Here is an 82,420-nt window from a genome sequence, read left to right on the forward strand (position 1 = left end):
AACCGAAAAACCTTACCCGGGTTTGACATGATGGGAAACCCTTGCGAAAGCGAGGGGTGCTGTCCTCTGGACAGAATCCCATCACAGGTGGTGCATGGCCGTCGTCAGCTCGTGTCGTGAGATGTTGGGTTAAGTCCCGCAACGAGCGCAACCCCTGCCCTTAGTTGCTACTCTGCGGAGGGCACTCTAAGGGGACTGCCGCCGATGAGGCGGAGGAAGGTGGGGATGACGTCAAGTCCGTGTGGCCTTTATGTCCAGGGCTACACACGCGCTACAATGGGTGGTACAATGGGCTTTGCGACCCCGCGAGGGGAAGCGAATCCCACAAAACCACCCCCAGTTCGGATTGGGGTCTGCAACCCGACCCCATGAAGACGGAATCGCTAGTAATCGCCTATCAGCATGGGGCGGTGAATACGTTCCCGGGCCTTGTACACACCGCCCGTCACGCCATGGGAGCCGGGGGCACCTGAAGTCGCTGGCCCAATCCCCCTTATGGGGGAAGGGAGGCGCCTAGGGTGAAACCGGTGACTGGGGCGAAGTCGTAACAAGGTAGCCGTACGGGAACGTGCGGCTGGATCACCTCCTTTAAAGAGTAAACTCTACCACTCTAACTTGCACTCACCTGGTTGATGTCCTATTTTCCATTTTAAGATTCCTATATAATGTCTTAGAAATTTGTTTTACAGTTAGCTTTTTATCGTTGGGTTTTTTGTTAAGTTTTGATTTTTTTAGATGGTTATAGTTTTTCAAGTTAACAAAGGTATTGGTGTAGAATTTCGCGGTTCTCTTGATTGTTAGCCTCCCTTTGTTATGTTCTTTTAATGGTTGTTTGCAGTTTCAAATTTTAGGGTATATATTAAATAAGCATATAAAGTAAAAAGCAAGTGTTAAAAACTGGATATGTATAAAAACTTGATAAATGGAGGTGGGCGATGAAAATTGCGATAACTTCGACAGGTAAAGACTTAAATTCGCTTGTTGACCCAAGATTTGGCAGATGTGCCTACTTTGCTATTATTGACACTGATACAATGGAATTCAAGTTTGTGGAGAATCCTGCTTTGAGAAGTCCAGGTGGAGCGGGGGTAAACGCTGCGCAATTCTTAGTAGATGAAGGGGTTAAGGTTTTGGTGAGTGGAAATGTTGGGCCTAATGCTGAGCAGGCTCTGAGAGCGGGTGGAATAAAAATTGTTACGGGTGTTTCAGGAACACTCAAGGAAGTGGTAGAAAAGATTAAAAGGGGAGAAATTTAAGATGTTTGGACCTTTTAGAGGTCAAGGCAGAGGTAGAGGTTTTGGGCGCGGTCGAGGTATGGGCTGGGGCCGCGGTATGGGGTATGGCCGTGGATTTGGAAGGGGATATGGCTATAGGAATGATTTTGAGAATATGCCAACGAGTAGAGGTAATGAAAATTTAAACGCTGGAACATTTACAGGAACCCAGCTTGTTAATGCAAGGGCGTATGTTGATGTGGAGAGATGTGTTGGATGCGGTATCTGTGAGAATGTTTGCAGGACTGGCGCTATAAGAGTCATCGATGGAGTGGCACAGGTAGATGTCAAAAAATGCATAGGTTGTGGAGACTGTGCCAATGTTTGTCCGCGAAATGCGATTTCATTGAAGAGCATTTAATTGAAGATGATAGTCTCCGTTGCAAGTGGTAAAGGAGGAACTGGTAAGACTCTGGTTTCAACAAATTTGGCCTTGTCTCTTGAAGAAAATAATATTCAATTTCTTGATTGTGATGTAGAAGAACCCAATGCGTTTCTCTTTCTTAAGCCCGAAATAGAGAAAGAAATTCCTGTTGAAATGTTTGTCCCTGAAGTCAACGAACAAATCTGCACCCATTGCAAAAAATGTGCTGAATTTTGTGCATTCAATGCCATATTTGTTACATCAAAGAAAGTTCAGATATTTCCAGAGCTGTGTCACAGTTGTGGTGGGTGTGCTCTTGTATGTCCAGTAGGTGCCATTAGGGAAGTGCCTTTTAAAATTGGTAGTTTGAAAATAGGAAAAGCCGGAAATATAGATTTTGTCTATGGTGAGCTTGAGGTGTCGAAACCCCTTGCAGTTCCTATTATTAGGGAAGTAAAAAGTCAGACTAATAAAGATAAATTGGTGATTATTGATTCTCCTCCAGGCGCCTCAGACCCTGTCATTGCTGCGGTTAACGGCAGCGATTTTGTAATTCTTGTGACTGAACCTACTCCCTTTGGCTTTCATGATCTCAAAATTACAGTGGATGTGTTAGAACAGCTGAAAATACCTTTTGGAGTTATTGTGAACAGAGCAGACCTTGGGAATAAGGATGTTTATGAGTTTTGTAAAGACAAAAACATACCCATATTGATGGAGATACCTTTTGATAGAAAGATTGCAGAACTTTACTCAAATGGAATTCCTTTTGTAACTGTGATGGAAGAGTGGAAAGCTAAATTTCAGAGGCTTTTTGAGGATATAAAGAGGATTATCGTTAAATGAAGCAGATTGTAGTTTTGAGTGGGAAAGGCGGTACGGGTAAAACTTCTTTAACTGCCTCTTTTGCAGTTCTTGCAAAGGACGGACTATTTGTGGATTGTGATGTTGATGCCCCTGACTTACACCTGCTTTTAAAGCCCACCATTGTAAAGATCAACGATTTTTACGGGTCAAAGCTGGCAAGTATTGACCGTGACAAATGTATAGAGTGCGGATTGTGCGTAGAAAAGTGTAGATTTGATGCAATTAGTAGTGATTTTATTGTTAACCCCTTCTTGTGTGAAGGTTGCGGGGTGTGCGGTGTTGTATGTCCTGCTAATGCCATCTCTTTTTCACAAAGGAAAGCAGGGGAAATTTACATTTCAAATACAAAATACGGTCCTATGGTTCATGCTCGCCTCTTTCCTGGCGAAGAGAACTCAGGAAAGCTGGTGACAATGACACGACTTCTTGCAAGCATGGTTGCACAGGAGCAGAAAAAAGACCTTATTTTGATAGACGGAGCTCCTGGTATAGGATGTCCAGTTATATCTTCCATCACGAATGTGGATTATGCCCTTATCGTGACAGAACCTACTGAATCGGGTATCCATGATCTTCAAAGGGTGCTAAAGCTTGCAAAACATTTTTCTGTAAAACCTCTGGTATGTATAAACAAATATGACCTCAATAGAACCAACACTGCAAAAATTGAAAAGTATTGTGAGGAGAATAACATTCCTGTCCTTGGGGAAATACCCTTTGATCCATTGGTGATAGAGGCGATGGTTAACGGCACGCCTGTAGTTGAATATGCCCCTGAAAGTTTGGTTTCAAAGGGGATTGTAGAAATATGGCAGAAGCTATTGGAACTGCTATAGCTTTCGGACCGGTTCCATCGAGAAGGCTCGGAAGAAGTCTTGGTGTTAATAATATTCCACCAAAAGTCTGCAGCTATTCCTGTGTTTACTGTCAGTTAGGTAGAAGTTTAAGAATGACCTTTAAAAGACAGAAATTCTTTGAGCCTGAGGAGATTTTTAATAGTGTCAAAAATAAAGTCGAGGAGGTTACGAAGAGAGGAGAAAAGATTGACTATATTACTTTTGTCCCAGATGGAGAGCCCACTATTGACATAAGTTTGGGAAAAGAAGCGAGGATGTTGAAGGAACTTCGCATTCCCCTTGCTATAATAACTAACTCAAGCTTAATCTTTGAAGAAAGTGTTCAAGAGGATTTAATGAATTTTGACTATGTTTCTGTAAAAGTTGATGCGGTATCCCGGGAAATCTGGCGGAAGGTTGATAGGCCTTTTAAAACTTTGGAATTAAATGAAATTCTTGAGGGTATCAGAAAATTCAGTTCAAAATTCAAAGGAATTCTTGTTTCTGAAACTATGTTGATTGATGGCATTGATTACAAGGACGAATTTAAGAGGATAGCAGAATTCCTGTCAACTATTGATAATTTAAAGACTTCTTACATAGCCATTCCCACCCGCCCGCCCGCAGAGGATTGGGTAAAGCCCCCAAGGGAAGAGGTTCTTAACGAGGCATTCCACATATTTGAAAGTTTTTTAGGCAATAGAGTTGAATTTCTTGTTGGATATGAAGGGGATGCTTTCGCATCTTCAGGTGATTTAGAAGAGGAATTATTGAGTATAACGGCGGTGCATCCAATGAGAGAGGAAGCTGTTATAGAGATGGTTAAGAGGCACGGGGGCGATTTCCGCAAAGTAGAAGGGCTTGTTGAGAGAGGCCTGATTAAAAGGGTTGAGTATCTGGGGACCATTTATTACGTAAGAAGATTCAGATAGAATTTCTGAATCCTAAGGAATCTACGTTATAGGGTATATTTGCCAGGCTAAAACAACGTTGTTTACCTGTGAATATTAGCTCTACCACCATTAAATCCTGCTGTCCATCGAGTTTAGCGAGTTTTTAACCACAGGATTGATACAAGTTTAAATCTCTTTGCTATTGAGGCCCTTTCGAGGCTTTTTACTTTTGTGTTATATAGTTCAGAACTAAACCTGCAGTTAAAATCACCATTTTAAACTTTTATGGTCAACTTAGGGGCATCGTGAGTAGAGTATGTGCCTATTGTAAGTGGATTCGTAATATCTCGCCTAACAAGAGCATTCTTTCTGAGGTGGATTCGAAGCCAACGATTATATATTCAGGGATACTTTCCTTATGGTGCTATTCAAATTAAGTCATGACTGGGTTTAGACTCGTATTTTCGATACCTAATATTTACAATTTTATGCAATTTCAAAGGAATAGAGAGTTGACAGTTAATACCAGTCGAAGTGCAGGGGTTAAAAATTGTTCTTCAAGTGCAAGAATAAGGTCGTAACATGCTGTCTATCATATTTAAATTTCGTGTTAAGTGCTATAAAATAATTACATGCTTGCGAAACTTTTACTTACAGCTGTATTGAGTACCTACAGGCCTGGAGTTGGCTTGATATTGGGCATTCCTACTGGGCTCAATTTGAATTTCGAGTCCAAGCCGAATGCCATTAACTCTACCCTCTCTTGGGGAATACCCGATTTATTCTATTTCTCTCTTGGTTATCACGAGAATTTCAGAATCGAAACGAGCGAGGACATTGAAGGCATACTAAGGGCCTACATTGGTGGTGCTTTTCTTTTCAAGGTTACGAAAGATAATGTGATGATGGGAATCAAAGTGCCTCTCGGAATGAAGTTCCTTTTTGATAATCTACCTATAGATGTTTTTGCTGAAGTTTCCCCTGGCGTTCACCTGATACCGGAGACTTCGCCTCTCATTGAGGGTGCCCTTGGAATAAGGTTTTATCTTGATAGGATAAAGGTAGCAAAGGAATAAGGAGGGTTAGCCTAACTGGTAAGGCGGCGGATTTGAAATCCGCTGGGCGTTGAGCCCTTGGGGGTTCGAGTCCCTCACCCTCCGTTTGATAGTTTGAGTTTTTTATTTTATACTTTTAACACGCCCACGTAGCTCAGGCGGCAGAGCACTTCCTTTCATAGAAAAAGCCTCTTTCGAGACTATTTTTTCCAAAAGAGATTTTTACCAGGATGTTAATATCGAATTCAAAAAGTTATTGTACTTTAAAACTGAACCAGCAGAATTAGGGGTAAACACAACTGAACCGATGGTAAACACACTGAATCCGACAAAGCTCTACCCCTTTGTTTTAGCCTTTATCAAGCGTTATGAATTAAAAGACCATGAAAGTGGAAAATAAATACATCGAACCCTTTCAGGAAGTGTTTATTTTGAAATATCCTGATGCGCTTGAACACGAGACTAAAATCCCTGTCGGTGCAATTTTGCGAATCACAAAAATCTTAATTTCTGAGACTCTATATTCTGATTATATGAAATTGCATGATTCCCATATTTATGTGTATATAGATGGGCAAAAAAATTTTGACCTTATCGGCTTAGCTATAACTCCTATAAATGTGGGAACTTGTGATTTGGTCATCCCAGTTAAGAGATCATACAAATTTGAATTTGTCCCATCAGAAGATGTTGGTGGCGATGAGCGATATTGGACCGTGGTCCACATTGAAGGATACATTGAGGCAAAATAAAAATGGATAATAAAATGTTTGAAAAACTCGATCAAAGAATAGATACACTTGAGAATAGGATCGCATCTATTGAGGCTAAAATCAATACCATAGCTGAGATCCTTCAGGTATTTAGCCTTAAAAACAGCAATGGTAACAAAATCAAATTGAGCTCAATAATCATAGCTTTTCTTGCTGGTGGTGTGGCTAATATGGTAGGGATTTATACGCTTGTAAAAACGATAATCGAAATTTTTCTTAATTTTAGAAGATGACATGGTGGATCATACCTGGCTTACTATTTTTGTTTTATATTTTGCGTGACATGGGAAACGTAAAAAGCATTGCAAGTTCACCACAGGAATTTAAAGACCTTCTCTTCCCACTTGCCAAAGAATTTGAAGATTTATATGGAATCAAAAAGGAGATCATAATAGCCCACGCCGCTTTAGAAACAAACTGGGGGAGAAGAACCATAGATAATAACCTCTTCAATATTAAGAAAGGTCTTTGGAAAGGGCCTACCGTTAAAGTAACTGTCAAAGAATATGACCCTCTTAAGGGTTGGTATATAGCAACAGAAGAATTCAGAGCATATTCCACCCTTAGAGATTCTATCCAGGATTATATAAACTTAATTCAAAGCCGTTATCCTAATGCCTGGAAGAATAGGAAAAAACCTAAAAAGTATTTTGAAGAACTACAAAAAGGTGGATACGCAACGGATCCTCTATATGCCTATAAGCTTACCAGCATATATACGAATGTGGTATGGTCATAGCACGGAGGCTTGAAGTATGGCAGGATGGGAAGAGGTTATTTGGGCTTATCTCGTTCCAAAGGGCAAAGGAGGAGAATTTCCAAAAGCAAAGTATGTATATACGAACCACCCTAAATGGGATCTCGTTATCGTTGAAGACGGAGAGCCTGAAGAATGGGGATATAGAAAAATATCTGGAAAAGGTTACGGGTTATATTCTCGTAGATTCTACCATTATGGAGAGGATAGAGAGAATCTTGGAAAAAGGGGAGAGGATAAACAAAGTACTGGACAAAGCGGAGAAATATCTTCTAATCCTTCAAAAGTTCAATCAATTCTTTTCGACAGAAAACTCTGGACATTAAGTAAAGCCAGAAAATGGCTTAAGGAACATGGATACAAGACAAGGCTTTCAGAAAAAACCCAGAATTATTATTGGTTTAGACAGGAACCACCTAAAAAGTTTGAAAGACTCCGTATGATAGATTTTGGAGAAAATACAGGGATAAAAGCCATTGTGGGTTTCACTGAAGCCAATAAGAACTTGACAGAAGGCAAGTCCAATCCTTATAATTATCCTAAGATGGTTGAACTTTTCCCTCCAGAGCATTTAGAGAAAAGGCTTAAAGAAGCAAAGGAATTCAAAGAAAAAGGTGATATTCAGCAATCCTGCGAAAAAATTTATTCAGTTGTAGAAAGTCTTATTAAAATACTCGCTGAAAAAGAAAATGTAGAAGCTTACCGAGAAGCCCTATTAGGTGGAGGATGGAATACTCGTCTTTTAGGAAAAGCAGCTGCAGAGTTAAATAAGAAATACAGCAAAGAAAAAAAATTTTAAAAATTTAATTTGGCTTATTTGGAAGTCAGCTCTTTCCTTACATAGAGAAGGTTTTCACGATAACTATATTTCAATAGAAGATTTTGAAGAGGGTTACAAATTTATCCTGGAAAATCTTCCTAAAATTGCCCTTAAAGCAGGCATCAAGCTAAAAATTGAGCCATGAAAAAGCAAATGGATAATATGCTGGAATCTATTATCATTCTTAACGAAAAATACAATGTTCCTTATGATGTTTTAGCCTATTGCTTTGGAGTCTCCAGGATAACCATTTACCGTTTAAAGAAGAAAGCTCGGCAAGATGGAGTAAATCTGAGAAAGATTGAAGAAAAAATTGGAATTTGGAATACTCTGGGTAAAAGAGAATTCTTTTCCTATAAGCCCTAAAGGCCCTCAGCGGGCCATCAAAAAGTATTAGCTCAAATCCTTCATTCTCAAGGGATTCCGTGAACACTATCAGCGGGCCATCAAAAAGTGATAGTTAAAACCATTGACTCTCAAGGGATTCTGTAAATTCTATCTGCGGGCCCTCAAAAAGTATTAGCTCAAGCCGTTGATTCTCAAGGGATCCCGTAGATATTATGTGTGATATGCTTATAAAACGCCGTAAAACAAGCTCGGATACCCTTTTAAAGGGTAATATTACTTAAGGCTTATCTAAAACCTTATCTAAGGGCTTTTAGCTGTCTCGGTGAGGTATAAATATCACGCCTACCTGGATTCCAAAAGTATGGTCCTTTTCTTATCCCACCTTTTTTAAACACCCAGTAAAAAGACACCTTAAACTTTCCGTGTCGAGTATTTATTTCCCATATTCTACGCCATGGATTGAACTCCTTAAACGCCATGCGTTCATAAGGATTTACGGTTAGTTTAGAATTTTCACCATAAAGAGCAGGATCTGAAATATACCACCATTTTTCACCATCGAAAACAATCTTGTTAGGGAAGTTGTGAAAGTTTTTATAACACCAATTGCAAATTATACCCTTTATCTCCATTTGCTTACTTCTATGGGCAAATTTTCTGGATACCTCAATTATTTCCTCCTCATGCAAATACCTTCCACAAATATCGCATTTTTTCATTTTTCTTTCTCCTTTTCCAATGCCTTCTCTAACTCTTTTTGGAATGCCAGAGCCTCCTCATAAGTATTAAAAACATGTATAGTCCATTTACCGCCCTTATGCTCTCTTATCCTGTATTTCCTTCCAACTTTCTCAATTTTTGGAACCTTGCCTCTCTTTCTTTTCTTCTCTGGTTCTCCTTCTTCGCTTTTAGTCTCGACCTCTGGAAGAGGTATAATTTTCTCCTCCTCTATCTCTTGTCTGGTTATATCTTGTAACATTCCATTTAAGAAGTGGTTCATTGGATTTTGGCTGTATTCTTTACGTAGGGTAATATACCTACTCACAGAATATAACGACTTCCATCCACCAAGTAAAGCAATGATCCTATCTGAAAAGCCTAATTCGCTTGCAATAGTGGCCCAGGTGTGTCTAAAGTCATGATAGTAAAAATTCTCAATATGGCACTTTTCTTTTAAAAATCTTTGGAACCACTCGGTTAGCATTCTCTTTTGGTAACTATTCTGGAAAGAAGGGAAGAGGATTTTATCATTTCCGCAATTCTGGAGTAGCCACATAGCAAACTCATAAGGAATATCAATTTTTCTCGTTTTTCCAGTTTTTGTAATGTCACTTGTAAAGTAGATCATCCCGTAATAACCTGTTTGGTCCCTGGCAATCCTTATGTGTTCTTTTCTTAATCGTAAAACTTCCTCTTTACGTGCGCCTGTGAATAATCCAATCAAGATAAAAGCCTTTTTCTCATTCATTCGTGGGCCCTTAGGGAGGTTAAAGATCTCTTTAAGCAGGGTAAAGATTTCCTCATAAGATAAAGCTCTTTCTCTAATTCTATCTTTAAGCCTTCTTTCTTTTAAAACAACATCAGCATAATTTACTCCTTCAACGTAACCAGTTCTTATTAGAAAATTCCATGCTGTACTGAGTCTTGAAAGTTCGCTTTTTATAGTAGATTCTGAAATGGGCTTTCCAGTTCTTTTATTGAAATCCTGAGTCCTCTTTGCGATATAATCTTCAATATGTTTTTTGGTAAGCTTGGAAAATTCTATATCTCCCCATTTCTCCAAAAAGGGCGTGACAAAGTATTGAAATTCTTTAACTTTTATTAAGTCTTGCTTACGTGAGTAAAGATACTCCTCATATATTTTAAATCCTTCTGATAGTTTTAGATCTTCAGATTTTACTATTATTCCTTTTTCCAGGTCACGGAGAAAATTTAAGGCTTCAAGATAAGTATCGAAGGTATAAATTACCCTTTTTCCATTTTCCCACTTTCTTATCCTGAATTTACGGCCATGTTGCTCAATTTTAGGGATCCTCTTTTTATTCTCTTTTCCTTTGCTCGATTGTATGTTGTGTTGAGGTTCCCTTTCATTTTCTTGAGGTATATTTTCCTGGTCTTTAGTAGAATCAAAATTATTTTCATGTTCAATAAGTGATGCGAATTCTCTGGCTATGATCATTTTAATTGCAAAGTTTCTTGCCTCATCGTAAGAATCAAAATATTTGTATATCCGTTTACGTTTTTCATCTTTTTTAGCAAGCTGGATATCTACCATATACTTTTTGCTTCTTCCCTTTAGCCTTGGAGTGGGAATACGATACCTTTTAAATCCGATTTCTAAATAGTCACCGTTTATCTTGAATGTGTGTCCTTTAAACTCTATAATATTACCATGGATTATTATTTGGTCAAGAATGTTATTTATGATTTTGTCATTCATGATTTAAAGCCTCCTTTGGTTTTAAGGTTTTTTGATTTTTTGTCCCATGCTTCGTCACAATATTATTATATACCTTACAGTGTGAAAAAATGTCAAGTGGCAAAATTTCAAATAGCCTTGAAGCCAGAGGAGGTAGAATATCATTCTAAACTATTTTGGTCCCAAATTTGGTCCCAAGTTTTGGACCAAGTTTGGGACCAATTAAAAACTATGACAATAAGCGGACTTTATCATCTTTGGTCCAAAATTTGGTCCCAAACAGCTTTTAGAAACATAAACGCCCACGTAGCTCAGGCGGCAGAGCACTTCCTTGGTAAGGAAGAGGTCACCGGTTCGAATCCGGTCGTGGGCTTTTGATTTTATTCCTCGATCTCTATTTTGATTTTCCCTTCCCGGTAACCTTTTAGAGGCGACAGGAAACCTTTGATGATATTTTCCAGCATTTTATCGAGAAAAGGCATTAGTTCAATATTCGAACCGTCGATGGTAACCCTACATTTTGTTCCATAAAGGACCTTGCATTCCTCTTCCGTTGACTCACCGCTCAGGATTCTTGCTGTTAATGTTTTGCAATCGTAACCACACTTCCCGCAATCCAGCTGTGGAAGCATATTTGGAATGCTGGATGCTATGTAATCTGCTAACTCTTCTAAGTTTTCCAGGTGGTAAATTCTTTTGGGTAGAGTTTTGTGGAGACTTTTATTTAACGTGAAGTAGGCAAAAATCAGCGGGTCTTCGAGTACGTTGTCTTCTTCTTTAAGAACATAAATTTTTGGAACGTTAAACCCCATATCCCCCTCGATCAAAACCATGTCAATTTTCCAGAAGTTTCTAAGGAATTCGAGGGGGTTTTGCGGCCAGTTAAAGGAAAGGAAGGCTCTATTTTTTGAAAAGCCAGCGGAAATTAGGGCTCCAGCTTTTTCCATGCGATAAGTATCTTTACCTTCTTTGTCGTATTCAATATCGTGATGGAAACTCTTTTTTATTGCACCAACCTTGAGATTTTTCTGGGTTAGGAGTTTAATAAGAGATTCGATGAGGACTGTTTTCCCCGAATCACTAAACCCGACTACTTCTATCACCTTCATTGCTATGGTCACCCTTTAGTCCTTTGAGTTCAAGGATAAGATGGGGAATTAATGGGAAAAGGGGCGGGAAATTTTCCATAATGGCTTTTGGATTTCCTGGTAAGTTTATTATGAGGGTTCCCCCCTTTGAGCCAACAACTGCCCTTGAATATACCGCTTCTGGAGTCTTTTTTAACCCCTCGAGAATCATGAGGATCTCAAGTCCATAGAATCTTTTTTCTATGACCTTCATCGTTGCCTCTGGAGTTACGTCTCGAGGAGAAGGACCGGTCCCGCCTGTTGTAATGATCAAATCGACATCAGAATTACTCCATTCCCTTAAGGTATTTTCAATCATATCCATTTCATCGGGAACTATTTTGTAGATGATGTCAGCAACATCCAAATTTTCTCTTACAAGTTTCATTATGAGGGGGCCACCCTCATCCACCCGTTCCCCTCTAAATCCTTTATCTGATACTGTGAGGACTCCCACTCTCAACTTAATCATTTAATCTTTCTCCTCCCTATAATAGATTCCTTTAATGTGAAGGGGTCCATCAAAGTGATGTCAATCCCCCTTGGAAGGCCAATGGCAATCTTCGATATTGTAATATCGAGGTCATTCAAAAGGTTCACGATGTAACTCGTTGTTGCGTCACTTTCAACATCAGGACTAAAGGCAATAACAAGTTCCTTAAAGCCCTCATTCTTAATTCTATCTCTAAGATCGTATATGTTTAATTTATCAGCAGTTATACCCTTTACAGGGGAAAGGACACCCCCTGTGACGTGATATTTCCAACCAACGTCTTGAACCGACTCTAAGATGTATACATCTTCTGGTCTTTCGACCACGCAAAGTACACCAGCCTTTCTTCTTTCATCGGCACAAATGGAGCATACTTCGCTATCTTCTGAAAACCCATGACATATTTTGCAAAGTTTTACTCTTTCATCAACCTCTTGAAAGGCGCTTAAGAGACCCTTGAGCGTTTCTCTGTCTTTTAACAGGTAATAGGCGATGCGAAAGGCTGAACGATCGCCTATTCCTGGCAGTTTTTTTAACTGTTCTATGAGTTTCTTAAGAGAGGAAGGGACCCAGCTCATTTACTGGTAAATCCTTTAACAACTCCTGCATCTTTTTTTGGGCCTCTTTTTGCATGGCTTCAAAGGCTTCATTGAGACAAGATAAGATGGTCTTCTCCAGCTTTGTCTTATCGGAAAGGAGGGCTTCATTTGTTATTTTGAGCCCTGTGATCTTAAACACTCCGTTAATGGTAACCTTTACTCCATCCTTTTCCACATTCAGCTCAAGTTTCTGGATTTCTTTTCTAGCCTTGGCAACGGTGGCCTGCATTTTCTGGGCCTCTTTAAGCATTTTAAATAGATCCATCAGCTACCTCCCGAAGTTTTAATTTTTCTATTGCGTATTTAATAACTTCACTTTCATCAGTTTCTTTGTTTTCTAAATCCTGGCTCACTTTATTTACCCCAGTTGAGACAGTTTCAGGGAGGGGTTGTTGCTTTGGTGGTGATTCTTTGATGATTGCAGTATCGATGAAGTTTACATTCCCGATCAATTCCAGTTCCGATTCAATCTTTGTCAGCCTTAAAAGGTGAAAGTCCACAAAAATCTTCGGGTTTGTGGCACTCTTTATGTCAAGTTCCATGTCTTTAAGAACCCTCAGGAGGAAGAGAATCTGGTACTCGTTGAACTTTGACGCAATGTGAGTAAAGGAGTTTCTTTCAATCCCATAGAAGGCTTTTAGTAGAGATTCTGCTGCTTTCACAAATCCCTTTTGAAAATCCTCGAAACTATAACCCTGCGCTACAACCTCTTCAACAATTTCCAATATCTTCTTTGGGTTTTTGTCGATGATATTTTGCAGGATTTCCAAGTAAATTTCCGTGGGGAGTAAACCGGTTAATTCCTTTATTTTTTTCAAGGTTATATTTCCTTGAGAATAGAGGTATGCCTGCTCGAGCAAGGTTATGGCATCCCGCATACCACCCGTTGATGCCTCGGCGATCAATTCAAGAACGGCATCGGATTCGTAATTGATATTTTCCAACTCTGCAATCTTTTTCAATCTTTCTATGATAAAAGGCTTTTCCAAGGGCTTTAGATCAAAACGAAGAGTTCTGGATTTGATAGTATCCGGCACCTTTTCAGGTTCGGTAGTTGCAAAGATAAAAACTACTTTTTCAGGTGGTTCTTCCAGGGTCTTGAGTAGTGCGTTAAAAGCTTCTTCAGTAAGCATGTGAACTTCGTCAATTATTATTACTTTGTATCTTGCTTTTAAAGGCATGAAACGGATATTTTCTCTTAATCCTCTAATATCTTCAATTCTTCTGTTTGATGCCCCGTCGATTTCAAGGACGTCTATGCTTCTGGATTCTTCAATTTCCCTGCAAGTTTCACATACCCCGCAAGGCTCAGGGGTTACCCCCTTTTCGCAGTTAAGCCCCTTGGCGAAGATTCTTGCAAGGGTCGTCTTGCCGATTCCCCTCGGACCGGTAAACATGTAGGCGTTTGCGATGTTTAAAGTTGCCAGTGCATTTTGAAGAGTGATGACCACGTGTTTCTGATTTACCACATCTTTGAAGGTTTTCGGACGGTATTTGACTGCGAGGTTCATGGTTTAATTATATGCTGTGAACATAGGAACTCCAACTGGAAAGGACCTTTGAAGAGTTTTATAATTTTTGAAGGTGAGAGTTTTAATTATTGGAGATAACAGATCCTTTCATACTTACCGCTGGTTTAATTCTTACAAAAGAGCAGGCTTTGAGGTTAGGGCTGTTGGCTTAGAAGAAGGGGAATCTCTTTGCGAGAGGATTAAGGCCAAAGGTAAAGGAAAACTGAAGTACCTGTTTTCACTGCCGGCATTGCAAAGGGTCGTAGACGATTTTAAACCGGACTTAATACACGCTCAGATGGCTGGTAATTATGGCCTTATGGCATCCTTCATAGGAAAACCCTATGTTCTTTCTCTTTGGGGGCCTGATGCGGTAGAATCGCCCTTTAAATCTGCAATTCATAGAGCATTATTAAAGAGGGTTATAAAAAAAGCCATTCTAATTCATACTGATTCCCACTTAGTAAAATGGTTTTTAATTAAGAACTTTGACATTGAGCCTCACAAGGTTTTGGTGTTTCCCTTTGGGATTTCGAGGAGTTTTTTTGAAAAGGAAGTTGAAAAGCCTGTGGGGGTGGTTAACCTTGTTACCCACAGGAAACTGGAAAAACTCTATGGACATGAGGTTATATTAAAGGCTGCGAAGATTTTAAAGGAGAGGGGTAGAAATTTTAAACTTTACATTGCCTCCTTCGGATCAGAACTCCAAAATTTAAAGAGGCTCGCGCAGGAACTCGGGCTTGATGATTTTGTTGAGTTTACAGGAAAACTGGAAGAGGATGAACTCATTTCACTACTTGCTAAATCACACATCTTCATATCCTCCTCTTATAGTGATACGACCCCCAATTCCCTGCTGGAGGCTATGGCATTAAAAGCCTTTCCCGTGCTCTCGGACCTTCCTGTTTATAGGGAATGGATTTTGGAAGGGCTGAATGGACTTTATTTTAGACCCGGAGATGAGGTTGACCTGGCAGATAAGCTGGAATGGGCTATGGAAAACCTGCAAAGTCTTGAAGAACCGATCCGATTTAATAGAAAGGTTGCAGAAAAATTGGCAGATTGGGAAAAGAATTTTGAAAGATTTGTAGACTATTTAGCAAATACTATGGAAAGGATCATTAAATGAAGATTCTCTTTGTTTCTTACTTTTTTCCACCCTATGCCCATGCCACAGCGGTAGAAAGGACAGTCCTTATCATAAGACACCTGTATGAAATGGGACACGAAATAGGGGTTATTACTGCCAGAAATTATACTTTCTTTCAGCGTGATCCGTCCTATTTGAAGTATATCCCGGAAGGGATTAAAGTTGCAAGGCCGTCTGCACTTGAACCATCCACCTTTTTTGCGCGTAGTGGGACCTCTCCGGGGACCTCCAAAAGACTCTTTAGGAACTTTTTGTGGCCAGACTCAAGGGTTTTCTGGCTCATTAATGCTTTGCCTTCAGGTATTAGATTTGTACGGAGCTTTAAGCCAGACATTGTGGTTTCTATTGCTCCGCCTTATACCGATTTGCTCCTTGGTTACTTAATTAGTAAGAAATTCCATATTCCCCATGTTGTTGACCTCCTCGATCCCTGGTCAGAGGACCTTTATGGGATGTATCCTCGCTGGTGGCAGAAGGAGTTGACTTTTTTCTTCGAAGAAATAATTCTAAAAAATGCTCGAGGGGTAGTAGTTGCAACCTATCCGATGAAATGGAGACTATTAGAACGCTACAAGTTCCTTAGACCTGAAAAGGTGGAGAATATTACCTTCGGAATAATAAAGGAAAATGCGGAGAAAATTGGAGGGATTGATTATTCATTACCTTTTACTGTCCTTTATTTAGGCACTTTGCAAGGGGGGCATAAGAATCCTTCAGGATTTATAAGAGCCTTTGCAAAATTTTTAAAACTGCATCCCGACGCCCGATTGAAAATTGCCGGAAACGTGGAAGGAGAGGTCAGAAATTTCATCGAAGAGAATTTGCCAAAGGAAAAGGTAGAATTTTTGGGGTACATTAAGAATGAAGATGTCTATAAGATTGTGAACGGTGCTCATGTGCTGTGGCTTTTAATCTCCCGAGCGCCGTGGTTTGAACTGGTGATGCCTGCGAAAACCATATCTTATCTTGGATTTTTAAGGCCCATCTTGGCTACGGTGCCTGAAGGATGGACGGCAGAATTTTTGAGAAAAATGGGGGTTACCGTTGTAGACAATGAAAATGAGGCCGGTATATTGGAGGCGCTCGAGAGGCTCTACCACGATTATGAAAATCGGGATCTAAAATTGCCCAAAAGGGAGCTAATTGGGGAGTTTGAGTATTCCAAAATTGCTCAGAAATACGAGAAATTTTTGAAAACCGCTTTGTAGTGCTTAAAATTTGCCTATGAGATTCTTAGTAGCAGGTGGATGTGGTTTTATCGGGTCCAATTTGGTTAAGAGGTTGCTCGACGAAGGACACGAAGTCTACGTTGTGGATGACCTCTCAAAGGGTAGCCTTGAAAAACTGGATGAATACGTAAGTCATAAAAATCTAAGATTTTTTAAAATCGATGTGACGGGTCAGGAAATTTTTGAGATTCCTGCTAAATTTGATGTGGTTATCGATCTTGTGGCCTACAAAATTCCCCGATATTCCAGTGGCCTTAAAACTTTAACCGTCAATACACGGGGTGCTGAAAACCTCCTGAAAATAACGGTAAGGGATTCGGCGAAGTTTGTGATGGCTTCTACCTCTGATGTTTACGGAAAATCCACTGATTTTCCATATAGGGAGGAAGGTGACCTCGTCCTTGGACCTTCAACCTCGAGGAGGTGGGCTTACGCAGTTTCGAAAATTTTTAATGAACATTTAACTATAGCATATCATGATGAATACGGGATAAAGTATGTAATCCTGAGGTTTTTCGGCATTTACGGTCCCCATCAGCACTTAGACTGGTGGGGTGGTCCTGTGGGAGTTTTTCTGAAGAATATCCAAGAGGGTCTTCCTGTCACGATCCATGGGGATGGAAAACAAACAAGGAGCTTTATGTATATTGATGACCTGGTAGAGTGTATGGTGAGGGCAGTGAATTATCCCGAGGCGGAAAATGAAATAATAAATGTGGGGAGTTCCGAAGAAATTAGCATTCTTGACCTTGCAAAGTTAATTCATCGCTTGTCTTATCCTGAGAAAGAGCTTCGACTTGAATTTGTTCCCTATGAGAGTTTTACGCAAAATTACGAGGACCCGAAGAGGAGATTGGGAGATTTCACAAAAATGAGAGAACTCCTCAATTTTGAGCCCAGATATTCATTAGAAGCAGGGCTTTTGAAGTTCATTGAGTGGTATAAGAGGAGGCAGGAATTAAAGGTCTTGTAAATGTGTTTCCTCTGATTAAGACTTCTAAGTTCCTTGAATTTTTCAACGTTTAGAAGCTAAGTGCGAAAAAAAATTCGCAAAATTCTTAAATTCTAATGAAATTTGTCCGCATTAAATATTTTCCATATCATTTTTGTACTAAAAAGGAGGTATCAAAAATGCTTGTTGAAAAATCTACAATACAACGCGAAGTTACGGTAGATATAACATTTAATCCCGAAAAAGCTACCAAGGAAGGACAGTGTAGTGGTAGATACATCTGTGGCGGGCTGCAAAGGTGTGGTGTACAATAAGCCCAAAAGTTATTACCCTAAAAATATTGCATTAAGCATTAAATCTCATTTCCCTACTCGACTTTAGAGTAGGGAAATGAGGTAGAAAGGGAAGAGGATTATGAACAAATTGAAATGGTCTCAATGGAATGTGTATTATCCGATTCTGGAAATGAAGAAAGTATTACTTTTGAATACACTGACTTCCGCTGGCATTGTTTTAGAAGAGAGTCAGTTTGAAACACTAAGAATAGGCAAGTACGACTCTTTACCTGATGATCTTTTTATTAAGTTAATAGAAAATGGTTTTCTTGTTTCTCCTCAAAGAGAAGAAGACGAAAATGCAACATATTGGAGATTTTATCACAATGTAAAGTACCGTTCAGTGTTTGGGACTTTTCATTTGGTCGTAATTCCGACTTACAAGTGTAATTTTAGTTGTACGTATTGTTTTGAAGATAATCATAAGTTGGAGAAAACCGAGATAATAATGGATCCCCAGTTGCTCGTAAAGTGGATAGAGAAGTTCTGGAAGTCATATAAATATAACGGACTTCACGTAGTATTTTACGGTGGAGAACCTTTGTATCGTAGGGAGCTGTTGGAGGATTACATTGGGCAATTAGAAGAGTGGTGCGGAAATCGCAGGGTTACGTTTTCTTTTTCAATTATCACAAACGGTTCTATTATAGAGCGTCAATTTCTCCTAAAAATGCTTAAGACCGGATTGAAGGAAATTCAGGTCACTATTGATGGAATTGAAAATATTCATGATGAAAGGAGGCCTTTTAAACATGGGGGACCGTCTTTCAGTATTGTTTATAGGAATTTGCTTGATATTGTCAACTTACCTCTAAAAGTCATAATTAGAACTAATATTGACAGACATAATATTTCAACATTTGAGTTGTTTATTAATAAGTTGAAAACCGATGGGATTTTCTCAAAAGGAAATGTTTCTTTTATGCCTACATTGGTAGATCCTTCACCCTCAAAAACTGAGTGGTGTGAAAAGTATGTTCCCAAAAATCTAAATGAGAGGTTGAAAACTTTAGAGATAGTATGGGGAAGTATGGTAAAACTTATAGAGGATCCTAAATTTCTATTACGGTCCCACAAGTTAAGTTTCAGCCTGTGTGACGCGAAAGTTGCTGATTCCTTAATTGTTGGTCCTGATGGAAGTATATATACCTGTTATTCTCTTGTTGGAACAGATGTGGGGAAGGTTGGTAATATAGAGACTGGTTTTAATTCACGATATGCCAAATTTTTATTCAGTATAGACGAAAAGGTGAGAAGATGTTTAGAGGAAAAGTGTCCATTTGTTCCTATATGTAATGGAGGATGTTTTTATCAATCTTATATTGAAAGTGGGAATCCTTTTCAAAGGGTTTGTCCGAGAAACTTTTATGAGAAAATTTGGTTGCCTGTAAAGGCGAAAATATATCAAAAGTTTATGCAAAATTCTGATTGAGTGGGTGAAGAGCGGATGATATAATTTTGATATGAGAGACGTCTTACTTGAAATAAGGAATCTCACTAAGATTTTCAGAAGTGGGAAGAAGGAGATTATAGCAAACAATAATGTTTCCTTCAATGTTTACGAAGGAGAAATTTTGGGAATATTGGGACCTAACGGTGCAGGGAAAACTACTTTGATTAAGCAGATTGCAACTCTTTTGATTCCTGATTCGGGGGATATTTTGTATAAAGGGACGTCCATTGTTAAACATCCCGGGGTAATAAGAGGTCGTTTCTCATTCCTGCAGGAGGGAATGAGAAATGTATACCCGTATCTCACAGCTGAAGCTAATCTGCTTTATTTTGCCTATTTAAACCACATCCCTGCAGGAGTTGCAAAAAAGAAAAGTGAAGAATTGTTGAAAAGAATGGGTTTATACGAAGTAAAAGATAACTATGTTTACACTTTCTCATCGGGGATGAACAAGAAACTTGCAATTGCTACCTGCCTCATAAATGAACCAGAAATAGTGTTTCTTGATGAGCCATTTTCGGGACTGGATTTGATAGCTTCTATAGAGCTCATGGATTTTTTGAAATCCTTAGTGACTGAGAGTGGAAAGACCTTTCTCATTGCAGATCACAGACTGGATTTTATTGAGAAAGTTGCGAATAGAGTATTATGGATTAAGGATGGGAGTGTGGTTATGGAAGGAAGCACAGTTGAGATGAAAACTATTCGGAGAGAAAAAGAGTTTATTGTTTATTTACAAAATTCCCTTGAGGCACAAAATGCCTTAAAAGAAAGGGGTGTGGAGTTCCAAGTTCTGTCGGATGAGGTATTGAAGGTTGAAGTCTCGCTAAGTCACAAAGATTACTTATCTTTCATTATTTCTAACTTTGAAGTATTGAACATAGAGAAAAAAGACCTGGATTTCGAGGCAATTTTTAAGGAGTTGTACTCCCATGCTAAAAACAATTGAGGCGGAAGCGCTTAAGTTCTACTATGATGTAAAGCGATATTTGTTCAATTACTTAGTTGGGATTGTTTCCACTACTATCTTTCTAAGCGGTATTTATTATGGACTCAGGTTACTGTATGTCCGCGCAGGAGAAGAGACCGCTTTTGTGGGATTGCTTTTATGGCTCTTTTCTTCCTCTGCAATATCTGGTTTAACCGATATTTTAGCGGAGGAACGATATCTCGGGACATTGGAAAGGATATCAGTGACAAAATCTCCCTTTATTTCAATAGTTGTTTCAAGACTGATAGTTAATTTTCTGTTTGGGCTATTACAGTTTTTTATTATCGGTAGTATCCTTTACCTCTTGTTTCGGCCTAATTTAGCACCTTTGTTCCCGTCTTCGAAAGTCTTCTTTATGCAACTTGTCGTTTCGGTTTTTTTGCTTCTCTCTCTTTATGGTTTTGGGTTCTTTATTGGCTCATTAAGTTTAATTTTTAAACGGGTAGGTGCGTTTAGCTCTGTGCTGGAATATCTTATTTTATTTTTCTCAGGGATTGTAATACCATGGGAGAAAATTCCGTTTTTCCTGCGAGTTTTTGCTAATTTTTTACCTATGACATGGGGAATAAGAACGCTCATTTTAATAAAAATGGGAGTACCTTTCTTGTTTAGCTTTCTTAATTGTATTTTGTACTCACTTGTAGTTGTGTTGGTTGGCATTATAACCTTTCACTGCGCTGTTATCATTGTCAAAAGGAGAGGGGAATACGCCTTCTTCTGACAAATAAGATACCGTTGCTGTTCGAAGTAATTTATATTCTTAGTGAAAGGTCAAGTGTGAAAAGTTTTTCGCAAGCAACGGTAGCCGAAAGGTGCTGTGAGAGAAGTCAGCGGTGTCCAAATGAGTAAAGTTCTGAGGGGCGTCGCTGAAGGCGACGCCCCTCACAAAGGAGTTTTTTCATATGGAGAGATCATATAAGGTTTCAAAATACAACCTGTATAGGTACAATTACGTTTATAACCTGAGACAAAGGAGTCTCTTAAGGGTAAATGATTCAATTCTCAAAGCTCTTCAGAATAATGAGCTTGAAAATATTCCACCACAAGTAATGAAGCTGCTTCTTACTGCAGGAATTGTAGTCGAAGGGATTGATGAAGTGAAGCTTCTGGAATTCTGGCTTTCACTTAAGAGCTTTAATACCAACTCTTTGAGTGTTGCCTATATCCCCAACTACCATTGTAACTTCAGATGTACTTATTGTTATGCTCAATCAGTGCGTGATATTAAGAGACAGGAAAGTGAGAATGTTAATGCGGACTTTCTGAAATGGATTGAGAATCTTTTTGCTCTCGCTGAACCCCGGAGTTTTGAAATTACATTTCATGGAGGAGAACCTTTACTTTCAAAACAGGAAATTTTGTTTCTTTGCAAAAGTATTACTGAACTCTGTCAAAAACATAGCGTAAGGTTAAAGGATATTTCCTTCGTTACCAATGGGAGCTTGCTTGATAAGGGTTTTGTTGAAGAAGTTTTACGTCTTGGAATTACCTGTAGAGCCTTGGTGACTCTTGATGGCACTGAGAATATTCACAATAGACGCAGGTTTGATATTAAAGGTAAGGGGACTTTTTCGCTAATAGTTGATAATGTGATTCTGGCCCTCAATCTCGGGATGTTTGTAACAGTAGGTTTTAATTACGACAGGCAAAACTATACTGATATCCCTTACTTTTTAGATTTTCTTGTTGAAAAAGGGTTTGATAAGAGACCCAACTTTCAGTTGATATTTGGGGCAGTGAGAAAGGGCTTAGACCAGGAGAGCGTAGAACATTTCAAAAAATTCGAAATGGGTCAGGTGGAATCAGCAAAAGTCTTAATGTGGGCTTATGGCTCGATTTATGAACCTCTTGAGCTCCTAATGCAGAGGTCTGCAGACTTTGTTCTACCGTATCATTGGGAAAAGTATCCTCTTTGTAAAGAATGTGTGTATCTGCCGGTTTGCCTTGGGGGTTGCTTTGAGCAGGCTTTTATAAGGAAAAAGAAGTTCTACTGTAGAAAACGATACTTTGAGAATCTTCTCCCGGATCTCATTGATCTCACAGTAAGGCTCTATGGAGAGCATCCGAAGCTGACTCAAGGTCAGAAACTTGAACATATTTTTGGAATTGAGCAAATTTAAAATGAATGCGAGTCAAACAGGCTTTAAAATCTTACTTTTAATGTGAGGTTATGAGTAGTCCAATTGTTATAAATAGCCTGAGAAAAGTATATAAAAGACACCTGAGAGAGCCAGGTATAAAGGGTATATTGCGGGGTATTTTTGCTCGTGAATACATAGAAGTTGAAGCACTAAGGGGAATATCCTTTGAGATTTCCTCGGGTGAATTTGTGGGATATATAGGTCCCAATGGTGCTGGCAAAACTACCACTATGAAGATCCTCTCCGGAATTTTGTACCCTACCAGCGGAGAGGTTCGGGTTCTCGGATACTTTCCACCTGATAGGAACCCCGATTTTTTGAAAAGAATTTCCTTTATTATGGGGCAAAAAACCCAGCTCTGGTGGGATTTGCCTGCTATGGATTCCTTTATTTTACTTAAAAAGATTTACGAAATTCCCGATCGTGAATTCTTTAAGGAGGTTAACAACTTAGCGGAGCTGTTAAATGTTGCGGACCTTTTGAAAGTGCCGTTACGGAAGCTTTCTCTTGGCGAGAGGATGAAAATGGAGCTCATAGCTGGCTTGCTTCATGGGCCTGAAGTGATATTCCTTGATGAGCCTACCATTGGCCTTGACTTTATGTCACAGGAAAAGATTCATGAGTTTTTGAAATATTATAATGAGGAGAAGGGAAAGACAATTATTTTAACCAGCCATTATGTGCGGGACATCGAAAAACTTTGCCGGCGCATAATTTTTATCCACAAGGGCCAGGTTTACTATGACGGAGATAGAGAATCTTTTATTGAGAAATTTACAAAAAAACGCGTAATAGTGGCAAAGTTCAGAAACAGGCCACCTGACTCTCTCAATAGGTTAGGAAAGGTAATGGGAGTAGAGGATAACGAGGTTCGCCTTGAGGTTGCAAAGGAGAAGTTGCAGGATGTCCTTCAAGAAATTCTAAAGAATGCAGAAATTGAGGGCCTCTTTGTGGAAGAATTGTCCTTAGAGGATGCCTTAAAAGAAGTTTTTGAGGGTATTCAAAATGAAAAGGCTCAGTAAGTACTTGCAGGTTGTTGTAAACACTATTGCAGAAAGTTCAGAATTCCGGTTTAATCACCTTTTGAGTTTTCTTGTAATTGCCCTTCCGCTGGTTTTTACTATGCTTTTGTGGAGGAAGGTGCTTGGAAAGGGCGGGCAGATTGGCGTTTTTGACCTTCAAAGAATAATCACTTACTACTTTCTCGTGGTGCTTTTTCAGGATATAACCTATCCTGGTCCCTTTTGGGAGATTATTGATCACATCAGGGATGGAGGACTTAACGTTTTTTTTGAGCAAGCCCATTAGTTATCCTGGGTATATTTTTGCCCTTAAACTGGGCATAAATATCCCGTATTTATTTTTATCCTTCCTGACGCTCTTTTTGCTCGGCATCTTTGCGGGTTTTAACAAATACTTGGTTTTTCCGCCAAATATATTTTATTTTGTTCTTTTTTTAATTTCCTTTTTCTTAGCCGTAGTTTTGGGATTTACACTCTCTTTTATTTTCAGCGCTCTCACCTTTTGGCTTGAGGAGGGCAGAGGAATTGAGGTTTTCTTAGAGTTCTTAATTAGCCTCACCAGCGGAGTTATATTGCCCGTATCCCTTTATCCAGGGTTCCTAAAGACTTTATGTAATTTGTTGCCTTTTAGGTACATTTTGAACTTTCCCGTTGAAGTCTACTTAGGTTTAGCAAAGGGCAGGGCACTTTACCTTGGCTTTTTGGCTCAGGCGGGCTGGACATTGATTGTCTTGCTTCTTTTGAAATTTATATGGAACGAAGGGCTCAAGAGATATGAGGCGGTGGGCGCTTAGGGTAAATTATTATTTTTCCTTGTGGCGAGAATTCTTTTTGATGCAGATAAAAAGAGAAACTATTTTCAAGGGCAGTTTTCTCCTCGAGATTGTATCTTATTTAATGTGGTTTGTTTTCAACGTCTTCTTTTTCGGCATCATTCTCAGCTATAGGCGGTCTATTGGGGGATGGGGGCGTTATGAAGTTCTGACGCTGATTTCTATTAACCAGTTGATTGTAGCCCTTTACGATACCTTCTTAGGCCCAAATTTGAGGAGGTTTCAGACCTATATTGAGAGGGGAGATTTTGACCTCTTTATTATTAAGCCCCTGGATTTGCAATTTTTTGTTTCTACAAGATTTATGGATTTAAAGCCTCTTTTTTCTACTCCTTTGGCCCTTCTTACATTAACCTATGCCCTTTATAAGCGGGGCAGTTTGCCTGGATTAATGGAATTTACCCTGTTTTTAACTTGTTTTGTAATGGGTGTTCTAATCCGTTACGGCTTAGGTTTTTTTGTGATGTCTCTCTCCTTTTATTTCGTTAGGGTTTCTGCTCTTCATTCCCTCCAGAGAGAATTGCTCTCCTACGCTGGTTATCCTTACACCATTTATGAGAAGTTTGCAAAGGTGTTTTTCACCTTCATAGTGCCTGTTGCCTTAATTGCCAATTTGCCAGCGCAGGCCCTTTTGAAGCAGCCAGTAAAGCCAGAATTGGTTTTATACAGCTTTTTCTTTGCTTTAGTGATCCTCGTTTTTTCAAGACACTTCTTTTACCGCTCAATAAGGAGGTACGAAAGTGCTAGTAGCTAAGATTTTTGGATATTTAATTCTCTCTCAGATGGTGAAAATCTTGCCTTATGAAAAGGAGTTTGTCTTTTATCCTTTTCGTGGATTGAGGCCGACTTATGAAGCCAATATTGAAGTTTGTGTTTATGAAGATTCCTTTTCTGTAGAGTTTCAAACACCATCTTATGTTGTGGTTCGGAAGAGTTTAACGCGGGATAGTTTTGACCCGAATAGCGAGGCCTGTTTTTATCTCCTGGTAAAAACTCGTTCAAATACGGCAGAAGGTTACCTTTTTGCGGTTAATGCCAACAATATTCAGCTTGATGGGCTTGTCCACAGTTATGATAACATTGTTACATCCTGGGATGAAGTGTGGAGTTCAAAGGTTGAGGTCAAGGATTCCTTGTGGAATGTGATAATTACAATTCCCTTTAAGGTATTCCGTGAAAATTTTGATTCCCTTTATTTTTACTTCACCTGGACTGTTTTTACGCCAAGTGGAATAGAGATTGTGAGTTCATATCCAATACCTGAGGGATACAGCCGATTTGACCTCAGATTTGCTGACTTTTCTTTTCCTGCTTTGAAGAAAAGGTTTGACAGACTCTTTTCCTTTACGCCATACCTTGCAGTGATTCGAGAAAATTCTATGACTACAAAGATTGGAGCAGAGTTGAAGCTGGTAAAGGGCGATATGACCCTCCAATCGACTATAAACCCGGAGAGATATTCCATTGAAGGAGACATAGACCAGTTTAACTTAAAAAGAAGGCGGAGTATAAAGCTTGAAGAAAAGAGGCCCTTCTTCACAGAGGGACTTGACCTCTGGAAAATGCCCTTTGAGGCCTTTTATTCGAGGAGTATCGGTGACTTTATTGGTGGGGTAAAGCTGGGATTGAATAAAAATACCTTTAGGTTTCAAGGCCTTATTTTGTACGAGGATTCGGTGATTTCACATTACAGTCCATCTCGTATTTTAACCGCTTCTGTTGCGAGTTATAGGCCCTCAAAGGCCTTTGAGAACAGGTTGTTCTTTATAACAAAGGGGGATACCGTAGGTGCGGGAGTTAATGCCAATTTCTTTTTGCCTTATGGCTTTAAAGTAAAGACACAATTCACAAGGGCTCAGGGTAATGATTTTTACTTGGAAGTCAAAAGGTTTTCTAAAACGGGTTTCTGGGTCTCCTCCGGTGCCGAGAGGCTGGATGCTAATTTTAATTTACCAACGGCCTATATTTCTTACTTTGAAAATACCATTTCCTATTGGATATTCTCAGGTATAACAAAAACCTTTGAAAGGAAATATTTTACTGAAGCGAGTCTCTCCTTCGGCTATACCTATTCCAACTTTTTAGATGGAGCGCCTTTTGAAAGGTTTGGGAATGTTTATGCGACGGTATATCCCATAAGCAGTGTTGAACTTACCTTTGGAGTGGAACCGATGAAGACCTTTTACGAGGGGGTATATTACAACAACATCAATTATATAATCTCGACTGCCTTAGGAGTTTCAAAACCTTCTACACTCTATTTTGAGTACATCTGGGGCGAAAACTACGGGAACAATCTAAGGTTTTTGAACCTGTGTGGCAACTTTTCTATTTCTGGGAAGCTTTACTGCGAAGGGGGTGCAGGTTTTGTTGAGGAAGGGCCATCAGAGGACCAGAGAGTTTATTTAATGGGGTCTTATTCTCCCATGGAGAGGGTTTATTTGCGTTTCTTTTCCCAGAGGAGCACTCTGAGTGATAGAACGGACTTAAATTTGATGTTCCAGTATGAATTCTTTGCAGGCAGCAACATTTTTGTGGTTATTAACAGAACGGTAAGAAGCGGGCAGGTTTCTACCCCTGTTATGTTGAAAGTGGCCTACGAGCTGAGATTTTAGAGGTAAAGCCCTGTAGTAACCTTTGGGCTCTTGATTGAATTGTCAAAATCTTAAGAAGGGGTTTTTCTTTTTTACAATAGCCATTTTTGCACTTGCCATATGTCCGGGATGGACTATGATGTCTTCCTCAAGGGATACCAATTTTTTAAGAGATGCTTGCATTTTCATGGGTTCGCTTTCAGGAAAGTCGGTTCTTCCGATGGAATCAACGAAAAGGGTGTCTCCGGAAAAGAGATAGTCACTGGTTAGGATACATATTGAGCCCTTGGTATGCCCTGGAGTTTCGATTACTTTAAGGGAAAAGGGGCCGATGAAAAGAGATTTTTCTTTATCAATCAATGTGGGTTTTCCTTCAAAAGAAAAAGGTATGCCAAAGAAAGCGGAGTGGTTTTTAATGGGATCTAAAAGCATTGGATAGTCAAATTCGTGAATATAAACTGGAATGCTGAATTTTTTTGAATAGTAGTCCACTCCCATGATGTGGTCAAAGTGGCCGTGGGTAAGCAGGATCGCCGTAAGGGTGATTTTTTCTTCCTCAATGAACTTTTCAATTTTGGTGGCTTCCGTTCCAGGGTCAATCATTACCGCATATCTTGACGAGGTTTCATATAGGATATAACAATTGGTGCTTAGAGGCCCTACTACGAATTTTTTAACCTCGATTTTCATTGCGAGAACTTGGTTTAGAAATTATAATTTAAATCATGCTTACGTTCCAGGATTTGATTTTGAAGCTATCTCGCTACTACGCAGATCTCGGTTGTGTTATAGGGCAGCCTTACAATTCTGAGGTTGGTGCGGGAACTTTCAATCCTTTAACTTTTCTAAAGTCTCTCGGGAAGAAACCCTGGAAGGTCGCCTATGTTGAAGTGACGAGGCGTCCCAAGGATGGAAGGTACGCTGAAAATCCCAATAGAGTCCAACAGTATCACCAGTTTCAGGTTATTTTAAAGCCTGCGCCGGAAAACCCTCAGGAAATTTACCTGAATTCTTTGAAATACATTGGCATAGATATTGAAAAACACGATATAAGGTTTGTTGAGGATGATTGGGAGTCTCCTACCCTTGGTGCCTGGGGCCTTGGCTGGGAGGTGTGGCTGGATGGTCTCGAAATAACTCAATTTACCTATTTCCAGCAGGTTGGAGGAATAGACCTCGATGTGATCCCCGTTGAGCTTACCTATGGATTAGAGCGCATTGCTATGTACATTCAAAAGGTAGATTCAATTTTTGACCTTGTATGGGCACCGGGGGTGACCTGGGGCGACATTTATAAAAGGTTCGAATACGAATTTTCAGTTTACAACTATGAAAAAAGTGACAGCAAGTTGCTTATGGAACTTTTCAGGAAGTTTGAAAAAGACGCAGAACAGCTCCTCAAGGAAGGATTGCTCTATCCCGGTTACGATTTTGTGATAAAGTTGTCCCACATTTTTAATTTACTCGATGCACGGGGAGCCATTTCCCCATCAGAAAGACAGGCCTATATTTTGAGGATTAGAAACCTGGCACGATTGGCAGCGAAAGTCTATCTGGAGGCGGAGAATGAGTGAATTTTTGCTGGAGATCGGCGTTGAAGAGATACCCGCCTTTGATGTTTACGACATTGCTGAACAACTACGGAGAATTTTTGAAAACTTTTTAGAGGAGAACCGGATAAAGTTTGGTGAGCTTAAAATATTTTTTACACCGCGCAGGTTTGCGATTTATATTAAAGGTTTGAGTGATTTTCAGGATACATGGGAGTCAGAAGTTACTGGACCACCGGCGAAGGTGTGTTTTGACGAGGAAGGTAAGCCAACGAAGGCTTTGACTGGTTTTCTTGAAAGTAGAAACCTCAGGCTGGAAGATGTTTATGTTGAGGAGACTAAAAAGGGCAAATATGTAAAGGCGAAAATCAAAGAGGGTGGAAAACCAGTAAAGGATCTGCTTTCCCAATTTTTACCTGATGTTCTCAGTAAGGTGAAGGTGCGGAAATCGATGCGATGGGATGGAGACTTCCGATTCTTGAGGCCTGTAAGATGGATTTTATGCCTGTACAATAGTGAAGTGATGGATGTGGAGATTGCTGGTATTAAGGCCTCGAGAGCCACCTATGGCAACAGGGTTAAGGGGAATCTTCTGCTTGAGGTTAAAGACCCTTCAGATTATTTGGATCTTTTGAGAAAGAACTTCGTTTATGCAGACCCTGATGAAAGAAAACAAATCATTCTTGAGAAGATACACAAGATATGCTCAGAAAAGGGTCTTAAATGGCAGGAAGATCACGAACTTTTAGATGAGGTTGTGAATTTGGTTGAGTATCCGGGTGTTATTCTGGGAAGTTTCCCTGAAAGGTATTTGGATTTACCAGAGTCAGTCATTATCACTGCAATGAAACAGCATCAGCGTTACTTTGCCGTGAGAAGGGCGGATGGCAAGCTGGCTAACTACTTCATTACTACTATTAACAATACTGAGGATTATGAACCGGAGATAAGACCGAATCATGAAAAGGTTCTTAAAGCGAGGCTTGAGGATGCGGAGTTTTATATGCACGAGGACTTAAAGATACCACTCGAGGATAGAATCGAAGAACTTAAAAAGGTAGTCTTTCTGGAAGGAATAGGTACGGTATATGATAAGATTTTGAGGGTTGAAAAACTCTGTCAATTTTTACTTCCAAATTTTGTTGACGTTGACAGCGAATTGTTGTTTAAAGCGTTGAAACTCTGCAAAGTTGATCTCACGACGTTGATGATTAAAGATGGGAAGGAGTTTACAAAGCTTGGAGGGATTATAGGAATGGAGTATGCTCTAAGACAAGGAAAAGATGAGAAGCTTTCTCGTATTATTTACGACCATATCCTGCCAAGGTTCCCCGGTGATGAGCTTCCGCAGACCATAGAGGGTGCAATTATAAGCCTTTCTGATAAGGTAGATACTTTGATGGCTTTCTTGAAGGCAGGTGCCGAGATTTCTGCTTCTCAGGATCCCTTTGGGTTAAGGAGGACCCTATACTCGATTTTTGAGCTGGTAAAGGAAAAGAAGCTGAGATTTAATTTTGTCCATCTTCTTGAAAAAGCTGCCCTTGAGCTTGGCATTCCGACGGAGAAACTTCAGGAGTTCCTGAACTGGGCATGGGCAAGGCTCGAGAGTTATTTAGAGGAGAAGGAGGGCATCCGCTACGACATAGTGGATTGCGTAGTTTACGCCAACAAAGGTGATCTCTGGGATGTGATTCAGAGGGCAAGGGTTTTGAACAGCTATTACCTTGAGAATAGAAAGGAATTTGAGGAAGTGGTAATTGGTCAAAAGAGGGCAAATAACATCCTGGCGGGTGTTGGAAACCTGCCCCCCATCGATGAGTCTCTGTTCGAAAAGGATGAAGAAAGGAATCTCCACAAAGTGCTGAGGGAGAGTGAACCTTTGGTAAAAAAGGCTTTGGATGAGGAAAGGTATGAAGATGCCCTCAGGATTTTGAGAAGCTTAAAACCTTATATCGATCTTTTCTTTGATAAGGTCTTTGTAATGGTAAATGATGAGAAGATTAGAAATAATCGCCTTTCACTCCTTTATGAGCTGAGGGAGTGCTTCAGACACTACGGTGATTTTTCAAAAATAGTAGTCCAGGTTAATCAATCTCCTCACCAAGCTTCTTAAGGATACTTTTAAAAATTTCCTTCTCCTGTCTTAGTTTTTCTTTGAATTCACTATCGTCAGCCTTTCTAATTTCTGCCCTCAGCTCAAGAACTCTCTCTTTGAGGAGGTCTTTCAGGGCTTCAACTTCCTGTTGTGTAAGTTCGAGGTTCATATTATTACCTCCTGTTTTGTTTTAATTTTAAGCCATGGGGCTCATATGTGCATATGGAGGTTTCTTTGAAAAGTCAAGTTTTAACTATTCTTTGTATGAGGTCAAGCATTTTGTAGTTTAATATGTAATCGATTTCTTCCATTGCCCTTAGAAGATTTTCTTTCTGAAGTTGCACTCTACAACTAAAACAGGTTTATTGCCTTTGTACAAAACAATATCATGGGTTTTCCCTTTGCTATTACCTGTGATAGGCTTATATAATGAGAAATTTGGGTCATTGTTTGCGACAGTAAATTGTTGTCCTGTGAGGGTTTTAATCTTTTGCTGGCACATTTTTTCGAAGATTTCTCCGCTTCTCAGGGTCAAAAATGTTTGTTTTGTTGTCTTTCGCTCTCTCAGCGATTAACATAGGGATTACTTTGGCTGTTTCGGGATATTCCGTGAGAAGTTCTTTGAGATGGTCTTTTCTTTTTCCGATGGAATTTGTGTTAAAGAGTTTAGGAGTGAAAGCTCATTTTTGCGCTTTCTTTGGATTTGGAAATTTCCTCTTCTTTTTCGGGCTTTCTTATGACAAATAGGTGCTCGTAAGCTTTTATTTACTTGAGGTATTCTTCTAATGTTAATTCTATCACTTCAACCTTTTGAAATTTAAGTTTTGCCGTTCAAAAACATTTTTCACTATCGGCTGTAAGTGTAAGGTGTCACTTTTGTTTATTCAAATGTGGTCTTATTGTGTAAAAAGTTCGCAAGGGACATTTTGAAAGGACTTCCTATGTGATGAGAGCGGCAAGCCAATAATAGCTTTAATTTACATCCTGAGTTTTTCAGCTTCTTGGATTCCCTATTTTGTAAGAAATTTGGAAAAGTAGGCTGTCAATGGGGGCAAGGAGGGTTTTTCTAATCCTTTTAAAATCGAGTTTTTCAACCTTTTTCACTTCCTTAATCGAGGGTAGTATTATGAGCGCCACCAAGAATCTCAGAATTCCAGATAATAGGAAGACCTGGATGATGTTTCCCGCAGGCACCGTTTTCAACATATTGTAGGACGCGAGGTAACCACCAATGGTTGCGCCCACGAACACACTCAGAGAGTTTAGAATGTTGTAATAAGTGACGCAGATGGCAATTTTTTGGCGGGTTACTGCGTCATAAATGAAGTTGGAAGAGGCAATATTGAAGCCTGCCCAGAGGGTTCCAGAAAAGGCTTCAATGAAAAAAAGGAAGTAGAAGGCGGTGTTTTTATTCATCAGTGAGGTTGAAGCCCAAATCAGAGGAATTAAGGGTATTAAAAATCCTGTTATTTTTAAAACTTTTAGATTTCCATACTTATCACCGAGCCTTCCCCAATAGGGCATCGTGAGCAGGCTGGTAATTGAAGAGGCAAGGCTTACCAAGGTAAACTTTGAATAGGAAAGCCCAAGATGTTTTAACATGTAAACTGCAAAGAATGGACCTGCAATTGCAACCGAAAACATAAAGAGGTTCACAAAGGCGGTGAATCTTCCGAAATTGCTGTGTGGCATCAATCTTACGAACTCCCACAGTGTAAAATAGTAAGACTTGTGGGATTTAAAAGGTGGCTCATGTTGAAGCTTTAAAAGGTAGGCGGAAGTAAAACGGGCAACCATTGCCACTGTGAAGATAACTACAAATCCAATAAAGGGGTTTATTTTCTTGAAAAGGTCCAGGAGAAAACCAGCGATTAACATCGAGGTAAGGCTTGCGAATCCTACTATTCGATTCCTTTTTCCAAAATAAGAGCCAAGGGACTTTTCATCAACGAGGTCCTTCATCCACGAACTCCAGGCAGGTGCAAAGATGCTTCCCGCAGCAACAAGGAGTGTGTAAGCGAAGATTAAAGTCAAGGGTATTGCCGGTGATTTTTTGTTAAATACAAAATATATAAAGGCAAGAGATATGATGAGAATCCAGGTTAAGGCCTGGGAAAAGGCGCCCCAAAAGGAGAGTTGTTTACGAGAAATTTTTTCGCCAAGGATTTTGAGGCTTAAAAATTGGATAAGGGCAGAGGCTATTTGCGGAATTGAAGTCAAAAATCCTACGATTTTATTGTTGGCACCGAGAAGGAGGGCATAAGGGGTAATGTACCTGAGCCCCATGCCTTCCATTATGGAGTAGGCAACCCCTTCAAAAATGCTTATTTTTAATGGATCTCTTTTCTTCGTCTTCTCTTCCATTGTCTATTAAATTGTAATTTAATTTGTTCGGATTGCGAAAAAGTCACATGTTCGAGGGCTTGGATGCGAAATCAGATTCACCTTCGTGCACCAATAGTTTTAAGACAGGTCATATTATTTAACCTTGCCATAACGAGATTACCGCATGATAATTAGGACGGTGGTGATATTATGAATCGTTTAGTCCTTTGTTTCTTAGTTATTGCATCCCTCCTTAATGCCCAGGAAGCCCTTAGTGTGTCAGAGCCTCAAGATACCACGCTGAAGCAATACTTTCAAAAGGTCGACAAGCCTGTGAAGAGGGTCTTCCAATTTTCAGTACCCAAGCCCGGAAATGTAGTCGTTGGCGTTGCAGAGGATGGTACCATCTATCCTCTATTTTTCGAAAGGGTGGCCATAAGAGAGAAAAAATCGGGCTCTACCTACCATATTCTTGGTCAAACTATCCTCGGTTTTGGAGTCTACTCCTGGTCTTTGCCGATGACCTTTAACCTGACAGGAAGAACTGCGGGAGTCGTTGGCCTCTTAACTCCCTTTGGGTTCTTTACTTATGGGATGCTCACTGCAAAATCTAAATCATTGCCAGAAGCGGTAGCTGGATTCCTTGGTGGAGGAATGGGAGCTGTCCATGGTTATCTGCTGTTAAGCGACACAAAGGGAATTTTCCCCGTGAGCCTTACGGAAAATCTACTGGATCAGTACCTTGCTAAGGGCATGAAAGTGAGTAATGGAGTCGTTATGAGAAAGGCATTGAACAGTGGTAACGCCTTTTATGAAGCCAACATGCTCAGTAACATAATCCGTGATAGAGGATTGCAGGATAAGGAGTGGAGAGTAGCTACCCTTTACTCTGTGATAAAGGGTTACGGGATGATGTATTTGGATAGGAATGATTATAGAGCTACCGAAGGTGATGTTATTTTTGAGGGGAAATTACAACTTTTAGGTGCAGAATTTTTACCTCTGATTCTTTATGACCAAGATCTGGGAAGGCTTAAAGCCTTTGCATCTCTGGCAGGATACGTTCCTATGTACCTTTATTCGAGGAAGCTTTCTAAGATGTTTGACCTTGGATTTGGTGAGTCTCTGGTGATTTTATTCTCTCCTGCTCTTGCCTCCACCGTTGTTGGAGGAATTGCCCTTCTGATAAACAATGAGACCCTAAATAAGCAACTCCCTCGGCTTTATCCTATTGTAGATCTGGCTCTGACCTACTATCTTTACAAGCGTTTTAAGGATTGAAGCACAGGATAAAGGCTCTATCGAACTAACTACTGGGTCTTTTGAATAAATTTAGCCAGAATTAGTTATTTGAAAGTTCAGTAAATTTTGCGCACCTTTTATTTTTAACTTATCCAAAAATGTTGATTGTTCCGTCATTGAATTGTTCACGCCCTTAACACTATACTTTTTCAATGTATATCATTGGGAAAAATCCAGTTTTGGAACTGCTTAAATCCGATCCCCAGAAGGTGGAAAAGGTTTTCATTGCCAAAAGAGCTCACATTCCAGAACCTCTACTGGACCTTTTAGGAAATGCTGCCTTTCCTGTAGTTCACGTTGAGAAGGAGAAACTTGATAGGATGGCGGGAAATAAAAACCACCAGGGAATTATTGCGGTGGTGAGAGAGGTGGAATTTACCAATCCTGTGGATCTTTTGAATGAGTTAATTGAAAGGCGCGGAGTTTTGGTAACCCTTGATGAAGTTCAGGATCCACAAAATCTGGGGAATATTTTGAGGAGTGCCGAAGCCCTTGGGGCAGTCGGCATGGTGGTTCCTGCTTTGAGATCTTCTGGATTTACCGAAAGCGCAGTAAAAGCCTCTGCTGGTGCAGTTTTTCATTTAAAAATCGGTACCGTCACAAACCTAAGGAACTTTCTTTTGAAGGCTAAGGAAATGGGGGTATGGATATACTCCTTGGAGGTAGGTGGTATTAGCCTCTATGACGCGACTTACAATTTTCCCATGATCCTCATAGCGGGGGGTGAGGATAAAGGTGTAGGGAAAAGCATACTAAGTATTAGCGATGTCGTTGTATCTATTCCAATGTTTGGAAAAATAAATTCTTTAAATGTGGCTTCCAGTGTCGCCATTGCCCTTTCATGGATAAGTAGAGTGAGGGGGAAAGAGAATGGTTAAAACCATTTTTGTTAAAGATTTGCCCAATTTAATAGGGAACGAGGTGGATGACCTTTTTCAGATTAAAGATTTGCAGGACAAAAGTGGCAAGGAAGGGCAGGCCTTCCTCGAACTTACTATCGCTGATGTCTCTGGTACACTTACAGCGAGGATCTTTGACGATGTAGAGGTTTTAAGGGGAAAGATAGAGCGTGGCAGGGTTCACAGGCTCAGGATGCAGGTTTATCAGTTTTCAAATCAGTTGGGTATCAAGGTACTGGATGTTGAACGGGTTGAGGACTACGACATAAGGCATTTCGTACCTTCCAGCAGCGTAGATCCAGCGAAACTGGAAGAGGATTTGAAGAGTTTTATCAGGAAAATTAACAATCCTCAATTAAAAACCCTCCTCAAGAGAATATTTGTGGATGATGAGGAGTTTAGGAAGAAATTTTTACTGGCACCGGCAGCCAGATATTATCATCACAACTTCATTGGAGGACTTGCCGAACATACCCTTCAAATTGCAAGGGTTGCCGAGGCCATTTCTGTATTATATGACGTAGTCGATAAAGACCTTTTGATTGCAGGTGCTCTCCTTCACGATATCGGTAAGGTTTATGAAATGGAATATACGCCAGATATCGACTACACCGACGAGGGAAGACTTTTCGGCCACCTCATTATCGGTTATGAAATCGTAAGCAAGAAGATACACGAAATCGAAGTTGTAAATAGGTTTCCCGCAGATCTTCGGATGAAAATTTTACATATGATCCTTTCCCACCACGGTGAGCTTCAGTTTGGTTCACCGGTAAGACCACTGTTTCTTGAGGCACAGATACTACATTTTCTGGATGACCTCGACGCAAAGGCAGAGATGTTTAAGAAGGCTTCTGATCTGAGGAGTGAAAGTAATACAAGGTGGAGCGAATTTTCAAAGCCTCTTGGCAGGTCTGTTTTTCTTGGTGAGTTGGAGGAGGAACAGAAATGAAGGAGATCTGGCTTGAAAGCGCCATGGAAAGTTTAAATAAGGCAAAGAAGATGCTTTACATTGGTGATTACAAAAATGCCTGCATCAATTCAAGGATATCGGCGACTAAGGCAATCTACTCGGCCCTTATAGGCGTGGATGATATTAAATACAGGGACGAAATTGTAACACTTTATGAAATTTACAAACTACACAATGGTAAGGATGAGGAAATTGAAGAGGCTGTGTTTTTCCTTTCCAGGTTTATCCTTTATGAGGATATTATAACCCCTTTCCTTGCAGAAAAATGGGAGGGATTACCTACCAAGGAAGATGCAGAAAAGGCTGTAAGCTTAGCCGAAAGATTGGTGAAGAAATTTTCTAATCCTCAGTAGAGACCATCTCACTCCACTTTTGGGCTAAAAGGTCGCGTCTTGGCTTGTAGACTGTTTCGTAAAAATATCTCTGGGAGAGTAGTACACCTTTATCGTAGCTTTTAACAATTTCAAGGGCTTCTTGGAAGGCCTTATCAAACTTTCCACCAAACCTGCTTTCAATTTGCCTTTTGAAGGCCTCAGGTGTTTGTATTTCGTTTCCAATTATAAAGAAGGGCCTACCCTCTATCTCAACAGAGTAGGCCTGTTCGTCACCGAGGGAGAAGATTTTGAACTTTTCCTGCAATTCTTTAATCTTCTCCTTGGGGATGCCCTTTATCTGTTCAAAGGTTGGTTTTAGGGGAAATTCTTCTCCCTTTACCGTTTTAAAACCTCTTTTAGCTGCAGCATAGAAAATGGCCCTATTAAGGCCAAAAGACTTGGCTGAATCGAGAGGCAGGCCAAGGACATAAGCCCTTGCAGCCTGCAACGTTGCCATTACTTGAAATCTTCCCACTTTCATTTTACCTTCCTCCAGAAAATTGTCGCAATGGGTCCATCTTTTCCAATTTCATATGGGGAATAGAGCATCTTAAGTACTATTCCCTCATAACCCTTTTTCTTTTCTTCGAGAAGGTGAGTCTTAACGTCGCTAACGAGCTTTTTATATGGCATTAAGTAGAAAGGTTCTTTAAGATTGAGGTTCTCAAGGAATAGTTTCCTATCTTTTAAGGGCAGCATAAAAACCTTTTCACCATTAAGATAAAGGACGTCAAAAACCATTATTACGGGTCTTACATCTGGGTTTTTCTTGAAAAGAGAGGGGATAAATCTCCTGCCCTTTTCTGAATATAGCTCCGCATCGAGGATAGTATTATCGGGAATGTGCCTTAAAAAATCGGAAAGATAATTGAGTTTATCGGTCCAATTAGGACTCTTTTCCAGTCTTCTTCCCCAGAATTGAATTTTTCCGTTGGCTTTTAAGATCTGGAGTCGCCACCCATCGACCTTGGGTTCCACGATCCAATCCCCCTCAAGGGTCTCGCCCATGTAGGGGATTGGTTGCATAAGCCAGACCGGCTTAAGTTCCATCATGTTCCTTTTATAAACTTAAATATCTCCTCAAGGTCTGGCAATTCTTTTATTTCATAAACCTTTACGAAAATGGCCTTTCCTTCTTCATCTACAATAATGTTTGCCCTTTCAGAAAACCCTTCATTTTCTCGGAATATTCCGAGTAACTTTGCTACGCCACCATGTGGCCACAAGTCTGATAGGATTCTCAGTTTTTTAAGACCGAGCTCCCTTGCCCAGGCATGTTTGGATGGCACAGGGTCAACACTTATTCCGACGGGGATTACATTTAATTTTACAAACTCATCGTATTTCTGCTCGAGGGCTTTCATCTGTTCACTACAAATCTTAGTAAAGGCCAAGGGATGGAAGGATAAGAGGACCTTTTTCCCTTTTTGGGAACCTAAATTAAAGGTTTCCCCATGCTGATCTTTAAGGGTAAAGTCTGGTACTATGTCTCCAATTTTTGTCATATTGCCTCCTTAGGAAAATTTTAATGTAGATATGGGAAATTGTAAAGTAGGAAAAAGAGCGAAAAGAACCATATCGCAAAAGAAATATTACGGAATTTAGATAAGGCTGAGGGCACTTTTAGGAAATTAAAGTTGTTACTGGCCATAGTTATCTTTCAAATTTCATATGTACCTGCTCCCTGGTAGGCTTTGAAAGCGAGAGGGAAAAGGAGGCGTATTAGAAAAAGCTGAACTGAGAGCAGAGCAATTTGAAGTATTATTAAGTTGTATTCCCCTCTTAATATGAGCACTGGAAAGTTTGTCACAAGTAAAATCGGTATTACGTATAGAAGCAACTTTTGAATGATTAAAGGAAATATTTTGTACGGGTACTTTCCGTAGTCCGCTATGTCGTAGATGATCCATGTAAGAGCAGGGAGGTTAACGTATTTGAAAGAGAGGAGACCTAATAAAAAGTGGAGGAATGAGTATATTAAAAAGGATAGAATCACTGATACAAGCCAGAGGAGAAGGCTTAATATACCAGGGAATCCGTAAGCATTAAGGCCGAGGCAGAAGATAAATATTGATGGGATTACACTAAACAAAGAGGGGATATCTGCAAATCGGAAAAGTATTATAATTGGAGTGGAAAGGGGTTTTGTCAGGTAAAAATCGAGACTTCCTCTTCTTACAAGATGTGAGATAGATCCTGAACCATAACCACAGAAGGTGCTGAAGAGTCCAAATATGATTCCTGCTGTTCCAACGAGCATTTGTAGAGATGGGCCGTTCCATCCCCCTATGCTATTTGCGAAGGTAAAGACAATTTTGTAGAAAATTATGTAAACAATAACCCAGGATACTTTGCCAAGAAATTCGAGGAAGAAAGAAGTTCTAAAAATTGTGAGGTTTCTGAACCTTATCTTAAGTTGAGTAAGAATGAACTTAAGCTCCTTCATAAGTTATCCTCCAAAGGCTTCATATCGTTTTAATCCCTTAGTCCAGAGTATTTGAACGAGAAGTCCAAAGAATAGGATGTAAGAAATGCAAATAATTAGTTCCTGCGCAACGTTGTTTAGTGCCCCTATGAAAGCTTTTGCAGGGGTGAAGTAGATATATTTAAAAGGCAAATATTGAAGCAATTTTGGAAGCAAGTCCACGGGGATAATTGCACCGCCTAAGAGTCCGAGGGTCATCCCGTAAATCTCGTAGACCCCGAAAGGATCACCCACAAAGAAAGCGGTAAGGGATAGAGATAACCCAAGAAGAAGACTGAGGATGTAACCGAGGGACAAAAAGAGAAAGCCTAAAAGAATGTTTTCAGGAGTGGGAACTATAAAGTAATTTTTGAGAAAGAGGATTACTGGAACCGCTGAGATGATGAAAAAGGTAGCCCATGTGATTGTTCCTCCTGTTGTAAGTGCTATCCAGGATTTCAAAAAATTTACGGGTTTTGAGAGGAAATGAATAATAACACCAGATTTGATTTGCTCAACTAATTCGTAGGAACCGGTCGAAGGCATTGTTGAATAGGTTAAAAGAACCCAGAAGTAGTATGTAAAGAGCTGCTTAAAATTGTAGTTACCGAGTTGAAAGTTTCCTGTATAAAGCAGTTTGAAGAAAAAGAAATACCCAAGGAGGGGCAAGAAAAACATCGTAGTCTGGAGTATTACGTTTGCCCTCCATCTAAATAGTTCTTTTATGCTCACAACAGCAAAGGAAAGGTATTTTTTCATAAACTACCCTCTGTGTATATTTTTCTTATAAGCGACTCCAAGGGTGGGTCTTCGATTTGGACATCTTCTACTCCCTCCAGATTGTTAAGGGTTTGAATAATTTCTGGTATCTTGCTTCGAGGCACTTCTGCTACTAAGCATTCATCTTCATACTCGAATCCAGACAATTGGATTTTTTGATAGGGATTGCTAATCCTTACTCTTATCTGTTTTGTGTCCCCCATGGATTCCTTAATTTTTCCTTTGTCTCCGTCGTAAATTATTCTTCCCTTATTTATAATGACAACCCTCTTTCCAAGCTCTTCTAAATCCCTTATGTAGTGGCTTGTTATAAGAACCGTGGCACCTGTTTCTCTATTGTAGGCCTTTATAAAATCCCATAGATTTTTCTGGGATAACAGGTCAAGTCCAATGGTGGGTTCATCAAGAAAAATATATTCTGGATAGTGAAGGATAGCTCCGATGAGTTCCACCTTTGTTCTTTCGCCGAGGGATAATTTTCTGAGAGGCTTGTTTATGATTTCTTCCGCTTCCAGAAGTTCGGTTAATTTTTTTATTCTCTTTTTGAAAGTATTTCTATCAATTCCGTAGATTTCCCTTATCAGTTCGTATCCCTCCCGGGGTTCAATATCCCAGATTATGGTAGATAGAAATCCTCTTTGCCCTGTGAAAAGGGCTATCTTTTCGAGCAACTTTTTATCTCTTCTGTATGGGATGAACCCATCGATCGTTACAGAGCCTGAGTCAGGATAGAGCACGCCAGAAAGGATTTTTACAAAGGTCGTTTTTCCGGCCCCATTGGGTCCAATTAAACCAACCATTTCGCCCTTAGATATTGAAAGGTTGATCCCATCAAGGGCTATTACTTTTTCGTATTTTCTACTTAAAAGAGATTTAATCGAACCCCAGAGGCCGGCTTGAACCTGTTCAATTTTGAAACTTTTCTTTAAATTGTAAACTTGTATTCCTTGCATCGATACCTCCTTGGAAGCATTATGGAGAACGGAAGGCAGAGTTTTTTAAGCTTTTAGTCTCATGACACAACCTCGATGGCTGAAATATTACTACAGAGTTTACGTAATGTCAACCCCGTATTTGTGTCAAAATTTTAGCTCAGGTACATGAAAAAGTTTAAGGTGGCCAATAGAGTTGAAGCTAAATTGTAAAAATGTAGGGCTTTTTTGGATGTTGCTTGCATATTTTTTAAATGTGATGTGAATTTTTTCTGTGTTGCGAAGTATTCGAGGGTTTGCAACCATGAGGACAACGGGCATATTGGTCAAAACCCCCTGCTTTAGTTTTTAGATACGCGTTTTTGTCTTTAAAATTTTAAAATGAATCTTACAGCTTTTATCTTTTTTGTTACGTACCTTCTTATCCTGGTTTTCAGAAGGTACCAGCTATTGGTAGTGTGGACAGGGGTTTTGACGCTTCTACTTTTAAGACTGGTTCCACTTAAATACGCACTATCTTCAATAAATCCAAATGTCCTGGCGATTTTTATCGCTACAAGCCTCATTACTGCGTTGCTTTATGAAGTTGGGTTTATAGACTATGTAGCCACCCATACCATTAATTTAATTGCGAGAAAGACGAAAGACCCTCTTAAGCTCAGGCTCTTTGTAATGCTTGCCCTTGTTGCCGTTGCTGGCATCATTTCAAGCTTTATGGAAAATGTTGCAACGATTATGCTTCTTTATCCTGTCGGTCTTGAAGTTAGCAGGAAACTCAAGGTTAATCCCTCTTATCTTCTGATTGGCATGTCAGTAGCTACGAACCTTGAGGGGTCTGCAACGCTAATAGGGGATTCCCCTTCCATCCTCACTGCGCTCTTTGCTAATATGGACTTCTTTGACTTTTTCTTTTTAAAGGCAATGAAGTATAGACCTTCACTATTTTTTGCAGTCCAATTGGGATTTGCCTTTGGACTTTTTGTCTTATACCTTATTTTTAAGGGTAACCTTAAAGGAGTTAAACACAGTGAAGTCAGGGAGGTAGTTAGGGAAAAACGTCTAAGGTCACGAACACCAATCTTTATCTTTGCAGGATACGTCTTAACTTTGGTTTTTAGCTCTTTCATTGAAAATAAGCCCGCCAATTATATTGTTTATATATGCGGATTCTTCATTGTAGTGTCTGTGGTGTGGACTCTTGCGTTTTTCAACAGAAGGGTAGAAGAGGAGATAGACCTCTTAAAACATATTGATTTCCAGACCTTCTTTTTCCTGATTGCAATCTTTATTCTTGTTGGTTCTTTGAGTTACAGTGGGTTTATAAACAGCCTTGCTAATTGGTTCATCGCAATTTCAAAGCGCTTAGGTTCAAATCCGGTACTTGTTGGATATATTTTGATTGTTGCAGTTTCAATGGTTGTTTCTGCCTTTGTAGATAATATACCTTATACGATGGCTATGCTTCCCGTTGCAAAATTAATGGCGGACTCTTTGGGAGTAAACATGTATCTATTTATTTTTGGAATGCTACTTGGCACTACCATAGGCGGTAATATAACGCCTATCGGTTCCCTTTCTAACGTTACTGTACTTGGGGTACTGAAGAGAAATAATTTTGACCATAGCTTCTGGACCTTTGCTAAAATAGGCCTGCCCTTTACCCTTGTTACCTTAGCTGTTAGTAGTGGGTTTGTTTATTTGATTTATCGGTAAAAAAGAAGGGGCGGGAGCTACCCGCCCCTTTTCGTTCTTAGTCTTCTTTGTCCGCTTTCTTGATTTCGAATTCGTTTCCAGCGGCGTCAATTAGTATGGTGTCGCCCTCCTTAAATTCGTTTTTCAAAAGCATACTGGAGAGCCTGTTTTCAATTTCTTTCTGTATAAGTCTCTTTAAAGGCCTTGCACCCATGGTGGCATCGAATCCCTTCCTTGCAATGAGAGCTCTGGCAGCGTCACTGAGTCTTAATTTAATATTCCTTTCTGCCAGTCTCTTTCTAAGGTTGTCGATGAGAATATCCACGATTGAAAGTATCTGATCCCATTTTAATGGATGGAAGACCACGATTTCGTCAATTCTGTTGAGAAATTCTGGTCTAAAGTATCTGTGTACGCTTTCAAGCACCAGTTCCTTAGCTTTATTAAAGTCTTCTTCAAACTCCTTCTCCAGTTGTTCTCTTTCTTTTTTGAGCCTTTCTAATTCCTTTTTGTAATACTCTTCATCTATGAGGTTTTCCTTCTTCTTTTCTTCGAGGGCCTGCATTTCAGAGAGGATTTTTTCATATCTTGAGTTGAACTTAGAGGAAACTTCCCTAAGGTATTCGCTTCCAATGTTGGAAGTCATTATTATTACAGTATTTCTGAAGGATACGGTTCTACCCTGAGAGTCTGTAAGGCGACCGTCATCAAATACCTGCAAGAAGAGGTCAAATACCCTTGGATGAGCCTTTTCGATTTCGTCAAGGAGAATCACAGAATAGGGTTTTCTTCTAACTGCTTCAGTGAGTTTGCCACCCTCTTCATATCCTACATAGCCCGGAGGAGCACCTATGAGTTTCGCAATGGAGTGTTCTTCTTTGAATTCTGACATATCAAGTCTTATCAGTGCATCCTCGTTTCCAAAGAGAAATTCCGCGAGGGTTTTAGCAAGTTCTGTCTTTCCAACGCCAGTGGGTCCGAGGAAGAGGAAGGTTCCAAGAGGTCTTCTTGGATCGGATATTCCAGCTCTTGCTCTCCTTATGGACTCTGATACTGCTGCTATAGCTTCATCCTGTGCTACTACTCTTCTGTGGAGATAGCTTTCCATGTTTAACAGTTTGTCTTTTTCTTCTTCCATCATCTTGGATACAGGTATGCCTGTCCAACGAGAAATTACTTCTGCCACATCTTCCTGAGTAACGACGGGTTTTTCTGTTTCCTTTTGTTGAGACTTAGCCTTCTGGAGTTCCTTTTTCAGTTTCTTCAATTCGTCTATAACCTTTTCCCATTCTTCTATTTTCCCTTCTTTATCTAGTTTTTCGGCCTTCTCTTCAAGTTCTTTTATTTTGGCCTCCAGAGAGTCAATCTTGCTTTTATCAGCAGTTTCAGCCTTAGATTTAATTGACTTTCTGGCACAGGCTTGGTCGAGGGCATCTATGGCTTTGTCAGGAAGATGTCTATCCTGCACGTATCTGTGAGAAAGTTTTACAGCAGCCTCTATGGCTTCGTCGGAAATTTGGACCCGATGGTGCTCTTCATATTTCGGTTTTAGACCTTTCAGAATTTGGATAGTACTCTCAATATCGGGTTCTTCAACCCAGATGGGCTGGAATCGTCTTTCAAGGGCTGGGTCTTTTTCAATGTATTTTCTATACTCTTCAGGAGTTGTCGCACCAATAACCTGGAACTCTCCACGGGCGAGAGCAGGCTTTAGAATATTTCCTGCGTCCATTGCTCCTTCTGCTCTTCCTGCACCAACGATATTGTGGATTTCGTCAATGAACAATATTACGTTCCCCACCTCTTTTACACCGTTTATTACATTCTTAAGCCTTTCTTCGAAGTCGCCTCTGTACCTTGTTCCTGCAAGAAGCCCAGCCATATCAAGTTGTAAAATTCTCTTGTTTTTGAGCTGTTCCGGGACCTCACCCTTTACGATTTTTTGAGCAAGCCCCTCAACAATGGCAGTTTTTCCAACTCCTGCTTTACCTACTAAGACAGGGTTGTTTTTCTGCCTTCTGGAAAGGACTTCTATCATTTGCTCGATTTCCTGCTCCCTTCCAATAACAGGATCGAGTTTTCCTTCCTTCGCAAGTTTGGTCAAATCGACCGTGTATTTTTCAAGGTCTGGTTTTTCAATTTCACTCAATTCACTTTTAACATCCTTCATATTTTCCCTCCTAATATTTTGTAGTGATTGTAGCAGTTGTGAGAGATAAAATCCTCCCACACTGGAAGTGTTGTTTTTAAGAGCATCGATGATGCCGGAAACGGTGATTTCGCCTTCTCTTTCCGCATCTTTGAGAATCTTTTCGAGATAAAGGGAATTTTTGACTTCTTCAGCTTTTCCAGTGATATCGTATTTAACCCTGTAAATGATTCTGCGGGAGTCGATTCCATTGTGGTAGAGGTCTATAAGGGTGGAGAGCATTCTATCTTCCATATCTGCAAGGTCGTATATGACTTTATTTGTGGAATCTTCATCTAAGGAATGTTGTCTGCAGACTTCGCGTACTTTATTGACAAAAGACCTTGGTACCCGGATCGTCTCTTCGCGCATTACCCAATTTCCTGTGGATTCTGAAGGGAAGAATTCTTCAAATATGTCTGAGAATAGATCTTCAAAGAGTGAGAATGTTCTTGATCTTGTAGGTACCCATCTTCTTACCCTTACTGTAGCAAAATCCCTTTCCCTTTCGCCTTTGGCCTCTTTTTCCAGTTGGGTGGTGAGGTGATCGAGGAAGGCTTCGACTATTGATTTGCTAAATGTTGCTCCATGTCTTTCTGTTAATTCTTCTTTTTTCGTAATAAGCGCCTCTTTGAAGGAGTCGGTAATTTTTGAGATCTGATTCTGTAGATTGGAGATAATCTTTTCGATCTCCCTTTCGGCAGCATCAGGATTTACCTCATGTTCTAAGAGCCATTTTCTAAAGGGATTGTCTTCTTTAACTTTAAACAGCGCGAGCAGAAGGTGATCCGTGTCGACTACGAAGTCTTTCCGTTCCTCCGCTAACGCTTTTGCAAAATTTAAAATTTCTTTTACCCTTTTGTTTTCCATTTCAACCTCCTACGAGTGTTTTTTGAAATTATAGTAAATTGGTATGAATTGTAAAGGGTTCATGAGTACGAATTTAGTATGATGATAGATCACTTTTGCGGGCATTTAACAATAACGGTTGGTTATAGACCCAAAGAATTTGGATTTACTTTTTAAAAGATGAGCTCGATATGCCACTAATATGACGTTTCAAACGTTCCTAAAGGTTATTAGTGTGACCTATGTAGAATTTACCTGTGGATAGGCTTTGGATGAGGTAGACGAAGAACGGCATAAAAAAAGAAACACGGGGCCGACGAGATTTGAACTCGCGACCTTCCCCCGTGACGGGGGACGTTCTAAACCAGGCTGAACTATGTCAAGATTTCTTTGAGCACTTCTTCTCGCTTTAAGCGTTTAAGCTTACGCTCGAAGCCCATAGCTTCTACACGGGTTTGGAATGTTTTGAAGCCTATAAGCTTCCAGGGGCCTTTGTTTTTGGTGTACTTTGATCTACCTTCGTTATGGCGTCTAAGGCGGTCTTCAAGGTTATTAGTATGACCTATGTAGAATTTACCTGTGGATAGGCTTTGGATGAGGTAGACGAAGAACGGCATAAAAAAAGAAACACGGGGCCGACGAGATTTGAACTCGCGACCTCCGGCGTGACAGGCCGGCGTTCTAAACCAGGCTGAACTACGGCCCCGTGTTTAAGTAATATAATTATAATACACCCACTTTGGATTTTCAACTTTTGCAATTTTTTAGGAGACAGTTTATTGTGTTAATGAGTAGTAGATATGAAACCAAATTGTGGCTTTTACGTCTTTTTCCCTTTAAAATTATTACACTACTGGGGCGTCGTCCAACTGGCAGGACACAGGATTTTGGATCCTGCAATCGTGGTTCGAATCCACGCGCCCCAGTAAATTTTTTGTCGGATGAAATCATTTTATTGCCCCCTAAATAGCTAAAACTTTAAGATGATCTCTAATAGTTCGAATTTATAATAGTTTCATCCTCTCGTGATCGCCACCCACTACAAGTCTGTTTCCTGGCCTAAGTGCGCGAGATAAGTAAATTGTTGACTATTCATTTGTTATATGTTAATATTTACATATGCGCAAATATGCAGACATATTAAAAATACTCGGTGATCCAAAGAGGCTTAAGCTGTTCACCATTCTCGTCAAAAGTGGCGAGAGGTTTTATGTTTGTGAACTTGCTGATGCTATCGAAGATACCCATTACAATACTTCAAGAAACCTAAACGAGCTTCGGAAAGTTGGACTTGTGGAAGAGCAAAAGGTTGGGCGAGGTGTAATGTACTTCATTCCAGAATTAACGGACCCGTTTATAAAGGCTCTAATTGATTTAGTTAAAGGCATTCCGGATGAACTTATTTCTCGGGAAGTAGAGCTTTTGAAAAAGAGAGTATCCTTCCGCGGAGAAAATCAAACGTGTGTTTTTAAAATTGATCATGATTGGAAGTCAAAAAATTTAGAGGATAAGGAGGAGAAATTATGAGCCAAGGAAGTAAGCTGGATCCTAAATTTGCTACCTGGAAAGGCGTTCCAAGGGAGGAAATTGAATGGTTTCCAACGATTGACCATGAGAAATGTGTTGGATGTGGAATGTGCGTTGTGTCTTGTGGAAGAAATGTTTTTGATTACGATCCCGTAAGAAGAAAGGCTATTGTTGCAAGACCATTAAATTGCATGGTGGGTTGTACTTCTTGTGAAGTATGGTGTATTTACGGTGCAATTTCTTTTCCTGATAAAAATATCGTTAAGGAAATCATCAGGAAAAGGCAGGTACTGGTTAGGGTGAAAAAAGAGCTTGAAGAAAAGCTTGGAAAAAATAGTTAAGGAGGGGAAAATGGATGTAGAAGAAAAGAAGTGGAACCTCTTACCAGGATGCCACAAAGAGGCAGAGAATTTGGACATAATTTTCGCCTGTGATGGGGCAGCCAGTGTCGGACAAGTTGCAAACTATGTCGCCATTGATCTTACCAACAGAAACATAGGTGCGAGGATGTGCTGCACTGCAGCCATAGGGGCAGGTTCTGAGACCCACATCAATATTGCAAAACGGGCAAAGAGGGTTATCGTGATCAATGGATGCGCTTCAAGGTGCGTTTCCATAATCTTTGAGAAACTCGGGATAAAGGTTGACTTTGAATTTGTTATTCAAGATTTGGGTGTGAAGAAGATACCCACTCTGGATATTGATGATGAAGAAGCTAAAAGAATTGCGGACGAGATTGCAGAAAAGGTTGGATACGGAGATAACGGGAATTTGACCAGGTAAAAGTTAGTTTTTTATAGAAATCGAGGTGAGAAATTTATAACTAAAAAGGAGGAGGGTAAAGGAGTTTGTTTTAAAGCTTTTGGAAGGTGGTTTTTATGCGATAAATGATTATATTGCAAAATATACTATCATATGCCTTGTTCCTGCCTTTTTCCTTGCAGGAGCGATGGTAACCTTTATTAATAAAAATAAGGTATTGCAATATCTGGGTTCTACATCTAAAAAGCCCTTGCGTACATCCTTGCCATTGTTGGGAGTTTCCTAATTGCGGCATGTTCCTGTACCGTGATTCCCGTCGCAAGTGGACTTTATTTTGCGGGCGCGACTATTGGCGTTTCCTTTATTATTCTTTGGGTTGCCCCAGCTTCGAACGTACTTGCCCTCGCTTACACGGGGTCTATCCTTGGAGCGAAAATGGCTGGAGTTAGGGTACTTGCGGCTGTACTTGTGGCAGTAATAGTGGGGCTGATTATGGACCTTATCTTTGGAAGGGAAGTACGAGATTTTCCTCAGGCACCGAAGCACTTGGAAAGTGAGCCCATTGTGTCCTTTAAGCATCTGGTTTTGATGATTCTTGTGCTGTTGTCTCTCCTTATGCCTAATTACCTTGTCAGGACGGGAGCGTATATTTACAAGGTATTAGTGTTTCTGGGATTTGCATTGGTTAGTTGTGGTTTATTCAATTTTTAGCTTGAAGCACGAAGAGGTGAAAACTTGGCTTTCAGAGACCTGGTGGTTCGTAAAAATCATATTTCCGCTCATGCTCCTTGGCGTTTTTATTGTGGGTGTAGTTGGTGTTCTGTTACCTCAAGAACTGGTCACTAAACTTGTAGGAAAAAATGATATTGTTTCCTCTTTCTTTGCCACGATGTTTGGCTCCATTTCCTATTTCGCAACGATGACAGAGGCTCCTTTTGTAGATAAATTGATGAAACTTGGAATGGCAAAAGGACCAGCCCTCGCACTTTTGCTAACGGGCCCCGGTCTTTCTCTTCCAAACTGGATTGCCATTGCAAGGGTTTTTGGGTTGAAGAAGGCCTTAGTTTATGTCCCTTTAATAGTCATACTTGGGACGATATTAGGTGTTGTTTTCGGAAATTACATTTTATAAAAAGGAGGGAAAAGATGAGACAGATATTAATCCTTGGCTCAGGGTGTCCAAAATGTAAGGCTCTCGAAAAGGTTTTTAGAGATGCAGTAGCCCAACTTGGTGATCATTTTGAAGTGGTTCACATTTATGATCCCAGAGAGTTCGCTAAGTATGGGGTTATAATAACCCCGGCTGCGGTTATAGCGGTAAAGTAGTGGTAGCTGGAAGGGTACCAGGGCTCTCAGAAGCGGTTGAGATTCTTAAAGCTCACATTGGTTAGAGACTGATTTTTAAGTTTTCTGCTGGGGGGCAGGGCTTCGCCCTGCCCCCCCCAGAAATTTCTCATTGTAAATACTCAGATCTTTCTTTAAAATATAGCAGTGTTAAGGTTTTTTTTGCAAATTTTATTGACCTTTGAGACGGTAAAATTCAACCCCCTCAATGTTGGTGGTTTTGATTTTATTCCTTACAACGATATTGTTAATTTTCTTAGATGCAATTCTTTTGCGTCGGATTCTGTTATCGAACTTTATTACGGTCCTAAAAGGGCCAAATTAAACATCGAAAGGAAAAAGGCCTGGCTTGGAAAGGACACGATTCCCCTTGAGAATGTTTATATTGACAACAGCAATGTCTTCCTTGATGCAGAGACCTGGGCATATATTTTAACGTGGTTTTCCGAGGCCCAGACTTACTACTGGGATTATCAAAACAAGCGGTATATTGTCTCAAAGTACCCCCCGAGTGTTAAGAATTTTATTCTTGATGGTGATTCGTTAAGGATCGATTATAACAAAGACCTTTCTCCCTTAGTTTTTCAGAGCGGTGATACAGTGTACATTTTTATTAAAAGCGGCTTTTATAGCGGTTTGGCAAGCAAAAAGGTGTATGGGGATTTCGTTAAAATTGTTCGAATAAGGCACACCTCGGAAGGGGTTACCTTTCTTGTTACCTTAAATGATGGTGTTAAGTATTCCATCTCCAAAAGGCCCATGTCCTTAGTTTTGACTTTTCAGGGGACTCCGAGGGCGGAGGTTAGTCCCCCTCAGGCTCCTGCCCCTTCTGAAACACCACAGACCTTTCAGCCTGAAAAAGTGTATGAAAGAAAAATTAGAGTTGTAGTTGTGGACCCTGGACATGGGGGACATGACCCCGGGGCAGTGGCCAATGGAGTTAGAGAAAAAGATGTCGTTTTAGAGATTGCAAAGCTTGTGAAGAAGAAGTTAGAGAAGATTGGAATTAAGGCGGTTCTGACGAGAGATGGTGACTATTTTGTTACCTTAGGTGAGAGGGCTCGCATTGCTCAAAAGTATAAGGCAGATCTTTTCGTCTCGATTCACTGCAACTATGCGCCAGGAAGTAGTAGAGCCCGTGGAATTGAAACCTATTTCCTTTCTGAAGCAAGGACGGATTGGGAAAGGTCCGTCGCTGCTTTCGAAAACTCGGTAATTAAATACGAGGTGGGTAAGAAGGCTGATAATGGTGACATTTTGACTATGATTTTGGGTGATATGGCGCAGTATGAATTTTTGAAGGAATCACAGGACCTTGCTTATTTTGTCCAGGAGTCACTGGTGAATCTCGGTGAAAGTATTGATAGGGGAGTCAAACAAGCTGGATTTTATGTTTTACAGGGAGTTTATGCACCTTCAATACTTATTGAAACCGGTTTTTTAACCAATAGGGATGAGGCAAGAAAGTTAAGGGATTCCAGATATCAGGGAAAGATTGCGGATGCCATCGTTGACGGCATCATAAAATTCAAAATTGCCTATGAACGAAGCAATAAATGAAAAACCAATTGGGGTGTTTGATTCCGGTATTGGTGGTCTAACGGTAGTGAGAGAATTAAGAAGACTTTTACCGAGCGAAGATATCGTTTATCTTGGTGATTCCGCGAGGGTGCCTTACGGAAATAAATCTGCTGAGACTATAAAAAAGTTCGGATTTCAAGATGCGAGCTTTCTTGTTAAAATGGGCGTTAAGCTTATTGTTGTAGCGTGCAATACAGTCTCAAGTGTGGCATTGGAGTATTTAAGGGAGACCTTTAAAGATGTTCCGTTTTTTGGTGTCGTCGAGCCGGGTGTGAAGGTAGCGGTAGAAAAGTCAAAAATTAAAAAAGTCGGAGTAATTGGAACGATTGCCACAATAAAGAGTGAGGCTCATAAGAAACTTTTTCCATCAGGTTTTGAAGTTATTGGTAAACCCTGCCCTCTTTTTGTGCCTCTTGCTGAGGAAGGGATAATCTCTGGACCTATCGCAAAAAGTGTTGCTGAGTTTTATCTTGCAGAAATCAAGGAAAAAGTTGATACGGTTATACTTGGTTGTACCCATTATCCTGTTTTGAAGTCTACTATTAAAGAGGTTCTTGGAGACCAAATAGAGCTTGTTGACCCTGCTGAAGAAGTTGCGAAGGAGGTTTACAATTATTTAAAGCTCAATGCTCTTTTGAATAGAGCGGGTGGAAATTTGGATATTTATTTAACTGACATTCCACCCCACTATGAGAGTCTTATAAGTAGGTTTCTTGGTGAAAGGGCAAACAATATAAGAAAGGTTGACATTGAAAACCTTTAAGGAGGGATAATGGAGATAAGGGAAATCCAGGATTTGATTGAAAAGAATGAGATCAAGGTCGTTGACCTCTGGTTTCACTGCATCCTTGGCAGGTTAAGGCATGTCAGTATAGAACCTACGTACTTTTTGAAGGGGTTTACTAAAGGAATTGGGATTGATGGTTCCAGCGTACCCGGATACGCAGAAGTTCACAATTCAGACATGAGGTTAATCCCGGACCTGGATAGTGCTTTTCTTGACCCTGTGAGGGAAGGGGTTCTTGTAGTTTATTCAAACCTTTATTATTCCGATACCCATGAGCCTTATCCAATTTATCCACGGAATGTACTGCGTAAAACCCTTGAGCTCGTTAAAAAACTTGGTGTGGCTGAGGAAGTTTACATCTTGCCCGAGTTTGAATTTTATGTATTTAAGGAGGTTGATTTTGACGAAACAGGTTACTATGTCGAATTTGTGGAAGAAAAAAGGTTAAAATCAAGCTACCATATTGCTGAACCCTATGACGCCTTTTTTGAGCTAAGGACAGAGATAGTGCAGCGCCTCAAACAGGCAGGGATCAAGGTAAAATACCATCATCATGAGGTGGGGGGCTATGGTCAAAATGAGGTTGAGCTGACCTTCGGTAATGCCCTTAGGGTCTGTGATCAGGTCGAAACTACGAAGTTTGTGATTAAAAGCGTGGCAGAAAAGTATGGCTTTAAGGCTACCTTTATGCCCAAGCCTCTTTTCAATGAGGCAGGCAATGGTTTTCATTTTCATATGTATTTAGCTAAAAATGGTGAATCTATTTTCTATGGAAACGAGAAAAACCTCGGCCTAAGCGAAACAGCCCTTTATTTCATCGGCGGACTCTTAAAACATGCAAGGGCTGTAAGTGCCTTTGTTAACCCTTCTACGAATTCGTATAAGAGACTTTATTCAGGTTTTGAAGCACCTGTAGCAATTACCTACGCTTTAGCTAACAGGACTGCAGCGATTAGAATTCCAGGTTATGCAAAGGGTAAGGATGTGGACATTGAGTACAGGCCACCGGATGCAACAATGAATACTTATCTTGGCGTCGCTGCGATCATTCTTGCGGGTTTAGATGGAATCAAAAATAAAATTGACCCCGGTGAGCCCTTTGAAGGAAAAGTAGATATGGAATCCGTTAAATCAGGTAAGGTAAGGCTGCTTCCTTCTAACTTAAAGGAAGCCCTGGATTCCCTTAGAGAAGACCACGAATTTTTGACAGCGGATGGGGTTTTCACGGAAGACTTGATTAACAAGTGGATAGATTTGAAGATGGAAGAATACAACAGGGTTAATCTGTTACCTCATCCACAGGAATATGTGGATTATTTCTAAGGGAGTTGAAAGATGGAGATGCAGATAAAAAGAAAGGACCTTTTGGGTCTTGAGGACCTTACAAGGGAGGAGATTGAAATTATTTTGGATACTGCTAAATCTATGAGGGAAATCCTTGATAGGCCTATTAAGAAAGTTCCCACCTTAAAGGGGAAGACCGTTGTAAATATGTTTTTCGAACCGTCCACTAGAACTCAATCCTCCTTTGATCTCGCCGCCAAAAGACTTTCGGCGGATACTGTGAGTGTCTCGACAAAGGGTTCGGCGGTTCAGAAGGGCGAATCCCTTCTTGATACTCTTTTAAATATTGATGCAATGAAAGCCGATGCCTTTATCGTTCGTCACTGGGCCTCTGGTGCACCACACTTTTTGGCAAAGCATACAGAGGCTGCTGTTATTAACGCAGGCGACGGGACTCATGAACATCCTACCCAGGCACTTCTGGATATGCTTACAATGGAAGATAGGTTTGGAAAGATTGAAGGACTGAGGGTTTTAATTGTTGGCGACATTCTCCATTCGAGGGTGGCTCGGTCCAACATCTTTGGACTTAAAAAGATGGGGGCTCACGTAACCTTAGCTGGTCCACCTACCCTTTTACCCGAATATTTTAAGGAACTTGGTGTAGAAATATGCTATGATATCGATGAGGCAGTGAAGGATAAAGATGTTATCATGGCCTTGAGGATCCAGAAGGAGAGACTGGAGGAGGCCTATTTCCCTTCCATAAGGGAGTATCGAAAATATTTTGGAATTACGAGGGAGAGGCTAAAAAAGGCTAGCAAAAATGCTGTGATTATGCACCCTGGTCCTGTAAACTGGGGGGTCGAACTGGACTTTGACCTTATTCAAGAAAGAGAATCTCTAATTTTAGACCAGGTTACTAACGGTGTCGCTATAAGAATGGCAGTTTTGTACCTTTTTATACGAGGAGAAAAGGCCCATGAATAGAAAGCTTTTTAAAGGCGGAAACGTTGTCGATGTCTTAAGGCGGAAGGTATCAAAGGCGGATGTTTTAGTTGAAGAAGGTTTCATATTAGCCGTTGAACCATCGATTGAGGCTTCGGATGCGGAAGTAATAAATTGCGATGGACTTTTTATCGTACCTGGACTTATTGACATGCACGCCCACCTAAGGGAACCGGGTGAGGAGCATAAAGAAGATATAGGGACTGGAACTTCTGCTGCTATTCACGGTGGCTATGTTGCTGTAGTTTCTATGCCCAATACAAATCCTCCCTGCGATAACAGAAGCGTTGTCGAGTACATTCTAAGAAGGTCAAAGGAAGAGGACAAGGCCGAAGTTTTACCCTGTGGAACAATTACTAAGGGCAGGAAGGGTTTAGAGCTGGCAGAACTTTCAGATATGCACGAAGGCGGTGCCGTTGCCTTTTCCGATGATGGAAGCTGGGTTCAGCATAGCGGAGTAATGAGGAGGGCTCTTGAATACACTAAATTCTTCAATGGACTCATTATCTCCCACGCAGAGGATAGTACTCTAACTCATATGGGGCTTGCCAACGAGAGTGCATTAACCACAAAATTGGGCCTTCGTGGAATGCCTATTGCCGCTGAGACTATTGCCATTTTCAGGGATATTGAGCTTGCGCGGCTCACAGGAGGTAGATTGCATATTGCCCATGTCAGCTCAAAAGACAGCATAGAGCTTATAAAGAGAGCAAAGGAAGCAGATATAAAAGTTACTGCCGAAGTTACTCCACACCACCTTCTCTTTGATGAAAACAAGCTTGTTGATTACGATTCTAATTACAAGGTTAATCCTCCATTGAGGAGTGCAGAAGATAGGGAAGCCCTCCTTGATGCACTTAAAAAGGGGATTATTGATGTCATCGCCACCGACCATGCTCCACACGCCGATTTTGAAAAGATGGATGAGTTCAATGCGGCACCTTTTGGCATGATTTGGCTCGATTTTGCTTTCCCTGTTCTATATCAGAGCCTTGTGACTTCGGGGAAATTGGACCTTATCAAACTCGTTGAAAGCATGAGCTTAAAACCCGCAAAAATTCTTGGCTTGGAAAAACTTGGTGCTATAGAGAAAGGCTATAGGGCCTCTTTCTTTGCCTTTAATCCCGAAACTGAGATAAAGATTGATCGCGAATTCATTAAATCGAGGGCTTACAATACTCCTTTGTATAATTTTAAGGTTAAGGGTAAAATTGAATGGACGCTCAAAGATGGGAAAATATATAGACACTGAAAGGTATCATTTGATCGCAGAGGAAGTAATCAGGGCATCTAATGGACAAATTGTTGAGCTAATGATCGTTCACACAATTCAGGACAATGCCCGATTTATGGAAAGCACTATTACTCAGTATGGAAGGATCAATGATCTTAGACTTACGGTAAGGGTCAGGTTTGGAAATAAAAGCGGTGTGGCTACCACCAATTCCATTACAAAGGACGGAATTTTAGATGTTGTCAAGATGGCTGAACAAAGTGCTTTAAATGCAAAAGAGGACCCATTCTTACCAGACCCGGAAGAGAAGAAAGAATTGGAACATGAACAGATCGATCCCGCCGTTGCGGAAATGGGACCCGATGAAAAGTCCAGGTTTCTTGGGAAAATTTTTAGCGAGTTTTCTGAGGATTTTATATTCCATGGTACACTGAGATCGAGCTTAAATTACGTTGGCATTTTTAATAACTTGGGGCTTAAGTCTGATTTTTCTTATACTGCTTTAAATATGACAATGATTATAGAGGATGCGGAGGAAAAAGACACCTTCTGGCTACAGCATACAAGTCCTGACCTCGATTCTTTAAACTATGATAAATACTCTCAGAAAATAAGAGAGTTCCTGAAGATGAGGTATCCAAATGTGCATGTGAAACCAGGAAAGTACACGGTTATCCTTTCCCCTTACGCCCTTAAAGATGTTCTCGATTTCATGCAATATGTGGGTTTTTCTGCATCTGCCTTAGAGATGAGGATGTCTTTTTTAAAGGATATGGAAGGGGAGAAGGTATTTGCGGAAGCCTTTACCTTAGAAGATCGGCCCCTCAGAAAGGAGAACTTTTCGATGCCCTTTGATTTTGAAGGTGTAGAGAAGAAAAATCTTACAATTTTTGAAGATGGAGTTTTCAAAAGGTTCATTTACGATAAGAAGCTTGCTAAAAAATTGAAGAAGAAAACCACGGGTCATGCCATGGATCTAATAGATTCCTTTGCCTTTGCAGGGCACTTGGAAATGAAAGGTGGAGAAAAGAGTGTTCAGGAACTTATCGAAGAATCTCCTGACATTATTTATGTAACGAGATTGCATTATGTAAATGTCCTTGACCCCACAACCTTCACCCTAACGGGGATGACGAGGGATGGAACTTTCCGAGTAAGGCACGGGAGGCAATGGGCGAGGCTTCCTAATTTAAGATTTCACGTCAATTTTAAGGAACTTTTTAACAATATCACTGGAATCTCGAAAGAGAGGGAATATGTCGGGCAACCGGATTCCTACTCCTTTGATCTTCCTGTAGCCTATCTTTTACCGCATGTAAGATGTGAAGGCTTTAATGTAATAGGGTTCAGCACTGAAGAGGATTGATGCTAATACTCGTTCTTTTTTCCCAGATTTTTTCGGTTTATCCCTATGAAAGAGTAATGTTTTCACCCGATGCAATTGTGGAAAGAAGGGCGTTTCTTAGTCGTGATTATTTCTACCCCTGGGTTTCTTCAGGAATTGTCTTTTACCCGGCCGGGATCAGAAGTTTTTCCTTAGGCGCGAGATATAAATTTCTTGACTTCAGTGTTGGATTACTTTCTACGGGGGATATAAAGTCTTACGATGAATATGCACAGGAAATAGGAAGCTATAGTACAGGTATTTTGAGAGGTACTGCAGGATTTGAACTACCATTAGATTTTTTGAACGTTAAAGCTTCCTTGTCTGGTGTGAGGGCTTATGGACCTGATTTTTACGAGTCGAGGGTCTGGGTGGATCTTGATTTTTACAGAACACTCTTTGCCTTTGAAAATGTTGCTCTCGGTATGACATTATCTTATGAGCCATCCTTTGGTTTTTATTTATTTGGTCCATATCACTTCCTTGGCGGTGATTTTTACAAAAGGGATAACTATGAGTTCAAAGCGGGCTTTTATCGATCCTTTAAGTTTGCAAGTTTCCTGCTGGGGTTTTCTTATTTTGTGTCGGCAGGGGAAACAAGTTTTAAACCTTACTTTTCTTTTAAGGTGAGGCATAAAAATCTTTCCTTTTACTATTTTTACCGAGTAGAGAGGGAAATAACAGACATATTTGGTATTTCCCTTTGTTACGAATAATATGAAGAAAGGACCGGAAAGAATAATTGTCAAAAACCAAAAGGCTTATCACGATTATGAAATCCTTGAAACTTTTGAGGCAGGGATTGTTCTCAAAGGCAGCGAGGTGAAGTCTATTAAGGAAGGCAAAGTCTCGCTTAAAGAGGCTTATGCAGATATTATAGGTAACGAGGTTTATATCATCAACATGCATGTTACCCCTTATGAGAAGGATAAGGTCTCAAAGCTAAATCCAACGAGGCCGAGAAAGCTATTATTACATAGGTATGAGATAAAGAGGCTCATTGGCAAGATCAAGGAGAAAGGCCTCACTTTAATTCCCCTTATGATCATTGAGAAGCGGAACCTAATAAAGGTGGTTCTTGGACTTGGTCGAGGTAAGAAACTCTACGAAAAACGCGAAGAGATAAAGAAGAGGATAATCGAGAGGGAGATTCAGAGGGCGATGAAAAAGGAGTTTGATTATTGATATGGAACTGAAAATTTTTACCGGTACGCTTTCCAATGGATTACGAGTCGTGGTGAATGAGGATGATGAAAATACAATGGTGGCTGCTGCCTTGCTTTACGAAGCGGGAAGCAGAATGGAGCGGGAAGGAATAACTGGCATTTCGCATATTCTTGAACACATGATGTATAAGGGAACAGAAAAAATAGGGCCGGAGGAGTATTCGAAAAGAATTCAAAGGCTTGGTGGATACGATAATGCTTATACTTCCAAGGATTATACTGTTTATTATGTCTATTTGCCTCCTGGAACCCTCGGTGAATTCCTAAGTATGGAAGGGGATCGGATGGTTAATTTAAAACTTCGGGATTTCAAGGAGGAGATGGAAGTCATTAAAGATGAGAGAAGGTACTCTTCTGTGGACAATCCAATAGAATATTTCATGGAAGAGTTCTGGTGGAGGCTTTTCAAGGTTCATCCATATAGGTTTCCCGTAATAGGTCTTGAGGATGATTTGAACAGAATAAAAGAGGCTGACGTGATCGAATATTATAAAAAGTTTTATACTCCGGCCAATGCTATTCTTGCAGTGGCGGGTAAGGTGAAGTTTGAGGAAGTGATGGAATTGGCTGATAAATATTTTTCCAATATTAACAAAAATAGTAAGCCTGAACTTTCGGTACCCTTGGAACCTGAACAAAGGCAAAAGGTTGAATTTGAAGTGAAGAGAAAAAATTCAACTCCGGTGATTGCAATTGGCTTCAAAATAGTCCCCTTTGGAGATCCCTTGATTCCTGTATTTGATGTTTTAAGTGAGATGCTCGGTGGTGGGAAGTGGGGCATCCTTGTAAGAGAATTGGTCTACGATAAGAATGTTTTTGCCTCTCTAAGGTGTGAGACGAGTTATTTAAAAGACCATGGGGTTTTCGTTTTAGTGGGGGTGCCTTACCCGGGAGTGGATATCAAAAATGCCGAGTCAATTTTAGAAAACAAATTTTATGATGCTCTTCACCAACTGGGAGAAGATGACCTTAATACTGCCAAAAACAAACTGTTAACAGAGTACTACTTTGATCTCGAATCGGTCAGGGATTTGGTCTTTGATCTGGCAGAGTTTGAACTGATGGGTAAGATTGAAGATATTACAAAATATCCCGAAATTTTGAAAAGCGTGACCCTTGAAGATGTTAGAAAGGTTTTCGCCCAGTATTTTGGCGTGGAAAAGGAGACCGTGGGAGTGCTTAATGAAGAGTGAAGTCAAGTTTTTTGAGCTGAAAAACGGCATAAAAGTTCATTATGTAAGAAAGGATAAGCTTCCCATTTTTTATGCCAATGTCCTATTCAATAGAGGTTCTATTGACGAGCAGGACAAGAGAGGCATTCATAACTTTACTTTAAGACTCTTAGCCGAAGGTCCGGAGGGGAAGTCACCTGTTGAATTTTCGAAGGAACTTGAAAAGCTTGGCCTTAGAATAAAGACCCGCTCCGGGTATTCCTTTACCACCTTCGAGCTCGACGGATTATCGGATTTCTTTTTAGATGCCCTTATAAAGCTTGAAGAACTTATAAGAAAGCCTGCTTTCAGGGAAGAGGACTTTAAAAGGCTTAAGGATCAATACTTTACCGCGGTTAAGCTGGGATTTCAGGACCCTGAATTTGTTTCCTCTTACTTTTCCAATATGTTTTATTTTAAAGATGTTCCGCCACTCTCTGCTTTGCCCGATTTCGGGTTCGTAAGGGATGTCCTTGGTTTAACCCTCGAAGATGTCAAAAATTATTATACGAGTCTTTATGATAATTCCAATTTTTCCGTTGTTATTGTCTCGAACCTGGAAATTAGTGAATTTAAGGAAAAGATTGAAAATTTGAACCTTCCACTCGGTCAGAGATCGTCGAGTAGGTCTATTGAAGTTCCGGAGTTTAAATTCGATAAAGTTTTTATAGTGAATATGGACATTGAACAGGCCCATTTGAAAATCATAAATCCCGCAGTAAAGAGGAACGATCCGATTTATGGCGCCGTTAAGGTGGCAAACTTCATCTGGGGTGGTTCCGATTTCTCTTCGAGACTAATGAAAAGGGTGAGAGTTAAGGAAGGATTAAGTTATTCCGTAAATTCTGTGGTGAACTTCGGGATTCCGCTCAATGGTGATATTATTGCCCCTTATAGTGTTATTTCCTGCGAGACTGAGTTGAATAAGGCCAGAAAGGCCTTTGATGCAATTCTCGAAGAGAAGACCAAGGTTTTAAGAGATGGGTTTGAAAAAGAGGAATTGGAACACGCCATTCAATTTTTTAAGGGCAGTATTCCTCTTCTTGTTGAGAGTTATGCTCAACTCCTTTCGATGATTACGGAAGAAATTATTTACGGATTGCCCTATTTTCATTGGGAAGAGGAACTCAGAGCTATTGAGAAGCTAACTATCGATGAGGTTAACAAAGGGGCTCAAGTGTTGCTCAGCTTTGAAAGCCCCTTCGTTCTGATTGTGGGGAAGGCCAAAAAATTGAAGAATCAATTCAAGGATTTTGACATTGAAGTGATAGAGCCAGAAAAGTATTTGTGAAGTAGTTATTCCGTGGTGCCGGCTTTGTGATGATTTTTCCATTTTCCTATTAAAGATCAAAATATAAATTTGTTCCAATTTATCCTCTTGCAATTTAATTATTTTTCAGACCTTTAAGTTTTGTAAATTATGGGGCTTTTGCTTATTTTCTCTCCAGTTTTTCGAGCATCTTGCGTGCTTGTTCGAGATACTTATAATCCTCTCGGGTTTGAGGTTTCAAGTTGACCGCTTTCTTCAAAACTTCCTTTGCCTGCTCAGTTTTGTTTTGATACTTATAAACTCTGGCGAGCTCATATTGGTATTGTATCCTTCCCGGATTTAGTTCAATAGCCTTCTTAATGTACTTCTCAGCATCCTCAATAGTTCCCTGAGGAACCTCGCCAAAGAGAGTTTTTGCGAAGCTCCTCAGAACGGGGTTCAAAGTTGCTGCTTCAAAGTTGTATGAGCCCCAGATGAAGTTGGCAAGGTCATTGTTAGGGTTCAATTTCAAAGCCTTGTTAACGGCGTCTTTAATGATCATCGCATATTTTACCTTTTCTTTACCGCCCTTTGAAAGCGCAATCCTGCCGTTCACTGCAGCTAAATAAGTCCACCCCCAATCGCCCTCCGGGTTTACCTGAGTGGCCCTTTGAGCGAATTCAAGGGCTTTGTTAAAATAGGCTTCTCTCTCTTTTTCATTTTCAAGCCCTTCGCCAATGTTAAGATAAGCCATGGAGAGTCTCCACAGGACTTCGTAGTTTCCTTTATCCTTCTCGTATGCCATTTGATACTGTTTTAGCGCCTCCTCATATTTCAAGGCACTGAACAAGGAGTCACCCCTCTGGATCAAAGGATCTACCGCCATAATTAGCATTAATAAAGCAACCATTTTTAACCTCCTTTTGCAAAATTATAAAAGTTGATTGGTGAAGTTCAAATTTTTAGTGGATGTTTTTCCCTGTTTCCGATGAGCCCGCTCTCTATTTTGGCACTTTTTAATCTTTTTATGTTTGCGTTTATAATATTAAAAAGGTATTTAAATGGCGTCATTTAAGCGGGTTTACATTGATTCCCTTACTGGAGTGTATAATAGGGCTTTCCTCGACGAGAAAATTGCTGAAATACTCCAGAATGCAAGGGATGAAGGCAAGGCATTGTCAGTTGTAATGTTTGACATTGATTACTTCAAAAGAATCAATGATCTTTATGGTCACGCGGTAGGTGATCAAGTATTAAGAGAATTTGCAGAGTTTCTTAAAAATTCTTTAAGGGCAGGGGACATTCTCATACGCTACGGTGGAGATGAATTTCTTGCAATATTAAGTAATGTTAGTTATTCTGATGCCTTGAAGATTGTTGAGAGGATTCTGGAAAACTGCAAGAAGCAAGAGTTTGCAAAATTGAGAATCACTGTAAGTGCTGGTATATCCTCTTTTCCTAAACACGCAGATAATTGGGGGAGCCTTTTTGAACTTGTCGACAAGAGTCTTTACTTTGCTAAGAGGAATGGTAGAGATAGAGTTGGCGTCTTACAGAATGTCGGTCGGGTTATAATTCCTACCTATGATATTGTGGGCCGAATCAATGAGATCGAAAAGATTATAACTTTCTTAGAAGGCTCAAAAAAGGCTAAAGTCCTTCATATTATTGGAGAGATAGGGGTTGGAAAAACAAGGCTTGCAAAAGAAGTTTTGAACCATCCACAACTCAAATCCTACGATAGATTCGAGAGTCTTCTTTCACCTTCAACAAAATCCATAGTCTTTTATCCTGTTAGACAATTGGTAAAATATTTGGTACAAAAGAGTGATTCAATTCTGAAAGAGCTTCCTCCCAGTTTACTAAGTGAAATTTATAAGTTGAATCCTCCAGAGAATAGCGAACTGGGAGAGCTTTTTTATGTGGATAAATTTAAGTTATTTGAGGCCTTAAAGGAATTGCTTAAAGTTTATACCCAGAAGGTTTCCCCTCTTATAATTTTTATCGATGATGCTCACTGGATTGACGAATTTTCACTGGAATTATTAAGCTACATTTTTAGGTCTGATGACGCGGGAAATTTTGCAGTTATCTTCGCCTCTCGAATTGAGGAGACTAAGGAAGACCTTACTAAAAAGTTCTTTGGGTTTTTGCGTAGAGATTTTATGGAAATACGCCTTATGCCCCTTGGAAAGGAGGAGTTGAAGCAACTTACTGTAATGGTCTTTGGGCAAAATGTTCCTGATTTCTTTGTTGATTTTCTCTTCCTTAAGAGTGGTGGGAATCCCTATATTGCCTACGAGTTGATTGAATCGTTAACGAAATCCGGAGATGTTTACTGGAATGGCGAATCATGGGAATTTAAGAAGGATTTCGATTTTGATGTGCCTTCCACCCTTTTGGCGTTGACAGAAATGAAAATTGCTTCCTTAGGGGCGAAGGAGCTCAATGTTCTTGAATATATGGCGGTCTTTGGGAAACCTGTTGACCTTGATCTGCTCTCGGATTTTACGAGTTTGAGGTACGAAGAGCTTATACCCATTATGGAAAGATTGGAAAATTTAGGGTTTATATCAAGGGATTTCGCTGGATCGTACTATGTACCCGAGGGTGTTTTTGTGGAATGTCTTTGCAAAAAATTAAGTGAAAATCGTCGGGCTATAATCCATAGCAGGATCGCTGACGTGCTGAAAGAAATTAGTCCGGAATCCGTTGAAGAGATTGCCCAACATTATTATAAGGGTGGCAATTTTGACGATGCTTTTGAGTTTTTATTGAAAGCTGCAGAAAGGGCAATTAGTTACTATGCTTTAAAAAATGCCATAACTTATTATTCCTGGGCCCTTGGATGTCTCGAGAAAAAACGTAGGGTCGAAGAGAAGGATAAAAGAAAAGCAGAAATTTTAGTAAAACGCTCAAAACTTTATTCGGAGGTTGGCGATCGAAAGTCCGCATTTGTTGACGCTGAGGAGGCTTTAAATATCGCTCTAAATGCTAAGGATATGGAGCTTCAAGCTGAGGCGAGTATGCAAGTTGGTGTGAGTCTCCTCAATTTGGCACGATATTCTGAAGCCATCGAAAGACTACAACATGCAAGCAGTTTGTTTGAAAAATTAAGGGATTTCAAGGGTGTGGTGGAATGTGACCTTCATCTCGGTTCGATCTTTCAGGAACAATCCAAATACAAGTTAAGCCAATCTTATTACACAAGAGCCTTAGAGACGGCAAAGAGTATTAATGATGAGGACCTGATAATGAAGGCCGGTTATCAACTGGCGTCTCTTTTTGTGGACATGGGGAATCTCGATGATGCGGTTCCTTTACTGAATGAAGCATTAAAGATTTCAAAAAAATTGAAGGACAAGAAGTTTGAGCTAAAGATTTCTAATCAGTTGGGTATCCTGTATGTGGAAAAGGGTGATCTGGATAAAGGAATAAAGCTTTTGCAGGATTCTCTCGAATTATCAAGGCAACTTTACGATCTGAGGACAGAAGCTGTCATTAGCCATAATCTTGGGATCATTTTATTCAAGCACATGGGGAAAACGAAAGAAGCAGTTGAGTACTTAGAAAGGAGCCTGAATGTCTTTTACTTGATTGGTGATAGGGTATCGGAATGCATAGTGTTGAGCTCCTTGGGAACGATTTATAAGTCTATGGGCAAGTATTCTGCAGTTAAGGAGAGTTTTTCGAAGTCTCTCAAAATCGCAAAAAGGAAATTAAGGCTGAAAGGCTCGTTCTAACAGCGTCTTTTAATCTTGCCAATCTTTATTTGGATAATGGCAGATTGAGGAGTGCTTTTCCGAAGCTGCAATCCTCTTTGCGTCTCGCGAGGAAACTTGGTTTAAAGGACTTCGAAGCCAATATTCTGTTATCCTTCGGTGCATATTACTATTATATTGGGGATTTCAGAGAAGCGGAACGTTACTTGAAAGAGAGTGCCAAGGTGGCTAAAGAAATAGATCAATTAAACACTTTTGCTTTTGCCAATATTGCTTTAATGCGGGTTTACATGGATTCTGGTGACCTCATGAAGGCTTCGGAGTTGGCTGAGCAGGTTGAAAAAGTGGTGCAAAAACTTATGAATGAAGTCATTCAAATAGACTTTCAGCTATTGACTTTGGAATTGGATTTCTTGCTTGGCAAACCTGTTGGCTTGAAAAAGGTAAGCACGATTATTGAGAAGTGTAAGACCCTTGGACTCCAACCGAGACTCGCGGACGCCTTAGTACTGGCAGGAAGGATCACGGCGAGAATGGAGGCCATAGAAAAGGCCCGTGAACATTTTGAGAAGGCAATAGCTATATTGAGGAAGATTGGTAATGTCTTTTATTTAGCGAGGGCTTATGCTTTGTATGCAGAAGTTTTGAGGTACGGTGGATTCAAAGAAGAGTCTTTATTAAACTACAAAAAGGCTTATGAAATATTCAAGAACTTGAAGACCGATGCCTGGACGAAGGTATTGTCAATTCCTCAACCTAAGTAGATTTCAGGGTTCCAATTCTTCTGGATAGGGGTAAAGATAGGCCTGCTTTTTAATATACTGGTCTTCGAATCTGATGGCGACCTCTCTTAAGATCTCTACAACAGTTGTGAGAGTTGTTTTTTCTGAAAGAAATCGGTTTAGAAGTCTTGATAAGAAGGCCTTTTCTCCTTTGCTTAGTTTATCAGAGAAATGACCAAGAATGTGGAGTATAGTATTGTAATGGGCTTTCTTAGAGGGTATCTTTTTGAGTGCCTGTTTAAAAAGGTTTTCGTAGGCCCTTTTTACTTCCAAGATGCCGAACCCTTTCCAGTTGGCGAGAATCTTACCCATTTCCTTGAGTTTTGACTGACTGTAGGTCAAAAGGAGATATTTGTATCTCGAGTGGAATTCAAGAAGGGCAGATATTTCCTCCTTTTGGAGAAAATTTTCTCTTAAGTCAGAGAGTGCGAAGATGCGCACCAAAAAGTTTCTACGGATATCAGGGTCTATTAAGCGTCCCTCATCTTCAATGGGTAGGTCGGGGAAACGTTCCATTGCCATCGTGGCGAATATACCGCTGGTTTTACCGATGATTCCTTTCCCGTCAAAATTGTGTAACTTGGCACTCTTTACTCCGCAACTGGGCGATTTTGACTTTAACAGAAAGCCGTCGATATTCTTGAGACTTTCTAAAAATTTTTGCGAGAACTCCACCATTGCATCTGTGTAATCTCGGTTCAACTTTAAGTCAACTACCCTTATGCGTCCTTCCTTTGTTCTGATCAGGTCTATAGGTGGCCTCGGCACCCCCAGTCCTATTTCTACTTCGGGACAGACGGGAATGTAGTTCACAAACTTTCCCAGTTTTTCAGCAAATTCGTCTCTTATAATACCACCATTGTACCTTACCGGTGAAATGTTTATGCACTTTGAAATTATTATGTTGGGTTTTGGGAAATTTTTAATTTCTTCCATCAGAAGGCCTTCTCGAGGATTTCCATAATTTCCCTTTCGCTGGCATCTTTCACGTTGAAGGACAAGGAGCCATCGCGAAGGGTGAGTTCCAAAACCCTTGGAAAATCTTCCCTTTTTGCCCCGGCTTTGCTCAAGGTGTTGGGTATTCCTGTTTTTTCTTCAAGAATTTTTTGTAGTTCTCTTATTTTTGCAACAAATCTTTTTGCCCTATCCCTTTCTGGTGTTTCTAAGTACTCCCTTTCACCGGCAAGGGGGAGTAGAAGTTCGGCGAGTTCCTCAGAGATCTTTTCAAAATTGTATTCAAGTACCCAGGGCAAAAAGATATTCATAGTGACCCCGTGATGGATATTCCACACTACCCCAGCGGAATGCCCAAGAGAATGAACAAGCCCCACCATTGAATTGGAAAAGGCAATGCCTGCGAAAAGGGAGGCGTTGGCAAGGGCAAGTCTTCCCTTGGAATCGCTGGGATTATCTAACACTTTCAAAAGATTTTCTGATATCAGTTTAATCGATAGCCAGGCAAAAACATCGGATACAGGATTCTTTTGTAGAGAGGTGTAGGCCTCGATGCTGTGGGTTAAGGCATCCATGGCTGTTGCTGCAGTGAGAAAAGGTGGTAGGGTTTTTGTCATTTTCACATCAAGTATGGCAACATTGGGAATGAGATGTTGAGATACGAAGAGCATCTTTATATCCCTTTCCCTGTCCTTGATAACAGCAACACAGGTAGCCTCAGAACCTGTTCCAGCTGTAGTGGGGATAACGATTAAAGGCCTCAATGGTTCTCTTATCACGTTTGCCCCCATAACCTCTCTAAGGTCATTGACCCGCAGAGATACTAAAAGGTTTGTCCCTTTCGCGGTGTCAATTACAGAACCTCCACCCACTGCAATGATTACGTCCCGATCGTTCTCAAGGTAAATCTTGGCAATTTTCTTTACCACGTTCAAGTCCGAATCCGGTGGTACTTCATCGAAAAGGATAAAATTTATTTGGTTCTCCTTTAAAACTTCCTCTACATGTTTGAAAATGCCAGCCTTTATGACACCCTTGTCAGTGATGAGCAGGGGCTTTGAAGTCTTTAAAAACTTCATCTCCCCGGGCAAATTGTCCAATGCATTTTCGCCCGAGAGAATTTTTACTGGGCTATAAAACTCAAAATATTGAGGTATTTTCATATTTGCCTCCTTAGCCTGTTACAAACCTTAAAATTAACAAAAATCTTCTCAAGGCAAGGGTCGAAAAATTCACATCCGGTAATCTCTTAATCACTTTTTTGGCGATGAAACGTGGGAAGAGGTAAAATTCAAGTCTCTCCACAATTCTTATAAACCACATCACATCCCCTATGTCCCCTTTAATGAGGATACGATTTTCTGCATAGGATCGAACGGTGGATTTCCGTGCGGTAAATACCTCGAAGGCGCTGTTTAAAGTTTTAAAGATAAAGAGGATGTCGGCGTTTTCACTGCATTTTGAAGAGGTTTTAATTTTTCCCCCTTTCCTTTCAATTAAAAGACAGGGACCGGAAGGTTCGACGAAGAATCCGAAACTGTTAGAGTTTTCGATTTTCTGCCAGTATTTTTCCACTTCGGGGTCTATTTTGTGCAAGATGGTAAAGACTCTACCGAGAAGCCAAAAGGTTATTTTTACGTAAATTCTCTTAATGTACTTCAATGCCAAGCCTCCTTAATTTTTCTGCATCAGGCACACCCTTTGAGTCATAACCCCTTTTCTCATAGTAGTCCATAAGCATCTCTTTTAAGGGAACGGGCTTTAATTCCTTTAAGAACCTTTCAGGTAAGGTATCCTGTTCAGGGCCCAGGCCCGCCTTCACATTAAGGTACCTTTCAAGAAGGTGAATTCTTTCACCCGCTTCTAAAAATTCCTTCCTGGTCAACCTGATGCCCGACGCCCCTTCAAAAAGGCCCTTATAGATGGATACATTAAGAAACTCCTTAGTAATTGATGTCAAATTCTCCATTAGAATTTTGATAAGTTTTGGAGGTGTCAGCTTTATAACAGGGTCTTCCAGCATATAGGCGAAGGTTGTAAATACGCAGATGGTTATGGAGTTAATAACGTTGAAAAGGTTCTCCATAAAGATTACCATTTCTGCCTTCCCCTTTGGTTTATGGGGGTCCATAAAGCCGAAGTAGGCTTCGACGGGGAATAGCGGTGCGGAGAGGTGGCATCCACCTCGGTTTGCCACTGCGTAGGATAGACCGTGCCCCACAGAATTTCTGGGGTCATAGGCTGCTAATTCCAGTCCTTTAACCTGAATGGCAAAATCCTTCCCGCCAAATTTTTCTGAGAGAAATTTGGAGCCTTCCCCTGCTAAGTTTGCCAGTTCGCCTTTCCTGTAAGCGATATCCTTTACAAATTCCTTTACCTTTTCTGCGTCTCCAAATTTTAGTCCCGATTTAACAATGCCCTTTTCCTCTGCCTCCATGAGATAACCAATGGTCACGGCCGTTGAAATGGTGTCTAAGCCGAGTTCATTGCAGATTTCGTTAATTTCAGCAGTTTTTCTAACATCGAAGATCATAAGATTTGGCCCAAAGAGAGCATTGGTTTCATATTCGGGAACGTGGACCCATCGGTCATCGAGCTTCATCTTATGTCCACAGGCGATGGTGCAGGCTGAGCATGGATTTGGCTTTAACTCGAAATTTTTCTCAATGTAAGGCCCAGAGTTGTTATAGACCTCTTCAGGTGCATCCAGTTGTGAAAAGTTTTTCACAGGTAAAATCTTTGCATCTTTGCTATACAGAATGTTGGTATTGGTGCCAAATCGAGAATAAAGCCGGGTGAAATAGTTTTCCTTTATTTTTTTCAGTGCGAGCTTTTTGTATTTATCCAATTTCTTCACATCTTCAGGAAGGATTTTTACCTCCTGGTGTTTAACCACGATGGCTTTAACTTTCTTAGAACCGAGGATTGCTCCAAAGCCCAGTCTGCCAAGGAATCTCTCGCCACTTCTTATACAGGCAAATTTAACCAAGTTTTCTCCAGCAGGTCCAATGACGAGGGTACCATCTTTGGGTTTTATCCCAAGGAGCTTCATTGTCTCCGATGTTGTTTTACCCCAAAGGTCTTCGGCTGGTTCGATTTTTACATTGCTACCGTCTATAAGGATCTTTACTGGCTTCTCAGCAGAGCCTTTTAGAATAAGCCCCATATAACCACAGGTTTTAAGGGAAATCCCGAAAGGGCCACCGCAACTGGAAGAGCCGAAGAGTCCCGTGAGGGGCGATCGGGAGACCGCATTGAATCTCCCCGAGAGTGGAGCCCCCGTGCCTGTAAGGGGTCCAGTCATGAAAATAATGGGGTTTTCTGGGGATAGGGGGTCGGGCATGGGGTCTTTCAGGATTTTATTTAGAAAGTAATAAGCAAGTCCTTTTCCTCCTAAGAATTTCATAATTGCATCTCTTGGGACTTCTTCTACTGTGACCTCGCCCTTTGTGAGGTCAAGGATGAGAACCTTGTAAGGGTTTTTGATGGCTTTTGATTCTTGCATAAAAGAAATTTAAAACGGTTTTTACGGAGGTTCAAAAAGGGCAGACCACTTGGGAAAACTCTCGATTTTTAAAAGGGAACTGGAAATAGTACAATTTTTTCGCCCTTAAAACTCTTGACAATTCTCAAAAGAGCCGATATAATAAGTAAAGCCTAAAATTGATAAGGAGGTGTTTATGTGGGTTTTGGTAGTCGTTGCCCTTCTAAGCTCAGGGGTAAAGAGTCAGGTAATTAAGGGCAACTTTGAATGGGTTGCCCCTAATAAGGAGGAAGTGGGTGCTCTTCTTGAAAAATCGCAGTCTCAGGTTCAAAGGGAACTTCGAAAGGCTGAAGTTTCTCCCATTGAGCTGAATTCCGCCGGGAAAGTTAGCTACTCAAAGGCTGGAGAGAAGGCAGATAGAGATACTTTGAAGATCGATACAGATAATACCACCATATACTATTGGGGCACATATACTTATAAGTACTTCTGGGCTCGTTATTACATTAAAAAACTAAGGCCATCCTACAGCCCAGCCGATTCCACCTTCATTTTAACCAGCGTTTCTTTACTGGTTTACAACCCGCAAAATGTTACCTGTACCCTGTGGGTTTATGACAAGTACATGGTTGAAAGGTATAAAAGAACCTTCAGTTTGACTCTAGGTCTCGGCTCTATTTGGTTTGAAGTGCCCGTTACTGTCTATTTACCGCTCTATGATACCTTTACTGTAGTTGTGTACCTACCCACTTCATTATCGGGTAGTACCTATTACAATCAGCCAACCCTTGATGCAACGACGCCTATAGATTCTTGTTCTGGTCGCCTCGATAAGACAACTTGGACCTGGTACTACATCACTAACTATGACCTTCGTATTCGTGCTATTGGGCATTTTGAGAGCATTCATGATGTTTCCGCTTGGGAGATGGTCTTCTGGACCCATCCCTATTGTATTGCAGAACAAGAAACATTGCAGTACAATGTTTATAACTTTGGCAACTTTGATGAGAGTTCTGTTCCTACAACGGTTGTGTTTGGAGATAGCAACTACAATGTAAGCCCGGCGGTCTCAAGGAAAAGTTATACACCCTTAACCTTAAGTTTCGTGCCTTTGAATGAGGGATTAATTTTAACCAAATTCTGGACTTCCCTCTCCAATGATTCTTTGAAAAGCAACGATACCTTCCCGGACTATTACCTTTATGTCTTCCCTAAGTACACCACTTACGGCCAGGAGTTCGATTTTATATCCAGCCTCTCTGGTGCTGGTTGGACAACCTTTGACCGCGATGGGGATGGCAAGACCTGGACGCTGTATACGGGCAGCAGTTACAGCCATTCTGGTTGGGATTATGCAGGGTGTGTTTATAATCCAAATGGGAACAATGATTGGCTAATATCACCACCTATAAATGTTCTCGATACTGCAAATAACTCAGTGGGGGCCTTTGCGAGGTCCATCTCTTCTAACTACCCTGAGAGTCTTGAGGTTTGGCTCCTTCGTTATCCCCATCCTGATAGCACAATTGTGAGGCTCTATGCGGGAAGATTGCCCGCAAACTACGTACGGCTTGCTACTTCCCTTGATGAATATCGTGGTCAGACGGTCTATTTGGCCTTTGTAGACAAAAGCGTAGATATGTTCTATCTCTTCGTAGATGACTACTTCGTAAGGCAGGTTCCCCTTCCTTCAAATGGGATTATAAAGGAAGAGTTTGAGGAAGGGCTTGTACCGCCTGGATGGTTTACGGATAACAATCTATGGGTTGGGGGCACCCCTCAGGCGGCGGGCGTTCCCGATAATGGAACGGGTAATATTTTCTACTTCCTCAGTAATTCGACTTCTGGTTTATCGGGTGCCCTACAGTCGCCTCGTTGCAAGAGGAATGTCACCAGCGGATTTATTTCTTACAGATTCAAGTATTACAACTACGATGGAAATGATTCTCTCCAGGTTTACTACAAGATCGACGATGGTGGCTGGACCCTTCACAAGACACTTTACACCACACCCCTTGGCTGGGATACCGTTATCGGTGGTCCTATTTATGTATCGAAGGATAAGGATGTCCATTATGTTCAGTTTGTGTTAGTTGCTTATGCCGATGGTGGCACTTCAAACATCGCCATTGATGACTTTGAGGCCTTTGACGGCGCTGTATTGGATGTTCCAGAGGTTGTAAAGCCTCAAGTTTTTGTTTCTACCTTTGGTAGGGATATAGTTTTGAAGGCATCGGGTATCAAGAAGGAAGTTCAGGTTGAGGTCTTTGATGTGGCGGGAAGGAGAACCTTTGTGGGGAGTCTAACGGGCAATTCAGAGACGAGGATTTCGAATTTGAGGAAGGGCGTGTACTTTGTGAGATTCTCTGGCGAGTTTAACGAGGTAAGGAAGGCAGTGGTCTGGTAAAAATGGACTGATTTTTTGAAGTAGGCGGGGCCCTTTAGGGCCCCGCCTATTTTTTTATCTCTATCTCGTGCAAGTTTAAACTTGCACTTGACAATTTATCCCCTTTATTTGATAATTTTACTCGTCAAAAAATTAACAAGGAGGTTGAATGGGAAGGATTCCTGAGAACACCTTAAGAAGGCTCACCCATTACCTGAGATGCATGCAGAGGCTTGCGGAACAGGGTAAAGATGAAATCCAATCAAAGGATTTGGCCTCTTATTGCAAGGTCTCTGATTCTTTAGTAAGGAGGGATCTTTCTTATTTTGGTGAATTCGGCAAAAGGGGGAAAGGGTACTCCATTTCCGTTCTTCTTCCAAGGATCAGAGAGATTGTGGGCCTCGACAAAGAAAGAAAAATTGCGGTAGTGGGGATTGGGAACATCGGAAGGGCCCTTTTAAATTATCCTTTTCACAAGTTCAATTTCAGGGTTGTTGCGGGCTTCGACATTAAGCCGGAGCTTATAGGAAAGGAGATCAACTCCATCCCAATTTACCACATCGATGAAATTAGTAGGATTGCAAAGGAAAAGGATATCTCCATTGCCATTGTTGCCGTTCCTGAGGAGGCGGGTGATGAGGTTAAGGAAAAGATCATCTCTGCAGGAATTAGGGGGATTTTGAGTTTTGTCCTGTTGAAGGGCCCATTCCCAAAGGATGTTTGGGTTAGATACATAGAGCTCCCATCGGAGCTGGAAATACTGAGCTTTTTCATGGAAAAAGGAGGCGTAATTTGAAGGCCTTATCGAGGTGGTTATATACAGCCATAATATTTTTGCTGGTCTGGATTGCCCTAACGGGGACAGTCCGGATCGATGAGCTGGCCACGGGGGTTATCGTTTCAGCCCTGCTGGCCCTTTTTACCTACCATCTCTTTACCACAGAGGGGTTAGCAAACTTAACTCCCAAGAAAATCTTTTGTGCCGTTATCTATTTCTTTCCTTTTCTCTTCTGGCAGATGATTAAGGCAAATCTCGATGTCGCTTACAGGGTTATTCATCCCAAGAGGCCCATAAATCCTGGGATCGTTAAGGTAAAGACGAAAATGAAGAGTGATCTTGGTAAACTCGTCGTAGCTAATTCTATAACTTTAACACCTGGAACCTTCACCATAATGGTGGATGGGGATGAGATGTACATTCACTGGATCGATGTGAAAACGGATGATGTTGAAAAGGCAAGTGAAATGATTCCGGGGGTGTTTGAGAAATGCTTGCTCAAGTTCATGGAGTAATCGTTTACATTTTTGTGGCTTTACTGGGGCTTGCAGTTCTTCTTTCAAGCCTTAGGTTCATCCTGGGACCAACGGCATCGGACAGGGTTGTGGCTACCGATATTTTGACTACCATTACAACCATCGTCCTTGTGTTTCTCTCCCTTGCCTTCGTTAGGTCTATCTATCTTGATGTGGCGCTTGTTTACGCCGTTCTATCCTTCATTGCGGTGGTTGCCATAGCAAGGTACTTAGAGGGGGGAATATGATCAGAATTATAATTGGGGAAGTCTTTCTCATAATTGGCGGAATTTTTGTCTTTCTGTCCTCTTTGGGACTCATTAGAATGCCCGACGTTTACAACAGAATGCAGACATCCACGAAGGCGGTAACCCTTGGTGCCATTTTCAGCATTATTGGGATTGGTATCATTGAACCTTCCTGGTTTGTCAAATGTTTACTCATTGTGCTCTTTTTACTCTTTACAAACCCGATTTCTGCCCATTCCATAGGTAGGGCATCTTACCTGAGGGGTGTTAAACTCTGGGAAAAGAGCGTGGTTGACAAGTTTGCAGATTATGTAAAGGAGAAGAGACATGAGTGAGGCGGTGATAATTTTGAGCATTGTTCTTGCAATCCTTGTTGTTGTGGCCACTTTTGTTTTGTGGCTTACAAAGGACCTTCTCATTGCCGTTCTCGCATCAGCGGTTATCAGCCTTGTTTCATCCATATTTTTCTTAATTTTGCAGGTTCCTGATGTTGCAATAACGGAGGCTTCTGTCGGAGCTGCATTAACTACAGGCTTTTTCCTCTTTGCAATGAAATATATCGGGAGGAACGAAGATGATTAGAAAGTTCCTTTACTTCTTGATTTTGTTAGCCTTTAGTTTCTTTATCTACGCAGTAATATCTGCCTATTTCCCCTTCGGTGAAAATACCCTTACGGGTGTTGCAAAATACTATGTGGATAATGGAGTCAAGGACCTCGGAGGGATCAACATTATTACCTCCATTGTTACCGTCTACAGAGGATTTGATACCCTCGGCGAGGTAACAGTCCTGTTTTTATCGGTAACGGCCCTCGCCTTCACCCTTTTGGGATTTAAGGTGGAGAGTAGGGTTTTACCTGATCTCACCTTGATAATGGAGACAGGCGGAAGGTATCTGGCACCCCTTATTATGTTGCTTGGAGCCTACATATTCCTCCATGGTCACCTTACACCAGGTGGTGGGTTCCCGGGCGGCGTAAATATTGCGACTGCCTTCCTACTCCTTCTTGTTACTCAAAGGAGTTATAAACTGAGGAAGATACACCTTACTGTTACCGAAGCCCTTGCAGGCTCTCTTTATGTCATCGTCGGCCTTGTGGGCCTTTACTATGTGAGGTCTTTTCTTGGGAATTTCTTGCAGACTGGAAAGCCTGGATACATTGTGAGTGCGGGAATTATCCCCATTATTTACCTTTTGATTGGATTTAAAGTGGGTAGTGAAATGACCGCTGCGCTTAAAAACCTCAAGGAGGGTGGGGATGAACATTGAGAGTTTGATTTTTTATGGGGTTCCTATTTACCTCATTTTTATGGGCATTCTCGTGGTTTTGACCACTAAAAATCTCTTCAAAATGCTTTTGGGCCTATCCCTTATGGACAGTGGTATCAACGTCCTTATTGTTGCCCTTGGTTATGTCAAAGGTGGAACAACCCCTATATTCTCTGAATATCCGAAAATTTACGAAAAGGTAGTCGACCCTGTACCCCCTGCCCTTGTACTAACAGCCATTGTGATCGGTCTTGCTTTTCTTGGCCTTGGTCTTTCCATTGCAATTAGAATCAAGGAAAAGTATGGAACTGTTAACGTAGAAAAACTAAAGGAGCTAAAATGGTAAACCCAATTTTAATCATCGCCTTTTTACTTCTCTTTGCCTTTTTGATGCCGTTACTGGCCCTTTTGCATAAGAGGCTTCCCAGCGTTGTCGCACTCTTACTGCCCGCTTTCAATCTCTATGTAGGGGTGACTTACTTTTTGAAGATGGAGTTCATTCCACTGATTATCAAGACAGGAGGTTTTAGGCCGCCCTTTGGGATTAACTTAGCCATCGATCACTTCTCCCTCTTTTTCTTGATCCTTGTCAATGTTGTAGCCCTGTTTATCGCCTTTTCCTACCTTCTCGAGGAACAGGATTACAAGTTCCATATGCTATTTCTTTTAAACCTTCTCGGTGCATCGGGCATTATCCTCACGGGCGATCTTTTCAACTCCTTCGTCTTTTTGGAGATTTTTGCCATTTCCGCCTACGCATTGGCGGCGTCGAAGAGGGAGAAGCATGCCCTTGAAGGTGCTGTCAAATACTTGGTTGTCGGCAGTATCGGCTCTTCTTTCTATCTCCTTGGGGTTTTCCTTCTTTATAAGGTAACGGGTTCTCTCAATATGGCCTTCATCGCTTCCAGTTTACAGGGAGAAAAGAGCGGGATTGTTTACCTTGCAGGAATGTTTATGCTTTTTGGTCTCTTTGTGGAAACGGAACTTTTCCCGCTTAATACTTGGGCTCCCGATGTTTATCAGGGTGCTTATAACCGGATTGCCGCTCAATTTTCATCCATCATATCTAAGGCTGCAATTTACCTTATGTTCCGAATCGTTTTCTTCCTTTTTGACGATCCACTGTTTTATAAACTCCTTATTGTGATGGGGATTATCACCTTCGTTATAGCCGAATTTAATGCCCTTGTTCAAAAGGACTTGAAGCGGATGTTAGGTTATTCATCCATTGGACAGATGGGGCTTGCGGTTCTTGCCTTTGCTCTTTACGGAATTACATCTCATCCTGAGGCCTTCTTTACCGCGTTGCTCCTTGTAGTAAATCATGCAATTAGCAAGGCAATGATTTTCACCAATTTAGAAAATATGCCAGAATATGCCCAGGTCGATACAGGCAAGGCAAATCCCTTCTCAAGCCTTATGTTTACCGTTGGTGCCCTTTCGGTGATGGGATTTCCCTTTACCCTTGGGTTCTGGGCGAAAATTGAGGTACTGGGAATTCTGCTCAGGTCAAATATTCTCTGGCTCTTCTTCTTGATACTGATCCTCTTTATGGTGGAAGCCTTCTACTACTTCAGGGTAATCAGCAACCTTATGAGAAGCGAAGTTGTTTCAGTAAAACTCAATCCCTTATTAACTGTATCCCTTGTAGTCTTTGCCCTTTTCCTTCTCTACCAGGGATTCTATCCGGTTCAAACTTTTATTTGGACAAATAAAGCCTTAAATGCCTTTCTCAACAAGGCGATTTATATTAGCACAATTACGGGAGGGTTGTAATGTATAACATAAGTTTGGCCCTTTTGTCCATTTTGCTCGGGGCTTTGGTTTTCTTTGGCACCCTTTCCCATAAAGCCTTAAGGATCGCTTCACTCGTTGTTGGAATCCTTTCAATATTGGCCTTTACCTTTCTATACCTCAAACCCGGCTCCTTAGAAATTGTTAAACTCGGCGTTTTTGCTATGTCCTTTAATTTGACAGAAGTTTCCCAGTTTTTCCTCTGGATCATTATTGCGTCCTTTGTCCTTTCCCTCTTTTCTCTTTTGCACGAAGAGAGAAGTGCCTTCTTCTACCTTTACTATTTCTTAGCCTTTGGGTTTGCTGCACTGACGGTTATGGCCAACGATCTCTTAACTCTTTATATGAATTTTGAGCTTATGTCCCTTTCCGTCTTTGCCATACTCCTTCTCGGAGTGAGGGGAAATACGAAGGAAATAGCCTTTAAGTATATGGTTTATTCCCTTGTTGGTGCCTATTTTTACTTGGGAGGACTTTTCCTTAAATTCAGATACTCGGGCAATATTGGTTTCGGACCCATTGTAGGGGCTTCGACCTTAACACAGATTGGTATCTTTGCGCTCCTTGCTCTTCCATTCCTCGTCAAAATTGCCACAATGCCTTTCCACAATTGGGCACCCGATGCCTACTATTCTGCCTCTGATTCCTTCACTGTTTTCTTCTCAGCGGGATTATCGAAGGTCGGTGTGTATGGACTCGCAATATTAATCCTTAAAACCTTTACTGAACTTTTCAAGAATAACATTTATCTCCCTGAAGTCATAGCCTGGATCGGTGGAATAACTGCCCTCCTTGGAGGGATTTATGCCTTTATGTCGGATGATGCCAAAAAGCTTCTCGCCTATTCCAGTATCAGCCAGCTGGGCTATGTTCTTGTTGGGCTTGGCCTTTTCACTCCCTATTCCTTTTCTGCAGGAATTTTCCACTCTGTCGCCCATTTCGTTTTTGAAGGGGTTTTGTTTGTCACAGTGGCTGCAGTGATTCACAGAGTGGGCACTTCCGATCTACGCAAGATGGGTGGACTTATAAAGAAGATGCCCATTTCCTTTATTGGCTTACTTTTTGGTATCATCGCCGGATCTGGAATTCCACCAACGGTAGGGTTCCCAGGCAAGTGGCTCCTCTATGAAGCCATCATAATGAAGGGTGACCTCTTCCTTGTGAGCCTCATCTTTTTTGCCTCGATAACGGCCTTCCTTTACTCCTATAAGCTCGTCCATTCCATTTTCCTTGGTAAACTTCATAAGGAGCATAGGAATGTAAAGGAAGCACCTTTGGGATACGTTATCGCAACTATCCTCTTCCTTGTGCCCCTCATTGTGTTCGGGGTCTTTCCTGGAGTCCTTTTTGAAAAAATCTACGCCTTTACAAAGCCTGTATTCAACCATGATGCCTTTTTCACCCTTGACAGCCTGAAGACTCAGATTGGTTTCGCAAAGATGACAGTGGCTGGCATTACCCTCGTATCCATGTTTGTGATCAGTTTTATCCTTTACCTTATTTCTGGGAGGTCTTACAGAGCGAAACAGGAAGATAATTACACGGCGGGTGAATGGGTCGATGAAGATTTCGCTTCCCACTATGCCCAGGAATTTTACGGCTTTATGAGGAAGGCTTTTGGAAAACTCCTGGATTTGAGCGCTGAGAAATTCTGGAATGGAGTTCTGTCGATTTTTAAGGCAGTTGCTGAGATGACAAGAAGGATCTACACGGGGGATGTTAGGGATTATGCCCTGTACCTTCTATTCTTTTTGATAGTTTTGGTATTTTTGGTGGGAGGTAGGCTATGAAGATTTTATTACTCCTTGGGTACTGGATTCTGGTGATCATTATGGGCCTTTTGTATATGGGAATTGCCCGTAAAGTAACGGCAAGGATCCAGAATCGTTATGGACCCCCTTTCTATCAAGCGTTCCTCGATGTTCTCAAGCTCTTTTCTAAGAGGGAAACCGCATCTCACGGTGTTATGCATTCCCTTGGACCTGTGATTGCCTTTGCAGGTATTTCTACCACCCTCCTTTTCCTTCCACTGGGAAAGGGCGCTCCCATTCTCCACTTTCAAGGGGATCTGTTTGTATTTCTCTATCTTATAGTTATTGGACCCCTTGGTATGGCCCTTGGAGCAGGCGAGTCTAACAACCCTAATGCAACCATTGGAATTGCAAGGGCTCTCTCCCTCATGCTGGGCTACGAAATTATTCTCTTTATGGCGACTTTACCCGTTTTTGTGCACTTTAAGACTGCTTCAATTTACGAAGTTATCCTTAAACAAGGTGCATTTCCCAATTGGGCGGGCATAAAATTTCCTCTCTCAATGTTGGGTGGCCTTATAGCATTGCAAGGACTCCTGGGTGAGAAACCCTTTGATCAGCCCATCGCACCCCATGAAATAGCCTCCGGTCCAATGGTGGAGTATGGCGGAAAATACCTTGGCCTTCTTCAACTCTGGCATGCAGTAGGTATAATTGTGGAGACTGGGTTATTCATCGATGTCTTCTTTGGTCCACAGAACATCCTGTGGTTCTTCTTAGGGACCTTTATTGCCTTTATGCTGGCAGTGGTAATTAATGCGGTTATGCCAAGGTTTAGAATTGAACAGGCCATTAGATTTTACTGGGGAGTTCCCCTTTTACTCGTTGTTCTTGGGATTCTTCAATATTACCTCTGGAGGTGAAAATGGGACTTTTTAAAATTTCTCAAGGAAGATCTTTGTGGATGGTACATTTCTGCACGGGATGCGGGGCGGTAGAGATGCCCCCAACGATGACCTCTCGATTTGATATGGAGAGGTTTGGTATTGCTCCGATGGCTACCCCCAGGCAGGCTGATGTTCTCCTCATTACGGGTTATCTTACTGTTAAAACGCTAAAAAGGGTAATTATGGTATACGAACAAATGCCAACTCCAAGATATGTGATAGGCTTTGGCTCCTGTACTGTTAATGGTGGAATTTACTGGGATTCCTACAATGTCATCAAGAATCTTGATCTTTACATTCCCGTTGACCTCTACATCTTTGGTTGTATGCCACGCCCTGAGTCTATCCTTGACGCTTTTCTTAAGTTGAGAAAGATGATTGAAGAGGGTAAGGCCAATAAGTGGAAAGATTACATTGAACGATACGACTGGTACAAGCAAAATCAGGCGAAGCTTTTTGATGTAAACAAATGGAGAGTACAAAAATGAAAATGGAAGAGAAAGTTGTTGAAGAATTGAAGAATATCCTGGGAAACCTCGGAGAAGTCTGGATTCAAAGGGAAAAGAGGGTTTATGCAAAGGTACCAAAGAACCTTGTCCTTCCCCTTTTGGCCTTTCTGAAAGATAAAGGTTTTCATCAGCTGACTGCCATTACCTGTGTGGATTGGCTCAAAAAAGGGAAATTTGAACTTATTTACAACCTTTTCAGTTTAAATTACGAAGGTGTTCATGTTTTCATCAAGACAGAGCTTGAGCGGGACAAAGAAACAATGTCATCGGCCATTGAAATTTATCCGATGGCCTTCGATTACGAGAGGGAAATCCACGAAATGTTTGGAATCGTCTTTGAAGGGCATCCAAGGCTTGATAATTTCATCCTTGAGGACTGGGATGGTCCACCTCCTATGAGGAAGGATTTTGATACTGCAAAGTATGTCGAAGAAAAGTACGGTGTGAAGGACTATACTGAGGAGTTATGGAAACGCAAGGAACAGCCCTACAGGGAGGAGAAAGATGAGTAGAGTGAGAGAGTTCGATTTTGAATATTTCATTGGACCTGCCCATCCGGGTGTCACCGGAAATATGAGTTACCATATCTGGGCAGAAGGGGATACCATTGTTCAGATAGAACCAAATTTAGGTTATCTTCATAGGGCTTTCGAAAAATTGATTGAGAGGAGGATGTGGCTTAAGAACTTCCCTTTGATTCCCAGAATTTGCGTGCCTGACCCCGATGTCAACGAAGTCCTTTATGCTATGGCGATTGAGAAACTTATGGGTATCGAGGCTCCTTTAAGGGCACAGTATTTAAGGGTGTTTATGTTAGAGATGTCGAGAATGGCTTCCTACCTCTTCTACTTCGGCGGCGTGGCAGGTGCCTTGGGGCTCTATACTTTACCCAACTGGTCAATTGGTGACAGGGACTATATTCTCGACCGTTTTGAGGAAATTTCTGGTCACAGGATTTACCACATTTACCAAACCATTGGAGGCGTGAGAAGGGATATCCCCGATCCGGGTTATAAGGACAGGGTAATGGAGCTTATGGATTACCTTGAGAAGAGACTAAAAGATTATGACAAAGTCTTCTTTGAGCATCCCATTTTCAAGAAAAGGGCAAAGGGAGTAGGGGTTGTCGATAAGGAAACCGCCCTTAAGTTTAGCGTTACCGGTCCCAATTTGAGGGCGGCTGGAGTACCTTATGATGTAAGGAAGGTAGAACCTTATCTTGTCTATGATAGGTTAGAGTTTAATGTTCCACAGGTATTTACTGATGGCGATGTCTATTCAAGGGTGATGCAGAGAAGGTTGGAGTTTGAAGAGTCAATAAAGATCGTGAGGCAAGTGATGGAGAATTTGCCAGAAGGTCCTGTAAACATAAAGCTCAGGAATCCTTTCGAGATCAGGGTGCCCGAGGGTGAAATCTATGTGAAGGTTGAATCATCGAAGGGTGAGTACGGATTTTACTTAGTATCGGATGGTGATGTTAAGCCTTACAGACTTCACGTAAGGGGACCAAGCTTTTCCCATGGATTGCAACTGGTAAGACACATCGGACCTGGAACAAACATTGCGGATATTTCACCCATTTTGTTCAGTCTTGATATTTGTCCACCAGATGCAGAGAGGTGAGCCATGAATATGAACTTCAAATTTTTAGATGCTTTGAAATTCCTTGTAAGGAAACCCCACACCGTGAGGGTTCCTTTTGAGAAGAAAGAACCCGCGAGACGGTACAGGGGAATTCACTCCAACGACTGGGAACTCTGCGTGGGGTGTGGAAATTGTGCGAAGATTTGCACCTGTCAGGCCATCGAAATGGTAGAGGTTCCTGGGTTACCGGAAAGGCCAGGTGATTCGGGATTAAGACCTAAGATCGATTATGGTAGATGTAGCTACTGCGGTCAGTGTGTTGATGTTTGTCCAACGGGTTCCCTTAAATTGACAAACTTTTACAATATTGTGACCCCAAATAAGGAAGAGTTTGTTATAATTCCTACGAAGGAGCTGGATACAGGGCCTGGGACTGGTTGGGAGATGGGCGAGTCTCATTTCCTCGATTTTGAAAGGGTTGAAATGCCCGAGAGGTCGGCTAATGAGAGAATCAAGGACTTTGACTGGATTCTTAAAGGATTTACCCCTGAAGAAGCCCATTTAGAGTCTGTTAGATGTCTCGGATGCGCCCTTTGCGTACAGGGCTGCCCTACAGGTATGTACATTCCCGAGTATATCAGAGAGATAAGGAGTGGAAACTATCGAAAGGCCCTCGAATGGATGAATATAAACAATCCTTTGGCCGAGGTTTGTGGTATCATTTGCACCCACAGATGTGAAAATGCCTGCGTATATTCGAAGAAAGGAGATCCTATTCAGATTAGATACCTTAAAGGTTTTGCAACCATGCAAATTGACGATTATGGCGCGGTTCTTGGATATGCCAAGGAGAAGGGAAGAGGTAAGGTGGCTGTTATTGGAGCGGGTCCCGCAGGCCTCTCTGCTGCCTACTATTTACGCAGGAACGGGGTAGATGTAACCATTTTCGAGGCAAAGGATAAGCCGGGTGGAATGTTGAGGTACGGAATCCCCCGTTATCGTTTACCGGAAAAGACCCTTGCCAAAGAAATTAAATTTATCATAGAACAGGGCGTAGAAATCAAGTACAATACCCACGTGGGTAAGGATGTTAAGTTTGAGGAACTATTCCATAATTATGATGCCGTTTTTCTCGGAGCTGGTTACCAGGTTGGGCAGAAGATGGGGATCAAGGGAGAGGACTTAGATGGAGTGATGGATGCTGTTACATTCCTGAGAAAGGTTAGTGAAGGTGAAAGAGTTTCTGTTGGTGAGAAGGTGCTTGTGATCGGTGGTGGAGATACAGCGATGGATTCATCGAGGACGGCGTTGAGACTCGGTGCTAAAGAAGTGATTATTTCTTATAGGAGAAGAGTTGAGGATATGCCCGCCTCCCATGAGGAGAGAGAGGAGGCCCTTGCAGAAGGTGTTAAATTCATGCCCCAAACGCTGCCAATAGAAATCGAAAGGAGAGGGAACAAACTGGTGGTAAAATACTGCGATTGTGAAATGGTCTATGAAGAGGGTGCAAAGCGGCCAAAACCCATTCCTATTTACGAAAAGACCTATGAAATGGAAGTGGATACCGTGATAATGGCCATTGGCCAGGGGCCCGATCTGAGTTTCTTGCCTGAAGATGTAAAAAGTAAACTCAGGTTCAACAGGGCTGGTAACAAGATACTGGTGAACGAGAATATGATGACCGATGTTCCCGGGTTATTCGCAGGAGGTGACCTTGTTACTAAGAGGGCGGATGCTATAAGTGCTATAGCAACAGGGAGGAAGGCAGCACTCGGGATTTTAAAATATCTTGAGGCAAAGAAGTAAACAAAGAGGGGGCGGGGCGTACGCCCCGCCC

The 82,420-nt window shown here is 40.9% G+C and carries 86 protein-coding genes, 4 tRNA genes and 1 rRNA gene; 67 read left to right on the forward strand and 24 right to left on the reverse strand.

Translation table 11 applies throughout. The features are described from left to right. The 13 genes from ABIM45_07525 to ABIM45_07585 form a co-directional block, all read left to right on the forward strand. Positions 1–590: ribosomal RNA gene (locus ABIM45_07525) — 16S ribosomal RNA — on the forward strand; the annotation flags it as partial. Positions 591–935: 345 nt separating this feature from the next. Continuing rightward, positions 936–1,256: a NifB/NifX family molybdenum-iron cluster-binding protein gene (locus ABIM45_07530; GenBank protein MEO0239749.1), complete on the forward strand. Its 321-nt coding sequence runs from the start codon at positions 936–938 to the stop codon at positions 1,254–1,256. Between the two features lie 58 nt (positions 1,257–1,314). Continuing rightward, complete coding sequence (locus ABIM45_07535; GenBank protein MEO0239750.1) at positions 1,315–1,635, forward strand: 4Fe-4S binding protein; 321 nt, start codon at positions 1,315–1,317, stop codon at positions 1,633–1,635. 6 nt (positions 1,636–1,641) lie between these two features. Beyond that, positions 1,642–2,484, forward strand: coding sequence for an ATP-binding protein (locus tag ABIM45_07540; GenBank protein MEO0239751.1), 843 nt, complete (start codon positions 1,642–1,644; stop codon positions 2,482–2,484). Continuing rightward, positions 2,481–3,341, forward strand: a complete 861-nt coding sequence (locus ABIM45_07545; GenBank protein MEO0239752.1) for a P-loop NTPase — start codon at positions 2,481–2,483, stop codon at positions 3,339–3,341. The genes ABIM45_07540 and ABIM45_07545 overlap by 4 nt, the downstream gene beginning before the upstream one ends. After that, a complete protein-coding gene (locus ABIM45_07550; GenBank protein MEO0239753.1) occupies positions 3,314–4,273 on the forward strand; it encodes a radical SAM protein in 960 nt (319 codons plus the stop codon). The genes ABIM45_07545 and ABIM45_07550 overlap by 28 nt, the downstream gene beginning before the upstream one ends. 593 nt (positions 4,274–4,866) lie before the next feature. Then, entirely contained in the window at positions 4,867–5,310 is a 444-nt protein-coding gene (locus ABIM45_07555) for a hypothetical protein (GenBank protein ID MEO0239754.1), read from the forward strand. Next, positions 5,311–5,394: transfer RNA gene (locus ABIM45_07560), tRNA-Ser, on the forward strand. A 278-nt stretch (positions 5,395–5,672) separates the two neighbouring features. Next, the gene (locus tag ABIM45_07565; protein MEO0239755.1) at positions 5,673–6,041 is read left to right on the forward strand and encodes a hypothetical protein; all 369 of its coding nucleotides are present in this window, start codon (positions 5,673–5,675) and stop codon (positions 6,039–6,041) included. A 2-nt stretch (positions 6,042–6,043) separates the two neighbouring features. Beyond that, complete coding sequence (locus ABIM45_07570) at positions 6,044–6,295, forward strand: ABC transporter C-terminal domain-containing protein (GenBank protein MEO0239756.1); 252 nt, start codon at positions 6,044–6,046, stop codon at positions 6,293–6,295. 50 nt (positions 6,296–6,345) lie between these two features. Further along, positions 6,346–6,801: a glucosaminidase domain-containing protein gene (locus tag ABIM45_07575; protein ID MEO0239757.1), complete on the forward strand. Its 456-nt coding sequence runs from the start codon at positions 6,346–6,348 to the stop codon at positions 6,799–6,801. Between the two features lie 16 nt (positions 6,802–6,817). Further along, on the forward strand, positions 6,818–7,618 hold the full coding sequence (locus tag ABIM45_07580; protein MEO0239758.1) for a PaREP1 family protein: 801 nt from the start codon (positions 6,818–6,820) through the stop codon (positions 7,616–7,618). A 162-nt stretch (positions 7,619–7,780) separates the two neighbouring features. Next, positions 7,781–8,005, forward strand: coding sequence for a hypothetical protein (locus tag ABIM45_07585; GenBank protein MEO0239759.1), 225 nt, complete (start codon positions 7,781–7,783; stop codon positions 8,003–8,005). Between the two features lie 278 nt (positions 8,006–8,283). Here the strand turns inward: ABIM45_07585 and ABIM45_07590 are convergent, their stop codons facing one another. Together ABIM45_07590 and ABIM45_07595 are read right to left on the reverse strand one after the other, a co-directional pair. After that, on the reverse strand, positions 8,284–8,706 hold the full coding sequence (locus ABIM45_07590) for a hypothetical protein (protein MEO0239760.1): 423 nt from the start codon (positions 8,704–8,706) through the stop codon (positions 8,284–8,286). Then, positions 8,703–10,427 carry a tyrosine-type recombinase/integrase gene (locus tag ABIM45_07595; protein MEO0239761.1) on the reverse strand — a complete coding sequence of 575 codons (1,725 nt, stop codon included), beginning with the start codon at positions 10,425–10,427 and terminating at the stop codon, positions 8,703–8,705. Before ABIM45_07595 ends, ABIM45_07590 begins: the two co-directional genes overlap by 4 nt. Before the next feature lie 279 nt (positions 10,428–10,706). On the opposite strand from ABIM45_07595, the gene ABIM45_07600 reads away from it, so the two are divergent. Continuing rightward, positions 10,707–10,779: transfer RNA gene (locus tag ABIM45_07600), tRNA-Thr, on the forward strand. Between the two features lie 7 nt (positions 10,780–10,786). Here ABIM45_07600 and mobB read toward each other — a convergent pair. Genes mobB through dnaX form a run of 5 tightly spaced genes read right to left on the reverse strand, consistent with a single transcriptional unit; the run spans position 10,787 to position 14,136 of the window. Beyond that, on the reverse strand, positions 10,787–11,515 hold the full coding sequence (gene mobB, locus ABIM45_07605) for a molybdopterin-guanine dinucleotide biosynthesis protein B (GenBank protein MEO0239762.1): 729 nt from the start codon (positions 11,513–11,515) through the stop codon (positions 10,787–10,789). Next, a complete protein-coding gene (locus ABIM45_07610) occupies positions 11,487–12,005 on the reverse strand; it encodes a MogA/MoaB family molybdenum cofactor biosynthesis protein (GenBank protein ID MEO0239763.1) in 519 nt (172 codons plus the stop codon). Before ABIM45_07610 ends, mobB begins: the two co-directional genes overlap by 29 nt. Further along, positions 12,002–12,604 carry a recombination mediator RecR gene (recR, locus tag ABIM45_07615; protein ID MEO0239764.1) on the reverse strand — a complete coding sequence of 201 codons (603 nt, stop codon included), beginning with the start codon at positions 12,602–12,604 and terminating at the stop codon, positions 12,002–12,004. Before recR ends, ABIM45_07610 begins: the two co-directional genes overlap by 4 nt. Beyond that, complete coding sequence (locus ABIM45_07620) at positions 12,579–12,890, reverse strand: YbaB/EbfC family nucleoid-associated protein (protein ID MEO0239765.1); 312 nt, start codon at positions 12,888–12,890, stop codon at positions 12,579–12,581. Before ABIM45_07620 ends, recR begins: the two co-directional genes overlap by 26 nt. Continuing rightward, on the reverse strand, positions 12,877–14,136 hold the full coding sequence (dnaX, locus tag ABIM45_07625) for a DNA polymerase III subunit gamma/tau (protein ID MEO0239766.1): 1,260 nt from the start codon (positions 14,134–14,136) through the stop codon (positions 12,877–12,879). The genes ABIM45_07620 and dnaX overlap by 14 nt, the downstream gene beginning before the upstream one ends. Before the next feature lie 73 nt (positions 14,137–14,209). Here dnaX and ABIM45_07630 point away from each other — a divergent pair, with 73 nt between their 5' ends. The 12 genes from ABIM45_07630 (at position 14,210) to ABIM45_07685 (ending at position 26,857) form a co-directional block, all read left to right on the forward strand. Further along, complete coding sequence (locus tag ABIM45_07630; protein ID MEO0239767.1) at positions 14,210–15,265, forward strand: glycosyltransferase family 4 protein; 1,056 nt, start codon at positions 14,210–14,212, stop codon at positions 15,263–15,265. Then, entirely contained in the window at positions 15,262–16,494 is a 1,233-nt protein-coding gene (locus tag ABIM45_07635) for a glycosyltransferase (GenBank protein ID MEO0239768.1), read from the forward strand. The genes ABIM45_07630 and ABIM45_07635 overlap by 4 nt, the downstream gene beginning before the upstream one ends. A 16-nt stretch (positions 16,495–16,510) precedes the next feature. Continuing rightward, entirely contained in the window at positions 16,511–17,488 is a 978-nt protein-coding gene (locus ABIM45_07640) for an NAD-dependent epimerase/dehydratase family protein (protein ID MEO0239769.1), read from the forward strand. Between the two features lie 393 nt (positions 17,489–17,881). Next, entirely contained in the window at positions 17,882–19,234 is a 1,353-nt protein-coding gene (locus ABIM45_07645) for a radical SAM protein (GenBank protein MEO0239770.1), read from the forward strand. 31 nt (positions 19,235–19,265) lie between these two features. Further along, complete coding sequence (locus ABIM45_07650) at positions 19,266–20,204, forward strand: ABC transporter ATP-binding protein (GenBank protein MEO0239771.1); 939 nt, start codon at positions 19,266–19,268, stop codon at positions 20,202–20,204. Further along, positions 20,188–20,967, forward strand: coding sequence for an ABC transporter permease (locus ABIM45_07655; protein ID MEO0239772.1), 780 nt, complete (start codon positions 20,188–20,190; stop codon positions 20,965–20,967). Before ABIM45_07650 ends, ABIM45_07655 begins: the two co-directional genes overlap by 17 nt. 181 nt (positions 20,968–21,148) lie before the next feature. Continuing rightward, positions 21,149–22,366 (forward strand): radical SAM protein, encoded by a 1,218-nt coding sequence (locus ABIM45_07660; GenBank protein ID MEO0239773.1) that lies wholly within the window; start codon positions 21,149–21,151, stop codon positions 22,364–22,366. Positions 22,367–22,416: 50 nt separating this feature from the next. After that, entirely contained in the window at positions 22,417–23,409 is a 993-nt protein-coding gene (locus tag ABIM45_07665; GenBank protein MEO0239774.1) for an ATP-binding cassette domain-containing protein, read from the forward strand. Beyond that, a complete protein-coding gene (locus ABIM45_07670) occupies positions 23,393–23,695 on the forward strand; it encodes a hypothetical protein (GenBank protein MEO0239775.1) in 303 nt (100 codons plus the stop codon). The genes ABIM45_07665 and ABIM45_07670 overlap by 17 nt, the downstream gene beginning before the upstream one ends. Next, on the forward strand, positions 23,679–24,203 hold the full coding sequence (locus ABIM45_07675) for an ABC-2 family transporter protein (GenBank protein MEO0239776.1): 525 nt from the start codon (positions 23,679–23,681) through the stop codon (positions 24,201–24,203). The genes ABIM45_07670 and ABIM45_07675 overlap by 17 nt, the downstream gene beginning before the upstream one ends. Beyond that, positions 24,184–24,996 carry an ABC-2 family transporter protein gene (locus ABIM45_07680; GenBank protein ID MEO0239777.1) on the forward strand — a complete coding sequence of 271 codons (813 nt, stop codon included), beginning with the start codon at positions 24,184–24,186 and terminating at the stop codon, positions 24,994–24,996. Before ABIM45_07675 ends, ABIM45_07680 begins: the two co-directional genes overlap by 20 nt. Next, the gene (locus tag ABIM45_07685; protein ID MEO0239778.1) at positions 24,983–26,857 is read left to right on the forward strand and encodes a DUF5916 domain-containing protein; all 1,875 of its coding nucleotides are present in this window, start codon (positions 24,983–24,985) and stop codon (positions 26,855–26,857) included. Before ABIM45_07680 ends, ABIM45_07685 begins: the two co-directional genes overlap by 14 nt. A gap of 42 nt (positions 26,858–26,899) precedes the next feature. Here ABIM45_07685 and ABIM45_07690 read toward each other — a convergent pair whose 3' ends face one another. Beyond that, on the reverse strand, positions 26,900–27,526 hold the full coding sequence (locus ABIM45_07690; protein MEO0239779.1) for an MBL fold metallo-hydrolase: 627 nt from the start codon (positions 27,524–27,526) through the stop codon (positions 26,900–26,902). 35 nt (positions 27,527–27,561) lie between these two features. Here ABIM45_07690 and ABIM45_07695 point away from each other — a divergent pair, with 35 nt between their 5' ends. Continuing rightward, positions 27,562–28,410: a glycine--tRNA ligase subunit alpha gene (locus ABIM45_07695; protein MEO0239780.1), complete on the forward strand. Its 849-nt coding sequence runs from the start codon at positions 27,562–27,564 to the stop codon at positions 28,408–28,410. Further along, positions 28,403–30,499 carry a glycine--tRNA ligase subunit beta gene (gene glyS / locus ABIM45_07700; GenBank protein ID MEO0239781.1) on the forward strand — a complete coding sequence of 699 codons (2,097 nt, stop codon included), beginning with the start codon at positions 28,403–28,405 and terminating at the stop codon, positions 30,497–30,499. Before ABIM45_07695 ends, glyS begins: the two co-directional genes overlap by 8 nt. On the opposite strand, the gene ABIM45_07705 is transcribed toward glyS, so the two are convergent. Together ABIM45_07705 and ABIM45_07710 are read right to left on the reverse strand one after the other, a co-directional pair. Beyond that, a complete protein-coding gene (locus ABIM45_07705; GenBank protein ID MEO0239782.1) occupies positions 30,471–30,650 on the reverse strand; it encodes a hypothetical protein in 180 nt (59 codons plus the stop codon). The genes glyS and ABIM45_07705 overlap by 29 nt on opposite strands. Positions 30,651–31,474: 824 nt before the next feature. Next, positions 31,475–32,845: an MFS transporter gene (locus ABIM45_07710; GenBank protein ID MEO0239783.1), complete on the reverse strand. Its 1,371-nt coding sequence runs from the start codon at positions 32,843–32,845 to the stop codon at positions 31,475–31,477. Between the two features lie 171 nt (positions 32,846–33,016). Here ABIM45_07710 and ABIM45_07715 point away from each other — a divergent pair, with 171 nt between their 5' ends. The 4 genes from ABIM45_07715 (at position 33,017) to ABIM45_07730 (ending at position 36,333) form a co-directional block, all read left to right on the forward strand. Beyond that, the gene (locus tag ABIM45_07715) at positions 33,017–34,087 is read left to right on the forward strand and encodes a hypothetical protein (GenBank protein MEO0239784.1); all 1,071 of its coding nucleotides are present in this window, start codon (positions 33,017–33,019) and stop codon (positions 34,085–34,087) included. 173 nt (positions 34,088–34,260) lie between these two features. After that, positions 34,261–34,986: a 23S rRNA (guanosine(2251)-2'-O)-methyltransferase RlmB gene (gene rlmB, locus ABIM45_07720; GenBank protein MEO0239785.1), complete on the forward strand. Its 726-nt coding sequence runs from the start codon at positions 34,261–34,263 to the stop codon at positions 34,984–34,986. Then, positions 34,979–35,959 carry an HD domain-containing protein gene (locus tag ABIM45_07725; protein ID MEO0239786.1) on the forward strand — a complete coding sequence of 327 codons (981 nt, stop codon included), beginning with the start codon at positions 34,979–34,981 and terminating at the stop codon, positions 35,957–35,959. Before rlmB ends, ABIM45_07725 begins: the two co-directional genes overlap by 8 nt. Then, on the forward strand, positions 35,956–36,333 hold the full coding sequence (locus ABIM45_07730; GenBank protein ID MEO0239787.1) for a HEPN domain-containing protein: 378 nt from the start codon (positions 35,956–35,958) through the stop codon (positions 36,331–36,333). Before ABIM45_07725 ends, ABIM45_07730 begins: the two co-directional genes overlap by 4 nt. Here the strand turns inward: ABIM45_07730 and ABIM45_07735 are convergent. The 6 genes from ABIM45_07735 to ABIM45_07760 form a co-directional block, all read right to left on the reverse strand. Beyond that, on the reverse strand, positions 36,320–36,835 hold the full coding sequence (locus ABIM45_07735; GenBank protein ID MEO0239788.1) for a hypothetical protein: 516 nt from the start codon (positions 36,833–36,835) through the stop codon (positions 36,320–36,322). The genes ABIM45_07730 and ABIM45_07735 overlap by 14 nt on opposite strands. Then, positions 36,832–37,407, reverse strand: coding sequence for an RNA ligase family protein (locus ABIM45_07740; protein MEO0239789.1), 576 nt, complete (start codon positions 37,405–37,407; stop codon positions 36,832–36,834). Before ABIM45_07740 ends, ABIM45_07735 begins: the two co-directional genes overlap by 4 nt. Continuing rightward, positions 37,404–37,859, reverse strand: coding sequence for a peroxiredoxin (locus ABIM45_07745; protein MEO0239790.1), 456 nt, complete (start codon positions 37,857–37,859; stop codon positions 37,404–37,406). The genes ABIM45_07740 and ABIM45_07745 overlap by 4 nt, the downstream gene beginning before the upstream one ends. Positions 37,860–38,014: 155 nt before the next feature. Further along, positions 38,015–38,800: an ABC-2 family transporter protein gene (locus ABIM45_07750; protein MEO0239791.1), complete on the reverse strand. Its 786-nt coding sequence runs from the start codon at positions 38,798–38,800 to the stop codon at positions 38,015–38,017. A gap of 3 nt (positions 38,801–38,803) precedes the next feature. After that, positions 38,804–39,577 carry an ABC-2 family transporter protein gene (locus ABIM45_07755; GenBank protein ID MEO0239792.1) on the reverse strand — a complete coding sequence of 258 codons (774 nt, stop codon included), beginning with the start codon at positions 39,575–39,577 and terminating at the stop codon, positions 38,804–38,806. Further along, positions 39,574–40,551: an ATP-binding cassette domain-containing protein gene (locus ABIM45_07760; GenBank protein ID MEO0239793.1), complete on the reverse strand. Its 978-nt coding sequence runs from the start codon at positions 40,549–40,551 to the stop codon at positions 39,574–39,576. The genes ABIM45_07755 and ABIM45_07760 overlap by 4 nt, the downstream gene beginning before the upstream one ends. Before the next feature lie 360 nt (positions 40,552–40,911). Between ABIM45_07760 and ABIM45_07765 the strand changes: the two genes are divergently transcribed. Continuing rightward, positions 40,912–42,243: an SLC13 family permease gene (locus tag ABIM45_07765; protein MEO0239794.1), complete on the forward strand. Its 1,332-nt coding sequence runs from the start codon at positions 40,912–40,914 to the stop codon at positions 42,241–42,243. A gap of 37 nt (positions 42,244–42,280) precedes the next feature. Here ABIM45_07765 and ABIM45_07770 read toward each other — a convergent pair whose 3' ends face one another. From ABIM45_07770 to ABIM45_07780, 3 genes are all read right to left on the reverse strand, one after another. Then, the gene (locus ABIM45_07770) at positions 42,281–45,280 is read right to left on the reverse strand and encodes an AAA family ATPase (GenBank protein ID MEO0239795.1); all 3,000 of its coding nucleotides are present in this window, start codon (positions 45,278–45,280) and stop codon (positions 42,281–42,283) included. Positions 45,281–45,633: 353 nt separating this feature from the next. Continuing rightward, complete coding sequence (locus ABIM45_07775; protein MEO0239796.1) at positions 45,634–45,876, reverse strand: GIY-YIG nuclease family protein; 243 nt, start codon at positions 45,874–45,876, stop codon at positions 45,634–45,636. A gap of 13 nt (positions 45,877–45,889) precedes the next feature. After that, a tRNA-Asp gene (locus tag ABIM45_07780) sits at positions 45,890–45,965 on the reverse strand. A 148-nt stretch (positions 45,966–46,113) separates the two neighbouring features. On the opposite strand from ABIM45_07780, the gene ABIM45_07785 reads away from it, so the two are divergent. The 17 genes from ABIM45_07785 (at position 46,114) to ABIM45_07865 (ending at position 59,898) form a co-directional block, all read left to right on the forward strand. Continuing rightward, positions 46,114–46,185: transfer RNA gene (locus ABIM45_07785), tRNA-Gln, on the forward strand. A gap of 193 nt (positions 46,186–46,378) precedes the next feature. Beyond that, complete coding sequence (locus tag ABIM45_07790) at positions 46,379–46,786, forward strand: metalloregulator ArsR/SmtB family transcription factor (GenBank protein ID MEO0239797.1); 408 nt, start codon at positions 46,379–46,381, stop codon at positions 46,784–46,786. Then, positions 46,783–47,127 carry a 4Fe-4S dicluster domain-containing protein gene (locus tag ABIM45_07795; GenBank protein MEO0239798.1) on the forward strand — a complete coding sequence of 115 codons (345 nt, stop codon included), beginning with the start codon at positions 46,783–46,785 and terminating at the stop codon, positions 47,125–47,127. The genes ABIM45_07790 and ABIM45_07795 overlap by 4 nt, the downstream gene beginning before the upstream one ends. A gap of 10 nt (positions 47,128–47,137) precedes the next feature. Next, positions 47,138–47,569 (forward strand): putative zinc-binding protein, encoded by a 432-nt coding sequence (locus ABIM45_07800; protein MEO0239799.1) that lies wholly within the window; start codon positions 47,138–47,140, stop codon positions 47,567–47,569. A 264-nt stretch (positions 47,570–47,833) separates the two neighbouring features. Further along, entirely contained in the window at positions 47,834–48,259 is a 426-nt protein-coding gene (locus tag ABIM45_07805) for a permease (GenBank protein ID MEO0239800.1), read from the forward strand. A gap of 1 nt (position 48,260) precedes the next feature. Beyond that, entirely contained in the window at positions 48,261–48,680 is a 420-nt protein-coding gene (locus ABIM45_07810; protein MEO0239801.1) for a permease, read from the forward strand. Between the two features lie 14 nt (positions 48,681–48,694). Beyond that, the gene (locus ABIM45_07815) at positions 48,695–48,874 is read left to right on the forward strand and encodes a thioredoxin family protein (protein ID MEO0239802.1); all 180 of its coding nucleotides are present in this window, start codon (positions 48,695–48,697) and stop codon (positions 48,872–48,874) included. Between the two features lie 165 nt (positions 48,875–49,039). Continuing rightward, positions 49,040–50,452, forward strand: coding sequence for an N-acetylmuramoyl-L-alanine amidase (locus tag ABIM45_07820; protein MEO0239803.1), 1,413 nt, complete (start codon positions 49,040–49,042; stop codon positions 50,450–50,452). Continuing rightward, the gene (gene murI, locus ABIM45_07825) at positions 50,433–51,236 is read left to right on the forward strand and encodes a glutamate racemase (GenBank protein MEO0239804.1); all 804 of its coding nucleotides are present in this window, start codon (positions 50,433–50,435) and stop codon (positions 51,234–51,236) included. Before ABIM45_07820 ends, murI begins: the two co-directional genes overlap by 20 nt. Before the next feature lie 9 nt (positions 51,237–51,245). Next, complete coding sequence (glnA, locus tag ABIM45_07830) at positions 51,246–52,583, forward strand: type I glutamate--ammonia ligase (GenBank protein ID MEO0239805.1); 1,338 nt, start codon at positions 51,246–51,248, stop codon at positions 52,581–52,583. An 18-nt stretch (positions 52,584–52,601) separates the two neighbouring features. Continuing rightward, on the forward strand, positions 52,602–53,534 hold the full coding sequence (locus ABIM45_07835) for an aspartate carbamoyltransferase catalytic subunit (protein ID MEO0239806.1): 933 nt from the start codon (positions 52,602–52,604) through the stop codon (positions 53,532–53,534). Next, positions 53,527–54,804 (forward strand): dihydroorotase, encoded by a 1,278-nt coding sequence (locus tag ABIM45_07840; GenBank protein MEO0239807.1) that lies wholly within the window; start codon positions 53,527–53,529, stop codon positions 54,802–54,804. The genes ABIM45_07835 and ABIM45_07840 overlap by 8 nt, the downstream gene beginning before the upstream one ends. Continuing rightward, a complete protein-coding gene (locus ABIM45_07845) occupies positions 54,782–56,152 on the forward strand; it encodes a metallopeptidase TldD-related protein (GenBank protein MEO0239808.1) in 1,371 nt (456 codons plus the stop codon). The genes ABIM45_07840 and ABIM45_07845 overlap by 23 nt, the downstream gene beginning before the upstream one ends. Further along, entirely contained in the window at positions 56,152–56,886 is a 735-nt protein-coding gene (locus ABIM45_07850; protein MEO0239809.1) for a hypothetical protein, read from the forward strand. Before ABIM45_07845 ends, ABIM45_07850 begins: the two co-directional genes overlap by 1 nt. A gap of 1 nt (position 56,887) precedes the next feature. Beyond that, complete coding sequence (smpB, locus tag ABIM45_07855; protein ID MEO0239810.1) at positions 56,888–57,355, forward strand: SsrA-binding protein SmpB; 468 nt, start codon at positions 56,888–56,890, stop codon at positions 57,353–57,355. Between the two features lies 1 nt (position 57,356). Continuing rightward, positions 57,357–58,589: a pitrilysin family protein gene (locus ABIM45_07860; GenBank protein MEO0239811.1), complete on the forward strand. Its 1,233-nt coding sequence runs from the start codon at positions 57,357–57,359 to the stop codon at positions 58,587–58,589. After that, a complete protein-coding gene (locus ABIM45_07865) occupies positions 58,579–59,898 on the forward strand; it encodes a pitrilysin family protein (protein ID MEO0239812.1) in 1,320 nt (439 codons plus the stop codon). Before ABIM45_07860 ends, ABIM45_07865 begins: the two co-directional genes overlap by 11 nt. Positions 59,899–60,040: 142 nt before the next feature. On the opposite strand, the gene ABIM45_07870 is transcribed toward ABIM45_07865, so the two are convergent. Next, on the reverse strand, positions 60,041–60,766 hold the full coding sequence (locus ABIM45_07870) for a tetratricopeptide repeat protein (protein ID MEO0239813.1): 726 nt from the start codon (positions 60,764–60,766) through the stop codon (positions 60,041–60,043). 151 nt (positions 60,767–60,917) lie between these two features. Here ABIM45_07870 and ABIM45_07875 point away from each other — a divergent pair, with 151 nt between their 5' ends. Further along, positions 60,918–63,599 (forward strand): diguanylate cyclase, encoded by a 2,682-nt coding sequence (locus tag ABIM45_07875; protein MEO0239814.1) that lies wholly within the window; start codon positions 60,918–60,920, stop codon positions 63,597–63,599. Between the two features lie 29 nt (positions 63,600–63,628). Beyond that, complete coding sequence (locus ABIM45_07880; protein MEO0239815.1) at positions 63,629–64,342, forward strand: tetratricopeptide repeat protein; 714 nt, start codon at positions 63,629–63,631, stop codon at positions 64,340–64,342. A 3-nt stretch (positions 64,343–64,345) separates the two neighbouring features. On the opposite strand, the gene ABIM45_07885 is transcribed toward ABIM45_07880, so the two are convergent. The 4 genes from ABIM45_07885 to ABIM45_07900 are packed head-to-tail and all read right to left on the reverse strand — an operon-like array spanning position 64,346 to position 68,819. Continuing rightward, positions 64,346–65,296 carry a DUF523 and DUF1722 domain-containing protein gene (locus tag ABIM45_07885; GenBank protein MEO0239816.1) on the reverse strand — a complete coding sequence of 317 codons (951 nt, stop codon included), beginning with the start codon at positions 65,294–65,296 and terminating at the stop codon, positions 64,346–64,348. Beyond that, on the reverse strand, positions 65,296–66,477 hold the full coding sequence (locus tag ABIM45_07890) for an iron-containing alcohol dehydrogenase (GenBank protein MEO0239817.1): 1,182 nt from the start codon (positions 66,475–66,477) through the stop codon (positions 65,296–65,298). Before ABIM45_07890 ends, ABIM45_07885 begins: the two co-directional genes overlap by 1 nt. Positions 66,478–66,487: 10 nt before the next feature. Beyond that, positions 66,488–66,976, reverse strand: coding sequence for a hypothetical protein (locus ABIM45_07895; protein MEO0239818.1), 489 nt, complete (start codon positions 66,974–66,976; stop codon positions 66,488–66,490). After that, complete coding sequence (locus tag ABIM45_07900) at positions 66,963–68,819, reverse strand: aldehyde ferredoxin oxidoreductase family protein (GenBank protein MEO0239819.1); 1,857 nt, start codon at positions 68,817–68,819, stop codon at positions 66,963–66,965. Before ABIM45_07900 ends, ABIM45_07895 begins: the two co-directional genes overlap by 14 nt. A gap of 175 nt (positions 68,820–68,994) precedes the next feature. On the opposite strand from ABIM45_07900, the gene ABIM45_07905 reads away from it, so the two are divergent. The 15 genes from ABIM45_07905 (at position 68,995) to ABIM45_07975 (ending at position 82,389) form a co-directional block, all read left to right on the forward strand. After that, positions 68,995–71,208, forward strand: a complete 2,214-nt coding sequence (locus ABIM45_07905; protein MEO0239820.1) for a choice-of-anchor J domain-containing protein — start codon at positions 68,995–68,997, stop codon at positions 71,206–71,208. A 148-nt stretch (positions 71,209–71,356) separates the two neighbouring features. Then, the gene (locus ABIM45_07910; GenBank protein MEO0239821.1) at positions 71,357–71,983 is read left to right on the forward strand and encodes a redox-sensing transcriptional repressor Rex; all 627 of its coding nucleotides are present in this window, start codon (positions 71,357–71,359) and stop codon (positions 71,981–71,983) included. Then, positions 71,980–72,480 carry a Na+/H+ antiporter subunit E gene (locus tag ABIM45_07915; GenBank protein ID MEO0239822.1) on the forward strand — a complete coding sequence of 167 codons (501 nt, stop codon included), beginning with the start codon at positions 71,980–71,982 and terminating at the stop codon, positions 72,478–72,480. The genes ABIM45_07910 and ABIM45_07915 overlap by 4 nt, the downstream gene beginning before the upstream one ends. Beyond that, positions 72,456–72,728: a monovalent cation/H+ antiporter complex subunit F gene (locus ABIM45_07920; GenBank protein MEO0239823.1), complete on the forward strand. Its 273-nt coding sequence runs from the start codon at positions 72,456–72,458 to the stop codon at positions 72,726–72,728. Before ABIM45_07915 ends, ABIM45_07920 begins: the two co-directional genes overlap by 25 nt. Beyond that, positions 72,725–73,063: a monovalent cation/H(+) antiporter subunit G gene (gene mnhG / locus ABIM45_07925; protein MEO0239824.1), complete on the forward strand. Its 339-nt coding sequence runs from the start codon at positions 72,725–72,727 to the stop codon at positions 73,061–73,063. Before ABIM45_07920 ends, mnhG begins: the two co-directional genes overlap by 4 nt. Beyond that, positions 73,056–73,310, forward strand: a complete 255-nt coding sequence (locus ABIM45_07930; GenBank protein MEO0239825.1) for a hydrogenase subunit MbhD domain-containing protein — start codon at positions 73,056–73,058, stop codon at positions 73,308–73,310. The genes mnhG and ABIM45_07930 overlap by 8 nt, the downstream gene beginning before the upstream one ends. Beyond that, entirely contained in the window at positions 73,303–73,998 is a 696-nt protein-coding gene (gene mbhE, locus ABIM45_07935) for a hydrogen gas-evolving membrane-bound hydrogenase subunit E (GenBank protein MEO0239826.1), read from the forward strand. Before ABIM45_07930 ends, mbhE begins: the two co-directional genes overlap by 8 nt. Then, positions 73,988–74,344: a sodium:proton antiporter gene (locus ABIM45_07940; protein ID MEO0239827.1), complete on the forward strand. Its 357-nt coding sequence runs from the start codon at positions 73,988–73,990 to the stop codon at positions 74,342–74,344. Before mbhE ends, ABIM45_07940 begins: the two co-directional genes overlap by 11 nt. Continuing rightward, on the forward strand, positions 74,338–75,774 hold the full coding sequence (locus ABIM45_07945) for a proton-conducting transporter membrane subunit (protein ID MEO0239828.1): 1,437 nt from the start codon (positions 74,338–74,340) through the stop codon (positions 75,772–75,774). Before ABIM45_07940 ends, ABIM45_07945 begins: the two co-directional genes overlap by 7 nt. Further along, positions 75,774–77,582 (forward strand): proton-conducting transporter membrane subunit, encoded by a 1,809-nt coding sequence (locus ABIM45_07950; protein ID MEO0239829.1) that lies wholly within the window; start codon positions 75,774–75,776, stop codon positions 77,580–77,582. Before ABIM45_07945 ends, ABIM45_07950 begins: the two co-directional genes overlap by 1 nt. Further along, a complete protein-coding gene (locus ABIM45_07955) occupies positions 77,579–78,466 on the forward strand; it encodes a complex I subunit 1 family protein (protein MEO0239830.1) in 888 nt (295 codons plus the stop codon). Before ABIM45_07950 ends, ABIM45_07955 begins: the two co-directional genes overlap by 4 nt. A 2-nt stretch (positions 78,467–78,468) precedes the next feature. Continuing rightward, the gene (locus tag ABIM45_07960) at positions 78,469–78,978 is read left to right on the forward strand and encodes an NADH-quinone oxidoreductase subunit B family protein (protein ID MEO0239831.1); all 510 of its coding nucleotides are present in this window, start codon (positions 78,469–78,471) and stop codon (positions 78,976–78,978) included. A gap of 2 nt (positions 78,979–78,980) precedes the next feature. Then, positions 78,981–79,511 (forward strand): NADH-quinone oxidoreductase subunit C, encoded by a 531-nt coding sequence (locus ABIM45_07965; protein ID MEO0239832.1) that lies wholly within the window; start codon positions 78,981–78,983, stop codon positions 79,509–79,511. After that, entirely contained in the window at positions 79,504–80,622 is a 1,119-nt protein-coding gene (locus ABIM45_07970; GenBank protein ID MEO0239833.1) for an NADH-quinone oxidoreductase subunit D, read from the forward strand. Before ABIM45_07965 ends, ABIM45_07970 begins: the two co-directional genes overlap by 8 nt. A 3-nt stretch (positions 80,623–80,625) precedes the next feature. After that, positions 80,626–82,389 carry an FAD-dependent oxidoreductase gene (locus tag ABIM45_07975; GenBank protein MEO0239834.1) on the forward strand — a complete coding sequence of 588 codons (1,764 nt, stop codon included), beginning with the start codon at positions 80,626–80,628 and terminating at the stop codon, positions 82,387–82,389. Positions 82,390–82,420: the final 31 nt, after the last annotated feature.

Source organism: candidate division WOR-3 bacterium, from assembly GCA_039803545.1.
Taxonomy (GTDB): domain Bacteria; phylum Hydrothermota; class Hydrothermia; order UBA1063; family UBA1063; genus UBA1063.

Coding starts and splice junctions, on each gene's coding strand:
- ABIM45_07570 (MEO0239756.1), top strand. CDS start 6,044: ATGGATAATAAAATGTTTGAAAAACTCGATCAAAGAATAGATACACTT.
- ABIM45_07945 (MEO0239828.1), top strand. CDS start 74,338: ATGGTAAACCCAATTTTAATCATCGCCTTTTTACTTCTCTTTGCCTTT.
- ABIM45_07680 (MEO0239777.1), top strand. CDS start 24,184: ATGAGGCGGTGGGCGCTTAGGGTAAATTATTATTTTTCCTTGTGGCGA.
- ABIM45_07905 (MEO0239820.1), top strand. CDS start 68,995: ATGTGGGTTTTGGTAGTCGTTGCCCTTCTAAGCTCAGGGGTAAAGAGT.
- ABIM45_07890 (MEO0239817.1), bottom strand. CDS start 66,477: ATGAAAATACCTCAATATTTTGAGTTTTATAGCCCAGTAAAAATTCTC.
- ABIM45_07695 (MEO0239780.1), top strand. CDS start 27,562: ATGCTTACGTTCCAGGATTTGATTTTGAAGCTATCTCGCTACTACGCA.
- ABIM45_07650 (MEO0239771.1), top strand. CDS start 19,266: ATGAGAGACGTCTTACTTGAAATAAGGAATCTCACTAAGATTTTCAGA.
- ABIM45_07665 (MEO0239774.1), top strand. CDS start 22,417: ATGAGTAGTCCAATTGTTATAAATAGCCTGAGAAAAGTATATAAAAGA.
- ABIM45_07755 (MEO0239792.1), bottom strand. CDS start 39,577: ATGAAAAAATACCTTTCCTTTGCTGTTGTGAGCATAAAAGAACTATTT.
- ABIM45_07885 (MEO0239816.1), bottom strand. CDS start 65,296: ATGGAAGAAATTAAAAATTTCCCAAAACCCAACATAATAATTTCAAAG.
- glnA (MEO0239805.1), top strand. CDS start 51,246: ATGGAGATAAGGGAAATCCAGGATTTGATTGAAAAGAATGAGATCAAG.
- ABIM45_07540 (MEO0239751.1), top strand. CDS start 1,642: ATGATAGTCTCCGTTGCAAGTGGTAAAGGAGGAACTGGTAAGACTCTG.
- ABIM45_07620 (MEO0239765.1), bottom strand. CDS start 12,890: ATGGATCTATTTAAAATGCTTAAAGAGGCCCAGAAAATGCAGGCCACC.
- ABIM45_07930 (MEO0239825.1), top strand. CDS start 73,056: ATGAGTGAGGCGGTGATAATTTTGAGCATTGTTCTTGCAATCCTTGTT.
- ABIM45_07690 (MEO0239779.1), bottom strand. CDS start 27,526: ATGAAAATCGAGGTTAAAAAATTCGTAGTAGGGCCTCTAAGCACCAAT.
- murI (MEO0239804.1), top strand. CDS start 50,433: ATGAACGAAGCAATAAATGAAAAACCAATTGGGGTGTTTGATTCCGGT.
- recR (MEO0239764.1), bottom strand. CDS start 12,604: ATGAGCTGGGTCCCTTCCTCTCTTAAGAAACTCATAGAACAGTTAAAA.
- ABIM45_07710 (MEO0239783.1), bottom strand. CDS start 32,845: ATGGAAGAGAAGACGAAGAAAAGAGATCCATTAAAAATAAGCATTTTT.
- ABIM45_07760 (MEO0239793.1), bottom strand. CDS start 40,551: ATGCAAGGAATACAAGTTTACAATTTAAAGAAAAGTTTCAAAATTGAA.
- ABIM45_07840 (MEO0239807.1), top strand. CDS start 53,527: ATGAATAGAAAGCTTTTTAAAGGCGGAAACGTTGTCGATGTCTTAAGG.
- ABIM45_07645 (MEO0239770.1), top strand. CDS start 17,882: ATGAACAAATTGAAATGGTCTCAATGGAATGTGTATTATCCGATTCTG.
- ABIM45_07870 (MEO0239813.1), bottom strand. CDS start 60,766: ATGGTTGCTTTATTAATGCTAATTATGGCGGTAGATCCTTTGATCCAG.
- ABIM45_07875 (MEO0239814.1), top strand. CDS start 60,918: ATGGCGTCATTTAAGCGGGTTTACATTGATTCCCTTACTGGAGTGTAT.
- ABIM45_07595 (MEO0239761.1), bottom strand. CDS start 10,427: ATGAATGACAAAATCATAAATAACATTCTTGACCAAATAATAATCCAT.
- ABIM45_07850 (MEO0239809.1), top strand. CDS start 56,152: ATGCTAATACTCGTTCTTTTTTCCCAGATTTTTTCGGTTTATCCCTAT.
- ABIM45_07575 (MEO0239757.1), top strand. CDS start 6,346: ATGGGAAACGTAAAAAGCATTGCAAGTTCACCACAGGAATTTAAAGAC.
- ABIM45_07775 (MEO0239796.1), bottom strand. CDS start 45,876: ATGCCGTTCTTCGTCTACCTCATCCAAAGCCTATCCACAGGTAAATTC.
- ABIM45_07730 (MEO0239787.1), top strand. CDS start 35,956: ATGAAGGAGATCTGGCTTGAAAGCGCCATGGAAAGTTTAAATAAGGCA.
- ABIM45_07585 (MEO0239759.1), top strand. CDS start 7,781: ATGAAAAAGCAAATGGATAATATGCTGGAATCTATTATCATTCTTAAC.
- rlmB (MEO0239785.1), top strand. CDS start 34,261: ATGTATATCATTGGGAAAAATCCAGTTTTGGAACTGCTTAAATCCGAT.
- ABIM45_07535 (MEO0239750.1), top strand. CDS start 1,315: ATGGGCTGGGGCCGCGGTATGGGGTATGGCCGTGGATTTGGAAGGGGA.
- ABIM45_07660 (MEO0239773.1), top strand. CDS start 21,149: ATGGAGAGATCATATAAGGTTTCAAAATACAACCTGTATAGGTACAAT.
- ABIM45_07975 (MEO0239834.1), top strand. CDS start 80,626: ATGAATATGAACTTCAAATTTTTAGATGCTTTGAAATTCCTTGTAAGG.
- ABIM45_07610 (MEO0239763.1), bottom strand. CDS start 12,005: ATGATTAAGTTGAGAGTGGGAGTCCTCACAGTATCAGATAAAGGATTT.
- ABIM45_07950 (MEO0239829.1), top strand. CDS start 75,774: ATGTATAACATAAGTTTGGCCCTTTTGTCCATTTTGCTCGGGGCTTTG.
- ABIM45_07970 (MEO0239833.1), top strand. CDS start 79,504: ATGAGTAGAGTGAGAGAGTTCGATTTTGAATATTTCATTGGACCTGCC.
- ABIM45_07530 (MEO0239749.1), top strand. CDS start 936: ATGAAAATTGCGATAACTTCGACAGGTAAAGACTTAAATTCGCTTGTT.
- smpB (MEO0239810.1), top strand. CDS start 56,888: ATGAAGAAAGGACCGGAAAGAATAATTGTCAAAAACCAAAAGGCTTAT.
- mobB (MEO0239762.1), bottom strand. CDS start 11,515: ATGAAGGTGATAGAAGTAGTCGGGTTTAGTGATTCGGGGAAAACAGTC.
- ABIM45_07790 (MEO0239797.1), top strand. CDS start 46,379: ATGCGCAAATATGCAGACATATTAAAAATACTCGGTGATCCAAAGAGG.
- ABIM45_07565 (MEO0239755.1), top strand. CDS start 5,673: ATGAAAGTGGAAAATAAATACATCGAACCCTTTCAGGAAGTGTTTATT.
- ABIM45_07865 (MEO0239812.1), top strand. CDS start 58,579: ATGAAGAGTGAAGTCAAGTTTTTTGAGCTGAAAAACGGCATAAAAGTT.
- ABIM45_07545 (MEO0239752.1), top strand. CDS start 2,481: ATGAAGCAGATTGTAGTTTTGAGTGGGAAAGGCGGTACGGGTAAAACT.
- ABIM45_07715 (MEO0239784.1), top strand. CDS start 33,017: ATGAATCGTTTAGTCCTTTGTTTCTTAGTTATTGCATCCCTCCTTAAT.
- ABIM45_07845 (MEO0239808.1), top strand. CDS start 54,782: ATGGGAAAATATATAGACACTGAAAGGTATCATTTGATCGCAGAGGAA.
- ABIM45_07740 (MEO0239789.1), bottom strand. CDS start 37,407: ATGATGGAACTTAAGCCGGTCTGGCTTATGCAACCAATCCCCTACATG.
- ABIM45_07550 (MEO0239753.1), top strand. CDS start 3,314: ATGGCAGAAGCTATTGGAACTGCTATAGCTTTCGGACCGGTTCCATCG.
- ABIM45_07815 (MEO0239802.1), top strand. CDS start 48,695: ATGAGACAGATATTAATCCTTGGCTCAGGGTGTCCAAAATGTAAGGCT.
- ABIM45_07860 (MEO0239811.1), top strand. CDS start 57,357: ATGGAACTGAAAATTTTTACCGGTACGCTTTCCAATGGATTACGAGTC.
- ABIM45_07940 (MEO0239827.1), top strand. CDS start 73,988: ATGAACATTGAGAGTTTGATTTTTTATGGGGTTCCTATTTACCTCATT.
- ABIM45_07705 (MEO0239782.1), bottom strand. CDS start 30,650: ATGAACCTCGAACTTACACAACAGGAAGTTGAAGCCCTGAAAGACCTC.
- ABIM45_07655 (MEO0239772.1), top strand. CDS start 20,188: ATGCTAAAAACAATTGAGGCGGAAGCGCTTAAGTTCTACTATGATGTA.
- ABIM45_07670 (MEO0239775.1), top strand. CDS start 23,393: ATGAAAAGGCTCAGTAAGTACTTGCAGGTTGTTGTAAACACTATTGCA.
- ABIM45_07725 (MEO0239786.1), top strand. CDS start 34,979: ATGGTTAAAACCATTTTTGTTAAAGATTTGCCCAATTTAATAGGGAAC.
- ABIM45_07640 (MEO0239769.1), top strand. CDS start 16,511: ATGAGATTCTTAGTAGCAGGTGGATGTGGTTTTATCGGGTCCAATTTG.
- ABIM45_07765 (MEO0239794.1), top strand. CDS start 40,912: ATGAATCTTACAGCTTTTATCTTTTTTGTTACGTACCTTCTTATCCTG.
- glyS (MEO0239781.1), top strand. CDS start 28,403: ATGAGTGAATTTTTGCTGGAGATCGGCGTTGAAGAGATACCCGCCTTT.
- ABIM45_07900 (MEO0239819.1), bottom strand. CDS start 68,819: ATGCAAGAATCAAAAGCCATCAAAAACCCTTACAAGGTTCTCATCCTT.
- ABIM45_07920 (MEO0239823.1), top strand. CDS start 72,456: ATGCTTGCTCAAGTTCATGGAGTAATCGTTTACATTTTTGTGGCTTTA.
- ABIM45_07910 (MEO0239821.1), top strand. CDS start 71,357: ATGGGAAGGATTCCTGAGAACACCTTAAGAAGGCTCACCCATTACCTG.
- ABIM45_07635 (MEO0239768.1), top strand. CDS start 15,262: ATGAAGATTCTCTTTGTTTCTTACTTTTTTCCACCCTATGCCCATGCC.
- mbhE (MEO0239826.1), top strand. CDS start 73,303: ATGATTAGAAAGTTCCTTTACTTCTTGATTTTGTTAGCCTTTAGTTTC.
- mnhG (MEO0239824.1), top strand. CDS start 72,725: ATGATCAGAATTATAATTGGGGAAGTCTTTCTCATAATTGGCGGAATT.
- ABIM45_07955 (MEO0239830.1), top strand. CDS start 77,579: ATGAAGATTTTATTACTCCTTGGGTACTGGATTCTGGTGATCATTATG.
- ABIM45_07580 (MEO0239758.1), top strand. CDS start 6,818: ATGGCAGGATGGGAAGAGGTTATTTGGGCTTATCTCGTTCCAAAGGGC.
- ABIM45_07735 (MEO0239788.1), bottom strand. CDS start 36,835: ATGAAAGTGGGAAGATTTCAAGTAATGGCAACGTTGCAGGCTGCAAGG.
- ABIM45_07750 (MEO0239791.1), bottom strand. CDS start 38,800: ATGAAGGAGCTTAAGTTCATTCTTACTCAACTTAAGATAAGGTTCAGA.
- dnaX (MEO0239766.1), bottom strand. CDS start 14,136: ATGAACCTCGCAGTCAAATACCGTCCGAAAACCTTCAAAGATGTGGTA.
- ABIM45_07835 (MEO0239806.1), top strand. CDS start 52,602: ATGCAGATAAAAAGAAAGGACCTTTTGGGTCTTGAGGACCTTACAAGG.
- ABIM45_07590 (MEO0239760.1), bottom strand. CDS start 8,706: ATGAAAAAATGCGATATTTGTGGAAGGTATTTGCATGAGGAGGAAATA.
- ABIM45_07965 (MEO0239832.1), top strand. CDS start 78,981: ATGGAAGAGAAAGTTGTTGAAGAATTGAAGAATATCCTGGGAAACCTC.
- ABIM45_07555 (MEO0239754.1), top strand. CDS start 4,867: ATGCTTGCGAAACTTTTACTTACAGCTGTATTGAGTACCTACAGGCCT.
- ABIM45_07795 (MEO0239798.1), top strand. CDS start 46,783: ATGAGCCAAGGAAGTAAGCTGGATCCTAAATTTGCTACCTGGAAAGGC.
- ABIM45_07960 (MEO0239831.1), top strand. CDS start 78,469: ATGGGACTTTTTAAAATTTCTCAAGGAAGATCTTTGTGGATGGTACAT.
- ABIM45_07800 (MEO0239799.1), top strand. CDS start 47,138: ATGGATGTAGAAGAAAAGAAGTGGAACCTCTTACCAGGATGCCACAAA.
- ABIM45_07770 (MEO0239795.1), bottom strand. CDS start 45,280: ATGGAAAACAAAAGGGTAAAAGAAATTTTAAATTTTGCAAAAGCGTTA.
- ABIM45_07745 (MEO0239790.1), bottom strand. CDS start 37,859: ATGACAAAAATTGGAGACATAGTACCAGACTTTACCCTTAAAGATCAG.